Annotated in this window: 109 protein-coding genes and 7 pseudogenes (2 of these 116 running past the window's edge); 24 read left to right on the top strand and 92 right to left on the bottom strand. The window is 36.2% G+C overall.

The genetic code is table 11. The features are described from left to right. The 39 genes and pseudogenes from AC0L8O_RS01525 to AC0L8O_RS01335 all read right to left on the bottom strand — a co-directional run. A protein-coding gene (locus AC0L8O_RS01525) for a tripartite tricarboxylate transporter substrate binding protein (protein ID WP_473446311.1) crosses the window boundary here: on the bottom strand, positions 1–28 show its 5' portion. The gene continues 932 nt to the left of window position 1, outside the view; only the first 28 of its 960 coding nucleotides appear in the window; it begins with the start codon at positions 26–28; its stop codon lies off the left edge, out of view. A 17-nt stretch (positions 29–45) separates the two neighbouring features. After that, a pseudogene (locus AC0L8O_RS01520) lies at positions 46–725 on the bottom strand (response regulator). Then, a pseudogene (locus tag AC0L8O_RS01515) lies at positions 718–2,335 on the bottom strand (ATP-binding protein). The pseudogenes AC0L8O_RS01520 and AC0L8O_RS01515 overlap by 8 nt, the downstream one beginning before the upstream one ends. A 299-nt stretch (positions 2,336–2,634) precedes the next feature. Beyond that, a pseudogene (locus tag AC0L8O_RS01510) lies at positions 2,635–3,944 on the bottom strand (CitMHS family transporter). 508 nt (positions 3,945–4,452) lie between these two features. Continuing rightward, positions 4,453–5,226 (bottom strand): hypothetical protein, encoded by a 774-nt coding sequence (locus AC0L8O_RS01505; RefSeq protein ID WP_473446310.1) that lies wholly within the window; start codon positions 5,224–5,226, stop codon positions 4,453–4,455. Positions 5,227–5,249: 23 nt separating this feature from the next. Then, positions 5,250–6,011 carry a class I SAM-dependent methyltransferase gene (locus AC0L8O_RS01500; RefSeq protein WP_473448573.1) on the bottom strand — a complete coding sequence of 254 codons (762 nt, stop codon included), beginning with the start codon at positions 6,009–6,011 and terminating at the stop codon, positions 5,250–5,252. Positions 6,012–6,054: 43 nt separating this feature from the next. Next, entirely contained in the window at positions 6,055–7,542 is a 1,488-nt protein-coding gene (locus AC0L8O_RS01495; protein WP_473446309.1) for a YcdB/YcdC domain-containing protein, read from the bottom strand. Positions 7,543–7,764: 222 nt separating this feature from the next. Beyond that, positions 7,765–8,943, bottom strand: a complete 1,179-nt coding sequence (locus AC0L8O_RS01490; RefSeq protein ID WP_473446308.1) for an MFS transporter — start codon at positions 8,941–8,943, stop codon at positions 7,765–7,767. Beyond that, positions 8,933–9,349, bottom strand: coding sequence for a MarR family winged helix-turn-helix transcriptional regulator (locus tag AC0L8O_RS01485; protein WP_473446307.1), 417 nt, complete (start codon positions 9,347–9,349; stop codon positions 8,933–8,935). Before AC0L8O_RS01485 ends, AC0L8O_RS01490 begins: the two co-directional genes overlap by 11 nt. A 185-nt stretch (positions 9,350–9,534) precedes the next feature. Then, positions 9,535–10,938, bottom strand: a complete 1,404-nt coding sequence (allB, locus tag AC0L8O_RS01480; protein WP_473446306.1) for an allantoinase AllB — start codon at positions 10,936–10,938, stop codon at positions 9,535–9,537. Positions 10,939–10,956: 18 nt separating this feature from the next. Continuing rightward, on the bottom strand, positions 10,957–11,865 hold the full coding sequence (locus AC0L8O_RS01475; RefSeq protein WP_264144088.1) for a dihydroorotate dehydrogenase: 909 nt from the start codon (positions 11,863–11,865) through the stop codon (positions 10,957–10,959). Continuing rightward, complete coding sequence (locus AC0L8O_RS01470) at positions 11,862–12,290, bottom strand: iron-sulfur cluster-binding protein (protein WP_473446304.1); 429 nt, start codon at positions 12,288–12,290, stop codon at positions 11,862–11,864. Before AC0L8O_RS01470 ends, AC0L8O_RS01475 begins: the two co-directional genes overlap by 4 nt. A gap of 5 nt (positions 12,291–12,295) precedes the next feature. After that, positions 12,296–12,646, bottom strand: a complete 351-nt coding sequence (locus AC0L8O_RS01465; protein ID WP_473446303.1) for a ferredoxin reductase domain-containing protein — start codon at positions 12,644–12,646, stop codon at positions 12,296–12,298. Beyond that, positions 12,643–13,896, bottom strand: a complete 1,254-nt coding sequence (locus AC0L8O_RS01460; protein ID WP_264144090.1) for a M20 family metallo-hydrolase — start codon at positions 13,894–13,896, stop codon at positions 12,643–12,645. The genes AC0L8O_RS01465 and AC0L8O_RS01460 overlap by 4 nt, the downstream gene beginning before the upstream one ends. A gap of 141 nt (positions 13,897–14,037) precedes the next feature. Then, the gene (locus tag AC0L8O_RS01455; RefSeq protein ID WP_473446302.1) at positions 14,038–15,312 is read right to left on the bottom strand and encodes a TRAP transporter large permease; all 1,275 of its coding nucleotides are present in this window, start codon (positions 15,310–15,312) and stop codon (positions 14,038–14,040) included. Next, on the bottom strand, positions 15,309–15,809 hold the full coding sequence (locus tag AC0L8O_RS01450; RefSeq protein ID WP_264144092.1) for a TRAP transporter small permease: 501 nt from the start codon (positions 15,807–15,809) through the stop codon (positions 15,309–15,311). Before AC0L8O_RS01450 ends, AC0L8O_RS01455 begins: the two co-directional genes overlap by 4 nt. A 113-nt stretch (positions 15,810–15,922) precedes the next feature. After that, entirely contained in the window at positions 15,923–16,981 is a 1,059-nt protein-coding gene (locus AC0L8O_RS01445; protein WP_473446301.1) for a TRAP transporter substrate-binding protein, read from the bottom strand. A gap of 209 nt (positions 16,982–17,190) precedes the next feature. Then, positions 17,191–17,937 carry a nucleoside phosphorylase gene (locus AC0L8O_RS01440; RefSeq protein WP_264144094.1) on the bottom strand — a complete coding sequence of 249 codons (747 nt, stop codon included), beginning with the start codon at positions 17,935–17,937 and terminating at the stop codon, positions 17,191–17,193. Positions 17,938–17,967: 30 nt separating this feature from the next. Further along, positions 17,968–18,741, bottom strand: coding sequence for an ABC transporter permease (locus AC0L8O_RS01435; RefSeq protein ID WP_473446300.1), 774 nt, complete (start codon positions 18,739–18,741; stop codon positions 17,968–17,970). Positions 18,742–18,755: 14 nt separating this feature from the next. Then, positions 18,756–19,781: an ABC transporter substrate-binding protein gene (locus AC0L8O_RS01430; protein ID WP_264144096.1), complete on the bottom strand. Its 1,026-nt coding sequence runs from the start codon at positions 19,779–19,781 to the stop codon at positions 18,756–18,758. Between the two features lie 36 nt (positions 19,782–19,817). Next, positions 19,818–20,594 carry an ABC transporter permease gene (locus AC0L8O_RS01425; RefSeq protein ID WP_251681470.1) on the bottom strand — a complete coding sequence of 259 codons (777 nt, stop codon included), beginning with the start codon at positions 20,592–20,594 and terminating at the stop codon, positions 19,818–19,820. Then, the gene (locus AC0L8O_RS01420) at positions 20,584–21,381 is read right to left on the bottom strand and encodes an ABC transporter ATP-binding protein (RefSeq protein WP_264144097.1); all 798 of its coding nucleotides are present in this window, start codon (positions 21,379–21,381) and stop codon (positions 20,584–20,586) included. The genes AC0L8O_RS01425 and AC0L8O_RS01420 overlap by 11 nt, the downstream gene beginning before the upstream one ends. Before the next feature lie 146 nt (positions 21,382–21,527). Further along, complete coding sequence (locus AC0L8O_RS01415) at positions 21,528–21,716, bottom strand: hypothetical protein (RefSeq protein ID WP_264144098.1); 189 nt, start codon at positions 21,714–21,716, stop codon at positions 21,528–21,530. A 38-nt stretch (positions 21,717–21,754) separates the two neighbouring features. Next, positions 21,755–21,988 carry a PucR family transcriptional regulator gene (locus AC0L8O_RS01410; protein ID WP_473446298.1) on the bottom strand — a complete coding sequence of 78 codons (234 nt, stop codon included), beginning with the start codon at positions 21,986–21,988 and terminating at the stop codon, positions 21,755–21,757. Then, positions 21,985–22,998, bottom strand: a complete 1,014-nt coding sequence (locus AC0L8O_RS01405) for a PucR family transcriptional regulator (protein WP_473446297.1) — start codon at positions 22,996–22,998, stop codon at positions 21,985–21,987. The genes AC0L8O_RS01410 and AC0L8O_RS01405 overlap by 4 nt, the downstream gene beginning before the upstream one ends. Continuing rightward, positions 22,974–23,342 (bottom strand): PucR family transcriptional regulator ligand-binding domain-containing protein, encoded by a 369-nt coding sequence (locus tag AC0L8O_RS01400; RefSeq protein ID WP_473446296.1) that lies wholly within the window; start codon positions 23,340–23,342, stop codon positions 22,974–22,976. The genes AC0L8O_RS01405 and AC0L8O_RS01400 overlap by 25 nt, the downstream gene beginning before the upstream one ends. Before the next feature lie 370 nt (positions 23,343–23,712). Beyond that, a complete protein-coding gene (locus AC0L8O_RS01395; RefSeq protein WP_264144100.1) occupies positions 23,713–24,336 on the bottom strand; it encodes a hypothetical protein in 624 nt (207 codons plus the stop codon). Beyond that, a complete protein-coding gene (gene tmk, locus AC0L8O_RS01390; protein WP_264144101.1) occupies positions 24,323–24,958 on the bottom strand; it encodes a dTMP kinase in 636 nt (211 codons plus the stop codon). Before tmk ends, AC0L8O_RS01395 begins: the two co-directional genes overlap by 14 nt. Beyond that, the gene (locus tag AC0L8O_RS01385; protein WP_264144102.1) at positions 24,955–25,665 is read right to left on the bottom strand and encodes an SDR family NAD(P)-dependent oxidoreductase; all 711 of its coding nucleotides are present in this window, start codon (positions 25,663–25,665) and stop codon (positions 24,955–24,957) included. Before AC0L8O_RS01385 ends, tmk begins: the two co-directional genes overlap by 4 nt. Then, positions 25,649–26,305, bottom strand: coding sequence for a GTP cyclohydrolase II (locus tag AC0L8O_RS01380; protein ID WP_264144103.1), 657 nt, complete (start codon positions 26,303–26,305; stop codon positions 25,649–25,651). Before AC0L8O_RS01380 ends, AC0L8O_RS01385 begins: the two co-directional genes overlap by 17 nt. 21 nt (positions 26,306–26,326) lie before the next feature. Beyond that, a complete protein-coding gene (locus tag AC0L8O_RS01375) occupies positions 26,327–27,106 on the bottom strand; it encodes a nucleotidyltransferase domain-containing protein (protein ID WP_473446294.1) in 780 nt (259 codons plus the stop codon). Then, complete coding sequence (locus tag AC0L8O_RS01370; RefSeq protein WP_473448570.1) at positions 27,084–27,488, bottom strand: CPBP family intramembrane glutamic endopeptidase; 405 nt, start codon at positions 27,486–27,488, stop codon at positions 27,084–27,086. The genes AC0L8O_RS01375 and AC0L8O_RS01370 overlap by 23 nt, the downstream gene beginning before the upstream one ends. 772 nt (positions 27,489–28,260) lie before the next feature. Then, a complete protein-coding gene (locus tag AC0L8O_RS01365; RefSeq protein WP_251681459.1) occupies positions 28,261–28,521 on the bottom strand; it encodes a PqqD family peptide modification chaperone in 261 nt (86 codons plus the stop codon). Then, entirely contained in the window at positions 28,518–29,513 is a 996-nt protein-coding gene (locus tag AC0L8O_RS01360) for an MFS transporter (RefSeq protein WP_473446293.1), read from the bottom strand. The genes AC0L8O_RS01365 and AC0L8O_RS01360 overlap by 4 nt, the downstream gene beginning before the upstream one ends. Continuing rightward, entirely contained in the window at positions 29,444–29,734 is a 291-nt protein-coding gene (locus AC0L8O_RS01355) for an MFS transporter (RefSeq protein ID WP_473446292.1), read from the bottom strand. The genes AC0L8O_RS01360 and AC0L8O_RS01355 overlap by 70 nt, the downstream gene beginning before the upstream one ends. Positions 29,735–29,749: 15 nt before the next feature. Continuing rightward, positions 29,750–30,637, bottom strand: coding sequence for an orotidine-5'-phosphate decarboxylase (pyrF, locus tag AC0L8O_RS01350; protein WP_264144106.1), 888 nt, complete (start codon positions 30,635–30,637; stop codon positions 29,750–29,752). 497 nt (positions 30,638–31,134) lie between these two features. After that, positions 31,135–32,028 carry a carbohydrate ABC transporter permease gene (locus tag AC0L8O_RS01345; RefSeq protein ID WP_026559194.1) on the bottom strand — a complete coding sequence of 298 codons (894 nt, stop codon included), beginning with the start codon at positions 32,026–32,028 and terminating at the stop codon, positions 31,135–31,137. Between the two features lie 14 nt (positions 32,029–32,042). Further along, positions 32,043–32,897 (bottom strand): ABC transporter permease, encoded by an 855-nt coding sequence (locus AC0L8O_RS01340; protein WP_078433437.1) that lies wholly within the window; start codon positions 32,895–32,897, stop codon positions 32,043–32,045. A gap of 335 nt (positions 32,898–33,232) precedes the next feature. Then, positions 33,233–34,915: an extracellular solute-binding protein gene (locus AC0L8O_RS01335; RefSeq protein WP_473446291.1), complete on the bottom strand. Its 1,683-nt coding sequence runs from the start codon at positions 34,913–34,915 to the stop codon at positions 33,233–33,235. A 193-nt stretch (positions 34,916–35,108) separates the two neighbouring features. On the opposite strand from AC0L8O_RS01335, the gene AC0L8O_RS01330 reads away from it, so the two are divergent. Both AC0L8O_RS01330 and AC0L8O_RS01325 read left to right on the top strand, forming a co-directional pair. After that, positions 35,109–36,668, top strand: a complete 1,560-nt coding sequence (locus AC0L8O_RS01330; protein WP_473446290.1) for a response regulator transcription factor — start codon at positions 35,109–35,111, stop codon at positions 36,666–36,668. Continuing rightward, on the top strand, positions 36,665–38,377 hold the full coding sequence (locus tag AC0L8O_RS01325; protein WP_473446289.1) for a sensor histidine kinase: 1,713 nt from the start codon (positions 36,665–36,667) through the stop codon (positions 38,375–38,377). Before AC0L8O_RS01330 ends, AC0L8O_RS01325 begins: the two co-directional genes overlap by 4 nt. A gap of 68 nt (positions 38,378–38,445) precedes the next feature. On the opposite strand, the pseudogene AC0L8O_RS01320 reads toward AC0L8O_RS01325, so the two are convergent. Beyond that, positions 38,446–39,881: pseudogene (locus AC0L8O_RS01320) on the bottom strand (glycoside hydrolase family 1 protein). A gap of 277 nt (positions 39,882–40,158) precedes the next feature. On the opposite strand from AC0L8O_RS01320, the gene AC0L8O_RS01315 reads away from it, so the two are divergent. Further along, the gene (locus AC0L8O_RS01315) at positions 40,159–41,298 is read left to right on the top strand and encodes a YibE/F family protein (RefSeq protein ID WP_473446288.1); all 1,140 of its coding nucleotides are present in this window, start codon (positions 40,159–40,161) and stop codon (positions 41,296–41,298) included. Continuing rightward, positions 41,295–42,061: pseudogene (locus AC0L8O_RS01310) on the top strand (YibE/F family protein). The gene AC0L8O_RS01315 and the pseudogene AC0L8O_RS01310 overlap by 4 nt, the downstream one beginning before the upstream one ends. A gap of 93 nt (positions 42,062–42,154) precedes the next feature. Here AC0L8O_RS01310 and AC0L8O_RS01305 read toward each other — a convergent pair. After that, positions 42,155–43,588, bottom strand: a complete 1,434-nt coding sequence (locus AC0L8O_RS01305) for a vWA domain-containing protein (protein ID WP_473446287.1) — start codon at positions 43,586–43,588, stop codon at positions 42,155–42,157. Positions 43,589–43,824: 236 nt separating this feature from the next. On the opposite strand from AC0L8O_RS01305, the gene AC0L8O_RS01300 reads away from it, so the two are divergent. Continuing rightward, positions 43,825–44,469, top strand: a complete 645-nt coding sequence (locus AC0L8O_RS01300) for a hypothetical protein (RefSeq protein WP_473446286.1) — start codon at positions 43,825–43,827, stop codon at positions 44,467–44,469. A gap of 68 nt (positions 44,470–44,537) precedes the next feature. Here AC0L8O_RS01300 and AC0L8O_RS01295 read toward each other — a convergent pair whose 3' ends face one another. Both AC0L8O_RS01295 and AC0L8O_RS01290 read right to left on the bottom strand, forming a co-directional pair. Next, the gene (locus AC0L8O_RS01295) at positions 44,538–45,452 is read right to left on the bottom strand and encodes an NAD(P)/FAD-dependent oxidoreductase (protein WP_473446285.1); all 915 of its coding nucleotides are present in this window, start codon (positions 45,450–45,452) and stop codon (positions 44,538–44,540) included. 78 nt (positions 45,453–45,530) lie between these two features. Further along, the gene (locus AC0L8O_RS01290; protein ID WP_473446284.1) at positions 45,531–45,971 is read right to left on the bottom strand and encodes an Rrf2 family transcriptional regulator; all 441 of its coding nucleotides are present in this window, start codon (positions 45,969–45,971) and stop codon (positions 45,531–45,533) included. A gap of 772 nt (positions 45,972–46,743) precedes the next feature. On the opposite strand from AC0L8O_RS01290, the gene AC0L8O_RS01285 reads away from it, so the two are divergent. Then, entirely contained in the window at positions 46,744–47,400 is a 657-nt protein-coding gene (locus AC0L8O_RS01285) for a GntR family transcriptional regulator (protein WP_473446283.1), read from the top strand. A gap of 87 nt (positions 47,401–47,487) precedes the next feature. Continuing rightward, positions 47,488–48,258, top strand: a complete 771-nt coding sequence (locus AC0L8O_RS01280) for an SDR family NAD(P)-dependent oxidoreductase (RefSeq protein ID WP_473446282.1) — start codon at positions 47,488–47,490, stop codon at positions 48,256–48,258. A 189-nt stretch (positions 48,259–48,447) separates the two neighbouring features. On the opposite strand, the gene AC0L8O_RS01275 is transcribed toward AC0L8O_RS01280, so the two are convergent. Continuing rightward, positions 48,448–48,810 carry a hypothetical protein gene (locus tag AC0L8O_RS01275; RefSeq protein ID WP_473446281.1) on the bottom strand — a complete coding sequence of 121 codons (363 nt, stop codon included), beginning with the start codon at positions 48,808–48,810 and terminating at the stop codon, positions 48,448–48,450. Between the two features lie 264 nt (positions 48,811–49,074). On the opposite strand from AC0L8O_RS01275, the gene AC0L8O_RS01270 reads away from it, so the two are divergent. Continuing rightward, a complete protein-coding gene (locus tag AC0L8O_RS01270) occupies positions 49,075–50,031 on the top strand; it encodes a glycerophosphodiester phosphodiesterase family protein (RefSeq protein ID WP_473448567.1) in 957 nt (318 codons plus the stop codon). Between the two features lie 367 nt (positions 50,032–50,398). Here the strand turns inward: AC0L8O_RS01270 and hxlA are convergent, their stop codons facing one another. The 9 genes and pseudogenes from hxlA to AC0L8O_RS01225 all read right to left on the bottom strand — a co-directional run bounded on the left by hxlA (position 50,399) and on the right by AC0L8O_RS01225 (position 57,875). Beyond that, positions 50,399–51,010: a 3-hexulose-6-phosphate synthase gene (gene hxlA, locus AC0L8O_RS01265; RefSeq protein WP_473446279.1), complete on the bottom strand. Its 612-nt coding sequence runs from the start codon at positions 51,008–51,010 to the stop codon at positions 50,399–50,401. A 71-nt stretch (positions 51,011–51,081) separates the two neighbouring features. After that, positions 51,082–52,032 (bottom strand): sugar kinase, encoded by a 951-nt coding sequence (locus tag AC0L8O_RS01260; RefSeq protein ID WP_473446278.1) that lies wholly within the window; start codon positions 52,030–52,032, stop codon positions 51,082–51,084. Positions 52,033–52,119: 87 nt separating this feature from the next. Further along, positions 52,120–52,790 (bottom strand): annotated as a pseudogene (rpiA, locus tag AC0L8O_RS01255) (ribose-5-phosphate isomerase RpiA). Positions 52,791–52,807: 17 nt separating this feature from the next. Next, entirely contained in the window at positions 52,808–54,094 is a 1,287-nt protein-coding gene (locus AC0L8O_RS01250; RefSeq protein ID WP_473446277.1) for a TRAP transporter large permease, read from the bottom strand. Then, on the bottom strand, positions 54,094–54,579 hold the full coding sequence (locus AC0L8O_RS01245) for a TRAP transporter small permease (RefSeq protein WP_473446276.1): 486 nt from the start codon (positions 54,577–54,579) through the stop codon (positions 54,094–54,096). Before AC0L8O_RS01245 ends, AC0L8O_RS01250 begins: the two co-directional genes overlap by 1 nt. Positions 54,580–54,596: 17 nt before the next feature. Continuing rightward, on the bottom strand, positions 54,597–55,619 hold the full coding sequence (locus tag AC0L8O_RS01240) for a TRAP transporter substrate-binding protein (RefSeq protein WP_473446275.1): 1,023 nt from the start codon (positions 55,617–55,619) through the stop codon (positions 54,597–54,599). A gap of 20 nt (positions 55,620–55,639) precedes the next feature. Continuing rightward, positions 55,640–56,272, bottom strand: a complete 633-nt coding sequence (locus AC0L8O_RS01235; RefSeq protein ID WP_473446274.1) for a bifunctional 4-hydroxy-2-oxoglutarate aldolase/2-dehydro-3-deoxy-phosphogluconate aldolase — start codon at positions 56,270–56,272, stop codon at positions 55,640–55,642. 16 nt (positions 56,273–56,288) lie between these two features. After that, a complete protein-coding gene (hxlB, locus tag AC0L8O_RS01230; protein WP_473446273.1) occupies positions 56,289–56,846 on the bottom strand; it encodes a 6-phospho-3-hexuloisomerase in 558 nt (185 codons plus the stop codon). 24 nt (positions 56,847–56,870) lie between these two features. After that, positions 56,871–57,875 carry a LacI family DNA-binding transcriptional regulator gene (locus AC0L8O_RS01225; RefSeq protein ID WP_473446272.1) on the bottom strand — a complete coding sequence of 335 codons (1,005 nt, stop codon included), beginning with the start codon at positions 57,873–57,875 and terminating at the stop codon, positions 56,871–56,873. Between the two features lie 246 nt (positions 57,876–58,121). On the opposite strand from AC0L8O_RS01225, the gene AC0L8O_RS01220 reads away from it, so the two are divergent. After that, entirely contained in the window at positions 58,122–58,841 is a 720-nt protein-coding gene (locus tag AC0L8O_RS01220; protein ID WP_473446271.1) for a sugar phosphate isomerase/epimerase family protein, read from the top strand. A 97-nt stretch (positions 58,842–58,938) separates the two neighbouring features. Here AC0L8O_RS01220 and AC0L8O_RS01215 read toward each other — a convergent pair whose 3' ends face one another. Further along, entirely contained in the window at positions 58,939–59,142 is a 204-nt protein-coding gene (locus tag AC0L8O_RS01215) for a hypothetical protein (protein ID WP_473446270.1), read from the bottom strand. Beyond that, positions 59,135–59,821 carry an aldose epimerase family protein gene (locus AC0L8O_RS01210; RefSeq protein WP_473446269.1) on the bottom strand — a complete coding sequence of 229 codons (687 nt, stop codon included), beginning with the start codon at positions 59,819–59,821 and terminating at the stop codon, positions 59,135–59,137. The genes AC0L8O_RS01215 and AC0L8O_RS01210 overlap by 8 nt, the downstream gene beginning before the upstream one ends. 145 nt (positions 59,822–59,966) lie before the next feature. Between AC0L8O_RS01210 and AC0L8O_RS01205 the strand changes: the two genes are divergently transcribed. From AC0L8O_RS01205 to AC0L8O_RS01190, 4 genes are all read left to right on the top strand, one after another. Continuing rightward, positions 59,967–60,347 carry a group-specific protein gene (locus AC0L8O_RS01205; RefSeq protein ID WP_473446268.1) on the top strand — a complete coding sequence of 127 codons (381 nt, stop codon included), beginning with the start codon at positions 59,967–59,969 and terminating at the stop codon, positions 60,345–60,347. A 16-nt stretch (positions 60,348–60,363) separates the two neighbouring features. Next, positions 60,364–60,879 carry an RNA polymerase sigma factor gene (locus AC0L8O_RS01200; protein ID WP_473448564.1) on the top strand — a complete coding sequence of 172 codons (516 nt, stop codon included), beginning with the start codon at positions 60,364–60,366 and terminating at the stop codon, positions 60,877–60,879. Next, the gene (locus AC0L8O_RS01195; RefSeq protein ID WP_473446267.1) at positions 60,860–61,102 is read left to right on the top strand and encodes a hypothetical protein; all 243 of its coding nucleotides are present in this window, start codon (positions 60,860–60,862) and stop codon (positions 61,100–61,102) included. Before AC0L8O_RS01200 ends, AC0L8O_RS01195 begins: the two co-directional genes overlap by 20 nt. Positions 61,103–61,353: 251 nt before the next feature. Beyond that, positions 61,354–61,638 (top strand): hypothetical protein, encoded by a 285-nt coding sequence (locus AC0L8O_RS01190; protein WP_473446266.1) that lies wholly within the window; start codon positions 61,354–61,356, stop codon positions 61,636–61,638. A 64-nt stretch (positions 61,639–61,702) separates the two neighbouring features. On the opposite strand, the gene AC0L8O_RS01185 is transcribed toward AC0L8O_RS01190, so the two are convergent. Beyond that, entirely contained in the window at positions 61,703–62,074 is a 372-nt protein-coding gene (locus AC0L8O_RS01185; RefSeq protein WP_473446265.1) for an iron chaperone, read from the bottom strand. Positions 62,075–62,403: 329 nt separating this feature from the next. On the opposite strand from AC0L8O_RS01185, the gene AC0L8O_RS01180 reads away from it, so the two are divergent. Continuing rightward, positions 62,404–64,239 (top strand): dihydroorotate dehydrogenase, encoded by a 1,836-nt coding sequence (locus tag AC0L8O_RS01180; protein WP_473446264.1) that lies wholly within the window; start codon positions 62,404–62,406, stop codon positions 64,237–64,239. 77 nt (positions 64,240–64,316) lie between these two features. Here the strand turns inward: AC0L8O_RS01180 and AC0L8O_RS01175 are convergent, their stop codons facing one another. From AC0L8O_RS01175 to AC0L8O_RS01165, 3 genes are all read right to left on the bottom strand, one after another. Continuing rightward, complete coding sequence (locus AC0L8O_RS01175) at positions 64,317–64,574, bottom strand: hypothetical protein (RefSeq protein WP_473446263.1); 258 nt, start codon at positions 64,572–64,574, stop codon at positions 64,317–64,319. A gap of 29 nt (positions 64,575–64,603) precedes the next feature. Next, positions 64,604–65,104 (bottom strand): MerR family transcriptional regulator, encoded by a 501-nt coding sequence (locus AC0L8O_RS01170; RefSeq protein ID WP_473446262.1) that lies wholly within the window; start codon positions 65,102–65,104, stop codon positions 64,604–64,606. Positions 65,105–65,306: 202 nt separating this feature from the next. Next, positions 65,307–68,393: an efflux RND transporter permease subunit gene (locus AC0L8O_RS01165; protein ID WP_473446261.1), complete on the bottom strand. Its 3,087-nt coding sequence runs from the start codon at positions 68,391–68,393 to the stop codon at positions 65,307–65,309. Between the two features lie 228 nt (positions 68,394–68,621). On the opposite strand from AC0L8O_RS01165, the gene AC0L8O_RS01160 reads away from it, so the two are divergent. Then, positions 68,622–69,473: a TetR/AcrR family transcriptional regulator gene (locus AC0L8O_RS01160; RefSeq protein ID WP_473446260.1), complete on the top strand. Its 852-nt coding sequence runs from the start codon at positions 68,622–68,624 to the stop codon at positions 69,471–69,473. Positions 69,474–69,838: 365 nt separating this feature from the next. Beyond that, the gene (locus AC0L8O_RS01155; protein ID WP_473446259.1) at positions 69,839–70,405 is read left to right on the top strand and encodes a VanZ family protein; all 567 of its coding nucleotides are present in this window, start codon (positions 69,839–69,841) and stop codon (positions 70,403–70,405) included. 62 nt (positions 70,406–70,467) lie between these two features. Here the strand turns inward: AC0L8O_RS01155 and uidA are convergent, their stop codons facing one another. Then, positions 70,468–72,276 carry a beta-glucuronidase gene (uidA, locus tag AC0L8O_RS01150; RefSeq protein WP_473446258.1) on the bottom strand — a complete coding sequence of 603 codons (1,809 nt, stop codon included), beginning with the start codon at positions 72,274–72,276 and terminating at the stop codon, positions 70,468–70,470. 114 nt (positions 72,277–72,390) lie between these two features. On the opposite strand from uidA, the gene AC0L8O_RS01145 reads away from it, so the two are divergent. Next, positions 72,391–73,554, top strand: coding sequence for a helix-turn-helix domain-containing protein (locus tag AC0L8O_RS01145; RefSeq protein WP_473446257.1), 1,164 nt, complete (start codon positions 72,391–72,393; stop codon positions 73,552–73,554). A 19-nt stretch (positions 73,555–73,573) separates the two neighbouring features. On the opposite strand, the gene AC0L8O_RS01140 is transcribed toward AC0L8O_RS01145, so the two are convergent. From AC0L8O_RS01140 to AC0L8O_RS01130, 3 genes are all read right to left on the bottom strand, one after another. After that, the gene (locus AC0L8O_RS01140) at positions 73,574–74,986 is read right to left on the bottom strand and encodes an MFS transporter (RefSeq protein WP_473446255.1); all 1,413 of its coding nucleotides are present in this window, start codon (positions 74,984–74,986) and stop codon (positions 73,574–73,576) included. Positions 74,987–75,249: 263 nt separating this feature from the next. Then, positions 75,250–75,678, bottom strand: a complete 429-nt coding sequence (locus AC0L8O_RS01135) for an organic hydroperoxide resistance protein (protein ID WP_473446254.1) — start codon at positions 75,676–75,678, stop codon at positions 75,250–75,252. 201 nt (positions 75,679–75,879) lie between these two features. Then, the gene (locus tag AC0L8O_RS01130; protein WP_473446253.1) at positions 75,880–76,044 is read right to left on the bottom strand and encodes a hypothetical protein; all 165 of its coding nucleotides are present in this window, start codon (positions 76,042–76,044) and stop codon (positions 75,880–75,882) included. Positions 76,045–76,319: 275 nt separating this feature from the next. Between AC0L8O_RS01130 and AC0L8O_RS01125 the strand changes: the two genes are divergently transcribed. Then, complete coding sequence (locus tag AC0L8O_RS01125; protein ID WP_473448561.1) at positions 76,320–77,462, top strand: NADH-dependent flavin oxidoreductase; 1,143 nt, start codon at positions 76,320–76,322, stop codon at positions 77,460–77,462. A 52-nt stretch (positions 77,463–77,514) separates the two neighbouring features. On the opposite strand, the gene AC0L8O_RS01120 is transcribed toward AC0L8O_RS01125, so the two are convergent. Together AC0L8O_RS01120 and AC0L8O_RS01115 are read right to left on the bottom strand one after the other, a co-directional pair. Beyond that, a complete protein-coding gene (locus AC0L8O_RS01120) occupies positions 77,515–77,979 on the bottom strand; it encodes a 2-thiouracil desulfurase family protein (protein ID WP_473446252.1) in 465 nt (154 codons plus the stop codon). 240 nt (positions 77,980–78,219) lie between these two features. Next, positions 78,220–78,831: a GNAT family N-acetyltransferase gene (locus AC0L8O_RS01115; protein ID WP_473446251.1), complete on the bottom strand. Its 612-nt coding sequence runs from the start codon at positions 78,829–78,831 to the stop codon at positions 78,220–78,222. 220 nt (positions 78,832–79,051) lie between these two features. On the opposite strand from AC0L8O_RS01115, the gene AC0L8O_RS01110 reads away from it, so the two are divergent. The 4 genes and pseudogenes from AC0L8O_RS01110 (at position 79,052) to AC0L8O_RS01095 (ending at position 83,794) form a co-directional block, all read left to right on the top strand. Continuing rightward, the gene (locus AC0L8O_RS01110) at positions 79,052–80,824 is read left to right on the top strand and encodes a LytS/YhcK type 5TM receptor domain-containing protein (RefSeq protein WP_473446250.1); all 1,773 of its coding nucleotides are present in this window, start codon (positions 79,052–79,054) and stop codon (positions 80,822–80,824) included. Beyond that, positions 80,793–81,524: a LytR/AlgR family response regulator transcription factor gene (locus tag AC0L8O_RS01105; RefSeq protein WP_473446249.1), complete on the top strand. Its 732-nt coding sequence runs from the start codon at positions 80,793–80,795 to the stop codon at positions 81,522–81,524. Before AC0L8O_RS01110 ends, AC0L8O_RS01105 begins: the two co-directional genes overlap by 32 nt. 136 nt (positions 81,525–81,660) lie before the next feature. Then, positions 81,661–83,110 (top strand): annotated as a pseudogene (locus AC0L8O_RS01100) (carbon starvation CstA family protein). A 168-nt stretch (positions 83,111–83,278) separates the two neighbouring features. Continuing rightward, the gene (locus AC0L8O_RS01095) at positions 83,279–83,794 is read left to right on the top strand and encodes a P-loop nucleotide/nucleoside kinase family protein (protein ID WP_473446248.1); all 516 of its coding nucleotides are present in this window, start codon (positions 83,279–83,281) and stop codon (positions 83,792–83,794) included. Between the two features lie 145 nt (positions 83,795–83,939). Here AC0L8O_RS01095 and AC0L8O_RS01090 read toward each other — a convergent pair whose 3' ends face one another. From AC0L8O_RS01090 to AC0L8O_RS01060, 7 genes are all read right to left on the bottom strand, one after another. Further along, a complete protein-coding gene (locus AC0L8O_RS01090; RefSeq protein WP_473446247.1) occupies positions 83,940–84,284 on the bottom strand; it encodes a hypothetical protein in 345 nt (114 codons plus the stop codon). A 97-nt stretch (positions 84,285–84,381) separates the two neighbouring features. Further along, positions 84,382–87,693, bottom strand: a complete 3,312-nt coding sequence (gene pelA / locus AC0L8O_RS01085; RefSeq protein ID WP_473446246.1) for a pectate lyase — start codon at positions 87,691–87,693, stop codon at positions 84,382–84,384. Positions 87,694–87,990: 297 nt separating this feature from the next. After that, a complete protein-coding gene (locus tag AC0L8O_RS01080) occupies positions 87,991–88,884 on the bottom strand; it encodes a GNAT family N-acetyltransferase (RefSeq protein WP_473446245.1) in 894 nt (297 codons plus the stop codon). 59 nt (positions 88,885–88,943) lie between these two features. Continuing rightward, the gene (gene solA, locus AC0L8O_RS01075) at positions 88,944–90,074 is read right to left on the bottom strand and encodes an N-methyl-L-tryptophan oxidase (RefSeq protein WP_473446244.1); all 1,131 of its coding nucleotides are present in this window, start codon (positions 90,072–90,074) and stop codon (positions 88,944–88,946) included. Between the two features lie 237 nt (positions 90,075–90,311). Further along, positions 90,312–91,352: an NAD(P)-dependent alcohol dehydrogenase gene (locus AC0L8O_RS01070; protein WP_473446243.1), complete on the bottom strand. Its 1,041-nt coding sequence runs from the start codon at positions 91,350–91,352 to the stop codon at positions 90,312–90,314. 231 nt (positions 91,353–91,583) lie between these two features. After that, positions 91,584–91,925 (bottom strand): hypothetical protein, encoded by a 342-nt coding sequence (locus AC0L8O_RS01065; protein ID WP_473446242.1) that lies wholly within the window; start codon positions 91,923–91,925, stop codon positions 91,584–91,586. A 95-nt stretch (positions 91,926–92,020) separates the two neighbouring features. After that, entirely contained in the window at positions 92,021–92,866 is an 846-nt protein-coding gene (locus AC0L8O_RS01060; RefSeq protein WP_473446241.1) for an MBL fold metallo-hydrolase, read from the bottom strand. 268 nt (positions 92,867–93,134) lie between these two features. On the opposite strand from AC0L8O_RS01060, the gene AC0L8O_RS01055 reads away from it, so the two are divergent. Continuing rightward, a complete protein-coding gene (locus AC0L8O_RS01055; protein ID WP_368657813.1) occupies positions 93,135–93,260 on the top strand; it encodes a hypothetical protein in 126 nt (41 codons plus the stop codon). A gap of 185 nt (positions 93,261–93,445) precedes the next feature. Here the strand turns inward: AC0L8O_RS01055 and AC0L8O_RS01050 are convergent, their stop codons facing one another. From AC0L8O_RS01050 to AC0L8O_RS00975, 16 genes are all read right to left on the bottom strand, one after another. Continuing rightward, positions 93,446–93,916, bottom strand: a complete 471-nt coding sequence (locus AC0L8O_RS01050; protein WP_473446240.1) for a hypothetical protein — start codon at positions 93,914–93,916, stop codon at positions 93,446–93,448. Positions 93,917–94,477: 561 nt separating this feature from the next. Then, positions 94,478–95,470, bottom strand: coding sequence for a lipoate--protein ligase (locus tag AC0L8O_RS01045; protein ID WP_473446239.1), 993 nt, complete (start codon positions 95,468–95,470; stop codon positions 94,478–94,480). Positions 95,471–95,763: 293 nt separating this feature from the next. Beyond that, on the bottom strand, positions 95,764–97,473 hold the full coding sequence (locus tag AC0L8O_RS01040) for a methyl-accepting chemotaxis protein (protein WP_473446238.1): 1,710 nt from the start codon (positions 97,471–97,473) through the stop codon (positions 95,764–95,766). A 71-nt stretch (positions 97,474–97,544) separates the two neighbouring features. Beyond that, positions 97,545–98,720 carry a sugar ABC transporter permease gene (locus AC0L8O_RS01035; RefSeq protein WP_473446237.1) on the bottom strand — a complete coding sequence of 392 codons (1,176 nt, stop codon included), beginning with the start codon at positions 98,718–98,720 and terminating at the stop codon, positions 97,545–97,547. A 12-nt stretch (positions 98,721–98,732) separates the two neighbouring features. Then, entirely contained in the window at positions 98,733–100,253 is a 1,521-nt protein-coding gene (locus AC0L8O_RS01030; RefSeq protein ID WP_473446236.1) for an ATP-binding cassette domain-containing protein, read from the bottom strand. A gap of 84 nt (positions 100,254–100,337) precedes the next feature. Continuing rightward, positions 100,338–101,456 carry a sugar ABC transporter substrate-binding protein gene (locus tag AC0L8O_RS01025; RefSeq protein WP_026560901.1) on the bottom strand — a complete coding sequence of 373 codons (1,119 nt, stop codon included), beginning with the start codon at positions 101,454–101,456 and terminating at the stop codon, positions 100,338–100,340. A 397-nt stretch (positions 101,457–101,853) separates the two neighbouring features. Continuing rightward, positions 101,854–102,927 carry a sugar ABC transporter substrate-binding protein gene (locus AC0L8O_RS01020; RefSeq protein ID WP_473446235.1) on the bottom strand — a complete coding sequence of 358 codons (1,074 nt, stop codon included), beginning with the start codon at positions 102,925–102,927 and terminating at the stop codon, positions 101,854–101,856. Between the two features lie 63 nt (positions 102,928–102,990). After that, positions 102,991–104,532 carry a response regulator gene (locus AC0L8O_RS01015; protein ID WP_473446233.1) on the bottom strand — a complete coding sequence of 514 codons (1,542 nt, stop codon included), beginning with the start codon at positions 104,530–104,532 and terminating at the stop codon, positions 102,991–102,993. Then, positions 104,525–105,973: a sensor histidine kinase gene (locus tag AC0L8O_RS01010; protein WP_368657821.1), complete on the bottom strand. Its 1,449-nt coding sequence runs from the start codon at positions 105,971–105,973 to the stop codon at positions 104,525–104,527. Before AC0L8O_RS01010 ends, AC0L8O_RS01015 begins: the two co-directional genes overlap by 8 nt. Beyond that, complete coding sequence (locus AC0L8O_RS01005) at positions 105,970–106,947, bottom strand: sugar ABC transporter substrate-binding protein (protein WP_473446231.1); 978 nt, start codon at positions 106,945–106,947, stop codon at positions 105,970–105,972. The genes AC0L8O_RS01010 and AC0L8O_RS01005 overlap by 4 nt, the downstream gene beginning before the upstream one ends. A 335-nt stretch (positions 106,948–107,282) precedes the next feature. Next, positions 107,283–107,576 carry a putative quinol monooxygenase gene (locus AC0L8O_RS01000; RefSeq protein WP_368657823.1) on the bottom strand — a complete coding sequence of 98 codons (294 nt, stop codon included), beginning with the start codon at positions 107,574–107,576 and terminating at the stop codon, positions 107,283–107,285. Positions 107,577–107,589: 13 nt separating this feature from the next. Continuing rightward, positions 107,590–108,234: a nitroreductase family protein gene (locus AC0L8O_RS00995; protein ID WP_026560895.1), complete on the bottom strand. Its 645-nt coding sequence runs from the start codon at positions 108,232–108,234 to the stop codon at positions 107,590–107,592. After that, positions 108,231–108,686, bottom strand: coding sequence for a MarR family winged helix-turn-helix transcriptional regulator (locus AC0L8O_RS00990; RefSeq protein WP_026560894.1), 456 nt, complete (start codon positions 108,684–108,686; stop codon positions 108,231–108,233). The genes AC0L8O_RS00995 and AC0L8O_RS00990 overlap by 4 nt, the downstream gene beginning before the upstream one ends. Before the next feature lie 424 nt (positions 108,687–109,110). Then, the gene (locus AC0L8O_RS00985) at positions 109,111–109,488 is read right to left on the bottom strand and encodes a hypothetical protein (RefSeq protein ID WP_026560893.1); all 378 of its coding nucleotides are present in this window, start codon (positions 109,486–109,488) and stop codon (positions 109,111–109,113) included. 383 nt (positions 109,489–109,871) lie between these two features. Next, the gene (locus AC0L8O_RS00980) at positions 109,872–110,570 is read right to left on the bottom strand and encodes a polysaccharide deacetylase family protein (protein ID WP_026560892.1); all 699 of its coding nucleotides are present in this window, start codon (positions 110,568–110,570) and stop codon (positions 109,872–109,874) included. Between the two features lie 409 nt (positions 110,571–110,979). After that, positions 110,980–111,783: an AraC family transcriptional regulator gene (locus AC0L8O_RS00975; RefSeq protein ID WP_051475595.1), complete on the bottom strand. Its 804-nt coding sequence runs from the start codon at positions 111,781–111,783 to the stop codon at positions 110,980–110,982. Between the two features lie 540 nt (positions 111,784–112,323). On the opposite strand from AC0L8O_RS00975, the gene AC0L8O_RS00970 reads away from it, so the two are divergent. Further along, positions 112,324–113,547 carry an MGH1-like glycoside hydrolase domain-containing protein gene (locus AC0L8O_RS00970; protein WP_473446230.1) on the top strand — a complete coding sequence of 408 codons (1,224 nt, stop codon included), beginning with the start codon at positions 112,324–112,326 and terminating at the stop codon, positions 113,545–113,547. Between the two features lie 217 nt (positions 113,548–113,764). Here AC0L8O_RS00970 and AC0L8O_RS00965 read toward each other — a convergent pair whose 3' ends face one another. The 4 genes from AC0L8O_RS00965 to AC0L8O_RS00950 form a co-directional block, all read right to left on the bottom strand. Beyond that, positions 113,765–113,911 (bottom strand): hypothetical protein, encoded by a 147-nt coding sequence (locus AC0L8O_RS00965; protein WP_198025737.1) that lies wholly within the window; start codon positions 113,909–113,911, stop codon positions 113,765–113,767. 245 nt (positions 113,912–114,156) lie between these two features. Beyond that, positions 114,157–114,696 carry a GNAT family N-acetyltransferase gene (locus AC0L8O_RS00960; protein ID WP_473446229.1) on the bottom strand — a complete coding sequence of 180 codons (540 nt, stop codon included), beginning with the start codon at positions 114,694–114,696 and terminating at the stop codon, positions 114,157–114,159. An 88-nt stretch (positions 114,697–114,784) separates the two neighbouring features. Then, positions 114,785–114,868: a hypothetical protein gene (locus AC0L8O_RS00955; RefSeq protein ID WP_232230156.1), complete on the bottom strand. Its 84-nt coding sequence runs from the start codon at positions 114,866–114,868 to the stop codon at positions 114,785–114,787. A 328-nt stretch (positions 114,869–115,196) separates the two neighbouring features. Then, positions 115,197–115,343, bottom strand: the 3' end of a protein-coding gene (locus AC0L8O_RS00950) for an AraC family transcriptional regulator (protein WP_473446228.1). 738 nt of this gene lie beyond the right edge of the window; 147 of the gene's 885 nt are visible here — the last part of the coding sequence; the start codon falls outside the window, past its right edge; the stop codon is at positions 115,197–115,199.

The raw sequence follows: 115,343 nt of genomic DNA, 5'->3' as shown, positions 1-115,343 counted from the left end.
TGGATACAAGCAACGGTTTTACCTTCATGTTAGTACCTCAATCATCTATATTTTTAAATAGTATTTTCTCTCAGGTCTACCTACAATGCCATATTCATGCTTTGCCATACATATATTAATAGAGACAAGATATTCCAGATATCTCCTTGCGGTTGTTCTAGAAGCACCCATTTTTTCTCCCATCTCCTCAATTGAGATTCCAGAATCAAGAGTATGTAACACTTCTTTTACTTTTTGAAGTGTTAAACGGTCAACTCCGGATGGAAGGTCTTTTTGATTGAATGACAACTGATTTACTGAAGTACCAAAATACTGATCTATAATAGATTGATCTACTTCATCACGATTATAAAGCAGTTTTTTTCTTTTTTATAGCTTTCAATTGTTTCGATAAATTTTTCCATTGTAACCGGCTTTAACAAATAATGAAATACTCCTTGGCGAATCGATGTTTCAAGCATTGCCTTTTCGGTTGCTGCCGTTATCATAATAATATCAATTTCCGGGTAATTCTCCCGTATATGAGGTAATAAATCAGTACCAAGACGATCCGGCAAATAAATATCTAGTAATATAAGATCAACTGTTTGTTTTTTTAACGAATTGATCGTATCCTCTGCATTCAACGCTTTGCCGACTACTTGAACGTCTGGTATTTTTTGTAGAAACCCTTCTTGTACTTGAGCAATACGAAAATCGTCCTCTACAATTAACACCTTAATCATGTAAATTGTCTCCTTCTCTATTTTGTATCTTTTTTGGCAGAAACACAGTAAAAATCGCTCCACCATGTTTACGATTCGTTACTTCAATTGTTCCATTTAATGCTTTCACAATTCGCATGACATTAAATAGCCCAAATCCTCTATGACTGCCTTTTGTGGAGGACCCTATCGTGAACAACCCTTCAAACTGTTCAGAAGATATGCCTGGTCCATTATCAGTCACCTCAATAATGATTTCATTACCAATGCCCATTATAGAGAATGTAACCATTTTCTCTTTTTGTGACATAACAGCTTCAAACGCATTGTCAATTAGATTTCCTATAATCGTTATACTATCTGTTATTTCAATATGATCTGGAAGTGGGTCCACATAACTATCAACATCTATATTCAGCTCTATTTTCTTCTCTGATGCTTTTCCGAGCTTGCCTAATAAAATAGCCTGTACATTAGGGTCTTGTATCTGATTGAATAAGATTTTGGTCTGGTATTGATGGATAAATGACTCTTTCTGAATAAAATCAAGGGCATCTTGATATCTTTCCAATTGCATAAGACCGGATAATAAATATTGAGTACTCATGAGTTTGAGCTCGTAATCCATCGGAATATTCTCGTACTTCTGAAAGAGTTTCAACCAATTTTTTCAGTTCTGTTTTATCTGTGAAGCTTGCTACAACACCAATGACCTGTCCATTTTCTAAAATAGGAATAAAATTAAAAATAAACACCTTATCATTAATCGCAACCTCAGCATGATGAACGATTTCACCGGTTTCAAGACCTTGGTCAATTTGTAGTGAAGGCAGGACTTCACTAATATGTTTGTGAATATACTTTGAATCGTCTAAATTCAGCATACTTTTTGCTGAATGATTAATCATTGTAATAATTCCCTGTCTGTTTATAGCAACAATTCCTTCTTTTATCGAAAGTAAAATCGCATTTCTTTCTCTGTACAGGGAGGCAATTTCATGTGGTTCTAGCCCTAATGTATCTTTTCGAATATTTTTTGTTAAATACACTCCACCAATGATTCCCAAACATAGCACAACCAGAGAGGCAAACAGTATGGTCTTCAGTTTTTGATATAAATTTTTATAAATATTTTCTTCCGGAAATTCAACAGCTACTGTTCCGATCACTGAATCATACTGTTCAAAACTTGCGATAATTGGTACTTTTCCGACAAGTACATCACCATTTTCACGAACGACCTCAAAGTTATAAGATCCCCCAAAAGTAAGCACCTGTTCATTTGCATCTTGATGAATTCCAGTACCGACCTCACTTGGATCAGTATGAGAATAGATAATCGTTTCACGATTTTCTACTACGATATTTGATGCATGGATTTGATCTTTTACCTGTTCGGCAATGGGTCGAAAAGTCTCCTCTAATTCATTTTCTTCAATGGCTTCATGAAGTTCAGGCATAAGTGCGATTGTTTTAGCTGTTTGAAGCACAAGCTGTTCCACCTGATTTCTGGAATCAACGAACAATACATAAGAAGAGATTCCGACTAATAAAAGGATGATCATAACGATTAACCCTGTAATTAATGTCAGTATTTTAAATTGTAGGGGGATTTTTTTATACATTCTCATCTTTCGCAACCTTTTTTCGATGTTGTCTAAAAGAGCAAAAGCGCAAGCGCCTTGACCAGCCTAGGGCAAATAAGACAATATAGAATAGAAGGCGTTATTTGCCTTAAATTCTAAATTGGCTAGGCGCTGGCAGTCTAATAACGCGACGTCAATCTCCACGACTGCATTTGCACGTCCTGTGCTTCGGAGCTGGATGTCGTGCGCTTATCCAAAGTTCAAGAATTTTATAAGTTCCTAAACGAGAGCAAAGGGTCAGACTCCACAATCTGAGCCAAACCCCTAATTAGATCATTTATATATTATATGGAAATGACTCCAATTACTATAGATACAACTAACATGACAAGGGATGTACCGACTGTCCACTTTATTGTGAATTTTTGAAAGTCACCAAATTCGACCTTTGACATCCCAACAAGTAAATAGGTTGAAGCAACTAACGGGCTTAATAAATGGACAGGCTGGCCTAATAAGGATGCTCTGGCAATCTCAACCGGGTTGATTCCATAGGCTGTTGCTGCTTCAGCAATAATTGGAAGCATACCAAAGTAATAGGCATCATTGGACATAAAAAAAGTAAATGGCATACTGGTTAAAGCTGTGATAATTGGAAGGTAAGAACCTAAAGCATCCGGTATTAATGCAACTAGACTATTTGCCATCGCATCAACCATTTCCGTACCTGACAGGATACCTGTAAATGCACCAGCTGCAAAAACTAGAGACACTACAGCTAAAACATTGCCGGCATGTGCTTTAATTCGTTCTTTTTGTTCATCTAAATTAGGATAGTTGATTACGATAGCAATCGCAAATCCAATCATGAATAAGGCAGGCAGTGGCATCACACCTAAAATAAGTCCGATTAGAAGAAGAACTGTCAAAGCAAAGTTTACCCAAATAAGCTTTGGCCGTTTTTCACTCGGTACCTCCAATGTTGCAGCATGTTGAGTAAATGGTGAGCTTTGGTGACCCGGCAGCTTATCCAGTTCCAGGGTACCTACTCTTTTTCTTTCTTTCATACCAAATAAATAGGCAACAAAAATAACCCACAGTGCCCCGCCAACCATCGCCGGGATCAAAGGTACAAACACATCAGACATTTCCAGACTTAATGCGCTTACAGCTCTAGCCGTTGGCCCCCCCATGGTGTTAGATTTGTTACTCCAACACCCATGATCGCAACACACGGAAGAATTAAAGGATTCATTTTTAACCTCTGATAAAGAGGAAGCATGGCCGAAATGGTAATCATATAAGTAGTCGTCCCATCTCCATCAAGTGACACAACTAATGCAAGGACAGCCGTTCCAACGACGATTTTCATCGGGTCTCCTTTTACTGCCTTTAAGATGGTTCCTACAACAGGATCAAATAAACCAGCATCTATCATTATACCAAAATATAAAATAGCAAACATTAGCATCACGCCGGTAGGAGCTAACTGATTAATTCCATCAATCAACATAGGACCCAAATCAGCCCCAAATCCACCTATAATCGCAAACAATACAGGAATAATGATCAATGCAATTAATGCAGATAACCTTCCTGTCATAATCAGAAACATAAATACAAACACCATGAGAAAACCTAATATCGCTAACATAATAGCCCCCTTTATTGAACACGCTTACAAAAGCAATTGTTTGAATAATTAAAATGTTATTTCAACTATAAAGGAAGGGCTAATGACCGTAAATATTACGTATTATTTAGACTTAAAAAACTATATGAATGTATTATTCTTTTTGTCTCTTATATTCTTTTTGAACATTTTGTTCATGAAGAGTCTACTGATCTATGACTAATATGATTAAAAACGTATACTAAAAAAAGCCTATAGGGTATTCTATAAGCTTTAATAGAAAGGCTGTTTTCGCAAAATTTGTTACTATATAACTAGTATTGAGCTGGTTGATTTCCGCTCCAGGCTGCTCGCTTTCCGTGGGGCGGGCGGTGAGCTTCCTCGGCGCAAGCGCCTGTGGGATCTCACCAATCCCGTAGCTCCCACAGGAGTATCACACCTTCTGCTCCAATCAGACCAAAGTTTTTGTTGAAGTCAATCTACTTAATACAAACATAGAAAGAATTAATTTTAAGTTAAAGATGACTATTTAATCTTTAGCCCTTACTTGAATATCCATATAAAGAGTCAATGCCTCGAACAAAAAACCCTTATGATATCCAGTCTTTTGATGAATTTTTTCTACCCACTCTTCAATCCCTATTAATTTAGGCTCTTCTACTATGCCTTCACTTGTACTTAAAAAGCTTTCCCAGTTGTAAAATTCCCAATGTGCTGTTTCAGATTTAAAAGGTATTCTACATTCCAGCAATGGATTAGGGTGGATGAGGTTTTGACAATATTCAGCTGCTCTTAAAAAGTCATGTAAATCTATTGGCTCTGTTTGAAACATTTGTGATGATACTTTGCCATTTGGTCGATGGTAATGGATCTGCAATTGATGGTGTTTCTCTTGAACTTGTACCTTCGCAGCGGGAAAAAAACCTTCCACTTTTTCATCCGTATAATCCGGACTATTCTTATCAATGAGAATAGGACACAGCCATTGGTCACCTAGATCACAGAGATATCGGTTACCATGCTCATTGACTGCGATAACAGCCACATGTGCATGTTCGGAATGGAGGTCATGAGCAATTGGGTAAGCTTCAATCCCATCTCTTTTAAATTCATCCAGTAGCCAAAGTGCCAAATCAAAGCAATTACCAGTTATGCCATATGCTTGGCGATGTTCCCTCATAAGAGATACATCCCGCTGCTTCTTCTCATATCCTTTGGCGTTATACCAAACTTTCGTTAATGTTTCCATCGGAAAATCATGAAACTTCTCCCAGGTTGAAAGTACGCTTTGTGTTGGATGCATATAAAACACCTTCTTTACAAAACTTATATAGCTTTAGCTTTTAATACAAAACGATGCTGTTTTACATCAAAGAAACCGTTTGTTTGAATAGACTTGTGAATATCTAATAATTTCTTTTCATATTTTAATACGTCAAAATCCGGTATTTGCCAGGATATCGCCTTTAAGTAATAAACAAGTGCTCCAACATCATAAAAACGCTGGATCGGGTACTCCTCTTTACTAATTAACACTTCAAATCCACTGTTCTCAAGCTCTTCCTTTGCAGTCGTTACATTCCAGTTTTCAAACTCATAGTTGTAAGGTGCCTCTAATGCTTTGTTAATTCCCCAACAATCAGTTCCACCAACTTGCTGTGTTAAAAACACCCCATTTACCTTCATCATTCTTCTGACCTCTTTAGGAGAATATAATTCATGTTTATTTAAAATCAAATCGAATTGATGGTCATTAAAGGGCAGATTGTGATCACCTTCAATAGCTTCCACCTTAACCCCTAAAGGCTCTAAACGTTTTTTTGCAATTTCTACATTAGGCTTGTAACCTTCTGTTGCGAAAATAGCTTTAGGAAATGGTCTTAGCTTAGATAAAAATTCGCCTCCACCAGTCCCCATATCCAGCATTGAGCTGGCAGAGCCAATTAGTTGCTTTGCCATACTTCCATAAGACCATGAAAGTAAATCACTTTTCACACGGTCTGTATCTGTAATATATGAAAAATCCCAACCTGAAAAAGGCTTGCTTCCATCATTTATTAAATGTGAAAATTGAAGATCTTTTTTCATCATTGTCCCCTTTATATTAGGCTATAATAATAGTAATTTGCCCCTACAAAAATGTCGCATCACCAACATCCACAAACATAGCTTCTCCTGTCATTGCATCAATGGCTCTTACGTGGCCAACCGTTGCCGGGAATGACGGTGAATAGCTTAGCTTATAAATCGCTTTTTCATTTTCATCATACTCACGAGTAAAGACCAGCTCCATTTCAAGTTGATTTTTATAAATTTCCTTTGCTTCATCATATGATATCTTTGGGCTTGTTAGAAGATGTGTGTATAACTCTGGAGCTGGAATATCCAAGTCAAAGTTTGTGATTTTTCCGGTGAATTTACCTACGTCCAAGGTGGATACATGCTGATCTACCCTAATGCCCTGATGATAAAGATGGAAATAGAATGTGAAGGTTTGTTCATGTTCGATATATTCCTCCTCATCTACATCATCGTCTTCGTCTTCTATGTCAAATTCATCGTCTAGATCATATTCGCCTTCAAATTCATCATCCATTTCGTTATTTTCAAACTCCTCTTCATCATCGAATTCCTCAAGAACTTCTAAATAAAACCTCTCATTCGCATCAGGAAATAGTTTAAACATGAAATCTATTGCGTTTTTCTTGGCATCCTCTAAGCTGATTTCTTCTCCATCATTTTCAGATTCTTCCCCACTGATCACACCAAGTAGACGTTCTGTTTGTTCGTCAAATTTAAGCTTTACAACATGATTTTCAGGCTCATCCATCTCGAAAGATTCAGAATCAAGTAACTTATTTTTTGTCCATACCTCTGTTTTCTTTCCTTCTTCTATTAAACGATCTAAAAGTCTATATTCAGATGTGATTCCCACTAACTCATATACACTCTTATTCGGAGGATCCTGTAAAGGGATTTTACACTCACCTTTATTCTCCTCACGAATACTAAATGGTTCAGTCCCATCAACTGGTACATCTGTGATATGCTCAATTAAACTGTATGATAGATGGTATTGGGAATCACCATTTTTATACACTTCATGATCATACTGTTCAATGGTTAGGGCAAAGTCCAGCTGATTTATATATTGCTTTAATGCTTCTTCTTTTGTTATGACATGATCATCGTTTTGAATCTCGTACTCTTCCTCTGTAAAGTGAAATTGGGTTACTTGTCCAGCTGTTGATACGGAAACAACGAATCCCATACTATGCAAAAACAATCCATAGGTTTCATCTCTTTTTTCATAGACAACCATGTATGGATTATCTAAATCCAAAATTGCTGAAAGCTCGTACTCTTTCTTTGTTGGATGAAAGGTTTTAAGAAACTTGTCAGCAATAGCTGCAATTTCATCCTTTACGACATCGCCTTGTGTTGTTTCATCAAAAAGAGAAAAGCTCACAAGCTCCCCCTCTTCATTAACTGTATAAGATCCAATCTCTTCGTCAGTTTTTTCATCCATGATGTCAAAAGTCATTTCTTCATATTCTGATACTCTAGAAATAGCTTTAGAAGGTAAAAAAGGGATTAGTTGTTCAATTATGTTATTCATGGGCTTCTCCATTCACATAAAATTTTCCACTTCCTGTCATACGAATTTTACCTGTTAAAAGTTTCATTTAAATTAGAAAAACACGACTTACCGCCAAGAATGGCGGAAGTCGATGTCTTTTCTTATACTTATCATTCATAAAATTTATATATTTTTTGATCATATAAAAAAGATGACTGTTCATAATGAACAATCATCCGTTGAATTCCTATTTTTATTACATTAAATATACAATTTCGCTTTTCGCCCATGTAATACATAATAAAGGGGAATACATACCAAAATAACCGGCAGCATCCATAGAAAAATGGCGCGATACCCGACAAAAGGAATGAATAACCCTAATAAATATGGTCCTAGCCCCAGACCAATATCATAAAAAATAAAGTATGTTGATGTCGCAAATCCGAAACGATGGGGCTCTGTTACTTTTACCGCAATCGTTTGTGCAATAGAATTAAAGTTACCGAAACCAAGACCGATTAAAGCAGCAGCAACTAACAGCATCCAACTGCTGCTGGCATCACTAAACATATACATACCAACGGCAAATAGCACGATACAAGGATAGACAATGATATTAGGCCCTTTTCGATCCATTAAACGTCCGGTAAAAGGACGTGTTAAAATCGTCGCTACGGCATATACGATGAAGAAAAAGCTTGCTGCATCAACTAAATGGATTTCTTCTGCAAAGAAAGATAAAAATGACATAACTCCTGAATAAGCAAAGCCTATTAATAAGGCAATAAATGAAATTGGTATCGACTTAGGTTCCATGAATTTTGCAATAAATGATTCGTTTGTTTCATTCTGTTCACCAGTACGAAACATGGATGAATCTAATTTCATAAAAGCTAATGCAAGAATCATAATAACTGATAATAATACATTAAATCCAAAAATATACGTATTCCCATTCTGGAATTTCATTAAAAATATTCCGATAAACGGTCCAATTGCTGTTGCGAGAATAACACTTAAACTGTAATATCCAATTCCTTCCCCTTTTCTGGAGGCAGGGAGGATCGAGGCTATAATTGTTCCTGCGGCCGTTCCTATTATTCCAACAAAAATCCCCTGTATAAAACGGTTAAATAATAAAAATCCAATATTGATTTCAATAAAGTACAAACATGCACTAATGAAAAATAATACAACACCCATCGTCAATATTTTTGACGGACCTAATTTGCCGATGAATCGCCCTGTAAAGAGCCTTCCCACCAATGCTCCAATTACATAAATACTTGAAACCAGACCGGCAATACTAGTTGATACGTGATAGGTTTCGATAGCATAGCTGGCAATTGTTACGATTAATAAGTAAAACATTAAAATTGATAAAAAATTAATTAATGAGATCACAATAAAATTTCTTGACCATATCTTATCCTTCATATTTCTTTAATCGCTCCTCCAACACCATTACCTGTTTTGTCCATTCTTTGATCATTTCATCCGGGAACGGCTCTGTGACGAATGATTGAAGCTGCATCACTTTTTCTGATACTTTTTGGCATAGAGTATGTCCTTCGTCAGATAGTGATAAGTACTTTTGTCGTTTATCTTCACCACTTGTGAATTCTAGTAAACCCTGTTCGTTTAATTTACGGACTAATGAAGACACAGTTGGTTTTTCAACTGACCATTCTTTGACGATATCCATACTAGTACATCCTTCATTTTTATAGACATGCTGCAACACAAGCCATTGTACGGCTGTAATGCCATTTGCTGAACAAATCTCTTGAAGACGAAGTACATACAACTTATTAAAACGGTAGATGATTGAGAATAAGTTCATGCTGGCCTCCTTAATAGTTAGTATCCCTAACTAACTATATGATAATATATCTTTTTTGTAAAGTTTTTAGCTTGATATGCAAATTCTTTGTATATCAGACAGATAAAAATCTTGGCGAAAACAGCCTTGTTTTAACAAGTGCGATTAAACGCTTTCAAATCCCGTTAATTAAACCGCCTACTTTTTTAAGTTGACGGTTGGTTTGGAGTAACTAATGTTCCAGCCGGTTGCCCGAGGATCTCACCTTTCTCCATCACGATACTACCTCTTATTATTGTATATACAGGTGCTCCTTTTACCTTGTAACCATTAAAAGCAGTGATTTTACTCTTACTATGTAGATCTTTCTTTTTTATAGTAAATTCCTTTTCCATGTCAACAATTGTTAGATCTGCATCAGTCCCAACTTTTATGGCACCTTTAGTCGGATAGATATTAAATAACTTTGCTGGACCTTCAGCTAGTAATCTCACAACATCATGAATAGATATCATTCCTTTGTTAGCAGCATTCAACATAAGAGGTACTAATGTTTCTACTCCACACATCCCTGCTGGAATAGACCATAAATCACCATCTTTCTCTTCCTCAGTATGTGGTGCATGGTCGGAGCATACGAGTGAGATCGTTCCATCCTTTATTCCTTGCCACAATGCATCTTGGTCCTCTTTATATTTAATTGGAGGATATACCTTCATTTGTGGACCTACTTTTTCGTAGTCTTCATCTGAGAGAAACAAATAATGAGGACAAGTCTCACCTGTTATTGGATATCCTTGTTTTTGCGCTTCGCGAATTAGCTTAACCCCTTCTTTCGTACTAATATGTAAAATATGAAGTCTTGCACCTGTTTTTTTTGCCATTGCAATTCCTGATTGAATTGTTAATTCCTCAGCTAAATTCGGACGCCCTTCAAGCAAATCTTGATACGAACGACCTTCTCTTTTCTCAATCTTTTTTGTTAACGTATGAATTAAGTCATTATTTTCTGCATGTATGGCAAATATCTGTCCAGTTTTAGCGACTTCTTCAAACATTTCAAATACTTTTCCATCCGTAAAAGGAGGGATAACATCTCTATCATCTGGATTATAGTTATATATTAATTGAAATGTCTCAGAATGAACGGCATATCCCCAAAAAAACTTAAAACCTATTACTCCAGATTCATGAAGTTTCTTATATTCCGATAGATTAAGATGTCCTAGACAGATTGCCCAAATTCCGTAATCAACAAAAGCTTTACTTTTTAGATTTTCAGTCTGTTTATTGAAATTTTCCACATTATTTATAGGTGGGTTCGTATTCGGCATTTCAAAAATTGTCGTCACTCCACCAACAGCAGCCGCTTGAGTTGAAAAGCGAAAATCTTCTTTATAAGTAGCTCCTGGATCTCTGGAGTGTACATGTGTATCAATAAAACCCGGGAAAACCAGTTTTCCCTCCGCATCAATGGTTTCCTTTATTTCTCCTAAAAGCTCTTCACTTGTTATCGCTGCAATTTTCTCATTTTTTATATATACATTTCCCTCTACTAATTCATCGGATTTAACTATGATTCCATTTTTAATAAGTAAGTCGAAAGACATGGTTTACTCTCCTAACTTTTAGTCGATGATAACAGATCCTATTAACTCATTAATATCACTTATGTTATGGTGTTCCATATAGGTCTGAATTCCCTTAACAATGTCTACCATTGCATGTGGGTGAATAAAACTTGCAGTTCCAACTTGTACTGCTGTTGCCCCAGCTAGAATCATTTCAATAGCATCATCACTAGTCATAACGCCACCACATCCTATAATCGGGATAGTTACAACTTTTTTAACCTGATAAATAAGTCTTATTGCCACAGGCTTTGTAGCAGGGCCAGATAATCCACCCATAATATTGCCGATCCGAGGCTTTCTAGTTTCAACATCAATTGACATTGCTAACAAAGTATTTGCAACAGTTAAGGCATTACTTCCACCCTCTTGAGCTGCAATTGCAATTTCTTGAATACTCGTTACATTAGGTGAGAGCTTTGTTATAACCGGTTTATCCGTTACGTCTCGAACTTTCCTTACTAATTGATAGGTTAAATCTGCATCCATTCCAAAGGCCAACCCATTTCCTTTTAAGTTGGGGCAAGATATATTTAACTCAAGAGCTGATACATTAGGATTTTTCGCAACAATATCTGCAATTTGACCAAATTCTTCTACAGATTCTGCTGATAAACTTGAAATAAGAGGGGATTGATATTGAGCAAAGAAAGGAACAACATTTTCCATATAATAGTTAATTCCTTTACTTTGAATTCCGATAGAATTGATCATGCCTGCTGGAGTTTCACAAACACGGGGTGTTGCATTACCCGCTCTTGGTGATAATGTAATGCTTTTCGGTATAACTGCACCTAATCTATTAAAATCAATGACCGAATTCATTTCAGGACCAAATGCTCCAGAGGCAGGCATAATTGGATTTTGGAGAATAAGACCACCTATATCTACAGCTAATTTTTTCATGATATGACCACCTGTTCGAGAGGAAATACCGGTCCATCCACGCACACTCTTACACTTTTTGTGGTTGAGCCATCATTAAGATCACACACACAAGCAAAACATACTCCCATTGCACATCCCATATGTTCTTCTAAAGCAATTTCACCAGGGAGTTGTTCTCGCCTAGCTACTTCTTGCATCAATCTAGATAATCTTTTCGAACCACATGTATACAATGCTTTTATGTGATATTCTTGAAGAATCTCTTCTATTAAATATCTAACACTGTTTATGTCACTTGTGCCTTCTTCATCTGTTACCTTGTGAATCTCTACTCCCATATCAGATAAATAATCTGCTGATAATAAATCATTCTGACTACGAGCACTTAAGATTCCTATTACTTTCCTATTATCCTCACTTGCTTTTTGTGCTAACGCTGCCAATGTTGCTATGCCAACCCCCTTGCTAAAAGGAGGATCGTATCATATTCATCCTGAAGGTGAAAACCTTGTCCAAGTGGACCAAACATATCTAATATTTGACCTTCTTTTAATTGTGCCAACTTCTTAGTACCTAGTCCTTTAACTAAATAAAGAAATTCAAGTGTTTGATTATATCGATTAATTTTGTAAACACTAATTGGCCGGCGTAAAAAAGGATACAACTGATCACTACATCGAAGATTAAAAAACTGCCCTGGTTCTATTTTTTCTTCTATTGAACTAATATCCACTTTTAAAAGATAGTAGCGGTCACTTACTTGCTTATTTATGAGGATTTTCACCTGATGTGCTTTCATAATTTCTTCTCCTTTTTTGAGCATTGCATTGCGTATGATAACACTACTTCCTTTAATAATTTAATACCTGTTGAAATATCCTCTAACTTTGTGAATTCTTCTGGGTGGTGACTCAACCCATCTAATGAAGGAATAAAGATTAATCCAGTTGGCCAACGCTTTGACATATTCATAGAATCATGTCCAGCACCACTTGGCATTGTCATATATTCTATATTCATGTTTTCACATAATTCTGAGAGAGAATGTACGATTGTTTTATCCATCATGACAGGTACTTCTTCACTTTTCCATTCAATTACAACCTTTACATTACGGTGTTTTTCTAATTGTTCAACCTTATCAGATACTTTCTTCCAGACTCGATTTCTTGAATTGACATCTGTACTCCTAATATCGATCTTAAGATTGACTAGCCCAGGTACAATATTTATCGCACCTGGAAGTACATCCATAACCCCAACTGTCGCAACTGTGCTTTGTTTTCTTTCAACAACTGCCGCTTTTTCTACTTCTAAAGCTAATTCTGCTGCAGCTAACAATGCATCCTGTCGCTTTTCCATACTAGTTGTACCAGAATGAGCACTTTTTCCTTCAATTGTTAAAGACACTCTTAATGGAGCTGCAATTCCATCTACAATACCAACCGTTTTGTTATTCTCTATTAATCTATTTCCTTGTTCAATATGAAGCTCAAAAAATGCTTTTATCTCTTTTTCCTCTCTTTTTGCTAAATGGATATTTTCTAATTCAAGGTTTTGCCTTTTAAGTGCTTCTTGTAGTGAAATATTATCTCGATCCTTCAATTGTGTAATGTCTGATTGTTTGAGGTCACCCGTCATCGCTTTACTTCCAAGTGTTGAGAAATTAAACCGTGAAGATTCTTCACAAGTAAAAGCAATCACTTCAATTGGATGGAATGTCTGGATCCCTTCCTCTTCCAACATTTCTATAATTTCTAACCCAGCAATCACTCCTATTAACCCATCATATTTTCCACCATTATAAACAGTATCTATATGTGAGCCTACCGCTATAGCAGGAAGGGAATGATCTATCCCTTCCCGACGGGCAATGACATTTCCAACTGAATCAAATCTAACATCCATGCCTAATTCTTCAGATTTTTTCTTGAAGAATTCTTTTGCCAGTTTCTCTTCCTTTGTATAAGTGATTCTATGCATTCCATTTTCTGTATATCCAAAGGTATTAAATTCATCTAATAATTTTCCAATTCGTTCATTATTCAAAAAATCACCTCATTTTATTCCCACACTTCTTATATTCCTAAGATATAATAAAAATAAAGGTGATATCTTCGTCTATTAAGCTAACAAAATTAAGAATTAACTGTCTCATCAGACAAAGAATCAATAAAACAGGTTGATATCCTACCCAATTATTTTTAATAAAAACAATGAAGCATCAGGTATGTATGTAATAATAATTAATGCTATAACATTACAAACAAAAAATCTTAAAATGCCTGGCATCATTTCCCCCATTTTCATATTTGTGATTCCTTGTGTAACAAATATGTTAATACCAAACGGAGGTGTATACATTCCAATAGCAAGATTGGATATCATGATTACTCCTAAGTGAACAGGATCAATCCCCATCGCCAAAGCAGTTGGATAAATTAATGGTGCAACAATAATAATGGCAGCTACCCCTTCCATAAACATCCCTAAAATGAGTAAGACAATATTTAATATGATTAAAAACACAAAAGCTGTATCTACATTTGTTGTAATCCAAGTTGCAATTGCTTGTGGAACCTGTCCTCTTGTAAGCATCCAACCAAGTACTTGAGCAGCAGAAACTAAAACTAGCACTTGTGCTGTTAATACAGCAGAATCTACACACACTTTATAAAATTTTTTAAGATTCATTTCTTTATATACAAAAAAGCTAATAATTAATGCATATACTGCTGAAACTCCTCCGGCCTCAGTGGGTGTAAAAATTCCAGAATATATTCCACCAAGGATAATAACTGGAATTAATAAGGCCCATGCTGCCTTTTTAGTTGCACCCCATAATTCCCCCTTACTTGCCTTAGGATCTTTTGGTAAATGATGCTTCCTAGCATATAAGTAAATATAAATCATCGAAGATATCCCATAAATAATACCAGCCCCAATTCCTGCAATGAACAATGACCCGACAGATACTCCTGTTACTGATCCATAAATAATTAATGTAATACTAGGAGGAATAATTAGTGATACGGAACCTGCAGAAGCTAACAACCCAGCTGAGAACCATTTATCATATTTTCCTCGAATCATCTCAGGGTACATAATCTTCCCTATCGCAACCACTGTTGCAGGACTCGAACCCGATAAAGCACCGAAGAACATACTTGATACTTGAGTTGTCATAGCTACTCCTCCAGTAATATGTCCGACCAGTGCACGAGACCAGCGCAAAATTCTACTCGATAGACCTCCAACTTCCATAATATTTGCCGCTAAAATAAAGAAGGGCAAAGCCATTAATGCAAATTGATCGATACCTCCAAACAATCGTTGAATTAAAATCATAGGATTGATATCAGTTAAGAATATAACTGTTAAAAAAGAAGCAATCCCCATTGCAACAAATATAGGTGTACTGGTAAATAAAAAGAAGAAAATTAAAACCATTAAAAGTATGATCATTTTTGATTCTCCTCTGTTTGCATAGATTGACTTTGATACATAAAATCTTTTATCCGCGAGAAAGTATTTACTAGTAAATGAATGATTGATAAAGTAGCTCCAACAGGTATTCCAAGATAGATCCAATACATTTTTATTTGTAACGAAGGTGTTATCTGACCAGAATTCACACTAAATTTAACAAGTTCTATACCATAGAACAGGAGAAAGATCATAAAAATAATTGAAACAATATTTACAAATATTCCAAATAACAGCTTCCATCTTGATGAGAGATATTCAAGAAAAAAATCAATCCCCACATGTAACCCGCGACTAAAACATACACTTGCCCCAATAAAGGTGATCCATATCATGACATAACGAATAAATTCCTCAGCCCACGTTGTATTAGCTTGAAAAAAGTAACGAAGAACAATATTAACAAATAAAACAAATGTGGCTACGATAATTCCCATCCCTATTAATCCTTCTTCAAAGCGTTTCATGATTCTCATAATTCCCTATAGCCTCCTCGTTTTTGAAATTATCTAAGGACCTCGCTTTAAAAGTAAAACAAGGAATAAACAACAACATTGTTGTCAAATTCCTTGTTTTTAAGGTACTTCACTTAATTACTTCCTGCTTCACCAATCGCCTTATATAGCTTATCAAGCATCTCTAATTGATCAGGTTTGTTATAAACTTCTTTATGCATTTCACGTGAAACACTACGGAAGGCTTCAATTTCTTCGTCAGTAAGCTTATAGTAGTTAATGCCTGAATCAATTATTTTCTGACGATACTCATCTTCAACCTCTGCTAAAGCTTGTCGAGCTGCGGTATGACCTTCTACTTCAGCCTCTAAAAGAACATTCTGCAAATCTTCAGATAAACCATTAAACCAATCTTGATTTGCCATTAAAACATATGTCATCGTACCATGATAGCTATCTATCACATTTTTTTGTACTTCATGATAGTTATTGAGGAAAATGGTTTGTAAAGGATTCTCTTGACCATCAACAACACCTTGTTGAAGAGAATTATAAACTTCGGCATATGGTACTGGAATAGCTGTCGCACTCCATGTTTTATATTGCTCTATTAATAAAGGAGATTCCATAACACGCATTGTCATACCTTTGAAATCTTCAGGTTTATGAACCTCCTTATCTCCTGTTGTAAATAATTTGAACCCTCCTGGCCAATAACCAAGTCCTTTAAAACCACCTTTCTCTAAAGTTCCTAACAATTCTTGTCCAACTTCACCATCCAGAACTTTATAGGTTTGTTCATTACTAGGTGGCCATAAATAAGGTAGATCAATTACTTTAATGTCATCAACAAATGGTGTGACAACCGCTGTAGGTTGCATCGTTATGTTGATTTCTCCCAATTGTGTACCTTCAACCTGTTCTCTCAAACTTCCAAGTTGTGAAGCCGGGAACACATTAACCTTCACTTTTCCACCCGTTTTCTCTTCCACAATCTCTTTAAACTTCTCTGCCCCTACATGTTCGGGACTTTCAATTGGTTGATTATGACTAAATGTAATTTCTACCTCTTCAAATTCCGCTGATCCATCATCTTGACCATTACTTTCTGAGTCCACCTTCTCACTATTTCCACAAGCAGCCACCATCAATAAAAGAAACACAGTGAACAATACAATCAAATACTTTTTCATCTAACTCCCCCTACTTATCAATGTTTTTTATCTTCTTTTAATGTACCTTTTAAAAGGTTGTTCTATTAGACAAAAAGAATTGGTGTTTTTTGTCTGTTGCAACGATGATAATCCGTTACTTAAAAATAAAAGAAGCAGACATATATAGTAAGGTCTGCTTTTCTTCATATATATTTTTTAGCGTCTTTAGATATGAAGCGACAATCTTTTTATCGTTTTATCGTGTGAAAACATGCATCTAAAACAAGCTTTGATACGTTTAGATGGATATCATGATACTCGTCATTTCCTATCCATTGATCACTTATTCTATTTCCATGAACCACAAGACAGTTTGCAGCAAATGCACCATATATTGATGCTAGTATATAAATAGCTGCTGTTTCCATTTCACAATTTAAAATTGACCTTTTTTTCCAATAAGACATATCACCACTCGTATCTAGAATGTGATCGATCTTTGGTTTTCGATCCTGTCCCAGGTAATAGGATTGCGTTGTTAACCCAATTCCAAAGTGAGTCTTTATATGATGACTAGATAGGGTCTTTAGAATATTATGAACTAAGATAGGGTTTGCGACAGCCGGAAATGTATCCCTTCCATATGCGGATAAAGTTCCCGAATCGCGTGCCATTGCGTAATTCACAATAACTTCACCCGGTAAGATATCCTTTTTCCAAGCACCACATCCTCCGACTCGAACCAAATATTTCGCCCCGTTTTCAAGTAATTCAATGACTGCAATTTCAGTAGAGCTAACTCCTATTCCTGTTGAACAACAAGATACTTTTTTACCTTTCCAATATCCGCTCACCATCTTAAATTCTCGACTGTTTGTAACTAACCTAACATCTTTCCAATCTTTAGAAAGTAACTCTACTCTAGCTGGATCACCAACTAATAAACACACTTCCCCTATATCAGCTTCCGTTACTCCTGTTAAATGAATGGCCAAATTCTTTTACCCTCCAGTAATAGTTAATTCTTAAAATACCATTTCAGAGTGATTGCTCCAATGCAAGAATCTTTTCTCAACTAAATCAATGATTTTATAAAGAACTAAGCCAATTATGCTTAATAATAGAACTGATGTAAGAATTAAACTAATATCATAGGTTTCACTTCCAAGAATGATGAGAAATCCTAACCCTGATTTGGCCCCGATCATTTCACCGATCACAGCACCAGTTATGGCATAAGTAGATGCCACTTTTATACCTGAGAGTAACGATGGCATTGAATAGTAAAGCTCAACAAAGAAAAATTTTTGGAAACGATTGGCATGTAAAATTTGAAGCAAGTCTTGCATGTTTTTATCAACCGATCTTATTCCCACAACAAAGTTTACCATTATAGGAAAGAAAACAACTAAAACCACCAACGCAATTTTCGACTCCACCCCTAATCCAAACCAAAGCAAAAACAACGGTGCAATTGATATTTTCGGTATCGTTTGTATCAGTATGACGTAAGGGGTAAAAATCCGTTCCAGGAAATGATTTTTAGCAAGAAAATATCCTGTCAACAGCCCAAAAAATATGCCAATTACCGATCCTACAGCAATTTCAATAAGCGTGGTAGCTATATGTTCTTGTAAATTCCCCTGCTTCAAATTGGTAATAAGATCAGAAAAGAATTGTAATGGAGAGGGTAATATGTGACTTGGGATGTTGAAGAGGGTAACATAAGTTACCCAACATCCTATAAAAAGAATAAACACGGATAATATAAGACTCGTTTTTTTTATGATTTTTTTCATCTCAACCTCCTGGATTATTTCAAGTTAACAACGAAATCTTCCGCTTTTAATTCCTTATTAATTACCTCATATTTCTTTAACGAGTCGATAGCACCTTGCCATTTTTCAATATCAGACGTTCCAAGGCCTTCACTTTTAGTTAATTCGCTTTGCCATAAATAAGGGATAAATACATTATTTATAGAATCAATAACAACCTCCTCTTTATCTTTAAATGTAGGAGAATATTCATTAATAGCCATCTTAACTGTTTCTTCAACATCTCCTTCGATCATATCAGTAAGCCCTTGATTTAAAGCTTTTATAAAAGCTTTTACAGTATCTTCATTGTTTTTCAGATAATCTTCACTTGTTATTAAGACATTTCCATGAGATGGCAAGAATTCATCAGAACGAAATTCATCTACATTTATGCCTTGGTTTTTCATCTCAATCGTTCTTAATAATGAAAAAGTGATTGCATCAACTTCATCTACTACTAGAGAATTGACAATTGACCCTGTTCCTACAATTTTTACATTTACATCATCTAAACTTAATCCATTTTGTTCTAAAAGGACTTGCAATTGAATGTAATTTGGACTTCCATAACTCGTTACAGCAATGGTTTTACCTTTTAAATCACTAGGCTTATTTATGCCGCTATCAACCTTAAAAATAGTAGCCCCTAATCCATTCTGATAAGTTGAATGAACCACATTAACAGGTATATTTTCAGCTCTAGCAGATATGACAGAGTCTCCATTAGGGAACCCGAATTCAACATTTCCTGCTGCCACATTCTTTACAATATCAGCCGCTGCAGCATAAATAAATTCAACTTCTAGACCTTCTTCTTTAAAATAACCTTTTTCTTTCGCTAGATATAATGGGGCATAATATGGAACAGCTGCTCCATCGATTTGAATCGTAACCTTTTTAACTGCATTTCCGCTATCACTCTCTATATTCGTAGATGATGTGGTTGTTTCGGTTTCTCCACAGCCTGCTAAGAAAACGAATAGAAAAATTAAGGAAAAGCTAAATAGTTTTTTAATCATGTCATATCCCTCCAGTTTGTTTTGGTTATAAAGAGTTTATTTTGTTTTTACTATCTTTGAGTCATGCCAAAATAAAAGTTTATTTTCAAAAACATTTACAATTTGGTAGTAAATAATCCCCAAAATAATTGTATAAACGATTGTCGCAAAGAGTCCCTCCGAGTTATAAGTTGTGCTATTAAAGACTAAGAGGAAACCTAAACCATTTTGGCCTGAAATCCATTCAGCCACTATTGCCGCAATTACAGCTTGTATCATCCCAATTCTAAGACCAGAAAATATATGTGGAAGTGAATGAGGTAACTTAACATGTATGAAAGATTGCCAGAAATTAAGACCTGTAATCTTAACTAAACATTTCAAGTTATAACTAATGCTTCTTAATCCTAATAAAGTCCCTAACATAACAGGGAAAAACACCATAGATATGATGAGCACAACCTTTGATAGTAATCCTAATCCAAACCAGATCACAAACAATGGAGCTAAAGCTATTTTTGGGGCTGTCTGAGCGACTAAAATGTATGGCATAATAGCTTCTTCAATAATTTTGAAATGTCCAACAATCAGTCCCATACAAATTCCCAAAAGAGTGCCTAGAGCAAACCCTATTAAAACCTCTAAAAATGTAACAGAGAAGTGAAAAATAATATCATTTGAAACGAACATCTTCAAAAATTCATTCATGACTTCTATTGGAGATGGCAGTATGTAATTTGGAACACTAAACAAATGGACATATGAATACCAAACGATTACAAGTAGAAACATCGCAATCGAAAAGTCTCTAATCCTTTTCAATCTAATCGTCATTCCCTAACACTTCCCTAATTTCTTTTACATACTTTACAAAATCAATTGTTTCACGAACATCAACTGTTCTTGGACGTATTAAATCAATTGTAAAAACTCTATCAATTCGACCTGGCCTTGGTGACATAACCACTACTCGATCTGATAGAAACACTGCTTCATTTATGCTGTGAGTAATGAATAAGACAGTTTTTTTTGTCTCATTCCAGATACGTTGTAATTCTATGTTCATTTTATCTCTTGTCATTGCATCCAAAGCTCCAAAAGGTTCGTCCATTAACAGGACTTTAGGGTCAAAAGAAAGTGATCTTACAATTGATACCCTTTGTTTCATCCCACCAGATAGTTCATTCGGATATGCTTTTTTAAACGAATCCAGTCCTGCTATTTTTAATAAATACTCGACTCTTTCTAAATTCTCTCTTGTATCCATTTTCTTCACCTTTAGTGGAAATAAAGAATTTTCCAGCACATTCTTCCATGGTAGTAATGTAGAGTCCTGAAAAACAAAACCAATTTGATCTTTACTACTTTTCTCCCCCCAATTTATTTCTCCTGAAGATGGTTTTTCTAAGTTAGCCAGTATCTTTAATAATGTAGATTTTCCACATCCAGAAGGACCTATTATCGATACGAATTCACCTTCTTTGATCGTAAGATTAATATTTTCAAGAGCATGGGTGGTACCGGATTGAGTTTCGTAAAATTTGTTTACACCTTTAATAAAAAGAATATCTTTTGCAATTTGATCATCTACAGTTGAATGAGTTCTTGCAGGTATAGTCATAAACACTCTCCCTCCTAGATCATGAGAAAATCATTTTTTCTGAATCTTCTTGTTTCTAATACTACTTATTTCAAAGTTGGATTTATATATCCGAATAGACAAAAAAAGAATCATCTTTTTAGTGAAATAGATGATTCTAATCATGATTATAAATATTTTTTTAAACCAAATTCTTTCTCAAGCTCTTTGTGATTAATATTTAAAACTTCACAATATTTCTCAATTTCACTAAAAAAATCAAAATCCTGATTCACTGGCATATCTCTATTTTCAGAATAATAGATTATGAGTTCATATAGATGTATAAATGCCTCTAAATTTTTGTTTTTTTCCATGATTTTAGCCCCTTAATTCATTTTTTAAACTGCTATCTTTATTGACTACTATAATGATAATTAAAGACTTTTAACCCCATATGTAGCATTAGTTTTTCCTCAGATTTTTGTAAACTTAAGCCTGTTAAGGATTTTATTTTTTGCAATCTGTATTTAAGTGTATTCACATGAATATACAATTTATCTGCTGTTTCCTTTAGGGATTCATTGCATTTGAAATATTGTTCTATCGTATAAACTAAATCTAAATCACTTTCCTGGTCATATTTCAAAAGATCTCCAATTGCCTCTTCATAAAAATGATTAAGTTCTTTTTTTCTTTAATTAATGAAATTAATCGGTAAACACCTAACTGTTCAAAATATATAATGGTCTGATCTTTTTTTATAGCTGGACCAATTGTTACTGCCTTTTCTGCCTCCCGATAACTCTTTCTTAATCCAGATAAACCTTGATACGTAGATCCCACTCCTAATTTAACTTCCTGATGGATAACCTTCTTACTATTCAAGTAAATTCTATCTAAAATTTTGGCATTTATTTTTTGATTTTTATAGGGCACCATGATGATAAGAGATTTTCTTAAGCAACCTATGATAATATCAGCATCTATTTCTTTTAGTAGCGCTTCTACTTTTGTTAATCTTTCACTAAATATGTTATTTTTATTTAATGTATTCTTGTCCCTAATAATGATTAAAAAATAGGGTAAAGTCTCTTTTAAACCATAAAGCCTTCCTCTTTCTTCAAGATCTCTTGTATCTATGTCTTCATTTAATAACAAATCTCTTAAATATTCACTTTTATATTGTTGCTCTATCTCATATTTCACTTTTTGTCTAAGAAATTCGAGCGAGAGCAGCCTTGAGGCTTTTTCTTGAATCGCTAAGTCTACTTCCATGAATTCAATATTGTAATCCCAACTTGTAATTGTTCCGAATAAATATCCATCAATGATAATCGGTGTGACAATACAGGATTCTGCTTGATTTTTATTCAAATATCGGATCATTCTGAGTGGTCTTTGAATTGCTAAAAGTTCACTTAATTGTTCCTCACTAAGAGGCATCATTTCAGTTGTATCATCTACTTTGATATAAGGAACTAAGCTCTCCAAATATATTTTACTTTTTGTTAAAAAAGCCAGTGTTTCGATAAATTCATTAAACCCGCTTCTAGTTAGAGATATTTCATTTAATAACATCGTTGCTTGTTCTAAATCCTCCTGCAAAACGATTTTTTTATTAAAAATGGCATTCATAACAGGAGATAAAATATCCAAATAGCTGATTTTTTCTGGAATCTCAATAATTGTAATGCCATATTTATCAGCCTTTTTTTCATCTCTTCAGGTATTTTTTCAATAAATCTACTAGGTTTTATGGCTAAAGCTGCTGTGCCGGCTTCCTTTAATTTTTCGATAAGTTGGATTTGAGCTTCAACATTATCTTTTATTGGATATAAGCTAGTTAATAGTAACTCGTTCCCCTTTAACCACTTAACGATATCCGGCACTTCCATTACAGTTACATATGTAACAATATTATTTAGAGCTTTATGTCCAGCTATAACCTTACATTCTCTCAGGCCACCTATATTTAGTATGTTTTTTAACGGAATCCCCATTTTTATCCCTCCACATATAAGTTTTAAGATATCTTCTATATATTAAATCCATACTAAAACGTGGAAGCATCCGGTTAAGGCCTTACATTCATCTAAATACCAGGAATCAAAAGATCACTCCCTAACGAAATAATTATCATACGATTTAATTAAGAGAAGGAGAATGTGCATACTTTTCTGTATGTACAGGATCCTCCTCATAACTTTTTACAAATTTTACATTTTAACTATACATAATATGTTCACTAACTTAAATTGCTATGTTATCTTTTGTTACGTAAAACTTATGAGATCCTACATTTTGATTGTTACTAATAACAAAAAGACCATCAAAAAGAAATTTGAAGGTCCTTTCATTCTATGAAGACTATCATATAACTGATTCTAGTTCTTTAATTTTTTCTTTAAACTTCTTGACGGCTCCATATGCACGCTTCATTTTGAGAGTTTCTGGATTCACTACTCGGGAGTATGGTAACAAAGGGGAACTCCTGATTATTAATGATATTGTTTCCTCATCACTTGGAATAATTCTATGAAAGGTACCTGCTTGGAAGTAATAGCATTGACCTGTATCAACTATTTGCTTCCTTGTGAGGGTTATTTCAACCTCATCTGAGTCCTTCCTTTGATTTATATCATATTCTTCATGTATGTAATGGCCTTTTATCACGATTGCATAAAAATTAAAACGATGATCGTGGATACTTTCAAATGGCCATTTATTTTGTGGCCAATAATGTAGCCTCGCCCTTTGGCCAGCTGAACTATCCCATAGAACATACTTTTCAAAACCTAGTGGATGTATCTCCATTAAGGAAGCTAAATTCGATAACTTATCAGCTGGGTGTTTATGTACAATATCGGATAACCACTGCCGAATAGTATTCAAATCAACATGATTACTAATGAAATCACATAATTCTCTAGAATTTCTTCCTGTCTCCAGAGCACCCGATTCTTCAATATGCTTCATGAATTTATTTAATTCCAACAGAAACACCTCCATTAAGTTCCGAATGCTTATTAGACACTTCTGAAACGATCCTTTCATGAATTGTTTGTTTATCTAGCGTAGCATCGATTAAAAGAGTAGCAGCAGGCAGGACTTCTTTGAAATAATTTCTAATTTCCTTAAACATTCTAGGATCCTTTTCTTCATATTTAGTATGCTGACCATCTCGATCGCGAACTCGTAACAAAGTAATCTCAGGGTCTATATCTAAAAAAATTGTTATATCCGGTTCTCGAATATCTCCATTTAAGTATTTAACATACTCGTGATCTAATCCCCTAAATTTGAAATAGGCTAATGAGCTATATAAGTACCTATCTGTTATGATCGAAGTACCTCTTTTTATGCAGGGCTCAATATATGTTGATAAGTGATATCTTCGATCAGCAGCAGCCAATAGGGCCAACACCTTCATATCTTCGCACTCACCATGATCAAGATAGCGACGTACTCTTCTATCGTTTCTATAATAATCAGTTGGTTGTTTTGTTATTTCACATGGTAATTTATTCGATTGAAACCAGTTATTTAATAAATTTATTTGAGTAGTCTTTCCAGCCCCATCCAAGCCACAGACTGCAATTAGTAAGCCTCTCTTCATACTGTCATTCCCCCGTTTATTTCTATTTGAGCACCCCAAACATAAGAGGATTTTGGACTAAGTAAAAAACTGATCATGTTAGCAACATCTTCCGGATGACCAATTCTTTTTGATAATGTGTTTGAAATATGATAATTTCTTCTTTGTTCACTTTGTACTTTCGACATTTTCGTATCGATGATTCCTGGTAACACAGTATTTACCCTTATATTGCGATCAGCTAAAGATAGACTTAAACTTTTACTAAGGCCAGTTAATGCTGCTTTTGAAGCTGTATAAGCAGGATCTTTACTTCCAATTACTGAGGCTGTAGAAGAAACTAATATGATAGACTTTAGGTTTTCAGCCTTCTCTAAGAGACCCTGAATCAGATAAAATATAGAGCTTACATTAATTGAAAATACTTTTTCCCACAAATCACTGCCATACTCCTCTATTTTTTTATTAGGATAAATTCCACCTAAATGAATAACACCTTCAACCTTATTTAGACAGTTAACCTCTTCTAATACCTTAATTATAGATTCTTTATTACTTAAATCTATTCTATGAAAATCAATTGTTTCCCCGTCATAATCGTTTATATCTAATCCAATGATGTTATACCCGTCTTGTTTCAAATTAAAGATTAAAGGCTGTGCGATTCCACCACTTATCCCCGTCACAATTACACTTTTCTTAGCTTTATGATTATGAAAGTTTTTCATAAATTCTAAACTTCTCCCTTAATAAATCTTGATCTGGTTCTGATGATTTTTTGAATAAATACTCTTTAATTTCCTTATTATTACCTTCATATATGAGAGAAAATCTATCTACTATTTTTATCCCTGCATTCTCTAATACGTTGCTTTTCCTTTTATTATTTCCTAGCATTTTAACTTGTTTAATATTAAAGTAATTTAAGATCCTGACGGCTGCACGGAAATCCCTTTTATCATCAGTTCCCAATCCTAAATTTAAATAAGATGTTGAAGAATCGATGCCTGTTTCCATTAAATTATAAGATAATAATTTCATACCTAATCCAAACCCTCTTCCTTCATGCGAAGGATGGTAAGTGATAATGCCTTTTCCATTTTTTGAAATAACATCCATCGCCTTATCTAACTGCCACTTACAATCACATCTTTGACAATTAAAAGCTTCGCTCGTAATACAAGCTGAATTTAATCTACATATAATAGGTTCCTTATCCAACCCTTCCCCTTTTACAAGAGCTAGATGTTCAGATATTTCTCCATCTTCCAGATCATTAGAGATTAAAAATCGATAAAGATAAAAGTCACCATAGATTGTTTTCAATTTTCCTTTAACTACATTTTTAATTTCAACAGTGGATATCATATTATTTCCCTCCAATCATCATCACTTAATTAGTTGATATCCTTTCATACGAATTAAATTTGCGAGGCGTAACATTTCCTTCGTTTTTTCTTCTAAAGTTACTAGTTTATTCTCTCCTGTATAAAGGTCAATGAATTCTTTCACCCAATCACAATCGATACGATAAATAGACAATAGCCTTTTAAATAGCCACTTATCACTTGGATTCGTTTCACCATGAGCACATAGTAAACCATCAACTGATTTCTCTAAACTAACTTTTGAACTAATAAAAGCAGTTAAAAGATCATTTGAATTGAGAGCTCCAATAGCATCATCATGTCTATTTTCACTGTATACTAATCTATTTTTAGAAAGCCCCATCATAAATCCTTCAAAATCTAACTTGTTTTTTATATGTACGAATTCTTGATTATTTTGTAAAGAGATTCCTCGATACAAACGGTGATATAACTCTATTAACTTATTATTAAGTTCTACAAGTTGATTACTTTTGATTTTCTCCTCTATGTTATAAATGATGTTATATAACATATCTTCATTGATAACAAAGGCACTTATTAAACATTCATATCCAAGAAATGTGTATTCAACACCATAAGAAAATTCCTTAGCATGTGTATTGGCATTACCTTCATAACCTTCCTTTGTAATTATGTAAATATCCACGTCTGATCCTTCATTACTAAACCCTTCGGCAATTGAACCACTAATAAAGACGATATCCTCTTTATGTGGTTGAATGATTTCTAACACCTTTTCATAAGATAGACCGTATTTATCCAGTGTAGGTATTTTCATTATTTTCCCCCCGTATGAAAACTCTTCTTATTGATTGAGAGCTTAGAATTAATGTAACGAACTGGATTGAGTTGTAAAGGAGATGACAAATTACACAGAGCAGAAACGAGTTAGTGTACATAAATAAAACACCAACGTTTATAGCAAACAACCCATGATAAATATAATCTTTGAGCTTGTAAAATCGATATGAAAACCGATTGAAATAATGATAGTAGATAAAAATTAAACAGTTTATTAAAATATATAAGGCTGCATGACTTGTATTAGTAGCATATTGAAAAAAAATATACCTAAATAACAATTCCTCAGCCACTAGTAACCAAACGAATTGTATTACGTTTTTGAGCAATACATGATTAGAACATGACTCAATAATCATTGAAATTTTGATAGACTGATAGCATTCCTTTATCCTTGAAATAAGAAGCATGATTGGTGAAAATACTGTTAACATTATACTGAGCAAGCTGTGATCAATACTAAAGTTAATTAATGTATGGAAATCTGCAAAAAATATGGGAAAAGACATCGATGTACAAAGAGGTATAAACCAATACTGTTGAGGGAGATTTATCTTTTTATAGAGAGACGGTCCGATCCCCATCACAACTAAAGGTATCCCTAAAGCTAAAACGAGTAATACGCTTGGATGTTTTAGAAAATAAGTAATAGCTAGAATACAAATCCAACAACTTATTCCGATCTTCTGTTTAAGCGGCAAGTGTTTATCATCCTTTTTCTACGCCATTTCAGCAGGAGAACCTGTATTCCCTCTACTGAAATGACGCAGTTTAATTAATGTTTAAGTACAGCTGCTGTTGGTGCTTGAACTTTTACCGCTTGTGGCTTGACATACTTTTTCATTTTCAATACCTCCTCTGATGTGAAAAATCAGATTAATTTAAAACACGTTAAGTATTAATTACTCCGTCGCGATTAGAATATTGGATGCTTAAGTACGGCTGCTGTTGGTGCTTGAACTTTCACTGCTTGTGGCTTGATATATTTCTTCATCAGAAATCCCCCTTCCTTGTATTTTTTTCTCAAAAATTAGTGCTTAATTACCGCTGCTGAAGGAATCATTACTTTTTTAACCTGAGGCTTAGCATATTTTTTCATTTTTTCACCTCCTTTCATAAGAAACTTAGAAGCTAGAATTTTATGATGTTTTCACGTTCAAAATATAGTAATAAATCTTTAATATCATCTTGAACGACATTCTCTTTTTCATTGAATTTCGTGCTAATTAATTTACTCATCTCCCCCACTGTATTTTTCCCAGTAGCTAACATACAAACCTCTTCTGCTACATCATTTAAAACCCATGACTCTCGTCCACGTATTAAGTAAGTATCTTTGCCAGCTTTTTTTATATTAATTAAATAATCTAGCACTGGTTTTTTATTAATCATACTTGTATCTCTCCTTTTCTCTTAGAATCATTCATCATGTTCATCTTCAAATAAAAACCTAAGCTAGAAAGAATTACAATGAGACTAGAAATGACAAACATCCCACTAACCCCAATTCTTGTTTCTGATCCCCATCCCCCAACTACTAGTGCTAAAGGAACGGATACTCTACTAATCATCTGTGTTGTTGCAAACACTCTTCCAAGATATTCAGAGGGAACTTGTTTCTGTAACATACTATTAATATAGATCGCTCCTAAAGTTCCACCACCCGTTATTAATCCTAAAGTAATTCCCTTTAATATAATATTTTGAGTAAATGGAATAAAAAGCAACCCTAAACCTGAGATCATACATGCTAATGAAATTGCTGACATACTTCCCATTTTCCTTGCAATCTTAGGAGCAAGAAGGGTAAATACTAAAGAAAAAATGCCTGAAATTGAATATACATACCCAACTTGATGTGCTGATAGATTTCCATCTGCTCTTAAATGAAAAACCATTAAAGATAGTGCAATTGACATGCCAATATTCACGATTAAGACAAGCCAAATTAAATATCTTAGAATTTGGGAACCCAATGTGTATGTGATACCATTTCTTAAATCATCAAAAAAGAAATTCTTCTTTTTTCTTACCTTTTCATTTGGTAATTTTGTATTAAAAATACAAATGATAAGTAGAAAATATGTAAAAGCATCCACCATAAAACTTTCAACAATTCCAAAATTAGCGATAAGTAAACCTGCTAATAGCGGTCCTATCATTTTAATAATCGTTAAGGATAGTTGAATTAGAGAGTTTACCTCTACTAAGCTATCTTCATCAGTTAAATCTGGAATACAACTTCTGTAGCAAGTAATAAAAATCAATGTTGCGGTAGAGTAAAGAAAACCCGTAATATAAATGTGATAAATCTCTAACATATCGGTAAAAAGAGGAGAGGAATAATTAGTACAATAACTAATTGAATAAAACTTGCTATCCATAAAATCCGTTTCCGATTATACCTATCAATGATCGTGCCAATAATCAGAGCAAATAAGAGATCGGGGAGAGCCATTATTGCCGAAATCGTCCCCATATCAAAACTAGAATGTGTTAATTCATAAACTAACCAGGGCAGAGCGATCAGATAGATCTGGTTACCTAGATTTGAAATGGTTTGGCCAGAGAATAGAATTAAAAAATTTTTTGAATATCTTTTCAAGTCACCCTCCTCTTTTTAACGTATTCGATTAATATCTTCTTTAAATTGGATACATGCTGCTTCAATTATTTCCTTTAATTGGCTCATTTTAAGATCCCCCCAAGATTCTGGTTCTTCTTTTATATATGAATATAATATTGATCTTGAAGAACTAATTAATGAGCCATATCCATTTTTATTAAAAAAGGGCTCTAATTCAGTTAATTTCCCACCTTGTTCTCCGTAGCCGGGAACTAAGAATAAAGTATTTGGCAGGTATTCTCTTAGTATTTTTGACTGTTCAGGATATGTTGCTCCTACAACAGCACCTAAATTAGAAAATCCATAGGTTCCTAAACTTGTGCTCATTCCCTTCAATAAAGACGCTAAATACATATAAAACTTGTTACCGTTATAAAGGGTTAGATCTTGAAGTTCACTGGAAGAAGGGTTGGACGTTTTTAATAGAACAAATAAACCTTTTGAAGAATCAATTGATTTATTTAAAAAAGGAACAATCCCATCACTTCCTAAAAACGGATTAACTGTTACAGCATGACCAGATAGTGAGGACTCACCTAAAAATGCTTCAGAATAAGCCTCTGCAGTTGAACCAATATCACCTCTCTTTGCGTCATTAATAATGATTAATCCTTTTGATCTTGCATATTTGATTGTTTTCTCCAGTGCTAGAATTCCTTTACTTCCATAAACTTCGTAGTATGCTAGCTGCGGTTTAATAGCGACAACAAACGGATGGATAACATCAATTACTAATTTGTTAAAATTATAAATAGTTTTACAAATATTATCATTTCCTTGAAGATTCTTAGGGAAATTTGAAATGATAGGATCTAAACCAACGACAATAGAACTCTCTTTCTCCATACTTGTTTTCATGACTAAATCTGAAAATTCTTCCATATCATCCCACTCCTAATATATTGATAGGGAGTAAATTCTAAATATATAACCTGCAACTTCGATGTCATATTAATTAACATCATACACATTATCCTTATTTAAACTTTTCTGATTAAAATTTGTATCTCCCATATCTCTTATAATTTCATAATAAACCATTTATTATTGGGAGATAAATTGTTTATGGGGACAATAATGGATGCATTATATTTATCCATACAGACAATAGAATGTATTTTGATATTAAACTATGTAATATTTTATTACATCAAATTCCTATCCTTTACTTTCATTATTGTTTAAATTCAATATTATTAGGTAATGGAATGAGATAAGGAAATGTTATCAAAAAAAGAAAAAATACTTGTTACAAAAAAAGGGACAAGGTGTTTACCCCCGTCCCTAGACTTACCTTTATTTTGACTTTACAGTATTTAAATAGGATTTAATCCATTGACCCACTCCACCAAGGAACTGATGTAGTGCTAAACTAATCACTATTCCTTTACGGAACCAACTACAATACCTGTAATAAAGTATTTCTGTAAAATTGGATAAATGAGTAATAATGGAATAGTGGAAATAACAATTTTTGCAGCATTTAAATTTCTATTTGAAACTTCCATTACATTCTCCAATTGACTTGAGTTTGCACCTGCTTTTAACATATCTTGAATATCAATTGATAATGCTTGAATATATGTCATTAACGGGTAATTGCTCACCTTTGTCATATAAATCAATCCTGAGAAAAAGTCATTCCAGTTTCCAACAATACTAAATAATGCAACGGTTGCTAGTGCTGGTAGAGAGACAGGAATATACACCTTTATCAACACTTGCCACGGGTTTGCGCCATCCATAATGGCTGCTTCTTCTAACGATTTTGGTACACCTATAAAGAAGTTCATGACCAAAATAATGCTAAAGATCTGGACTGCACCAGGTAATACCAAGGACCATATAGTATTTAGGAGATCTAAGTTTTTCACTATTAAATAAGTAGGAATCATCCCCCCATTAAACAACATGGCAAAAATAATAAGATTCATATAGATATTTCTGCCTCTAAAATGTCTTTTAGACTTAGAAAGCGGGTATGCCATTAAGACAATTAAGATCATATTAATAATGAGCGAAAGAATCACTCGTTGTATCGAGATAGAAAATGAGCGCCAAAATTGGCTATCCTCCATGATCATCGTATAGGCTTTTGTTGTAAAATTGATAGGTGTTAAACCTACAGCATTTGCGGCAACAGCCTCACTACTACTAAAAGAAATAGCAACAATATTCCATAATGGTAGGAGACAGATTAGTCCTAAAAAAAGGACGATTGTATAGATGATCACTTTTCCTAAACGCCCTGAAAAAGTCTTATTCTGTACCACAATCCTCTACCCCCTTAAAATAACTTTCGATCTGTGTATTTTTTAGCAGCATTGTTTGCTGATAAGATTAAAATTAATCCTATTAATGACTTAAATAAGCCTACTGCTGTACCAAAGCTATATTCACGGCCGAGTAGTCCAATTCTGTATACATAAGTGTCCAGAATGTCTCCTGTTTCATAAACCATAGGTGAATAAAGATTGTAAATTTGGTCAAAACCGGCATTCAATATATTAGGAAGACTGAGAATAGCTAATAACAGAATGATAGGCAGCATACCTGGAAGTGTTATGTGCCAAACCCGCTTCCACCAACTGGCTCCATCCATACTTGCTGCTTCATGAAGCCCGGGGTCTATTGCTGTTATTGCAGCTAAATAGACAATGGAATTAAATCCAAATTCCTTCCAAACATCTGTCCCAATGATTAACGGTTGAAATAGCTTATTACTTCCAAGAAAGTTGAGCTTTTCAAAACCCAAAAAAGTTAAAATTTGATTTACAGTTCCGTCAAGGTTAAACATATTTACCACAACAGATGCCAATACAACCCATGATAGAAAATGAGGTAAATAGACAACGGTTTGAATTGATTTTTTTAACAGCTTAACCCTGACTTCATTTAATAAAATGGAAAATACAATTGCCATTACAGTTCCTATTATGATTTTCCCAAGTGCGATGACAAGTGTGTTTGAGAATATTTGACCGATATCAGGTAATGAAAACATATACGTAAAATGATCAAATCCAACAAATTCAGACCCTAGCATTCCTTTTGCAGGAATATAATCTTGAAAGGCCATGATGATCCCAAACATTGGGATATAACTAAATATGAATAAAAAGATCATCCCGGGCAACAGCATAAGATGATACGAAGCTTCTATTTTAGTCAATCTTCTTCCTTTTTTCTTTTGATAGATGGACTCTAAATTTGTATTTGCATGCTCTATCTGTTTCATGACATATTCTCCCTCCTTAAAGAATAAGGACTGCCAAGCAGCCCTTACAGGTTGTAGACCAAGTATAATTACTAGCCCCCAGACTGATTGAAAACGCTTGTCTTTCGAGGCACGAAGCCTTGTGAGGAGCGGAGTTACCGGAGTTGGTAATGAGCACCGCAGCAAGGTGAGAAACGAAGAAAGCGAGCGTTTGCCAACAGTCTGTAAGGACTGCCAGGCAGCCCTTATTTTAGGATTCCTTACTCCTCTTCAGCAAGGACTTCTTCTATTTCAGCAATGATCTCATCTCCACCTTGACTTTTCCAATTGGATACAAAGGTATCAAAATAATCAAGAGGCTCTGCACCTGTGACAATTTTAATGAAGTCTTCTTCTTCTAGTTTCAGAAGGTTCGCTCCTTTTTTCTCTAATGTCTCCGTATTTCCGTAGTACACCGGAGTTACCCAATTGAATTTATCCTCTTTTGTCAGTTTATCGATCATGCCCATCCCTTTTACTCGAGAATGATATTTTGACCAATCCGCTGTATCAGCTTCTGCAGGATTTTCTGTATATTTCATAATACTTGTCGCTGCATCCCTTGCCTCAGATGATGCGATTTCTTCCATCTCAATTTCACCATTAACTGCACCCATTATATTTGAATAGTCGAATAATAAATTATCAGATTTTAACACTTCAATATTAAACGGTCTTGTTGAACCATCAACACCCAGTTCTTTGTATTCTGCAACCTCTGGATAATCAGTTGCTAAATCTTTCGAATTTGCAAGCTCATCATAGAAAAGATTCAATATCTCTATGGCTAATTCAGGATGTTCATAGTCTTTTCTGACAACGATAAATGCGCCAGTTGGGTTCGTATGAGCAACATTTACTTTTCCATTTTCATCTTCTAGTGTATAAGCTTCGAAATTTGCATTCTTATCCATTTCTCTTACAGTTGATAATCCCCAATCCGGAATATGCCATGGTCCAGTTACAATACCTGTTTGTCCGTTTGTTACAAGAGCCATAATGTCATCCCATGTTCTTGTTCCAAACTGTGGATCAAGGATTCCTTCTTTATACCAATCAGACAAGACACCTAGTGCCTGCTTTGTCCCCTCTGTTATGGAGCCATTCGTGATATTCCCATTTTCATCTTCCAGCCAAAATCTAGGATACGCATTAAATATTCCGGCAATAGATGTCATATTAAGCGCAGAGCCTCCGTAGCTTCCGGAATTTAACCAGTAAGCCATTGGAATTCCGATAGGATTGCCCGTTCCTCCAGGATCTTTTTCAATAAATGCCTTTGCCGTTTTTTCTAGTTCATCTAATGTAATGAGACGGTCACCATCAGCATCAATTTCCAGTCCCAGCTTTTCTGTCCAGTCTTTACGAATCCAAATCATATTAGGAGCTTCATCCCCAATTGTCGCCGGAAGCGCCATTAGCCGCCCGTCAAATGATGCATCTTCTAAACTTCTTCCATCATATGAATTATATATATCTTTAATGTAATCGCTTGCATTTTCATCATATACATCCGATAAATCTGCAATTAAGTCATTCTCAACTAATTCTTTCAATTCTTCTCTTGAATCAACCCGCATCATATCAGGTAGTTCTCCAGAAGAAATAGCAAGTGCAACCTGTCTTGTATAATCTTCTCCTTCACCTTCAAATGCATTTACTATTTTTGCACCTAATTTCTCTTCTACTAGGCGAGTATAGGCATTATCCTCATACGTATCACCTTCAGGTAATTTTGGATTTGCTGACGTTACACGTCCCATTTTAATGACTTTTTCGCCATTCTCTGACGCAGTATCTGCTGCATTTGATGGTTCTTTCTCTACACATGCCACTAAAGAAACTGTCATAACAGATACTATGGATAGCATGGTAATCCGTTTAAATACTGAGTTACGCTTCATTGTTCTCCCCCTCGTATTTCCCTTTTTGTAAGCCATGTCTTTGCCACACTTATAGTGTAATGGTTTTAGCTTTCTTCAAAAATATTAAATAAACCGTTTTCATGTACATTTTTCCGGAACATTTTTCACTAATTAACTTCCAAAAAAAACTCAATGATATAATGAACTAATATTATATCTCGGAGGGAAAAATATGTATCGAATCTTAATTGTAGATGACGAAAAAGACGAACGAAACGTTATTCGTTTTCTTCTCAATAAATACCGTTTTCAACTTGATATAATGGAAGCAAGTAATGGAAAAGAGGCTCTTACTCTATTAAGGAAACAGCCTGTTCATATTTTATTTACAGATATTAAAATGCCTTTTATTGATGGGATTGAGTTAGCTACAAAAGCGCGAGAACTTTATCCTGCTATTCAAACCATCTTTTTTAGTGGTCATGATGATTTTGACTATATAAAAAAAGCTCTATCATTACGAGCTGTTGACTATATTTTGAAACCGGTAAAACCTGATGAATTTCTACAAACACTTCGTTCAGTCATACAAAATATTAAAACTCAGGAAAAAGAACTTGCAGAATTAGAAGCAAATACAGAACTCTTAAAAACCCATATTCTTAATCGTCTTATAAATAAGACACCTTTGCTAAAACTTAAAAATGAATACCCTTCCATCAATTTCGACTTTTTAAATGATTATTCACACATGGTTTTAATGCAGTTTGATGAACCTTTTTTCGATCGACTTCCTAAGGAAAAAGATACTCTATTTTTCTATCAAACAATCGAAAAAACTATTCGAAATTTCTCATGCAGCTTCATTGATCTTAATCCTTTTCAAATTCTATTGTTAGTTAAGAAGAATGGAGAGAACTCCATAAACACTGAGCAGACTGCAACAAGAATTCAAAAACAAATTCATGAAGAATACGGTATAAACTGTTTTACCTCAATCAGCACAAAACTGTCATCACCTAGTGAGATGCCAAGGCTCTACGAGGAGTTGGAGAAGGATATCGAAGATCGTTTTTTCTATTCTGATACCTATGTATGTCCAAAAGAAGCCCCACAAATCGAAGATAAAGGAAATCCTGAAGGAGATGATGACCTCCTGCAGGCCATAAAAAATGCTGTTACATTTGCTGATATTGGTAGTTTTAAACAAAATATGAACCTTTTGTTCGAAAAGTACCGTGTAAATTTGGAAATATCTCATATCTATGTGCGATTTTTATTTTCAAAACTATTACAACTGCTAGTGTGTGATCTGCCCTTATATGATAAAAAAACCATTAATAAAAAAATGGAGGAAATATATTCCTGTCATCATTTTTCTGATATTGAAGAGATTTTAACATCCGTACAAAATGAGATTATAAAAAAATTGGAGGATGAGAAAAAATCTCCAAAACACGTGATCCAAATTGTAAAAAAATATATACAAGAACATTACCAAGAAGATTTATCTTTGAATTTATTGTCTGAACAAGTCTACTTATCACCAGGATATCTAAGTGAAATATTCATCCAGGAAACAGGTTGCGGGATCAATAAATATATTAAAAATCTAAGAATGGAAGTTGCTAAAGATCTACTCAATCACACAAACATGAAAGTGAATGATATATGTCATAATGTTGGCTATCAAAATCTCTCATACTTTGTTCGGAGTTTTCGGGAGCATTTCGGAGCAAGTCCGGAAAAATACCGCCAAAGGGATAAAAAAATGAAAGAGAACTCATCATGATGCACAATATAAACAATTGGTTTAAAAACCTAAAATTCAGAAATAAAATCCTATTTATCTGTTTACTATCAGGTCTGCTCCCAGTCATTACATTAGGAAGTTTCTGGTATAATCAGGTACAACATTTATTCATTACACGCGAAAATGAAGTGCTAGATGAATCTCTTAATCAGGCAATCTCAAGCCTTGATTATAAAGTAAACACTTATTTTGATGCAATGAATCATATCGTTTGGAATGAAGATGTAAAAAGAGGTGTGACCTCTACTTATGACAATAACTATGAAATGTTTTTATTTTATCACTATACACTTGATCCACTATTAAACACTTCGAAGTTTTTACAAACAGATATTAATAGAATTACGATTTATAGTAATAATGAGATGCATTCACACGGTGAGAGCCTCAGACCTTTATCAGATATTGAACAATACAGTTGGTTTGAAAGCATTTCAAAAGCATCCACACCAACATTAATCGTATCAGCTAAAGAGAAATCATTCGAAGTTGCCAGCCAATTATTTGATCGTCACCATAATACAACCAATATCGTTTACATGGATATCGATTATGAAAATGTGTTTGAATCAATGTCCACCTTATATGAAGATAATTACGGACTCATGATTCTTGATGAACATAATAAACCAGTGTTTCAAATAAACCAATTTTCAGAGACAAATATGTCCTATGCGCTAACAGAAAACGAATTGTTAAAACAAGTAAGTGAGGATACATTAAACGAACACTATATCTATAAGAAAGCTGAACTTACCCCTTATAACTGGACGGCCTATCTTTATCGTCCGTATAGTACAGTCTCTGCTTCTTCTTTCGGACTTGAGCTTACCTTTTTTATCGTCGTTCTTTCCTCTATCCTAATTTTGTTTTTATCAATTTATTTTCTTTCAAAAGTGGTCGTACGACCGTTAATCATGTTATCTAAAAATATGGAACAAGTTGAAAAAGGGGAATTGATTGTAACAGTGACCAACACTGCATCTGATGAAATTGGTCACTTAATTCAAAAGTTTGGGAATATGGTTCATAAATTAAACACAATGATTAATGAAGTATACAAAAGTAAAATAGCTCGTCAAGAATATGAGATGAAAGCCTTACAAGCCCAAATTAATCCTCACTTTTTCTATAACAGTCTGTCTCTGATTAACAGCAAGGCAATTATGGCTGATCAAGAGGATATTAGCCAAATGGCTCAATATCTTTCAACATTTTACCGTACGACGTTGAATCAAGGAAAAAATACTATTTCTGTTAAAGATGAACTTAAAAATACAACTTCTTATATTCAAATTCAACGAATGATGCATTCCGATTCATTTGAGGTACATTGTGAAGTAGAGAAGGATATTCTTGATTACACAATGATTAATCTCCTTTTACAGCCGTTAGTGGAAAATGCGATCAATCATGGGATTGACCACAAAGTAACGTCCGGTAAAGGAATCTTAACCATATCAGGTAAAAAAACTGAGGATCGCTTAATTTTCACAGTTTCTGATAATGGTTGTGGAATAAAACCTGAAAAGCTGGAAACCATTTTAACCAACAAAACAAAGGGTTATGGAGTAAGAAATGTCCACCACCGTGTACAACTTTCTTACGGTGAGGAATTTGGTTTATCTTATCAAAGCGAAGTCAATAAAGGAACAACCGTAACCCTTACGATTCCTAAAAGGCGGTAAGGGTTAGTAATTAGGTCTAGCTGTATGATTAAAAACGCCTCTCACCCTTATTAGTGAGAGGCGTTTTGTTATATTTTTTCTCCATTACTTTCGATCACGTCTTTATACCAATAAAAAGACTTCTTCTTTTTCCGCTCCAATGTTCCGCTCCCATCATCATGTTTGTCCACATACACATAGCCGTATCGTTTTGAAAATTCACCCGTTGACATGCTGACCATATCAATACAGCCCCAGCTTGTATAGCCCATTAACTCCACACCATCTTGGATTGCTTCATCCATTGCTTTAATATGTTCACGTAGATAATCAATTCTGTAGTCATCATTGATCGAGCCGTCTTCTTCCACCTTATCATATGCTCCTAATCCGTTTTCCACGATAAATAGAGGCTTCTGATAGCGATCATATAATTTGTTTAAACTGATGCGTAACCCTTCAGGATCAATTTCCCAGCCCCAGTCACTTGCCTCTAAGAATGGATTTCGAATACCACCGATTATATTTCCCTCAGATGATTCTTCATCAGATTTCACTTTCTTCTCCGTGCGGGACATATAATAACTAAAGCCTACATAATCGACTGTCCCTTCCTTCAATAATTCCAAATCACCATCTTGAATATCTAATTTTATATTATGTTCTTTAAAGTATCTCTTAATGAAAGCAGGATACTCACCACGGACTTGAACATCTCCACAGAAATAGTTAAACAGCTGTTCCTCCTGTAATGCATGCATCACATTTTGCGGATTGCTATCAAATGCATAAACTGGTGCAAATAGAATCATGCAGCCAATTTGAGAATTAGGAATGATCTTATGACAAGCTTTAACTGCAATTGCACTTCCAAGAAATTGATGATGATAGGCTTGGAATGTTGGCTGGTATTTATCCTCTTCAGTTTGAATCGAAAACCCGAGTCCATTGATCGGCATAACTAAGCCACTATTGATTTCATTAAAGGTCATCCAATTTTTAACCTTGTCTTTATAACGTGTAAAAATAGTATTCACATATCGTTCAAAGAACGTCACAACTTCACGGTTTCTCCAACCACCATACTCTTTTACTAAATACAAAGGCATTTCATAGTGTGAAATGGTCACTACCGGTTCTATTCCATACTTATGCAATTCATCAAATACATGGTCATAGAATTCCAGTCCTTCTTGATTCGGTTTTGTTTCATCACCATTTGGAAAAATTCGTGTCCAAGCAATTGACATGCGAAACGCTTTGAAACCCATTTCGGCAAATAAAGCAATATCTTCTTTATAACGATGATAAAAATCTATTGCTTCGTGATTTGGATAAAAATATTGATCCGGATGAATTTCAAAGTCAAAACCTGGCTTTACTAAAAATTCATATCGGGCTTTACCTCCCGGAAGAACATCTGCAATATTTAACCCCTTATTTCCTTCATTATATCCACCTTCAATTTGGTTGGCTGCTGTAGCGCCCCCCATAAAAACCCTTTAGGAAAAGGATAACGTGTCATGTTGTATACCTCCAGATTAGATTCCATCTTACTATTTACTTTTCTTACCATTTTATTAGTTCTCAAAACTTCTACTAAAAACAATACTTCCTTTTAGTAGGGTCGTAAACGAGTTGACTGGAATTCCTTTTTTGTCACACCATTTGGAATTTGTTCCACATATGTAACACTGTGTTTCTAAACTTCTACCTCCACTTTATGGAACATCCTTTACTTCAAGTAAAAAAATATACTAATATGGAGTATATTATATTTCGGCACATCTGGAGGATTTAGCTTGAATGTTAACGAAACAATAGACAAAAAAATAAAAAATAGACAAGTTATTATCTATCTGCTATTACTACTAGCTTTTGTGGCATCGCTTATTTTTGTTACTAACAATTACTCATTTTACGATCGTCCAATTGCTGAAGTTTCACAAACAGAAATAACAGACTCAACTGAAGTGATTGATCTATATGATAATAAAGATCGACTTTTCACTCAGCAGATTATCGCTGAATTAAAAAACGGTGATCATAAAGGACAGCTTATTCATCTATCAAACGAATTTTCAAGGTCAAAAGCTTATGATCAGGAATATCAAGTAGGACAAAAGCTATTCGTTTCGATTGATGAAAGTAAAGGGAATCAAACCCTTTTAACTGGCACAATTAAAGAACTGAAACGTGATACTTATGTGTTAATTACCGCTTGGATTTTTGCTATTATCGTGTTATTTGTCGGCCGGAAACAAGGTTTCTTTTCTCTCATCAGCCTAATCGTAAATGCTGTGATTTTGTCATATGCATTAGACCTTTATCTTGATCAACCTGATCGAAACTTAATCGTTATTTGCAGCATAGCTGTCATTTTATTTACAGTGATCTCTTTGTTACTCGCAAACGGATTTAACGAAAAAACCTATGCAGCGATCATCGCGACATTACTAGGAACGTTTCTGTCTCTGTTTATCTCCTATCTTGTTATTTGGCTAACCAGTGAGGAAGGACTCCGTTATGAGGAGCTTCAATTTATAACCCGCCCTTACCAGATGGTATTTATGGCAGGATTATTTCTAGGTTCGTTAGGAGCAGTAATGGATGTCGCGATTACTATGTCTTCTTCCATTTTTGGATTGTACGAACAAAATAACAATATTGCTATAAAAGCACTGAAAAAATCAGGAATGGAAATAGGGAAAGATATTATGGGGACAATGACAAATATTTTGTTTTTTGCTTATATTAGCGGTTCAATTCCTATGCTGATTTTATATTTAAAAAATCACTCGCCATTGGGGTACACCCTTTCCATGAATCTTTCACTAGAATTAGCCAGAGCACTAGCCGGCGGAATAGGAATTGTCATCACCATTCCCATTGGTTTATTTACCACGATATACTTCATTAATAGAAAGAGGGCAAAGTTATGAATGCATTAGTTGTACTTGCAGCTATTCTTTTTCTATTAATGGCGCTAATTGGAGGAAAAAAGGAATACGTTCCTATTTAGCATTGTTTTTCAACTTTGCTGTCATTTTTATCCTTCTTTTCTTTTTGAATGACCCAAATATCGATCCGATCATTTTAACGATTATGGCAAGTATTGTAATTAGCTGTATTAATCTTTTTTATATTAATAAAGTAAACAATACAACGATACCTGCGTTTATTTCGACGATTATATCGATTGTCGTTCTTCTTTTATTGATTATCTTTCTTACTAAGAATGCAATGATTCAAGGCTTTGGTGAGGAAGAAGTAGAAGAGCTAAGTATTTTTTCTCTTTATATCGGAATTGATTTTACAAAAATTGCTGCTTCTGTCATGATCATGAGTACAATCGGCGCTATTACGGATACAGCAATTGCCGTATCATCACCTATGCGTGAAATCCATTTTCACAATCCAACGATTACCCGAAAGGTTTTATTCACATCAGGATTAAGCATTGGAAAAGATATTTTAGGCACAAGTACGAACACACTGTTTTTTGCATTTTTCGGAGGATATTTAGCCCTGCTTATTTGGTTTAAGGATTTATCTTATTCTTTAGGTGAAATTGTAAATTCAAAAATATTCAGTGCTGAGATGCTTACTTTGCTTTGTGCCGGAATTGGTGTAACGATGGTTATTCCGATAACATCCTGGATTACAGCGTTGTATTTACATAAAAATCAAAAAAAGATAGATTAGATATGGTGCATCTCATGTTATGAGGTGTACCGATTTTTTATATCATTAAGCTTTGAGGACAAAAAAACACGAACATCAAAGTTCGCGCATCCATCACTGCCGATTATTATACTTTTCTTCAATCTCTTCTCTTGTTAAATTAAAGGAATCCTCAATTTGCTTGAATTTTTCATTGTAAATATCATCTTTTTGTTGATACATGCTGCTATAAAATGATTCCAATGCTCCGAATACATCTTGATAAATCGCAGGTTCTAGCTTCCCAGACTCATTGGCATTCATTAATGTCTTTACACTCATCTGTTGAAATAACATGAGGTTCTCGACGGTTTCTTCATTTAAGTCCATCAACCTTTTTTTGTCTTCAGATAATTGATCGATCGCTTTATTGTTATTCTGATGGAACCAATCTACCCATTCGCTAATTGTATTGTTAGATTGCTGGAATTCCTGATCTAGCTCCTGTTGATTTTTTACGTCAATATATCTGCCTTCAGCACTTTCTGCTATTTCCTTAAGTTGGGCAGCGTCCTCCGATGTTACTGATAACCCGATTACATTGATAATTGGATTGATATTGGATTTTGCCAATGCCTTCGCTTCCTCTGCAGGTTTCCCATCACATGTCTCTTCTCCATCCGAAACTAGATAGATGACATTTGTAGCATCATCATTGTTCTTAAGTTCATTACCCGTCTGCTTCAAAGATTCAGCAATAGATGTCCACCCACTTGGGGATATAGAATGAATAGCTTTTTGAAAATTTTCAGCATCATATTTTGATAGTGAATATATTTCCTCTATCCCTTTACACGAGAGCTCTTTATCCTGATCTGAGCTAGTTCCTTTATGACCATACACAGTTAAGGAGACATTTGCATTTTCTGGGAGATTCATAGTGAATTCCTGAATAGATTCCTTCGCTATGTCCATTAACGTTTTTCCGCCTATTACCTTGTTCATTGAGCCGGAAGCATCTAAAATAATCGCAACATTAATGTGATCCTTCATTTCTTTCCCATTAAGTTGAATATTTGATGTTGCATCAAGCTCCTCTAAACTTATTTTTCCCCTCGGCAAAAACGTAGAAAACCCGGGTAGGTCTGGAAAATAAGTTTCCACTAAAAACTGTTTTATTTGATTACCTTTTTGTTCATCACTTAGAGTAGAGTCAATAATCGTTAATAACTTCTTCTTTACAGCCTGGTTATCAGCATCTGTTATTTGCTGATGTTTGAGCTTTGACCACCATTTCCCCTTTTCCCATTCTTCTGCTTCACTTAATGTGGTTGGAAATTGGAAAGCTGCATCCTTATCTGTATCAAACGATTCAGGCCACACTGAAGAAGGATCAATTTCGGGTACAGCTTCAGCTTCTTCTTTCTTTGTTTGTGTTTCCGTTACCTCTTGAGCCTTTTCTTCCTCATTTGTCAAATTAGTCACATTGTCATCACTAGCCTTATCAATACAGCCAACAAGAAGCAAAAAACTGCACATGATAATCATGAAACCATTTTTATTTAGCATTCTATCACACCTTATATAAGAAGTTTGCATCTCTTATATATAGCGGAATATAGTTGAAATTTCTATCTATTTAATCTTCTTTAGGGAAAAATAGTCTTTGTTCCCTATCATTATTAGGATAATATTCCCATGTATCATATTAACGTTATTTTCATTTGGACAAAAAATCACCTTCATCTTCTTATATATATAGTAAGAATTATTTCGAAAAAGATAAGATAAAGAGGGTGAAGATATTGAAGATGAACGAAGCCGTAGAGATGCTCACAAAAGCAGGAGTCTCTGAAAATATAAGAACACTTACCATCAGAAAATGGATAAAAGAAGGGAAAATCACATCGGATGATACAAATGGGGCCAGCATCGATCACCAAAGCACTGAACCGCTGCACCATCGTTTACGAGATGAGAAAAAAGAAATGATTAGACAGTTTCAATCACAATTAAAAGTACAAGAAGGATATATTGAGGGTATCAAAGCTCTTCATGAAAACTCTATAAAGCAAAGAGAACAGTTACATCAGGAAATTTCACTTCTCAAAAAAGAAAAGAATGATCTACAAGAGGAAGTAAATTCTTTGCAAAAAGAAAATATCCGACTAAGAAATGAAATCATTCAGCTCAAAGAACATTCCATACATACTAATTCTAGTAAAACTCAAGAGCCAAAAAAGGAAACAGCCCCTCTACAAATACGTTTTCCATTACAGGATTATCGTGATAAATTAGGTCTATCAAAAGTGTCTGGAAAAAAAGAAGTAATGAGTGCCTATAAAGAATTATTGAAGCTATCCCATCCCGATCATGGCGGACAGCTTAAATCCTTTCAATACATTAAAGCAGATTTTGATCAGTTTAAGAAGGATTTTAAAACTAGATAAGGGATCAAAAAAGAATGGGAAGCAGAGTAATATACCGCTTCCCAAGTCCTTTAACATTATGACATCCTTTAGAATTCCCCTGAAGTAAATTCCTTCATTATCAAATCATGATTGATGCCAGCTGCTGCTCGAACACCTTGGCCTGCTGCGATGATTAGTTGTGAAGGGCCGAAAAATGTGGTTTCACCTGCAGCATACACTCCCTCAATATTTGTTCTGCCAAGATCATCAACAATAATTCCATTCGTATGATTCAGCTCACACCCAAGAGAGATAGCTAGGTTATTTGGCTGCTGAAGATCAGTTGTAACAAAACCGCCAACTCGGTTCATCGTTGTACCGTCCTCAAAAATTACTTTCTCTAATTTGCCATTTGATCCTGATAATGTTTCAATTCTCTCTTTCTTTATGATCAACCCTTTCCTTTTAAGAAGGAGTTCATCTTCTTCTTCTAGAACTGACTTACCGTTTGTACACACAACTAAGTCATGACTCCATTGATAAATCATTTTTGCCAAGTGAGTGGTATTGCTATTTTCACCGATTAATACTAGTGGTTGATCTCTCAATTCCCAGCCGTCACAATATGGACAACTAAAGAGGCTCTTTCCATAGTACTCGTTAATTCCTTTTATACTCGGTAAACTCTCTTTAAGACCTGTTGTTAACATTACCTTTTTGCTTGTAAACATTTTTCCTTCTTCAGTCGTTACTGTAAATAGATTACTGCTTTCCTTCTTGATTTCAACTATCTTTACTCTCTCTACTTTTACTGATGGATACTTACGAATATCTTGATGTGCCAACTCCCTGAATTCACTAGGTGAAACACCATCTCTTGTAATAAAGCCATGTGATTTTTGAGTAACTTTATTTCTTGCTTGATTATTGTCAAACAATACAACTTTTCTCTTTGCTCTCCCTAAGACAAGAGCAGCATTTAAGCCAGAAGGTCCTCCACCGATAATGGCACAATCTAACATTTATTTTCCTCCTCATACTAAATATTCTTTTATTGTAGATATTATAGATATTTATAATCTTTAATTAGATTAAAAAATTTAGTTTGCGATAGAATTTATATTTTCGGCCATTTTTCCATCGACCTTTTTGACCAGATCTTCAATCGTTTGTGACCCTAGATAATCCTCCATCTTTCGTTCGGCTTCATTCATTACTTTTTCAATTAAGCAATTTTCCCGATTATGTTGGGTATGTTCTAAGCTGCAATTGAATAATGATGATGTTCCTTCGATGGCGTGGATGATATCCAGGAAAGAGATCTCTTTCACATCTTTTATTAATTTATATCCACCGTTCACACCCGTAACAGATTCAATAAAACCGGACTTAACTAAAGTTGTTAATACTTTTGACAAATAAGTTGGCGAAACCTTTTGTACCTCTGCTAAAGGCTTTACCCCAATTGTTTTTCCAGATGGTAGTAGTGCCAAATAAACAATTGTATGGAGGGCATAATTTGTTGCTTTGGAATATTTCATGTTTTTCACCTCTAATTAAAGACTTAACGAATCTATAATATCTTCAATAGTTGTATAAATCAAGTAGCTGTGTTGAATATATACCATCAATGAATAAAATCTATTCTCCCGTAAACCCTAAAAAAAAACCTAAGGATGATTAAGTTGATAGCTACTGTTTTTAGAATAGTAAACGCAATCTTACTGTGGGCGCTTGTCATCAAGTTTCTACCGAAACAATCTTTTTCAAGATATTTGCCTGTCACATTATTCTGTTCTTGTCTTCTATTAATCCAAACACTCCTTAACCCCATTTTCAATTGGTGGAAGGTAAAAGGCGGAACAAAGTATATGGTATTTGATGCGTTAGCATTTATTTTTGGACCGTTTTTCACTATTAATTTGTGGGTATTTCATTTTACATATGGCAAGTTTTCTTTGTATGCACTTTGTAATTTTATGATGGATGTGATTTTTGCTTATGTCTTTAGTCCAATTTTCCAAAAGATTGGTCATTACAAATTAAACAAATTTAATTCTACAACCCTTTTCTGTATTTCTTTCTCGCTCGCTCTTTTGAATTATGGTTTTCAAAAATTGATGGAAAAAACAGATTCCAGCGACTCTATTTAATTTAATAAATAATTAGTCTATCTTCTCTCATTTATCAAACCGTCTTGAAATAATATAGGCGGTTTTTATATTCCAATCATCTCTTACTCCAAAATACTTTATTCTAGTAAATATGCTAAAATTAACCTTACAGATCCTAAATTGTTATGGAGTGAAGAAGTTGTCAAGAAACACCTCCCCTTTTTATAGTGCTAATAATCAATTTGGTGAATCATTACCAGAACAGATTGCTAAATACATATTAGAAAAAATAATGAAGGGTGAAATTGGTCCGGGACATAAAATTGTCGAAGAGTATGTTGCCCAAGAACTGAAAACAAGTCGTGCACCTGTAAGGGAAGCATTATATTTATTGCAGATAAGTAATATTGTCGAAAGAATTCCAAGAAAAGGAACTCTCGTTAAATCTTTTTCGACCATTGAAATAAGGGAATATACAGAAGTTATGATAGGGCTTATTCAAATGGCTTTAGAGTTTTCTAAAGGAAAATGGACTAAGGATTCTCTTCAATCACTAGATGAAACACTTAATCTTATGTCTAATAAGTTTCGCGCAGGTGAATTACTAGCTTATCAAGAGTCTTCAAGCATATTAACGAAGTATCTTTTCGAAGTTGCCGGTAATAAGGCTCTTAGTAAATTTTATGATGAATCTGTATATATTCTTAATGTATTTGCTAAGGTTAAATGGACCAATGAAACGATGAATCATTTCCATCCAAAGATGTTAGAAGTAGTCTCCTGCATAAAAGAAAATAATATTGATCAAGCAAAGGAAATCATTCCGGCATTATTACTTGATACCTTAACAGAATAGAAGGTTTACCCTTCTTAAACAAAATTGTCGACAATCGACACCCTTAGCGTTATCATATTTATAACAAACCTAAAGGGGGAAATAGACATGAGTTTTAAAGAAAAAGTTGTATTAATTACAGGAGCAGCTAATGGAATTGGACTTGCGGCAGCAAAAGCTTTTGCCGCTGAAGGAGCAAAGTTAGCTCTGGTTGATTTAAAATTAGATGCGTTGGAAAAGGCTGCTAGCTCAATTAAAGCAGATGATGTTTTATTATTAGCGGCTGATGTATCCAAAGAAGAAGAAGTTCAACAATATGTTGCGGAAACAAAAAATAAATATGGACAAATCGATGTCTTTATTAATAACGCCGGTATTAACGGAAAATTCGGCTTGTTAGATGAACAAACTGTGGACAATTATCAAGCAGTCTTTGGTGTTAATGTTCTTGGTGCATTCCTTGGATTGAAGTATGTCTTACCTATTATGAAGAAACAAAAAAGTGGTGCAATTGTAAATACAGCATCAAACGGTGGTTTACTAGGAGCACCTGGTATGGGGCTTTATGTCGCTTCTAAACACGCGGTATTAGGCTTAAACAAAACAGCTGCACTAGAAGCTGCCGATTATGGCGTTCGGGTAAATGCTGTAGCTCCATCAGGAGTAGATACACAAATGATGAAATCGATTGAAACAAATGCTATGCCAGGGAAAGAAGATGAAGCGCGCACTGCATTTGAAAACAGTGTTCCTTTGAAACGCTACTCAACTCCTGAAGAAATTGCAGATCTCATGGTTTTCCTTTCTTCTGATAAAGCTTCCTTCATTTCCGGATCTTATTATCGAATTGATGGTGGACAAGGAGCTACATCAGCTTAATCATATATTTTGCTAAGAAGCACACCTCTTTACGAGATGTGCTTTTTCTCTCCCTTTCACCTTACATGGATCCCTGAGGTTTACTAAGTGAGCGGAAGCTTTTTATTTTCTCTACCAAATACTGAAAACCATATAATAGATATGCCTTATAGTGGATATAGAAAAAAAACTGTATACGATTCAACCTGTTTAGGCGTATAATCTTGAACTTTTTAAAATATCCATAACGATAAAAGCAAAAATTCCATCTGCAATCGCATTAAGCATAATATACTTTTTAAAGTTTCCATATGAAACCTTTAATAACCACATGGAAAGAGGCATATAGGGACCGATACTAAAAGGGAGTTCATCTTTTACGAATAATTTCTTCTTATCATAAAACTTCCACCAACCTCTCTTATTCCCATACAAATGATTGATGATTTCAAACAGAACCACAAAAATACCAGCCCATGTAAACCGCTTAAACGTTTTCTTTCCTATGAATAACAGTGTTAACCATGGAAAGATAATGATTGATAGATTAAATAGCAAATGCCTCTTAGTCATAAAATAACACCACCTTATCCTTTTCACTCTCATACAGAATATCCAAAATCCACTAAAAACAACGCTTGATAAAGGATTTATTATAAAAAGGTAAAAATCAGAGTCAAGATTAAGCAATATCTTTAATTATTCATAAACTTATTATTCTTCAGTCATTGAGAAGTAAATAAAAATCGATATCATTATATAAGCGGTCCGACCTTATCTTACCCATATGAAGGAGCAGAAAAAGTGAAATTCAAAAGAGCATTAAAACGATTCACTATGTTTTTCATTCTATTGGTTTTATTTATTTTTCTTAATAACAGTTCTATGTTTACAAAAGGTCGTGAAGATGTTGATCCTTTCCTGCTTGCCCACAGAGGACTTGGACAAACATTTAGTATGGAAGGAATTGAAGGAGATACATGTACAGCAGAGCGAATCTATGAACCCGAGCATCCTTACCTTGAGAACACCATTCCTTCAATGGAAGCAGCATTTGATGCCGGAGCCGATATGGTTGAGTTTGATATAAAGCCCACAAAAGATGGACAGTTTGCCGTTTTCCATGATTGGACACTAGAATGCCGAACAAATGTTGAAGGAACAACAAAAGACTATACAATGGCAGAATTAAAGAAAATTGATATTGGCTATGGATACACAGCTGATAATGGAAACAGCTATCCATTTCGAGGAAAGGGTGTAGGACTCATGCCTTCTTTACAGGAGGTCTTGTCCCACTTTCCAAATGAGTCATTTTTAATCCACATTAAAAGTAATGACCCGAAAGAGGGAATACAACTGGCTGAATATCTATCTAAGCTACCGAAAGAACGCTTAACCCAATTGACCATTTACGGAGGGGATGAACCGAATGCATCTGTAAAAGAACAAATTCCTGAGTTACGTGTCATGTCAATGGCTACGATGAAAAGCTGTATGATTCCTTATATTGCTTTTGGCTGGACAGGTTATATTCCTTCCTCTTGTGAACATACACAATTACATTTACCTGAACGTATTGCTCCTTGGATTTGGGGATGGTCAGATAAATTCTTAAACCGAATGGAAAGCGTTGATACACAGGTTATGATTGTTGCAGGTGGTGGAGGCTGGTCAGAAGGATTTGATCATCCACAAGATTTAGAAAGACTACCTTCCAACTATACAGGTGGCATATGGACAAATCGCATTGATAAGATTGCCCCAGTTTTTGAAGATGAATCCAAAGATTAATCGCTGAAGAACAAGCCTAACTATTACACCAAAACTCTTACTTATATATCTAGTAGGAGTCTTGGTGTTTTTAGTTCCATTGCTCTTACTGTCCTTAATCCCTTAGGGAATTATATAGCAATAAAGAAATGCGCAAGCGCATTGATCAGCCCCGACAAGCATAAGACGTAAATGAATAGAAGACGTTCTTTGACTTCAATTCATTTACGTCTTATGACCTCGAGGGGCTAGGCGCTGGAGCTGGACACTAACACTAAGTACATAACTTTGTACTTTCTTACCTGTTAAAAAAGTTCTGTAGAACAGAACTTGCTCTACAGAACCTATTTAAGAATCCATTTCACTGTATGGTTTCTGGCACCAGCATCTATATTCCCTTCATTTTTGCGGCTGCGAGTGCTGGTTTTTCTGCTCCTGTGATGAAGCTGCCGGCAATGATAATATCCGGTTGATGTGAAGAAATCACATGGATGTTTTCTAAATTAATTCCCCCTGCAACGGCAACTTCAAAATCGAAGCCCTGAACAAGGGAAAACAATGTTGTATTAAACGCTTCTTCCGTTTGCTTATCCTTTCCAACATGCAGACTGACAAGCTTTACACCGAGTTCTTTAAGCTCTGCAATTCGCTCTCTAGAATGAACCTCTAATAAATCAATCATGATTTGCTTTCCCATTTCTTTTGCGACCTGTAATGTATCTTTAATCGTCAAATCAGATGAGAAGGCCATAACGGTCGTCATATCGGCTCCTGCTTCAAATGCTTGGCGTGCTTCGTGTTTTCCCGCGTCACATGTCTTCATATCAGCAAGGATTAACTTATCAGGGAAAAGTGAACGCATTTCCCTAATAATTGACATCCCGTACTCTTTAATAACCCCTGTTCCTACCTCAATGATATCAATGCTGTTTTCTGTTTCCTTCGCGATGCGAATGCAATCCTCTTTGGTTAGGCGATCTAATGCTAACTGTAAGTTCATTTTAACACCTCATTTTATCTGTTGTCCCAGGTCCGTCGTCCAATTTTCAAATGAAGCTGCCACCTAGATCTTTATCTTTCAATCCGTTCTACTTCTCCAAGCTTTGCCTGAACATCTACCATATATGGCAATCCCTCATTATCACCTTTGACACTGACAACCATCGAACCAATCGTGTTGGCGAAGTGAAGTGTTTTCTCAAGGGACCAATCATGTAAAATCCCATAAATGATGCCAGCATTAAAGCCATCCCCTGCACCAACCGTGTCGACCACCTTAGATGCCTTCACAGGAGCTGACGTTACTATTTCACCATTAAAATAACCGACAGACCCTTTATCACCTTGCTTAATGGCAATAAAAGAAATACCTAAGTCTTTCACTTTTTTTATAATGGCCGACGGGTCCTTTTCACCGATCATAATCTCCATCTCTTCGTCACCGGCAAGTAAAATATCAACATGTGGCAAAATCTCTGATAACACGTTTCGTGCTTTTTCCTTACTCCACATACGAAGTCGGATATTAGGGTCGAAGGAGATTTTTAAACCATTCCTTTTTGCAAGCTCAATAGCCTTGTGAATAACTTCAATATTCCTCTCCCCAATGGCAGGATAGATGCCTGTAATGTGTAAAATTTTTGCTTGTTTGAAATACGCCTCATCTAAATCATCGGGTGTCATCGTGAGAGTCGGAGATTTGTCCCTGTAATAAAAGGTCCGGACATTCCCATCTTCCATAATCTCTTTAAAATTTAAGGAGGTCGGATACCCATCAACAAACTCTACTTTGGAGACATCGATTCCTTCTCCACGGGTAAAATTGAGAATGTAGCTACCAAACTCATCGTTTCCTAACCTGCTAATATACCCTGCTTTTAATCCTAGGCGCGCACAGCCAATCGCTAAATTTAGCTCCGCCCCGCCAATTTTCTTTTCAAAACCATTAACAAACTTCATCGGTCCCGTTGCAGTTGGGTTAAGAACAACCATTGCCTCCCCAACCGTAATGACATCCTTCATTCTGATTCCTCCAAACACTTTTTCCGTTTATCTAAGAAGATGAAAGCTTCTCCCTTTGGCACCATTGAATCAAAAGGAAACCGCCTATTAAGTTCTTGAATACAGTTCTATTTCTCCATTTCGGGCAACAATCACCTTATCTGCCATTTCAGCAAATATCCCTGTATCTATTACACCAACCATCTGAATCAACTTTTCATGTAAGGTTACCGCATCATCGATTGGCCCAAAGGAGCAATCGATGATGTAATTTCCGTTATCCGATACAAAGATTTGATCGTCTTTCCTTCTTAAAGTTGAAGTCCCTCCAAGCTTTTTTATATTCTCTACAGTCACTTCAAATCCAAATGGAAGAACTTCTATTGGAAGTGGAAAAGTTCCTAGCTGTGAGACCATTTTCGATGCATCGGCAATGATGATCAATTCATCAGCACAAGCATCGACTACTTTTTCTCTAACTAGTGAACCTCCGCCCCCTTTATTAGGTTCAAAGAGCGATCAATTTCATCAGCTCCATCAATGGCCAAATCAATATGTGTAGTTGCCGAAAAATCAATTAGCGGAATTCCAAGTTCTTTCGCCAATTTTTCTGTTTTTTTAGAGGAAGGAATTCCTTGAATTTGAAGTCCTTCTTTAACCCGTACGCTCAGCTTCTGAAGAAACCAATTGACCGTAGATCCTGACCCCAAACCAAGCGTCATTCCATTTTTCACGTACTTTACGGCTTCTTCTGCCGCAACGACTTTATCAACCTTCATAAAAAAATACACCTCTTTTAAAATAATCCTGGATTAATAGCTTTTGGAATGAAAAATGCAATATCCGGGAAAAATGCAATAAATAACAAGACGATAACGATAATGACAATATACGGAATGACCGCTACAAAGGACTTTTCAATTGACATGTCACCAATTTTTGCTGCAAGTAAAAGACAGAGACCATATGGCGGTGTAATCAAACCAACAGCTAGAGTAATAACAACAATTAACCCTAAGTGGACCGGGTCAATTCCAAATTCCAAGGCTGTTGGCAAAATCACAGGGACGAATAATATCATAGCTGGTATTGCATCCATAAATGTTCCAATAAACAGGAAGAACGCAATAACAATAACGATAAACAACCATTCTGCACCAACATTATTCGTAAAAAATTCCTGAGCTATTGTTCCTAATTGGTAATAACTCATTAATTCCCCAAGTGCACTTGCACAGGCCAATGCGAATAGTGACAGAGAACTTAATGACAACGTATCCATTAAAATTTTCGGCAAATCTTTCACTTTTAACGTTTTATAATAAAACATACAAACAATTAAGGTGTACAGTGATGCAACAGCTGCAGCTTCTGTAGCAGTAAAGAATCCTGTAATGATTCCTCCAATAATAATAATTGGAGTGAGTAACGCAGGTATTGCTTCAATGAACAACTTTGCAAATTCTTTCACTTCTACACGTTCAGAACGCGGGAATTTTTTCTTCACTGCAAGGATATAAACAAAAACCATCATGCCAACCCCAATTAAGATTCCCGGTATAATTCCGCCAAGGAATAATGCACCAATGGAGGCATTTGTTAAACCAGCAAAGATAATCATTGGAATACTAGGAGGGATGACAACACCTACCGTTGAAGATGCAGCAGTAACCCCAACAGCCATTTCTTTGTCATAGCCTTTTTTGAGCATGCTCGGAATAAGAATCTTACCAACACCGGCTGTATCTGCTTGCGAGGCGCCGGATACACCTGCAAACATCATCGATACAAGAATATTCGCATGGGCCAATCCCCCACGAATTGGTCCAACAAGTGCAAGTGCCAGGTTAATTAGCTTTTCAGATATTTTCCCGGAGTTCATTAAGTTTGCCGCAAGAATAAATAATGGTACCGCTAACAAGACGAATGAATCGAGACCATTGACCATTTTCATTGGTACAGTGGCTTCAGGAGTGTAAGGGATTCCAAATATACCAAGTAATGCGACGATTCCGATAACAAAGGCAATTGGTACACCGATTAACATTAAGAAAATAAATAATCCAAGAAGTAAAAATCCCATTATCCTCTTACCTCCTTCGCTTTTTGTGATTGAATATGATGAATCAAATGAGAGACAGAGTAAATGATCATGGTCCCAGCCATAATCGGAATGGCAATCCAAATGTATCCCATTTTCATGTCAGGAAGTGTTGCCCATGTGTAATTCCAAAACTCTTTTACGACGATCAATCCAAGAAAGAAAATACAAACATTAAATGCAATTAAAACAAGGTCATTAAAAACATTGAGGGATACTTTCTTTTTTCCTGTTAACTTTCTGATGATAAAGTCAAAGTTAAAATGTTCACGACGATTTACCATCACGGCTGCTCCCATGAAAATTGCCCAAATAAAGGAATAGTTTGCAACCTCTTCAGTCCAGAGTATGGATATTCCTAAATGTCTTGTAATGATTTGCAGTAAAATCACTAAAAAGAACACTGTTAAGAATAAAATACCGATCGTAATTTGTAGTTTTTCAAGTGCCTGCACAAAACGCTTCATCCCTATACCCCCTTAGATTATTCCAAATCAATAATCTTCTGTAGTAAATCTTCTACTTCGATTTCTTTAGCCAAATCTTCTAAAATTGGTCTGGCGATATCAATAAATGGCTGTGTATTAATTTCATTTACAACCGCTCCTTCGGCAACGGCCTTTTCCTTGTATTCTATATCTTGCGAATTAGTAGCCTCACGCTCTGCTTTCACTGAAGCTTCCGCTGCATTTAGTAAAATTTCTTGATGTTCTTCAGAATAATGATCAAATTTTTCCCCATTGATTAATAAAAATCGAGTAGTGTAGTCATGTCCGGTTTCGGTAATGTACTTCCCGTTTGGTGTTGTGTGATGAGATTGTTGGACAAAGAAAGGGTAAGCGTTTTCAGAAGAATCAACAACGTCCTGCTGTAACCCTTGATATAGCTCTCCCCAAGAGATTCCTGATGGAATTGCTCCAGTTGCTTCCCAGAAGTCGGAGACAACACCTGATGTTTGTGTTCTTAATGAAACACCTTTTAGGTCCTCAACGCTGTTCAGCGGTTTCTTTCCATAATAATGTCGAACACCTGCAGACCAATAACCTAATAGTTTAAAAGAATTATTAGATTTCTCGTTAATGATTTCTGCCATCTCTTTTCCCACTTCTCCATCCACAGCGCTTAGCCAATGGTCATAGCTTGTAAACAGGTAGGGTGCAGAAAATAAATCTACTTCTCTAATTCCTGTTTGGGTCATAAATCCAGGGGAAACGAGTACCACATCTGCAGCACCTAATTGAAGTTTTTCAACAAGCTGTGATTCCTCTGTTCCAATTGTTCCTGCATGTACTTCGACTTCAATACTTCCATTTGATTCGCGCTCCGCCACCTCTTTAAACTTCAACATTCCTGTTTGATAAGGATTGTCTGGAGACGTTTGATTATGTGCAGCGATTATTTTAATTTTGCCATCTCCATTTGTTTCAACTGCTGTATTATTACACCCAGTTAATAGACCAATGGTTACAATAACGAGTAATAGAAAAGTATAATTAGATTTCAGCATGTTCCCATCCCCCTTATGCTTTAGCTTTTTGCCACCTTAGCAACATATTGCTTGGCGCGCTTCGTTAATTGCTTGTAGTCATCTTCAGAATTTAACGATGATGCATTTACCAAATTACTCCCGATTCCTACTGCCTTGCAGCCCTTTGATAAATACTCATTCATATTGTCTAAGGTTATTCCGCCTGTCACCATTGCTTGAACATGTGGAAGCGGTCCTAAAATATTTTTTACATAATTTGGTCCAAACGCATCTGCCGGGAACACTTTTACCATTTGTGCACCGTGCTCATAAGCAGTTTGGATTTCCGTTGGCGTCAAAACGCCCGGAATGTTTAAAACTCCATACCGATTGGTTAATTTCAATGTTTCGAGATTCAGTGTAGGTGATACAATGAAGGTAGCCCCTGCCATAATCACCTGACGAGCTGTTTCAGGGTCAAGCACTGTGCCTGCACCAATATTTACTTGACCCCTTACATGTTTAACGGCAGTTTCTATGACTCTAGTGACATTTGGTGTTTCCGCTGTAATTTCAACTGAAATGACTCCACCCTTTGCCAACGCTTCTAAAATCGGAACAATGTTTTCTTCGTTTGCTTTACGAATGACTGCAACAATTTTATTCTCTTTAATCACATCTATTAAACTCATTTTTTAAACCCCTTTGCTATTCTAAGTTTGCATGTTTTTGATTTAAGCTAGAATGACTTTTACCTTCCGGCTTTTGCAGTAAAAGATAAACAATAATAGCATCTAAAAGTAAATGAGCGGATTGGTCAAACTGACTTCCAAGCGGCTGAATCGTATCAGGCTCTGAAGCTAGCCGCTTTTTTGTGGCAGCAGGAATTGTAATCGTGCAATCGCTAAGCTCCCCAATAACAGAATCTTTATTCGTTGTAACCAAGGCTACTTTTGCATCAATTTCTTTTGCCATTTTAGCATATTGAACGAGAGAACCTGTGCTGCCTGAACCAGATATCGTCAGTAATAAATCCCCGGTTTCAATACTTGGAGTAATCGTTTCACCGACAACATAAACAGGATATTCACTATGCATCATTCGCATCGCAAATACTTTTCCAATTAATCCGGAACGACCTGTGCCTGCAATGAAAATACGCTTTGCGTTTTGCAGTTCATTTGCCAATTTTGCAGCTTCATTTTCGTCAACTTGCGCTAATACTCCAGAAATTTCTCCAGCAATAGTTTCAATGATTTTTTTCATCTTTGATCACCTTTCTAATAGAAATTAACAAGATTCTCGTGCAATTAAGGTTGGTTCGAAACGGTAGACTTTCGCTTGATTGATGATTTCTTTCGTTTGAATTCTTTCGAATAAGAGATTTGCTGCCTTTGCCCCCATTTCAAATGACGGTTGGGCAATGGTCGTTAATGATGGACTGTAAATATCTGCAAAAGAGACTTCATCAATCCCAATCACCCCGATTTCATCAGGAATACGCATTTGCTTTTTTTTCACATAAGTTAATAGCTCCATTAAAACGTGATCATTTGTTGCCAGAATGGCTTTAGGCGGATCTTTTAAATGGATTAATTTTTCAATCAAACTCTGCATTTCTGAAGTCTTGCCACTAACGATATATTCTTCATTAAGCGGGATTTGATACTCCTGTAAAGCGTTCTTGTACCCATTAAGTCGTTCCATACGTGGGGTAATCGCATGTTCGAAAGGTGGAGATAACAAGGCTATTTTTGAATATCCATTCTTCACCAATGTCTCAACCGCTATATATGCAGCTTTTTCATTATCTAGTAATACTGTGTTTGTTTCGATCCCTTCAATCAAGCGGTCGATAAAAACGATAGGATAGTTCTCTCTTACTAAATCCTGATATAATGCTACATTTCCACCTGTTGGAAAAGCGATAATGCCATCTACTTGCTTTGCTCTTAACATATCAATATATTTCTTCTCTTTTTCCGGTTGATTATCGGCATTACAGATAATCACATGGAAATCCTTTTCATTGCAAACATCTTCGATTGCTCGGATTACCTGTGTAGAGAAGACATGCAAAATGTTTGCAACGATGACCCCTATCGTTGTGGTTGACTTTTGTTTTAAACTTCTTGCTAAAATGTTCGGTCTATAGCCAAGAACGTTAATGGTTTCTTCGATGCGCGCTTTCGTTTGCTCTCCCATATAATCGTAGCGCTGGTTTAAATATTGGGAAACAGTACTTTTTGAAACACCAGCATGTTGGGCAACATCTGCAATCGTAACCTTTTTCATCTATTGGACTCCTAAGTAATGTAATAATTTCTATATCAATGTAAGTAAATCGGTTTAGTAAATCGATTTAGTGAAATTATAAAACAAATGTAAGCGTTTTACAACCCCTTTTTTAAAAAATAAAATAGAGAAGCAAGGAACTAAATAATGAATTTTTTTACATATTGTGGGACGCTTTCCTTCATGTTATAGTTTTGGAAACACAACTACTAAACCGGTTTAGTGATGATTCATCTAGGAGGTTGAATGATGGCGAAGGTAATTTTACCTACACTCATTTTTACTAAACCTATTTCTATTGAGAAACAGGTTACAAAAATTAAAGAATACGGCGCTGATGGAATAGAAGTACGACGGGAGTGTCTAACAGATGTCTCAACAGAATTGGAGATATTAAAACGATCGATTTCAGCTTCTAACTTGGACCCAGTTATCTATTCGGTACCGATAGAGTTATGGCAAGACTCTTATTCCCTGAATCCGATTGCAGAGACATCCATTAAGGAGGCTGCGTTTCTAAATGCTACCCATATAAAGTTTTCCCTTGGAAAGTTTGATGCGAACAAGGCTGACACAGACAGTTTTGACAAATGGCTGAATACCAATCTGCCAAAAAATTTGAAATTATTAATTGAAAACGACCAATCCACATATGGAGGAACGTTACTTCCAATCTTATCCTTTTTCCAATGGAAGAAAGAAATATCTGTCGGCATGACGTTTGATGTTGGAAATTGGACAGTCAATCAAGAGGATTGGCTTCATGCTTATCATTCATTAAACACATGGATTGAATACCTCCACTTAAAATCAGTTACAAAGTTGAAAGAAGGATGGGTAAGCATACCTCCCTCTAATGAACACTTAAAGATCCCTTTTCCAGCCTATACAGCCATTGAATTTCCATTAGCCAATCCTAATAGTGAAGCTCAACAATGGATGAACAAACTCAGAAAGAAACGCTAAAAACGCAGAGGTATTATACCTCTGCGCTTACCTTTCGGGTTTTACCCTGTTACGGTAAATCCAAACGTCATTTAACTTACAACAAAAAATTGAAATACTATAGAAACTTCATTTTATACTCGGCTTTAAAAACGCCACCCATTTCAAGCTTATTTATTCCAAGTTTATCCTCCAGTTTTCCTGATGTATGATATGTATCTGCAATGCCATACCATGGCTCAATACATACAAACGGAGCGATCGTACCATCACCATCCATATATTTTGACCATATTCCTACAAACGGAAATGCTTCAAACATGACTTCTACACCGTGGCACTGATTTAGTTGAAATCAATTTAATATGATCAATATTACTGTAAACAAGAGCATCGTCTTTAAATAGAGAATCAGAAATCTTGACCATTGAAATATCATTAGCCGTTCCTTTCTCATGAATGAGGGAATCTTTTAACTCATATTCCATCACATTCTTATTTGTAGATGGCGTAAAGTGTAAATGATAGTCCTCAATTGCTTCATTTTCTAAAAGTGGCACCTTAAATGCAGGATGTGCACCAATAGAAAAATACATATCCTCTTTGTTTTCGTTTTGAATTTCCCATTGAACAACGAGTGAATTTTCTTTAAGTTCGTAATGAATAAAGGCTTTAAATTCAAAAGGAAAAATTGATATATACTGTCCAGCAGACTCAAAAACAAAAGAAACATTTGTTTCCGATTTAGCATGCAGTTCAAATGTGACATCACGCAAAAAACCATGCTGGGACATTGAGTAGGTTTGACCATTAAATTCATATTGGTCTTCTTTTAAGCGTCCAACTATCGGAAATAAGACCGGAGCAACACGTCCCCAGTATTTGTCATCACCTGACCACATATAATCGAGTCCATTTTTCTTATGCGTTACTTTACGTACTTCTGCTCCATTGCTTAAAAACTCTACTTTCAACCAATCATTTTCAATTCCTATTACCATCTTTAAACCCTCATCTCTATCTCGTATTCGTACCCTAATTATACCCTTAACGATATATATCGCTAATAAAGAGATAAAAACTTTTTATTTTTAATGAACTTTTTTCCCTCTTCATTTGTATAGTTAGTAAAGATATTGATGGGAGATGTTAAAAATGGATACTGGTTGGATTGTTTCTCTTATTGTTGCAGGTTTTTTAATGATTTTTATTTTAGTGATTGCGATTCCAATGGATCGTAAGTATGTTGTCCGTGAAAATGGTAAAATCAACTATAAGAAAACGAAAATATATTTAAGATGGAATGTTTTTGATACACTAACCCTAGGACTATCAATATATTCCATTATTTGTGTTCAAGCTTTAAATTTTTTGGTTTCTAGTGGTGAAACCATTGAAAATGATTTTGTACAATTTTTTACAAACCAAGGACAGGTATGGACACTTGTGGCAATATTGTACTTAATAAGTAGGGTATCTATGACATTGAAAGCTATTAAGGAACGCTGGGGCGATGAGATTGAGTGAACGCGAAAACGAATTGATGATCGCTTATCAAAATGGTGATGAAGAAGCGTTAGAAAAGATTTATACCCGATTAAGACAGCCTATTTATTCGTTTATTTTTCGTTATTCTAGAGATGAGCAATTAGCCATTGATATCGTTCAAGACACATTTGTTAAATTACAGCGCTATAAGCATGACTATAATCCAAGGAAAGGCAAACTCAAGTCCTATCTATTTCAAATTGCCTATCGATTAATGATCACAAAATTAAACCGCCGTAAAAAATGGAGATCTTTACTACCCTTTCTTACTCCAATACAGAAAGAGGAATTTCTTTATATTGAAAGGATAACAATTCGGGAGGCCGTTGCGAAGCTACCTGAAGGACAACGTGAAGTTGTATTACTTTTCTACTATCACGATATGCTGCAAGAGGAAATTTCCGAAATCCTAGGAATACCAAAAGGGACAGTGAAATCAAGATTACACATGGCAATCAAACGATTAAGAGAAGAATTGGAGGAAGAGGAATATGAGACAGGATCTAAATAAAGATCATCATCTCCGTAAGAGATTAGATGAATATCACGTGGATATACCCGATTTCCCTATGAAACCTAATCGGTGGGAACGATTCATTCACTTTCTTGCTTCACCTGCAAAAGATCCACTTGATCCATTAATTTCAACATCTAATGGACTTTTAGTTCTAAAACTTGTTCCAATAATCGGAACAACTGCCATTGCATTCATACAAGTTTTACTTATTTTATAAAAGATACTAAAAAAAATCATCTTAAAGGAGTTACATCATTAGCATAAAATGGTGTACTCCTTTAAATGGACTACATGTAAAGGTTCCCCTCTTACTATACACAATGATTTTCCTCCAACCTTGCAAAAAAAAACATTACTTCTGCCATTCATATCCCTTTATATCAAAATGATAAACATTTTGACATATTTTCATGAATAACGGGAAAAGTAATCGAGATGTTTATTATACTTTTTGAAAGGGGATTACCCATGAATAATAAGTGGATTCTTATGTTAGTAGGACTAGTTTTTTCAGCGATGATTGCTGCCGGTTGTAATGCTGAACCAGATCCGGTACCTCCTGAAGATGATCAAAATCAGGTAGATCAAGAAAATGGGACAACTGATAATGATGTTAATACCGATGACAATTTACCTGGCGTTGATGAAGATGATACGATGATGAAAGATGATGAAAAAGATACAGATCCTGATCAAGAAGATCTTATTGAAGATGTAGAGGATATGGGCGATAAAAATAATAAAGACGAATAGACAATAATGATTTTTAAAAACGCATGACATTTTTATTCTGTCATGCGTTTTTTAATCAATCGTACTATTCCCGCCAAAATTTCGTATATTCCGCTTTATCCTGGATATTAAATGTAATCATTTCCTCTAGCAAATCATAGTTTACCGGTTTTTTCCAAGGAATTCGAAATAACCCTTTGGTAGCACTGTACCCAGCTTGTGCAATGTCATCGGAAAATCGTGCAATGCCTACTTCTTCGGGTGACACGCTCATATGTTGCTTCGCTGTGGAAAAGCCGATAATATATGTGCCATGATCTGTAAACATTGGGGTATTCCACTTTATTTGCCCTTCTAGATTAGGAAACCTTTCCGCAACCCATGCTAAAACTTCCTCTGTTCGCTCACGGTGATCAGGATGATCAATACCTGCTAAATATTCCGCAAAAACGTCCATATAGTTCCTCCTCCGTTATTACAATAATAATTGCTACATTTTTAAAAGTTGAGCCAGCATTTCATTTTTCCGTTTTACTTCACTGCTTTATGAACCAAATTATATCATGTTTCCCCATATATTAAATATTGTGCTAATCATTTCTGAAAATTAGTGACATATCTCCATTCCACTATAAAATTAACAAAAATATCCATAAGCAAGAATGTTTGCAAAAACACTCCAATTAAAAGAAACCAACAGTTTATTCTTAGTAGATTTGCATGCTAGAATTGAAGATGTCAATGTGTATAAATGAAAAAATTAACTAGATTTAGAAGGTGCTGTTTATGCCGGACTGGTCTTATCATCCATTAAAAAAACTCTTACTCAATAAGCTGCATGCAAAAACAAGCCGGGAGTTTCTCCATAAATCAATGAGTACAATAGCATCCACTCCTGGAGGTAGGTCGGTTATTGGATTCTTGGGACATATGAACCCTCCACGGGAACTTCAAAAGAATATTTATCGCACAAAATTTTCTTCTCCTGTAGGGTTAAGTGGTCATATTGATCCAAATATGTCAGGTTTAAATACCTTTCAAGAATTAGGTTTCGGATTTTTAGAAATAGGACCCATTGTGTTATACGGACCTTCGGATAAAAATGAACCGAAGTGGAAAAAAGAAAAACTTCTGTTTTCAAATCAGCAGGAAAAGGTTCCTCTCAAACGGGTAATTAAAAAATTAACAAGACTGAATATCAGCATTCCAATAATTGCTAAAATAGATGCACAAGTTACTAGAAATGAGTGGGAGATCATTGTGCACCATTTAACGCCATATGTAGATGCATTTATTGGAACAACCGAGCAAATACACTCATCTATCACAAATAATAGGTCAAAGTGTTTGGATCGTTCTTTTTATGTGTCTTTTTCCCCTGATGAACTAAATCATATCAACATACAATTGAAAGATTTAACACAACATTCATGTATTGGTGGCGTAGTGATAAATGCACCACATCAAAATGACGGCAGCTATTGGTATGAAGCCACACATGCAAATGAGCTTTTAACAAAAACACTAAAACGGGTCAAAACTCTATTTCCTGATCTAATTGTCATAACCTCAGGTGGAGTGGAGACACCAGAAGATGCTTTTTCTTTAGTTCGTGCCGGTGCAGATTTGTTCATGTTAACAGATGGCTATGTAAAAGCTGGACCAGGGCTGCCGAAGCGAATCCATGAACGATTATTATATGAAGACATTCAACCAGAGAATAATCAAAACTGGTATTGGTCATTTCTATTTGGACTCTCCATCTTAATTGGAGGTATCATCGCCTTATATTTTGCCTTTACAAGTATTATCCTTCCTTATGATGAAGCCTTTATTGGACTGACTAAAGCAGAAATCTTACAAGTAAATCCACTTATCCTGGCGTTTATGTCCCACGATAGAATGGCGTTAGCCGGCACGATGATATCCGGCGGAATCATCTACATACAGCTTGCACGACATGGAATAAAATATAGTATGCATTGGGCTAAAATTACGTTTCATCGTGCAGCAATCATAGGTTTCCTTGGAATTTTCCTCTTTATCGGCTTTGGGTACTTTGATTGGCTACATGGTTTGTTTTGGCTTGTCTTATTACCTATCTATTATTTTAGCTACAAAGAAGGAAAAAAGATGACCGATTTCCCAGCTTCCAGTCATGGTAAGAATGATAGAACATGGAAACTCGGGCTTTATGGACAACTCATGTTTATTATTCTAGGCTTTTCGATCATTTTTGGAGGTATCGTTATTTCCATAATAGGTGTTACAAATGTGTTTATAACAACAGACGTAAGCTTCCTGTGTATGTCACCACAAATGATCGATACGTTAAGTAACAAATTAATTCCTGTTATCGCACATGACCGAGCTGGATTTGGAAGTGCATTAGTAAGTGTTGGTTTGCTTGTTTTAATGATCTCCTTATGGGGGTTCAGAAAAGGAGAGTCCTGGATTTGGAATACCCTTGCGATTGGAGCATTACCTGCATTTATAGCTGGTATTGGGACACATTTCTATATTGGTTATACAACCTTTATCCATTTACTTCCTGTTTACTTTTTAATCATCTTATATGTTACAGGTCTAGTATTATCTTACCCTTTCTTAAAGAAAAATTAAAAACTCCCCTTAAGATAAGCAGATGTTTAACCTATCCTAAGGGGTGCTTAACACTTTACGTATACCTTATTAACAATTCAAACGTCATTTTCATTATATAAAGCTTCCATCACTCTTCCTATTTCCAATAAGTAGGCTTCTTCTTTAGGTGTTAATAAAGTAGGAAACTGAAAATTCATGACATCTGATTCCATTGCTTCCTGTGCTTGTACAAGTTGATCTGCAAGTTCTTCTTTATTTTCGACATGTTTTGTTGCCAATTCAGTTAGTTTAACAAGTACATCAAATGCTTCTTTCGATTGTGGTGAAACTTCATCTTTCATCAATTTTTTCACCGTTGCCAACCAATCTAACATTTCAACATCTAATTGTTGACGATGTTTTTTGGGAAGAGAAAAAATTGATTCGCAATGTCTTCTGAAAAATACTCTTTTACCCATTCCATTTGGTCTTGTTCATGTTCCATCTGAAAAAGTAAAGAACTTAAAACCGTCCACGTGATCGACTTTCCATTTTCGATTAAAAATTTAACTCGCTCTACTGCTTCGATTGCACGATTTAACTCGTTTCTCTTTTCTGTCAAAAGATTATGCTGCAAGGGTAAAGATTTATTCAGTTGAGTAACAGCATCCGTATCATTTTCAATTAATGTTTTTATTTCCTGTAATGAATATCCTAAAAATTTTAGAGACTGAATTTGTTGCAGTTTCGCTAATTCAGTCAATCCGTATAACCTGTGACCAGAGCTGTTTTGTTGTGCTGGTTCCAATACTCCGATTTCTTCATAAAAACGTAAAGTTCGTACCGTGATCCTTGCTCGTTTTCCAAACTCACTAATCGTAAAAAACGGTTCTTGATTAACCATTATTCGTCATCCCTCCATAAATTTAGGTTAGCATATGACGTAACGGAGGGCGCAAGACAAAAACAAATTGGGCGTATAAAATTCCACTCATAAGTTGAAAGCCCCTCACAACCTATCCGCATTAGATTCATGAATAATGTAACATTTTGTCTATATATTAAAACCCTCAATCCAAAGATTGAGGGTTCTTGTCATTCAAAGATTAATTTTCTTCTACTTCTTTACGATTTTTCTTCAACATTTTTGAAAGTACCTCATATACAATCGGTACAATGACTAATGTTAAAATGGTTGACGATGTTAGACCACCAATTACTGTGATGGCTAATCCTTTAGATATTAGGGCAGATCCTGCACCTTCAAATACCATTGGAACCATCGCGCCAATCGTAGCAATAGCTGTCATTAAGATTGGACGAAGTCTTGTCGCTCCTGCTTCAATAATCGCATCACGTAATGACATTCCATCGCGTTCCATATGAATAATTCGGTCCACAAGGACAATCGCGTTTGTCACAACGATACCAATTAACATAAGTAACCCCATCATAACCGATACAGAAATTGTTTCACCGGCAATCCATAGACCTACAAATGAACCAATTACGGCAAATGGTAATGAGAATAGAATCGCAAATGGTGCTAATCCTTCTCCAAATGTGACAACCAGGATAAAGTAAACAATGAGAATTGCTGCAATCATTGCGATACCTAGTTGTGTAAATGTTTCTTGCATGTCAGCCGCAACACCAGCGACTCCAGTTTCTACACCTTTAGGTAAATTCAAATCATTAATCTTCTCATCTGCTTCAGTTGTTGCCGTAGAAACATCTTCAGTCGTTACTGTACCAGAAACAGTTGCATAGAATTCCCCTTTACTACGGGATAGTGTGTTATAAGTCGTACCCTCTTCTGTTTTAACTAGCTCAGATAAAGGCATTGTGGAGCCTGTAGCAGTAGGGATTTCTGTTTCAAGTAATTCATCAATTGATGTTGCATCCATTTTTTCTTCGCGTTGGACGATAACATCTATTTCTTCTCCGTCATTTTCCACTGTTGTTAACACTTCTTCAGAGCCTGTAGCTGATAATGCCCCAACGATTTGCCCAGTTGTTAAACCATATTGCATAATATCCTCGTGATCTATTTTCAGCACATGCTCAACATATGGATTTTCCATATCAGATTCTACATCTTCAAGGTTTTCTACCTCTTTCAATGCGCCCTCTACTTGGTTAACCGCCTTATTTAAATCATCTAAGTCTTCACTATACAGTGTATAGCTTACTTCGTTTGATGCCATTCCTCCGCCCATCATGTCCTGGGATTTCCATTCACCTGATTGGTCAATGTTAAAGACATACTCTTCAACTTCTTCTTTCACATCGGAGAAATTTTCCGTATCTTCATTAAAGAACAGATACATTAATGCCCCGTTTCCTCCACCCATCATCATCATGGATGCGTCTGCACTATCACTATTGTTAAATGATAATTGAACAGTCTCCAGATCCTCACGGTTCATTAATTCTTTTTCGACTTCTTCAAGATTTTTTAACGTTTCATCTTCAAGTTCACCTGTAGCTGGTGTATAAGTCAAATACATTACTTTTTCTTCTTCAGACCCCATAAAACTGAAACCGATTAGAGGAGTCAGCGCAAGTGAGCCAACTAATAATACGATCGCAATAATGGATGTAATGATTTTATGATTGAGTACTTTTTCTAAAACACCTTTATACCAAGTTGCAATTCTTCCAACCTCTTTATGCTTCGATGCTTGTTTCTCTCCATATAATTTCTTACGGAATAAGAAGTGTGAGAGCGCCGGCACAATGGTAATCGCAACAAGTAATGATGCACCAAGAGCAAATGTCATTGTTAAAGCAAATGGTCTAAATAACTCACCAACCATCCCGCCCACTAACATAAGTGGTGCGAATACCGCAACAGTTACAAGTGTGGAAGAAAGAATTGGTTTAAACATCTCAATTGTTGCTTCACGAATCAACGCACGTCCTCGAAGCTTCTCTTCTTCAAGGTGCATCCTTCTATATATATTTTCCACTACAACAATCGAGTCATCGATAACCCGTCCAATCGCAACCGTAATTGCACCCAATGTCATAATGTTTAATGTTATATCAAGCCAATTTAACAATAAAAATGCCATAAAGATGGAAACTGGAATTGATATGATGGAAATAATCGTTGATTTGATATCACGAAGGAATAAAAGAATAATGATGATCGCGAACAAACCACCGAATAATGCTTTTTCTACCATCGTGAAAACGGAATCTTCAATTGGTTCCGCTTGGTCTAATGTAACATCGATAACTAAACCATCTATGTCCTCTTCTTGTTCTGCTATTAAATCTTTCACAGCATTCACAACGTCTACTGTGTTTGCCTGTTGTCCTTTTGTTATTTGGACAGAAATGGCTTCTTCCCCATTTGTACGCGAAATAGATTGTACCTTACCAACTGTTTCTATCTTTGCAATATCCCCTAATTTTACAAACGGATTTGGATTTTTCTCTGATGGTGTAACAGGAATTAATAGTTCTTTTAATTGCTCAACCGTTTTAATATCACCATCAATAGAAAGAGCTTGTTCACCTTCTTTATATTCCTGCAGGCCTAGAGATAGAGCCATATCACTTGCTTGGACCATTTGCTTAACAGTATCCTCAGTTAAGCCTAACTCTTCCATTTTTGCATGGTCGTAAGTGAATTGAACTTCCTCAAGATGTTGGCCGGTAATCGTTGTAGATCCAACCCCATCTATTTTTTCAATTTCCGGTAAGATTGTTTCTTCAACGTTTGTAGATAAGTCAACAATATCACCTTCTGTGCTGCTGATAGATAATGCAACAACTGGCATCATATTCATACTAAGAGCCATTATTGTTGGTTCTTCAGCATCTTCCGGTAATGAAATATTATCAATGGCTGCTTCAAGTTCACGTTTTTTCTCACCCATATCTACGCCATATTCATACTCAATCTGGACTTGAGCCACGTTTGCTGAGGAATTTGAATAAACAGCCGCAACATCTTCAAGTCCCTCTATATTCTGTTCCATAGGCATCGATATTTCATCCATTACTTGCTCAGCCGTTGCCCCTGGATAAACCCCCATCACAATTAAATACGGAATGGATACATCCGGTATACTTTCCATTTTCATTTTTGTCCCGGAATATAAACCTGCAACAGTTATAATGATCGTTAATAACCATACAGCAAGTTTATTTTTCAGAACGAAGTTGACTAAACTTTTCAAAAATGACACCTTCCTCTTCCTTTTGATTAAGGTTGATTACTCTGATATAATGTAAATGCTAATGACCGGTTAGTCACAATAAACTTAATATAACTGACCAGCCAGTCATCCGTCAATTTTTTTGTTAGGCCATTTGTCATTATTTACGGCTATGATTAACAAAAGTTTCACATTTATTCCTTATTCGTTATAATATAAGTTCGAAATTGGGATCCGGGGGTTATTTTTATGAAAGCGAAAGATATGCAAATTATAGAAGTTGGGATGAGACTTTTTGCAAGTAAGGGATTTTCTGCAACCTCCGTTCAAGAGATTGCTTCAGAAAGCGGCATTTCCAAAGGTGCTTTTTACTTACACTTTAAATCAAAAGATGATCTATTGTTAGCCATACTACAACATCATTTTGATATGATTCATAAAGCATTTTCCGAAGTAACAAAAGACATTCAAAATCCTCGCGATAAGTTAATCCGGGAACAAATGGCTCTGTATTCACATTTTATTACCCATCGGGAACTTCTCGTCATGCTGGCTAAAGAGCAGGCTATCCCAAGAAATGACACGATTAAACAACTTCTATTTGAAAAGCAGATGGAATCACATCAGCATTATCGTAAAAGAATCATTGAGATTTACGGACCGGAAGTTGAGCCGTTCTCATGGGATATTACCATTATCCTTGAAGGAATAGTTAAATCGTATATGGGTGTTCTATTGTTTTCAACACATGATTTTGATTTGAAAAGCCTGACTGAATTTTTGCATAATAGGCTGGACAGTATCGTAAAAGACATTCATAAAGACAAACCCTTCTTAACAAAGGATAAAGCAGAATCCATTTTGGCTAATTTTTTATTCTCTGATCATCCCTCCATGTCAAATGTACTGAAGAATCTTGAAGAAGAAATAGAAAAACTAGGGTCAGATGAATTAGTCATTACTTTTCAAGTATTAAAAGAGGAAATTGGCAAGGAAAAACCGAGATTACCAGTTATTCATGGTATGTTATCAAATTTCGATGGTTATCCAACTCTTGATTCATATCGATCGTTTATTTTAGAATATTACTCAACCAAATAAACTTACTCGTCCTCGTTTGACTGTACTGGTCATAGTGATCTCGTTCACTATGCACATAGTTACGGTCTATTTTTATTGGTATTGACTCTATGAAATACAGATTTATCCCCTAGCACCTCTCGTTAAACCCTTCAAATGAGGCCTTCCTGATAAGAGTTCCTTTGTTATTAAAAAACTTAGCACATTAAAATTCTCTTCTTAGCTGAATGGATACTTTTTAAGGAATTTATACTAGAAGATTCATAATTCCTTGCACATTTCTTAATAAAAACTTAAAAATCATTGACTATACTGTAAACATTCCAGAACGTAATACATTCTGCTCACATATAGATTTTAAAAAATTTACATTTGGAGGAAAAATAGTGGAAGATTCAATTATGTTTACAATTCAGTCGTGGTATATCCTTGTCCCAACTTTTATTGGTATCTTACTATTTATGATGTTTGAAACGTTTCTTAGAAATAAAAACAGCTTGGGGCAATTTCTTCTTTTAACATCCTTTTATCTTTATTTTTTATGTGTGGTACATTTCGTTTTCTTCCCTATAGATGTAAATATAGGAAAATACGCAAATCTAACTCCCTGGTATATGTCTATTAATTTTATTCCACTAGTAACAATTGATCTCAAAACATTTCTACTAAATATCATCATGATGGTCCCGTTTGGCATGTACCTGCCCTTACTTAATAAAAAATATCATTCACTGAAAAAGATTGCCTATCATGGATTATTGATTAGCTTGTCTTTTGAAATGATTCAAGCAGTCGTTAAAGCAACGCTAGGAAATGGTAGAAGTTCCGATATTAATGACCTTATTGCAAATACACTGGGTGCTGTGGTAGGTTACTTCTTATTTAAAAAAGTAACGAAGGTAGCTGCGCTAAAGGGTTTAGTTAATAAGGTAAGTCTAGTTAAGGAAGCTTAAAAGAGGAGCATATAAAAACCACACATCTTTCAAAGATGTGTGGCCACTTCAAATTTATTAAATTAGATCTGCTGTTCTTTAATTTTTTTATATCCAAATTCGGGTATACTTTTCCAGCGTTTACGTAAATCATGTGCGACAGCCTTCGGTTTACGGTCACGGGTGAAGATGCCTTTCTTGTTCCCCTGTACACGCATAATTCCTTGGCTTGTTGCAAAGTCAGCAAAGTTCCACACTTGTTCACCAATGAATTCATCATATTCATCAAAGATTTCATGGTTGACACGATAGTATTCCACCTGGAACTCTTCTGTGAACATGACAGGATCTACGTCATGCATGCCGGCTACTGTGTCAGCCCCATATTCAGTGAACATGATCGGTTTGCCTGGACAGCGTTTTTTCCAGCCGTCAAATTCCTTACGGATATTCTGACGAACCATATCCCATTCCCCGCTATCAACATACCAGCCATAATAACGGTTCAGTGCGAGTACATCAACAAGTTCAGCGATTTTGTCTGTTTCAGGATTCGACCATTGATGTGTAACAATTGTTACCGGACGCTTTTGCGGATCCAGCTCTTTTGTAAGCTTCACTAATGGTTCAAAGTATTCGCGTGCGCCTTCTTCTTCTGAAGCCGGTTCGTTCGCTATAGACCACATAACAACACTTGGGTGATTTTTATCCCTTTCTACAAGCTCTCGAATCACTTGTTCATGTGCTTCTCTCGTACCAATATGTTCCCATGTATTACGCTTTTCTCTTTCACCGAACAATGTAGCTGCGAAGTTTAAATGAACGCCGACCGCAGGGGTTTCATCAATGACGACAATTCCTTCTCTGTCTGCAAGGCGCATTATTTCTTCTGAATACGGATAATGGGCAGTGCGGAACGAATTGGCGCCAATCCATTTTATTAAGTTAAAATCGAGCACATTTGCTGCTTCATTAAAGCCTCGTCCATGAATAGGTGTGTCTTCATGCTTGCCAAATCCTTTAAAGTAAAACGGCTTTTCATTTATTAAAAATTGACCGCCCCTTACCGCAACGGTACGAACTCCAAATGACTGATCATATATATCTACGGCTTTACCATCTTGTAAAAGCTCCACACGCAATGTATATAAGTAAGCATGTAACGGCTCCCAGTATCTAACATCCGGAATTGTAACAGAGCCTTCCAAATCAGCTGCTTCAGCCACAATCTGAGCGTCTTCATCCAGGACCTTTACACTAACTTCAGCTTCGCCCTCTACTTCGACTTTGTACTGAATAATACCGTCAAGTTCGGTTACAACCGTAATATCTTTTACATATATGTTTGGTGTTGTATAGATTTTTACCGGGCGGTGAATGCCGGCGTAGTTGAAGAAGTCAAAGTTTGGATTGTTTTTCGCCCTTTTTCCAATGCCGTCAACTTCTACTTCTGAGTAAAAACCAACTGGAAGGGTTGATTCATCGACAATATTATTCACTGCAACTGTCAGACGGTTTTGTCCTTTTTGCAAAAAACGGTTAATTTCTGCCTCAAACGGTGTAAAACCACCAGTATGCTCTACAGCAAGTTCTCCATTTACATAAACTTTCGCTTTATGTGTTGCAGAACCAAAGCGGAGTACAATGCGCTCAGAAGTTAAAATAGCCGGTACAGTTACCTCTCTCTCATACCAGACCCAGCCGATATGGTTCCTTATATCTGCTGTAAGTCCTGTATCGTTGAAAGATGATGGAACAGACATGCTCATTGTATTTGTCAAAGGTTTAGAATACCAATTTTCGTCAAAGCCATTCCCTTTATCAAGCTTAAAATTCCAGATTCCATTTAAGTCAATCACTGTACGTGTATCTGTTAAAATCGGATATAACATTTAAGTGCACCTCTCTTTTGTAAGTGTTTACAGATACTATTATAAGGCGTATAATGATGTGGAAAAATAACTTTTTTTGCACTTATTGAACTTTTTTAACCAGGAGTTGATAAAATGGGTGACTCTTTTCAATTATCTTCGTCCATTATGTCCTTTTTCCAATTAACAAATATGAATATATACGCTTTTGAAGCTGCAGGTTCAATGATTACCCTTCATGCTCCACATTCCATTCCTGATCATCTGAACAAAGCAGCATTCAATGCTCTTATTAGAGTTGTCCATCAGCAGCCTACTATTTGTCATTTCTGGCATCACGATCAGATCGTATATATGGGAGGTGCATATGAATCGGACACAGCAGTTATTGCCGGACCTTTCTTAACACAGCTTCCACATGAACAAACAGGCTCACTGAATGAACATACATTACGGAACCTCCCAATTTTAAACCAAGCTGCCCAACACAGTGCAGCAAGTCTGCTCATGCATCTAAAACAAATGGAAGCCGTTTCGATTTCGTCAATTGAAGCAACAGAGTCCTCTTCTTCCCATTCAAAAACTCGTGAAGAAGAAGCTGACCATTCGATTATTCATCTGCGATATAAGATTAATAATGATATGATCCATGCAATTGAAACAGGAGATGCTGAGTCACTTGAAATGCTGAATAAAAAAACCGGAAATTTATTTGACTTTTCGTCCCGTTTTCCCAATAAACCGCTCAGGGCCATTAAAAACAGCTTAATTATTTTAAATACGACCTTCAGGCTGGCAGCGGAACGCGGTGGAGTTCCACCTATACTGCTGCATTATCTATCTGAAAAATTTGCAATCTCTATTGAGAGAATAAACAGCGTTCATTCTCTGAACAAGCTACAGGAAACAATGGGAAATGAATATTGTCACCTTGTCCGTCAAAATCAATTAAACGGCTACACCATGCTGATTAAAGAAGCTGTTCGCTATTTTCATAGCCATTTTACGGAACCATTTGATGCCGTGAGACTTGCAGACGAATTAGGAGTTCATCCTTCACATCTTGCACGCCAATTCAAAAAAGAAACCGGGTCTACAATGAGTCACTTTGTCCATCAGCTCCGTATTCAAAAAGCAAAGCGGCTTTTGAAGAAAGATAATGCTTCTATTGAACACATTACAGGTAAATGCGGATTTGAAGACGCTGCCTATTTTATCCGTGTGTTTAAAAAATTCACCGGCATGCCACCAGGCAAATGGAGGTCGTATGGAAGTGACAAAACAGAGGTGTCTCAATGAGAGAGACACCTCTGTTTGATTAATCTTGATTTATTCGTTTTTCAGCCAAATCAACTGCCAGCTGATTTGTTTTTTGTTTATTCAGAGGATACAAGAAAACAAGAATAAGGAAAATCAACCCGTAAATGATAGATGGCACGAGCGTGGCGAGTGAGTGAATCCCATTTAACGCTTCCTGTGTCTGGTCAGCACGCGCTGCATCGTACCCGACTGCTGCAACAGCAAAGCCTCCTACACCGCCTGCGATTGCCTGGCCAATTTTCCGTGCCATAGAATAGACAGAGTAAACGGTTGCATCTTCTCGTAAACCGGTTACATATTCATGATAATCAATGACGTCTGTCACAAACGCCCAAATAACAAGGTTGAAAAAGGCAAAACCAAACATTCCGACTGCCGAGAAAGCCACAAATTCAATCGCAGATAAATCTTTCAAGTAGTACAAGACAAAATATACAAATGCAGCAAGTCCCATTCCGATCGCTGCTGTTTCTTTTTTACCTAGTTTCTTAACCATCGGTTTTACAAGTGGAATCGCAATGAAAACTGCTCCAGTCTGAACCAGTCCAATCATACTCAACGCTGTGGCATTACCGAAATAATCCTTAAATAAATACACATTTACTGCATTAATCAGCATTGTGTTGACCATAAAAATCAAGGAAGCAAGTAAAATCCAGATTAACGGCTTATTCTTAAGCATCCCTTTCATTGTTACTTTCATACTGCCCTTTTGCTGATTCGGATCCTTTGCAACAAGGCGCTCTGTTGACAGCTTGTAACATCCAAAGTAGCAAGTAATAGCAAGTATGCCAAACAGCACTGCAAGCATTAACATACGGTCTGCGTTGATCTCGTTATCCACGAATACAACGAGTGGACCAAGTACATTAATAACCAAGGCAGCCAACATCGCTCCCATTGTTCTCCACGTTGAGAGAGTAGTCCGTTCAACCGGATTGTCTGTAATAACAGATGCCATCGATCCATACGGAATGTTCACTGTACTGTAAAGCGTCCCCCATACAATATAGGTGACAAATGCCCATGCGAGATAAAATCCGTCAGACATACCGGGAATTTGAACAAACATAAGCACACCTGTTAATACAAGTGGAAATGACATTCGCAAAATCCATGGTCTGAACTTCCCCTGTGCGGTTGGTTTTCTTGTATCAATAAAACGACCCCAGGCAAAATCAGCGACCGCGTCCCATAAGCGAGCTACAAGGAATAACATTCCTACAAGTGCTGCACTAATATGAAAAATGTCTGTATAAAAAACCATTAAAAAAGCACTAACAAGCATAAAGAAGAAATCATTTCCAAGATCCCCAAGCAAATAGCCAATCTTATCCTTCACACCAAAAGGAGCATTTTCATTTTTTTCTCCGCTTGGAAGCGGGGTGTATTCCTGCTTTGCTTCTTCCATATCTTTGACCTCCATCTTCTTGTAGTAACTCTTTCATCACGCGTATATGAAAGTGTTTTCATTCTTTAATTATAGATTTTTAGCAAGAGATAAAAAGGACGATTCTTGCATTTTTTGTATAAAACTAGCACCTGATAGAAAATTTGAGCACAAAAAAAGGTTTCCTAAAAGGAAAACCTCATTTTACACAAACTCTAGCTTATTTTAATTGAACGTTTTAATGATGTTGATTTAGTATATTTTTATCTCCTACAAATCCAAAGTTAAATTGCTTCACATTCTAAACGAACTTCGATATTTCCTTTTGTGGCTTTTGAATATGGACAAAAGCCGTGAGCTTTATGAACAAGTTCTTCAAGGGTGTCTTGTTCAATCCCGGTTCCCTTTACATGAAGTGTCACACCTAGTTTAAACCCTTGGTCAATTTCATCTTTAAGTAGACTGACATGAGCAGTTACTTCCGACTCGAATGTAATATGTTGTTTACGTGAAATCATTTGTAAAGCACTGTCAAAACAAGCAGCATAGCCTGCAGCAAATAATTGTTCAGGATTGGTTGCTTCCGGATTTGACTTCGCACGTGGCGTCCCCGGCATAGCCACTTCTAAGTTTAAGTTTCCACCTTTAGATTGAACACGTCCTTCTCTTCCGCCTACTGCAGAAACACTTGAAGTAAATAAAACATTTGACATATATAACACTCCTCTATAAAAGTATATTTTTTAAAATTTAATTTTACACAACTAAATAACTTGTAAATTCATTCTAAAATACACCAAATAAATTGTCAACAATTATATTGTGCGCAATATAATATACAAGAAAAGCATATGATGCCCTTCTCCCTAAGAAACCGCTAAATACAGGCATTTTCAGCATGTGTATATCCATCTCTATTTTTTGTTCTTTTCCCTGACAGATAAAATTTGTGCTTCTGCTCCATATTCAATCCGAATCGTTTTCCTTGCATCAACTGATGTTTTTGCAGTGACTGCTTCCCTTCGCACCTCTCCTCTTACTTCCATTTCGACTACAAAGCATTTTGAACCGCATCTCATGTGGAACCTCCTCATTACTATCGTTTTCAACGTTTGCTATACATTCAAAAAGATGTGGGTTTGCTGAATATAAGATATCGGCGTTTTCATTTAATCTCCCACATTTGCTTCATGAATTCTAGCTCCCTTTTACTCCTTTTAAAAAGAAATATATTCAACTTATGCCTCTCCATTGATTTTCATAAAATACAAAAGTTAGGTGAAGCATATTGATGTACAAATCAAATCTGATATTTTATCATAGCCGTATTCTCATGAAGGAGGGAACAAGTTTGATGAACGAGCAAAATGAATCTTTATTATCTTCCTATACATTACCTAATGGAATTCAATTAAAAAACCGAATTGTCATGGCACCGATGACAAATTTCTCTTCTAATTCAGATGGTACAGTTACAGATGCAGAAGTGAATTACTATGCTAGACGTTCTAAAGGAGTCAGCATGGTGATTACAGCTTGTACATATGTCACTCCAAATGGTAAAGGATTTCACGGTGAATTCGGGGCTGACACTGATGAAATGATCCCCAGTTTAAAAAAGTTAGCAACAAGCATTAAAGATCAAGGTGCAAAAGCAGTACTGCAAATTTTCCACGGTGGAAGAATGTGCCCGCCGGAATTAGTCCCAAATGGTGAAATTGTCAGTGCAAGTGATATTCCTGCTGAAAAAGGCGGTGTTTCCACAGATGAGCCTGATGTAAAACCAAGACCATTAACAGAGACTGAGGTTGAGGAAATCATCCATGCTTTTGGAGAAACGACCCGTCGTGCGATTGAAGCAGGATTTGATGGAGTTGAAATTCATGGAGCAAACGGATATTTAATTCAACAATTCTTCTCCCCTCATTCGAATAGACGTGATGATCGATTTGGTGGAAGTCTTGAAAAACGAATGACGTTTCCATTGGCCGTAGTTGACTCAGTGAAAAAAGCAGTTCAGGAGCATGCAAAAACTCCCTTTATTGTTGGATATCGTTTTTCTCCGGAGGAACCTGAAACACCTGGGATTACAATGGATGAGACTCTTATCTTAGTCGATGCTTTAACTGAAAAAGGTCTTGATTATTTGCATGTATCGTTAATGGATTTCTTTTCAACACCAAGAAGAGGTGTTGAGGATTTAACGAAAACTAGAATTGATTATCTTAAGGAAACAATAAATAACAGAGTTCCACTTATAGGGGTAGGTTCTATTTATACAGCTGAAGATGCCCGTAACGCATTTGCAAGTGGAATTCCTCTTCTGGCACTAGGTAGAGAGTTAATTATTGATCCTGATTGGGTACAAAAAATTGCAGAAGGAAAAGAAGCTGCAATTGTTACAAAAATTGATAAAGATAAGCAGGAGGAATTGGTCATTCCTGATCCTCTGTGGAATGCTATTATCAACACACCTGGTTGGTTTCCAGGGGTTTAATTCTGTGATCTAAACTTCCGATCTTGAATGTTTATGATCGGAAGTTTTTTCTTTATAAAGAAATCGAGTGATCAGCAAGCTGTTTTTCTGAGATTACGTTTATACCGTTTCGTTTTAATAAGGCTGTTGTGACTCCATTTCCGTCCATTTTCTTCCCTATAAATTCACCATTATATATCATGGAACTTCCACACGAGGGACTATACTCTTTAAGGACAACGACTGTTGCCTTTACATCTCTAGCTTGTTGTAAGGTCGTGTATGCACCTTTTATGTATAATTCTGTTACGTCTCTACCTGATTTCTCGATTACTTTAGCTTTCCCATCCAATACATCTTCTCCATTACCGCCTATGATTTCAGCAGGTTCTCTGGGGGTTGAAAAACCGCCAAGTAGTTCAGGACATACGGGGATTGCCTTTTTTTCTTCTATTAGTTTATTGATCTTGTTATTTAAACAATGTGTACCATTATATCTTACCTCTAAACCAGCTAAACAAGAACTGACTAATATCATGGGGGATCACCTCGATTGTAATCATAATCTCTCAATTAAATAGATTAAACGCTTAGGTATTTCATTCATTTTTTATCATCATTAGGTTCTTCTGCATACTTTGTTGCTTTTTAATGCATTTGAAGATGAAATTTAGCCGTTCCATTGCGCTCCAGACACTCCGCGCCGGGGAGGAATCTGAGCCTTTCCTCTACTTCCCGCAGGAGTCTTAGTGCCTTCCGCTCCATTCCACTACCGACTTTAAAAATAGTATCCAAATGAACTTGTGGAAAAAGAAAACACATATCTATTATTTAATTTTACTGCATCCCATTCACTTTCTATTACACTGTAGTATACAGAGTTCCGATATGTTCCATCTTTTCTGATCATGTGATTTCTTAAGATTCCTTCCTTCATTCCGCCGATTCCCTCAATCGCTTTTTGAGATCTAGTATTTCGTTCATCGGTTTTGAATTGGACACGAATAGCTCCAAGGGATTCAAAGCAATAGCTTAATAGAAGATATTTGCATTCTTTATTTATTTCTGTCCCCCATACAGATGGATGTAACCAGGTCCAGCCTATCTCTAGTGATTTGTTTAAAGGGGAAATATCTAGAAAACGTGTACTTCCAATTATTTTGTTGGTTTCTTTTTGTATAATGACAAAGGGAAATTCTATGCCCTTTTCCCTATTATAGAGAGCAGATTCTACAAAATCCTTCATATCATCAAACGTTGCCATCTCTTTAGGTAAGTGAGTCCATATCATAGGATCACATCCTGCTTCATATAGCCCTTGTATGTGATGCTTTTGCATAGGCAAAAGTTTAACATGTTCACCTTCTAATATTTCGAGTTTAATATCCATGAGGAACCCTCCTTTTCAAATACCTTACAAATACTTAAGATAACAGCTCGTTTTCTTAACTATATACGATATGTGGATTCCCTGACAGAGTTTTGGTAAATTTAAAGGTGATATCAACTATTATTTTTTCGAACGATTGTTTTACAACCTTACTAGACAAAATCATCAACTGGGAAAGGTAACTGTAGGAACGTTTCCATTCTCAAAAGGGGTTTTTTACATGTTTGATTTATTACTCACAATGGTCGAACGCCTTGGTATCATTGTCATGATTGCTTTTATTTTGACGCGATTCAAATTCTTTCGTGAGATGATTTATTCTGATCAGCTTAATCGTAAACAGAATGTGACGGCAATCATCTTCTTTGGTTTTTTCGGCATTATAGGTACATATTCAGGCTTGAGCCTTAGTACAGAAACCCTCCAATTTAACCGTCTTCCTTCTGATCTTTCCACAGATGAAGCAATCGCCAATTCGCGCGTAATTGGTGTTGTTTTAGGCGGGCTTCTCGGCGGATACAAAGTCGGGATCGGTGCAGGTTTAATTGCAGGGCTTCATCGGATCACATTAGGCGGATTTACGGGGATTTCCTGTGGTCTTGCTACCATTCTAGCAGGATTGATCGCCGGATTCTTTCATAAAACGAATAAACATGTAAAGTTACGTTCCGCTTTTTTGATTGGAGCATTTGCCGAGACATTGCAAATGGTTGTCATATTGCTCATTTCACGTCCATTTGAACAGGCTGTGGCATTAGTCGAAATGATCGGTATTCCTATGATTTTTGCGAACGGAGTCGGTTCTGCGCTTTTTCTATTGATAATTAAAAGCGTATTTAATGAAGAAGAAAAGGCCGGTGCTATGCAGGCCCAAAAAACATTGCGGATTGCCGACCAGACGTTAGCTTATCTGCGCAATGGCCTCACCACTAATTCTGCTGGTGCTGTTTGTCACATTATCCATAATGAAATCAAGTCAAGTGCCGTGGCAATTACGAATACGACAGAAATTCTCGCACATGTTGGTCTTGGCTATGATCATCACCGTGCGGAAAGCCCAATACAGACGAAGATTACGACTGACGCGATCAAACAGGACAAGATTGTTGTCGCGAATCAACGCTCCATTCATTGTCGTGATGAAAGTTGCCCACTCGGTGCAGCCGTAATTGCTCCTTTAAAATTGCGAAATAAACCAATCGGTACGCTAAAATTTTATTTTCGTTCTGAAAAAGAAATAACGAATGTTGTGATGGAGTTGATTACCGGACTTAGTTCGATGATCAGTAATCAGCTTGAAGTCTCTGAAGCTGATAAGGCTTACCAGCTTGCAAAAGAAACAGAAATCAGAGCACTGCAAGCACAGATCAGCCCCCACTTTTTATTTAATACACTTAATACAATCGTTTCCCTTGTCCGTATTGATCCGGCAAAAGCACGTAAATTGCTCGTTTCTTTGTCACATTTTTTACGTCAAAATCTGACTGTGACAACACATACTAAGATTATGTTGGAGCAGGAATTACGACATGTAAAAGCGTATCTTGCGATTGAGGAAGCACGTTTTGTTGATCGCTTGACCATTATCTATGATATAGATAATGGAGCCATTCATCAAAGCATTCCTCCGCTTACACTGCAGCCACTTGTTGAAAATGCAATGAAACATGGTTTCAAGGATAAAGAGGAAAACTGTTTGTTGAATATGACAATAAGAAAGAAAAAGAACATCACTTATATAAGTGTAAAAGACAATGGTAAAGGAATGAGTAAAGAACTTGCCAATCAACTCTCGCAAACTCCGATACACTCCGAGAAGGGAAGCGGTCTTGCCATTTATAATGTAAATCGAAGGCTGACAATGATGTTCGGAGAAGCTGCAGCACTAAAAATTGCAAGCGAACCTGACAAAGGCACAGACATTTCCTTTTCAATTCCCTATGAAGTGGAGGAAAAAACAAATGAAATCAACCATAAAGACATTAATTGTTGATGATGAATTATATAGCCGTGATGAGCTAAAACATTTATTACAAGAGTTCCCATCGATCAACATTGTTGGTGAAGCAGAATCTGGCGAAGCCGCCGTTATGAAATCTCTTCAGCTTCAGCCTGATGTTGTTTTTTTAGATGTAGAAATGCCAAAAATGAATGGAATGGCAGCGGCAAAAGCACTAATGGAATTGAAAAAGGTCCCGCTTATTGTCTTCGCGACAGCGTATCCGCAATTTGCTGCAGAGGCGTTCCGCTACGATGCAATTGATTATTTATTAAAACCTTATGATGAAGATCAGTTACGGGAAACCATCCAGCGGATTGAAAAAAGATTGGCAAATAACGATGAAGGTGAGATTGGTAAACGTTCCGGAAAACTTCCAATTGAAGCTGAGGGAGAGATTTTTTATCTTGACCCTGCAGACATCCTTTATATATACAGGGACGAAAAAGTAACGAAGCTAATTACAAAAAATGGAGAATTCGAAACAAAAACACCTCTTAAGGAACTGGAAAGCAGACTTGTTGCTTTCGATTTTTTTCGCATACATAAGAGCTATCTTGTAAACTTATCCTATGTTTCAAAACTAACCCCTTGGTTCAATGGTGCGTATCAGCTGCAACTCGAAGGTAGAGACGAAATGTTGGCCGTTAGCAGAAATTATGTGAAGTCATTAAGAATACACTTGGAAATTTAACACCCTTCCTTGCATCTTAATTCTGATTTTCAACATGATAACCTCTGTTTTTGGCCTTTCGGCCACAAACTTCCCCTTTCAAACTAGTATTCTATTATACTTTATGTAAACGCATTCATAAAAAGGGGGAGTCATAATGTTTACGTTTTTAGGAGGTATTGCTCTTTTAATTATAGGTTATTTTACGTACGGTAAATTTATTGAAAAAATGTTTGGGGTGAAAGAAAGTCGTGCAACTCCTGCATATGTGAACAGCGATGGCGTTGACTATGTTCCAATGAGCACATCGAAGAATTCACTCATTCAATTGTTAAATATCGCAGGAACAGGACCTATTTTTGGTCCGATTATGGGAGCGCTTTACGGACCGGCTGCCTTTATCTGGATCGTTGTCGGTTGTATTTTTGCCGGGGCTGTCCATGACTATTTAACAGGGATGATCTCAATCCGTAACCGCGGTGCCCATTTACCTGAGCTTGCTAGTAAATTTCTTGGTAAAGTTATGAGACATGTTGTAAACGCATTCGCAGTCCTGCTTCTTCTTTTAGTAGGAACCGTGTTTGTTTCAACACCTGCAAGTCTTTTACATGTATTGATGGATGGCAAGATTGCATTAGGCTTAATTATTGGATTTATTTTCCTTTACTATATTTTAGCAACGCTTTTACCAGTTGATAAAATTATCGGTCGCTTATATCCGTACTTTGGTGCATTGCTCGTCATTAGTGCACTTGGTGTGGGCATTGGGTTAATCGTAACAGGAGCACCAATTCCTGAGCTTTCATTCCAAAATTTCCATCCTGATCATGCGCCAATTTTTCCATTGATCTTTTTCACAATCACTTGTGGTGCTCTTTCAGGCTTCCATGCTACACAAACACCTATCATTTCGCGTACAACGCAAAATGAAAAACAAGGACGTAAAATTTTCTACGGCATGATGATTGCTGAAGGGATCATTGCCATGATTTGGGCAGCAGCATCTATGAGCTTGTTTGACGGCTATAACGGTTTAAATGAAGTGCTTGCAGCAGGCGGTCCTGGTGCGGTTGTAAGTGAAGTTTCAACAACGATGCTCGGCGCAATCGGCGGTACACTTGCCGTGCTTGGTGTTGTCGTTTTACCTATTACATCCGGTGATACTGCTTTCCGTAGTGCACGTATGATTATTGCTGAATACCTGAACATCGCACAAAAAAATATCGAGCCGTTTATGGATTGCGATTCCGTTATTCGTTATCTCAATTGTGTTAACTCAGATTGACTTTAACATCTTATGGAGATACTTCAGTTGGGCCAACCAAGCAACAGCGGTCATTGCATTATTTGTTGGAGCCATGTATTTATATATTGCAAAGAAAAATTACTGGGTATCACTTGTCCCAGGATCGTTTATGCTCGTTATGGTGATTACCTATATCCTTAATGCCCAAATCGGCTTCCGCTTATCAATGGATGTTTCGTGGTATGGTGGTGTGATCGGAACAGCAATCCTGCTTGTCCTATTCTTCCGTGCTGCTAAAAAGGCTCGGGCAAATAATCTTCAGCTTGATGAAGATATTTCAGACTGGGATAAGGTGGCATAATTCATTCAATAAGAAGTATGTATAGGGATAGTCCTTAGCACTTATATATAGTGCAGGACTGTCCCTTGTTTTGTCTTAAAAATGTTCAGCCGTTTAGTATAGAGGCATCAGATCTTATGCTAATATGAGAGTAAAATATATACTGTATAGCCTAGGAGGGATGTTACAATGTCAGACCAAACCATCATCTATCTCGTATCAGGTCCAATCGGGATTGGAAAATCAACAACTTCTAAAGAACTTGCTCAAAATGTTTCGAACTGTGTTCTTATTCATGGTGACTATATTCTACAAATGTTTGATAATGGTTCAGACACTGCATGGGAACAAAGGTTAAGACTAACGTGGGAGAATATCCTGGCCCTAACAAAGAACTTTACTCACCATGGTTATAACATCGTCATTGACTTTGTGGTGGAAGATGAGTTCGAGTGGTTTTGTCAGCAGATAAACAACCTGCCAGTAACATTGAAATATATCGTCTTAAGGGCTGATAAAGAAAAACTCATCGAACGTATCCATTCGCGTGGGGATCGCGAGTCAATTGATCGCTCTTTATTTTTATTGAAGAAGCTGGAATCACTTCCCTCTAACGAACCATTTCTATATGATACAACTCTAAAACATACAACTGAAATCGTCGATACCATCATAAACGACAATCGTTTTTTTGTTAAACTATAACGATTAGAAAAACCTGGCTTATCGCCAAGTCATAATGGCGAAATCCTTAGTTTTTTTATACTATCTATCATCAATAAAATCTTTTACTTTCTGATAGTATAAAAAATGGGCTTCCTTCTGTATGAAAAAAGCCCATTTTTCATGATCAAATCAGTTTTACAGGTGAATCCAAATGATCATTCCGATAGGATCGATACGAAACGAATTCTTTTCCGTTTGAATAACCATCCATTTGTAAGATACGTTCATTGTTGGTTTCTAAATAGAAATGTTTGTCATTAATTTTGAGCTTGAAAAATGTATAAGTATTGCCAAGCAAATTTTTTGTGCTTATCTCTGTGTCAGGGTGCATCTGAATAAACTCAGCCAGCTGCTGTACGGAAGAATAAGGAATCTCAGCCATATCATAAAAGGTTCCCTTCATATTATCTTTCAACCTACTAAATGCTGTTATGGCCTTTTCTTTTATTTTGTTCCCATCAAACTCCATAAAATCTCTCCTTGTAAGTAAGACTATTAAGAATAATCCCCAATAACGAATAAAATAAACGGAGATTTTATACAACCAACTTGTTTTTTCCTGCCTATTACTTCGGATTCCACCCATTTAACACATTCTCAACAGTATAAAGTTCAGCCTCTTCATCCGTTAATTGAGGACGTGAAAGATTTACACCAGTTCCCTCGTTTTGATACTCAAAAAATCTCGCATCTTTTGCACTGAAGCCTGACATATCTGTCCACCCATTCTGGTGAATATGCGGTCCAAGCTCACTGTTTTTGAAGACCACACTTGCAATCGCATTCGGGTCACCTCCAGGGTGCCAAGGTCTTCCTAAATAAACCGTTCCATCTGCAGCTTCGCTTACTAATTTGCTATTGATAAACAGAAAACCAAATGGTTTGTTGATATCTGTACTTGCGGCTGTGATATAGCCATTATTTGTTTTAGAGCCTCTATCTACTGAGACAATCTCACACTCATCAAAAACAGCTCTTGCCCCACCAAAAATAAAATCAACATCACCTTCTATATAACATTGACTGAAGTATTGAGTTCCATCATTCACATAAAGTGTATCCTGGTTCCCTATGAAGCGTACATTGTGAAACTTCATTCGCTCACCCCGTGTATAAACAGCAACCGCTTGTGAACCATCCTCTACCAAACGTTCATCAAAGGAATTTTCCATCGTCATGTTTTTGGCTGTAAAATCATTTGCATACAGGTACACACTCGCACTGCCACTTGTGCCATATGTTCCACCTTCAGGCCTTTCCTTTTTTGCATAGTTATCATACGTTAGTATAGTCTTCTCTGCACTTTCTCCTACTAATGTAATAAATGGTTTATTTGCGAGTACTTTTATGACCTCTTTGTAAACACCGTTTTTCACAAAAATTTCAACCGGGTCTGTATTATTGGCAGGTACAGCATCAATAGCCGCTTGAACTGTTTGATATTCTCCACTCTCATCCTTTGAAACTGTCAATTTGACATCTCGTTTCTTTAATTCCTCTGTTGCATCTTCCACTCTATGAACCTCCCCTTTAACAAGTTTTCTACCATAGGTATCCTCTAAATTATTAGGTAGAACCTCCACATAAACACGGTTTTCAAAGTATCCTGTTGTTTTTGCTATTTCTACTAGCTGCTTTGCATAGCTTCCGCCCCAAGAATACCCATCACGACGTTCTTTTTCAATTTCTTGAATGGATCGTTTAATGACACCATCTCTTCCGGAGAAAATTGGTTCATTCGTTCCAATTTCGTAGAAGCGGTACCATGTCACAGCTTCCGGGTCTTCAACAAAATAAACTCCATTTGGGTCCCCGCTTACGTAGCGAATTCCTTCAAGTTTTACTTCATCAAACCATTGAAGTGCACTTAAAATCGCATGTTGAATCTCTGGAGTTTGATTTGGACGTGACATTAAGAATTTCACAATCCCCACCGATTCACTTCCGGATATCGATGGATGTTCATAAACTCTGGCATGCTGTGCTTCATACGTAATTGGATCATGCTGCGCACACCAGGTTGTCAGCTTTCCGTCTACTTTAATTTGAGATTTTAAAATATAGTCAATCCCTTTATTCATAGATCCTTCAAGCTTACTTCTTAAAGAATCATCTACTATGTTTTGATCAAAAGGATATTTTTCATTTACTAAATCATCCATCAGTTGTAAAACATTAATCATCGCATTATCGTTAAATGTAACATAATTAGAATAATACACAGAGCTCTCCGGAGAATCGCCTCGCTGTGGATAAACTTGCGGCCAGCCGCCTGTTTCATATTGCATCGTAAGTAAGAAATCAATGCCTTTTAACATACTTTCTTTCAACTTTTCATTACCTGTTTCCCTGTAAACCTCAGCAATATATCGAATTTCCTTGATCGTTGCATTATTGTCAATGGAACCTAATTCTTCACCATTAGGTCCAAATTGTGTTGAGCGCTTTTCCTGTCCATCCCACGGCCTGCTATATTCTTCATCCATGCTTTTGGTCCATCCACCATGATCCATCTGCCATGACACAAGGTTTTCCGCACGTTTCTTTGCTTCTTCAAGATCACCAGTAAACTCATTATTTTCTTCTTTCGCAATCTTTCCATCTTTTAATGGCTGCTGAAGTTCATATAAAACAACAGTATCACCAAATGTATTTTCCCCAACTGCCGCACGTGTCGGGTATACATTTTCCAAGGAAGGATTTAATCCGTTAAAAGATCCGGTTGCGGCTTTTATTGCAAATGCTTTCACATCAAAATTCTCTACTTGTCCATTCAACATCACAACAACTAATTGAGGTGTAACAGACAACGAATTCACAACATGAATCTCATTTGACTGTGGATTCGTTACTTTTTCTATTTTTTCTAAGATTCTCGCTGCCTCACCTATTGTGACATAATCTTTTTTACCGAATCCCGGCTTTCCTGACATAATTCCTTTAGAAACGACCGCCCCTACTGCATTGTTATTGTTTCCTTTTCCAGGTTTTAGGTCCAAAATTTCACTTATAATACGTGCCGCTTCTCGTCTTGTTATCTTCTCTTCTGCCTTTATGTTTTCAACTTGGTCTTGTGCGACATACCCCTCCTGTGTTGCTGCTTCTAATACGTAGCTCCACCAAGTGTTTGTTGAGAAATCTCTCTCAATGTTTTTATAAGTTTCTTCCTTATAGAAGCCCATAACACGATTGATGGCTGCGAAAAATGCAAGCTTTGACATCTGATCGCCTTCCGTATGTGTAGAGGTATCAACCATACCTGCTGCATCTAGTTTCTTCAGGGTTACACCATTCACTAATTCCTGTAATTCTACCTGTTCTACTTCAATAGGTTTAGGGCTATCATCATCTGGATCTTCAGTAGAATTGTGTATATGCAGATGATCGATATTTGCCCCGCCGCTTGGACCTACCCCTTTTGCTACAATGGTATTATCACCAGCATTTAGGTCCACTTTAATTGAAACAGTTTGCCAATTTGTCCATTCTCCAGTTGAATAAAAATCCAGTTGCTTACGAACAATTTGGTCATTAACCGTGATTTCAACAGGTCTATTTTCTGCTGATCCATTTGCATAGCGGAATACGAAAGAATATTCTCCATCTGCCGGAATATCTGGAATGGTCCATGTGATCGTCCCTCCTGGAGCATTCGGTTTATAATCAACAAAACCTGTTCCAGTATAACCAGGATGCTGGTTGTCTATGATTGCTTCTTTGATCGTAGCTTCTTCTGCTTCATAGATCGAATCAAATACACTTCCCTCATCCGCGAAAGCCCTTTCATTTTGTGGGATGACTACTAAAGATGAGACAACCAAGACACATGTGAATAAAGTAAAAAATACCCGTCGATAACTCCCTCTCCCCTTCTTCAAAAGCTTCCTTCCTTTCTAAAGTAGATTTTGTTGCCCCCTGATTATAGTCCAAGTATTTTATCGATCGATATAATCAGTTTCTTAGAGCAGGGTATTTAGACCCTAAAAATATGAAGAAGTAGAGAAAGTGAGCATAAAAACAAAAATGATTATAACTTTTCAGCTATTCTTCTTGTCCTATTCGAAGGTTCTAAAAGAGGTTATAAAATGAAAAAAAGCGATCCTTCTGAATGAAGAATCGCCCTCATATTAAACATTACTATTGAGATTCCTCCAACACATTGTCTTTATTCTTTTTCATGCATGTGATGTTAACGGAAATAACAAATGCCTTGGCATATCTTTTATGAATGGTCGGACGAACAGGGTATCATCACTCCCTGTTATAATCTCCGTATAGATGTTTTCACTGTTAGAATCTGGTGTAAAATAGAACTCCATGAGCTGCGTATTAGCAGAAACAATATGATTTAAAATCCTCACTAAATCCACGCTTTCTTTACTAAGAATATCAAAAATATGAAGTTTATTTTCTTCCTGTTTCACAATTACAATCGTATCTTCTTCTTCGATATAATATGTCGCACCATTGAAAACAAAGATAAAATAAAAAAGTAATAGTTGATCATTGTTTTTCACCCCAAAAGTGGAGGATACAGGTATTCTTTCAGCTGCAAATCCCTTCATCAATTCGAAATCAGCCTGATTATCGCTATCCAGCTTACGTATAGTAGATTTAGATAAAACTTGCTTTTTCAAATCGGAAGTTTTCAAGCTGAATCTGCTTTCTTTCAATTTTTCAAAACCAAACTTAGGGTAAAAATCCAGCACTGTATCATTTGCGAATAAGTAAATAAAGTCATATTCCTTTTCATATTTTTCAATGATTATATTCATTAGCCTGGCTGCCAATCCCTTATGGCGGTAATCAGGGTGTGTCATAACCGTCCCCACTTGAATTGCCTTATATTCTTTCCCATTACAAATGACGACCATTTTATTGACGGAAGCGTTTGCGATGACTTTATCTCCATCTATATATGAGTAACAAATATAATTGTCATTCCAACAGCCTTTGTCATACCATTCCTTAAAATCCAGGTTAAATACCAGCTTTGCAAGTTCATTAAAGCTTTCCTTATATTTTTTTATGTGCTTGTAGTCACTGATCAATTGATATTTACTCATCATAAATCCTCCATATTTTGTTGGTTCCTATCGGGCAATTTAAAAAGACCACAAGCAGCTCCTCAATTATGAAACCGATCTATTGAAAACTGAGAAATATCTATTTCATTCTTACCTGAAACAATCAAGTTGCTTAAAGCTTGTCCAACTGCACTGCTAAATTTGAATCCATGTCCTGAGAATCCCACTGCAATGGCAACGTTGGAATACTTAGGATGGACATCAATTGCAAATTTTTCATCTGGAGTAAGTGTATACATACAGGTTTTCCCCTCCTTCAACCGACCAATTTCAGGGAGATATTGATTCAAAAATTGAATCAAATCCTCTTCATCTTCTACTATTTCACCAAACTGCTTCATCACTTCATCTGGATTGATACGTTCTCCTCCATCATGACGGCCAACCTTCAAACCTGCGCCATCAACACTTGGAAAACCATAATAAAGTCCTCGCGAAGTCTCAAATGCAAAGGCCGGGAAATCGTTAGCGTTGTAGATTTTTTCATTAGCATCAAACCAGGCAAATGTCTTTCTTACCGGTGTAAGAGGAAGATCCAAATCCAGCATAGAAAGGAGATGACCGGACCATGCTCCTGCAGCAACAACCAATGAATCCGAGTAAAAGGTCTTATCGCTAGTCTTAATCGTTACCTTTTCTTCTTGAATATGAATCTCTTTCACTCTGCTATTTGAAAGAATCGTAGCACCATTCATTTCAGCAAGCATTTGATACGCTTTTATACTTTCTTCACATTTAAGAACACCTGAAGTTGGTTCAAAGCAGCCAATAGAATCGTTAGGCATTGTGATACCGGACCAACGATTTTGCACTTCTGCTGGATCCATCACTTCTAGTGGCAACGAATATGTAGTAGAGCTTGAGATCGTATTTTGAATAAAATTAGACTCTCTATTCCCAACACTGAGCACACCTGTCGGGATAAATAATGACTTTCCTGTATCTCTTTCTAATTCATTCCATAATTCCTGGGCTTTAAGGATAAAAGGTACATATTCTTCACCCTCTGCATACGCATATCGAATGATCCGCGTTTCTCCGTGGTGACTACCTTTGTTATGAGGTGGATGAAAAGAGTCTAGCAATAATGTTTTCTTTCCACTTTTTGATAGGCAATAACCTGCTGCCATCCCCATCGAACCTGCCCCAATTATTATTACATCATAGTTCATTTACTTAACCTCCATGCTTAACGATGTCATAGTTTATTAAAGTATAATGGATATTCATACCTTGTGAAATGAAATTGTTGATAACAATAATGAATCTTTAGGAGAATACTGTACTACCTATGAATCATTTATATTAAGACTATTTGTGGGCTAAATATCGAAGAAAAATTTATACAAAAGGATGTCCCAAAAACAAATGCTGGGACATCCTAAATAACAGTCATATCTTATCGTTTCTTATATTGTACTAGTGTCGATCACAAATCGATATTTAACATCTGAAGCTAATACGCGATTGTAGGCTTCGTCAATTTCATCAGCTGAAATCACTTCAATCTGAGGTACAATATTGTGGTTTCCACAGAAATCCAACATTTCCTGAGTTTCACGAATACCACCAATCATTGAACCTGCAAATGAGCGGCGATGACCGATAAGAGAGAATACATTTACTGCTAACGGCTCTGCAGGAGCACCCACATTTACTAACGTGCCATCTAATGTTAAAAGGGAGAGGTATGCACTAATATCAATACTTGCACTTACTGTATTAATGATTAAGTCAAAAGAACCCGCAAGTTTCGTAAATGTCTCAGGATCACTTGTTGCATAGTAGTCACTGGCACCGAATTGCAGGCCATCTTCTTTTTTCTTCAATGATTGAGACAGAACAGTAACCTCAGCACCCATGGCATGTGCAATTTTGACAGCCATATGACCAAGACCGCCCAAACCGACAACCGCTACTTTCTTGCCTGGCCCTGCTCCCCAATGGTTTAATGGCGAATATGTTGTAATACCCGCACAAAGTAATGGTGCTGCTGCATCAAGTTCAATGTTGTCAGGAATTTTCACAACGAAACCTTCTGTTACAACAATGTGAGTTGAGTAGCCGCCTTGAGTTGGTTCACCGTATTTGTCAACACCGGCGTATGTAGGGATATTCCCTTTTAAACAGTATTGTTCTTCACCTTTCCGGCAGTTGTCACAGTCCCCGCAAGAGTCAACCATACATCCGACTCCTACTCTGTCACCCACTTTGTACTTTGTAACCTCTGGGCCTACATCGGTTACAATACCCGCAATCTCATGTCCGGGAACAAGCGGATAATTCACAGGACCCCATTCCCCGTGAGCCGTATGAATATCAGAATGGCATATGCCTGCAAATTTAATTTCAATTAACACATCATGTGAATCAAGGTCGCGCCGTTCAATTTCAGCTGTTCTGAATGGTTTATCAGGACCATCAACAGCTCGTGCTTTAGCAGTAATCATAAAAAAAGCCTCCTATAAATTGAATTTCCAAGAGAATCAGCGTTTATTTTTTCTCTTGCAAAACAATGGTAACCCTTATAGTTAACTCTAGGTCAAGTGATATATGTTATTCTTTTTGAAAACTTCAATTAACTTACTCAAAATAAAACGCCTTTCCTCAAGCCAGGAAGGCGTTTGGTTATTGAAGTCCTTATTACAAACTAACTGTTATATGAAGATGAAAAAAACAATTTATTTTCCAATGAATCCTTTCCCAACAACTGTTTTTTTATCTAAATCAACTAACACGACAAGATTCCCAGAAGAACCCGTTTGGGAATCATTAAACGAAACAGAATAAACAGTATCCTTTTGATAGTTATCGTCAACTAAAGATTCTATATCTCCAGTTACAGATACTTTTTTTACAATTGAATCTTTAGGGCTAACCGGAATTAAATCTTGTTCTTCATCTGTAAGGCTATTGAAGGCAACCATTTCAATTGGTAATTGATCTTTAGACTTAACTGAATTACAGCCAATCAACAAGATTGATAATGAAATGAGCATTGGAATAAAAACTGCCTTGTACACGATATACCTCCCTTTATTAATTTGACGTTAATACCTTTGATTTAAGTTTCGTTCCTTCAAGATACGAAGATAAAATAGGATAAAGATACTTTTTATTATTTATGATAAATAAACCTTTCACCTGGAACCAACATATGGAATTTTTTATTAGGATAATGATGAAATAGGTAATCGACAAAATAGGCAGGATTTTCTCGGTTATTCGGGAACATATCATAATGAATCGGTACAATGAGGTCGATTCCAACTGTTACAGAAAAGTCTACTGCTTCTCTGGAACTCATGTTTCCAATAATTCCCCTTGATGTGCGGAAATAGTCTGATCCATTTATTGGTAAGAATGCGACATGAGGTCTGAAATTCTTTACTTTTTCGATCAGTTCTGATGTAACCATTGTATCCCCACTGTGATAGATGCGAATTCCATTTACTTCTATTAAGTAACCTAAAAAAACATGATTTTCCAAAGAATCGGTTTCATAATCTGGATGCGCCGCAGCAATAGGTGTGATTTTAAATCCTTTGATCGTAAACGATTTTCCATCTTTGGTTTGATGTATAGATAAACTCCCTACTTGCTCTTGTACCAAAGAGACTAGAGGTGCCGGGATTCCAAAACTAGATTCAGAGACTCTTGCAATCTCCTTAACACTAGGTATATCCAAGTGATCGTCGTGTCCGTGTGTAACTAATACACCGTCTAAGTCTTGGAGCATTGCCGGGTCAATAACCGGTGGAAAAGCTCTCTTAAATTCAGTCTCATGGTCTTTTTCTTCAATACTAAAGGTTAAATAAGGATCAATGCAGAGCAATCCATCCTGTTCTTTTCCTTTTATGAGAATTCCCGCCTGTCCTAAATTCCAAAAGGCAATAGATTCTCCAATAATGTTTGTCCGCTTTATCTCATAAGCTAATTCTTCACCACTTTTATAAACCGTCACTATCAGTCCCACCTTTTTCACTATTGTTTTCAAGGTTAATTGTAGCATCACTACTTCTGCCCATCTTTTATCAAAATAGTTATATAAGCTCTATAGTTCTAAATCAAAATTATTCGACATATCGTCCCGAATATCCTGTTGGAATTTTTTTAAGAAGTAGAATCCAAATTACTAGATATTCACCTGCTTTTATTTTGTTCAGATAAAACTCATACAAAAAATCCAAGAAGGGTATCTTATTAAAAAATAGATTACTGGAGGAATGTATATGCCGAAAAAAATGGATAAAGAGAAAGTTACCCTTATTTCGAATGATGCGGTTCGAGGGAAGCCATGGCTGGACATTGACCGTGTTTTCAATGTTAAAGAAACAAAACAATCTGAAGAAAAATAGGCAGAATTTTGATCTGCACAATCTTTAGAAGAAAAAAGAAGTAGAAGAATGTTTTAGGATTGAGCTCAGTTGTAAATGAATAATGATTCAAAACTAAAAAATAGAACTTTCCACTTCATGAAAGTTCTATTTAATGTATTATTGGCTGATTTCACGAACGCGCTGCTTTCTATTAGGTTAATATTTCAATCCCCAACGTGTGCTTCTCTATTCCATGACAAAGGAAAAAACATCAATTGCACCTTCCCTTGATAAGTGAAATAGATAGCACTCACACCATTTTCAATTCGTAAAGAAGATTTAACGCTAGTCCACTCTTCGGAAGGATCGATTGGAATTTGAGCAACTATTTCATCACCATTTCTTCTCCTTATTTGAAGCTTCCCTTTTCCAGATCCCCTTACTTTCACAGAAATGCTAGATACATCATCAAAGTCAAAATACTTAAATCCAGTAATGGCTCCATCTGTAATATTCACTATATACCGATTAGGATTATCTTCCCTATCTTCTCCTTCTTGCGTGAAAAATGGGTGTGACCCATCAATTTCTTCCACAAACTCATAACGTATGGCACCGGTTTTACTCATAAGGTTACAAGCAATATATGCAGGAAATTCTCCCTTACCTGTTAATGGGCCTCCCGTAGTCCGCAACTTGTCATTTCCACTTACGAAATGCTGCATCACATTCGATATAAATTTCTTTTACACAGGCTTGCCTAGAAAACTGATGCTTATTCGTCTAAGGGATGGAAGGTTTATAGCAATTCTGTTAGAGCCGATTGTCTCATAAGGGCAAGATCGCTTTGATTTCTTATCAGACACGTGGTAAATATTCGTTGAACTCATCCACAAGGGTTTGTTCGTGAGAAAATACGTCCGGTAGTCTTACTGGATGGAGTCTGATAATCTTACTTGAAGCGCACGCTTCATCACAATTCGGTGCAAGTACTGCACGATCCCGATAAGATCATGGTTATTGCAATCAACAAATGCACAAAATTCAGTGCGAAGAGGCATACCGGTATAAATCGTAGGATTGTCTTCCACATCTTAAATGTATTCACGCACTACAAGATCCACAGTATGGCCAACTCCGATGGTCATCGCGAAATTATCTATTACTTGAAAGTATTCACCCGTCTCATTTATATAAAAAGAAAACGTCTCATTCCTATGTGAACAAGGAATAAAGACGTCAACTTCACGGTCTATTTAATAAAATAAATGAATCAAATCTTCTTTTTCAATATTTCCGAAATATTTTTTAACATCAATGTTCTCAAATACATTTTTTATGGCTTCTTTTTCATAACGTACATCCGTTAATGCATTTTCTACTTCTTCAACATCAACAGCACCGAAAAAGTCACCATATATTTTACAATTTTCTATGATGCCCTTTTGTACTTCAAGTCGAATATCAATTTGACCAACTGGAAACCGGTGTGAGTGCTGATAGTTAAATTTCGGTGATTTTCCATAATTCCAATCCCAGTTTTGATAACGTTCTTCCGAGATTTGATTAATATTTTTCCAATCATCCTCTGTAAGGTCATAGGTTGGAATCGAATCAGTTCCGTTGAAGATATAGCGAAGCAAAAGCTCTCTAAATTGTTCAATCGTAATACGTTCGTTTAAATATTCACTAATATTGGCTACTCGACTCCGAATAGATTTAATTCCTTTTGACTCAATTTTATCTTTTCTAACTTTTAACGCAGCAACGACACTATCAATTTCTGAGTCAAATAATAATGTACCATGCGAAAACATTCTTCCTTTAGTTGAAAATTGAGCATTCCCGGAAATCTTACGACCATCTCCAGCTATGATATCGTTTCTTCCACTCAACTCTGCTTTTACACCGAGTTTTCCAAGCGCTTGTACGACAGGTTCAGTAAACTTTTTAAAGTTATGAAAACTGTCTCCATCATCTTTCGTAATAAAACTAAAATTCAAATTTCCTTCATCATGGTAAACAGCACCGCCACCTGACAACCTTCTTACAACATGAGTATGATTTTCTTCCACATAAGAAGTATTAATTTCTTCAATGGTGTTTTGGTTTTTCCCAATAATGATTGAAGGTTCATTTATGTAAAATAATAAATAGGTTTGATTTGGATCTAAATGTTTTACTGCATACTCCTCAATAGCTAAATTTATTCTTGGGTCTGTGATTCCTTTATTATCTATAAAAAGCATCCTATGTCCTCCATCAAGTTTATTCCAATAGTATCGGTGCCTTTAAACACAATCTTCCCTTGCTTTCTTAAATAGGTTGGCAGTATTCTATCCGTTCTACTTGTTGCCTCATTTTTGCTCTCCAACAATTGCACATATAGAACGTCTTACGCACATCTGTTTCCTTAAGGATTCACCTTAAAGATACTGCATAATTGTACTTGGAGCAAATTTTAGAAACAGACTATTAAGAAAAGATCTTAGTGAATAAAGGAATACCGGACGAGGAAAAGCCATTTTGCAAGACGGTAACCTTATATTTTAAATCGTCCAACTTGTTTGAATAACGTTTCAGCTGATTTGGCTAATCGATCAGAACTTGTAGCTACTTGTTCCATTGAGCTACTTGTTTGTTGCACCGATGCAGCCGTTTGCTCAATCCCTGCTGCTGCTCCTTCCGAAACCATTGCAATTTCTTCAATCGATTTATTGATTTCATCACTATTATTTTCAATCGTACTAAGATTTCCTGAAATGAATTGTACACCTTTAGTCATTTCCAACAAGGCATGATTAATTTTCTCAAATGTCTCACCTGTAGATTTAATTTGATTTGTTCCCTTTTCCACTTCCTTATAACCGGACTGTAAAGAGTCTGTCATAATAGTAGATTCAGATTGAATATTCCTTACAATGAGAGTAATATCCTCCACAGACAAGGAAACTTGTTCTGCAAGTCTTCTCACTTCATTAGCAACTACTGAGAATCCCTTACCATGTTCTCCTGCTCTTGCCGCTTCAATTGCAGCATTTAGGGCAAGTAGGTTCGTTTGGTCAGCGATGTCCTTAATAACTCCAACAAGTTTGGTAATTTCTTCCGACTGCTTTTCTAGTGTTTTCACTTTTTCTACCGCATCTTTTACAATAGAATGGATCGTGCCCATTTGCTCAATAGAAGCGAACATTAATTTACTTCCCGTTTCTGTCAATTCAATTACATGTTGAGAAGATTGAAACACTTCTTTCCCACTTTGGCTTGCTTCGTTTATCTTACCGGAAAAACCCTTCATTGCAGACGCTAACTCGCTTGTGGTATTAGCTTGTCCTTCCGATTCTGAAGACAGTACCTGCATCGTTAAGGCAATTTGACTGCTTCCCTCTTTTACTTCAAATGCAGATTGTGTAAGTTCTTCACTTTGTGCTGATACGGATTCTGAAACGAGTTGAATCTCTTGTAACAATTCCTTAATGTTCTCACTCATTTGGTTAGTTGCAGCAAATAAACGTCCAATTTCATCGCGGGATTTCGTCTCAATTGGCTTTTGACTTAGATCTCCTTTAGCAAGTAACCCTACTCGATTTGTAACGGTTTGAATAGGCTTTGAAATAATAGATGACATAAAAATAGCGATAATAATACCTATAAAAGCAACAACAACAGAAACCGTCAACCCCATCTTAATGTTTGATTCATTATTGGTTAGTAAGTTGTTCCCAGCCCCTTGGATCATTTTTTCTCGATTATTAATTTGATATCGATAACCATTCATGATTTCATCAGCAGCTACCCGAACCACTCCCTCTAAATTTCCCTCCGCTAACTCTTCATTTCCACTTTTATAAACAGCAAACACTTCTTCATTAACAAGTTGTTCCCACTCTAAGCTTTTTGCTACTAACTGTTCAAAATCCTCTGAATCATTGATTTTTAGTGCTGTTTCCTCCACCGCTCGACTTTTTTCTGTATAAATATCAAATTGATCAATATACTCTTGTTTTCCTGTTAAAATATACCCTCTTGCTAGCCCAATTCGTTCTGACATGTTTTGGCCTAATGTTTCATCAGCAATTAACAAAGGGATTTGGTGGTTAATGATATTCTTGGCATCAGAATTAATTGATTTAGATGCCATAAAATTATAGGCTCCAAAAGCAATCGTTAATAAAATGACAATTGAGAATCCAATTAGTATCTTTGCTCTTATTGACTTCAACTTAAATCTGTAAAAAGGCTTCTTCTTCATACTAACACCTCTTTCCCTATATACAGAAAACCCCTTGTCCCTCATGGACAAGGGGTTTTCCCCAGCATTTATTAAGCTCTTTGCTTACGTGTCATTACGTCGAAGATTACTGCAAGCGCAAGTACTCCACCACGAATCATATATTGAGGCGCGATTCCAACACCTAATAAATTCATACCATTTGTTAAAGTCGCCATAACGATTGCACCAATAACTGCTCCTGTTACCTTACCAACACCACCCGCAGCGGAAACCCCGCCTACGAATGCTGCGGCAATCGCATCAAGTTCAAATAATGTACCAGCTGTTGTAGTAGCTGATTGTAAACGTGCTGTGAATAAAATACCAGATAATGCCGAAAGCATACCCATTGAACCAAATACTAAAAACGTAATTTTACTTACATTAATACCAGTAAGATGTGCCGCTTCCGGGTTACTACCTACCGAATAAATATGACGGCCAATTACTGTTTTTGTTGTAATAAAATGATAGACAAGAACAACCACGAGAATAATAATAACCGTCCATGAGAAACCATTATATCCAGCTAGTAGCCAAGTAATATAAGCCATTATTCCTGAAACAAAAAGTAATTGCAAAATAAAAATAGGTTTTGATACAACATCGAATTCGTATTTGATTTTATTTTTACGATTTGTTATCGCACTATAGATGTAAAATAAAATTCCAACTAAACCTAGAAGTAGTGATAGTAAATGAAAGCCTCCCACTTCAGCAATTGAAGGGATATATCCATTACCAATTGCATTAAACGCATCATTATCAACGATAATTGTACCTGATTTTTCAGTTGCTAATAAAATCGCACCACGATAAATTAACCAACCAGCTAAAGTAGCAACGAACGCTGGAATTCCAACTTTAGCTACTAAGAAACCTGTAACCGAACCAGCACAAATACCTAGAATTAGAATGATTGGGATGACGATAATGACTGGCATTCCAAACTGCATTAACAAAATAGCGGCTAATGCTCCAAGAAAGCCGGCTAAAAATCCAATCGATAAGTCAATATGTCGAATAACGATAACGAGCATAACACCGACAGCTAGAACAGCAATATATCCTGCTGAATCTAGTAAATTACTAATATTTCGAGAGGACATGAAAAGTCCATTTGTAAGTATTTGAAACGTGATCATAATGACAATTAATGCAATATACATCCCATAATCACGAATATTATGCTTTACTAATCCCTTTAGCTCATTAATATATTTCATATCTTTTGCCTCCTATTGCGTCGCAAGTTCCATGATCTTTTCTTGGCTGGCTTCCTCTGAAGATAATTCACCTTTAATTTCACCTTCAGCCATTACATAAACGCGATCGCTCATACCAAGGACTTCACCAAGCTCTGATGAAATCATAATGATACTCATGCCCTTATTAATCAGTTCATTCATAACTGTATAAATTTCAAATTTAGCACCAACATCAATTCCTCGTGTTGGCTCATCTAAGATTAATAATTTTGGACCTACAAATAACCATTTTCCTAATGACACCTTCTGTTGGTTACCACCACTTAAGTTACCAACTAGCTGTAGTAAAGAAGGTGTTTTAATCCCGAGGGATTCTCTATATTCTTGTGCAATCACATTTTCTTCGTTTTCATTAACGACTCCATTTGAGGAGATCTCTTTCAAGTTTCCGATTGAAATGTTGCTTTTGATATCCTGTTGTAAAAACAGTCCGTCACCTTTTCGATCTTCAGTAACATAAGCAATTCCTGCTTTTATAGCTTCACTTGGGTGTTTAAATTTTCCAGGTTGCCCTTCTATAAATAAATCACCTTGAATTTTATATTTTGCTGCATTTCCAAAAATACTTAATGCAAGTTCTGTTCTTCCTGAGCCCATTAGTCCAGCAATACCAACAATTTCTCCTTGCTTTACATGCATATTCACATTGTTGGCAACGTTTCGTCCAAGCTTTGAATCATAAGCCGTCCAGTTCGATAATTCAAGAACCTTTTCACCTAGAGCTTTCTTTGGCCGTTTTGGATAAATATCTTCAATTTCACGCCCAACCATGTTTTTGATAATGGCTTCTTCGGTAATTTCTCCTTTTGATCTTTCTAACGTACAGATGGTTTGCCCATCACGTAAGACAGTTGCCTTATCCGCAATCGCGGTAACTTCTTTCAATTTGTGAGAAATCATGATGGATGTGATTCCTTGTTTTTTTAATTCTAGTAATAATTGCAGAAGGTTTTCACTATCATCTTCATTTAGTGCTGCTGTTGGTTCATCTAGAATCAATAATTTAACTTCCTTACTTAACGCTTTCGCAATTTCCACTAATTGCTGTTTCCCTACACCTAAATCTTTAATTAAGGTTTCCGGATTTACTTTCAAGCCTACTTTATCTAACATTTTCTTTGCTTCAACGATGGCTTTATTCCAATTTAAAACGCCACCTTTTTGAATCTCATTACCAGCAAATATATTTTCGTAAACAGAAAGATCAGGGAATAGCGCCAATTCTTGATAAATAATAACAATTCCCACATCTACGCTATCACTTATTTTGTTAAACTTTTGGACTTCATTATTAAAAACGATATCTCCAGAGTAGGTTCCATATGGATAAACACCACTAAGCACCTTCATAAGAGTAGACTTACCAGCTCCATTTTCTCCTACTAAAAAGTGGATTTCTCCTCTTTCCACTTTAAAATTGACATTAGAGAGCGCCTTCACACCTGTAAATTCTTTTGATATCTGGTTCATCTCTAAAATATAATCGCTCATCTTTCTGCCTCCTTAACCAGACAACTTTACAAATGAGTGCTAGACATAAGTCTAACACTCATTTCTTAAACATCTATTTTTCTATTATTCTAGTCCAGTGAATTCACTAGCATCATAGTAACTTGAATCAATTAATTCCGCTTTCACGTTTTCTTTGTTAACGACGATAACGTCTGTTTGTTTTGCATTTACATCAACACTACCGTTGTTGTAAGTACCAGTCGTTTCTGGAGTTTTTCCATCAAGAATGTCTACAGCCATACCCATAGCATCTTCAACAAGTGTACGAACATCTTTAAATACTGTCATAGATTGCTTTTCATCAATGATGTATTGGATTGAAGCTTTTTCAGCATCCTGACCAGTTATGACATAGCTAGATACAGCACTGTCTGATGCAAATACGTCAGCGATTGAACGAGAAGTACCATCGTTTGGAGCTAGAACTGCTACGTCACCTTTTAAGTCAGCACCTGCAGCTGTTAAGTTTGTTTGCGCTTTATTTTTAGCTTCGTTTGGATCCCAGTTTGTTGTAACCTGACCTAAAATTTTCCCTAATTCATCACGACTAAGAGTTGCTTTATCTTTTAACGCTTCTGCTTCACTAGAGTTAGCGATTACAAAAGTACCATCAGCAATTTTTGGTTGAAGAACTTTCCAAGCACCTTCGAAGAATAGGAATGCATTGTTATCAGACGCTGCACCAGCAAATAAGTAAAGTGGAACACCAGTACCTTCTACATTGTCAACTAAATATTGACCCTGTGCTTCACCTACAGCAATACTGTCAAATGTTACATAATAGTCAACTGCATCTGTATCAGTAATTAAACGATCGTAAGAAATAACTTTAATTCCTTCTTTTTTCGCTGCTTCTACTGCTGAACCAGCTGCTGGTCCATCATGAGGTGCGATGATTAGAACATCGATTCCTTTACTAATTAACGTTTCTACGTTTTCTTTCTCTTTTGCAGAAGAACCTTGGCTAAACAAGATTTCAGTTGTATATTCAGAGTCTGCTAGAGCTGCTTTAAATCTTTCTTCATCTTGAACCCATCTTGGCTCATCCTTTGTTGGTAATACGATCCCAACACTTACTTCACTACTTCCGCCGCCTCCAGTGCTATCACTGCTACAAGCTGCTACGAAAGTAAATAAAATACCTACTAATAAGGCCGAAACTAACTTAAAACCTTTTTTCATACTTTTTCCCCCTCATATCTTCTTTGATAGTGCTTACATACAAAAGATACCATTCGTAATTAATCATGAAAACACTTACTTATAGTACTATTTTAGTATCCGTCTGTACTTTTTTAACATGATAAATAGGTAGATTATCACCTCAAACCAAAGAGGCAAGCACTTTAGTCATCCTTGATCACCATCTAACTCTTAAAAAGAGCTGGTAATCACTTTATCTTCGATTTTAGATAGTTCATCTTCGACTAGTAAAATTTTTCTGCGATTATTGCCTTTCTATCACCATTTCTACAAAATTACTACATAATTCTCCACCAATGTCTATATACTGAACGGACAAAAATAGAGCTTGGAAAACACTCCAAGCCCCTACTCTTTCAAACTATTTTTTTATCATCTAATCTTCCTTACCCTTATTTAAATAAACATCTTCTTTCATATGAAAACCATCCGCAATGATTGTTTCATCAACATTTGAATGATTAACAACAGTGGGGGATAAAAGAATCGAAGGTACCTCCATTTTACCGTTGTTTACTTTTACGATCTCTCCAAGCTCCCCAATCTCCTCATCCTTTGCTAGCTTTATTGCAAGTTCTGCAGCTAGCTCGGTTAACTCATTAATCGGTTTATAAATGGTCATCGCCTGTTTTCCCTCAATGATACGTTGAATGGCTGCTAGATCTGCATCTTGGCCAGCAACTGGAACTTTCCCTGCAAGTCCTTGCTCCTCCAGCGCTTCTATTACTGCACCAGCCGTTGCATCATTCGCCGCAATTACGGCATCAATATCATGGTGATTAGCATTTAAGGCAATTTCCATATTTTCTTTTGCATTTGATGGCACCCAGTCTTTTGTCCACTGATCAAAAACAACTGTTATATCTCCCTTATCAATAAGAGGCTGGAGCACTTCAAATACCCCTTTTTTAAACATATGTGCATTATTATCCGTTTCTGCTCCACCAATATAGACATACTTTCCTTTTGGAACAAGCTTTGTAATTGCCTGTGCTTGAAGTACTCCAACCCGCTCATTATCATAGGAAACATACATTTCAACTTCTGCATTTTTCACAAGGCGATCATACGATAATACTTTAATACCAGCAGAGTGGGCTTTTTCAACAATAGCTGCAGTCGATTCAGCGTTATGTGGAACAATGACAAGCAAATCAATTCCATTGCTAATCATCGTTTCCGCTTGCCAAATTTGCAAGGCATCATCTCCATGTGAAGCCATCACCTCCACCTCTGCCCCTAATGCTTCAACCGATTCTTTGAAATGATCTCTATCTTTCACCCACCGTTCCTCCGTTAATGTATCCATAGCAAATCCAATTTTGATTGGATCATCTACAACCTGTTTATCATTTGAGTTATAGCTGCCCGTCTTTGATTGTGCTTTTGTATCACTATTTCGATTCTGCGGATCTTCACAACCAAGAAGAAATAAGAATAATACGAGCATCAACAATCCTAAGTTAGTGAAAGTAAATAACTGTCTGATTTTAATCGCTCCAATACAATTGTATTATTCTACTTTTGATAACAACTTTTTACGGTACTCTTTTGGAGAAGAATGACAGATTTTTTTGAATACCTTGCTAAAATAATTCGGATCATGGTAACCAACTTCGAATGTGATTTCTTTTAAGCTTTTTAATGGATCTCTCATTAGTCTCTTCGCTTTCTCAATGCGACACTCTGTTAGAAAATTTATATAATTAATTCCTAGCTGCTCTTTAAATATTTTACTAATATATATAGGGCTCAAGCCTACTTCTCGACCAACCGCTTCCAATGAGATATCCTCATGTGCATGGTCAATGATGTATTGTTTCATTTGTTGAATGGTATCCACTTCCATGCTAGCAAGATGCTTCTCATATGACTCTCGCATTCTATCTAACAGGTGCCGTGCTTCGGCTCGCAGTTGTCTATAATCGGTCGATTTGAAGGAGTACAACGGTACATCTGATTCTACTCCCATCTCGCTTAATATACGGGTGGCAATCCAAAACAGCTCCATTACTCTTTGTTGCGTTTGCTTCACCATTGTTCCTTCTTGTTCTAGACGATCGATAATATGTGCAATTCGTTGAAAAATCTCATCCCATTCTCCATTACGGATATGGTCAAAATATTGCTGTTCACTTTGTTTTGTTGTTTCCTCATCAATTCCTGAAACAAGTGCGGGCAACTCTTCATAAAATTGGAATTTTCGTGGAATTGATGTATCTCTCGTCGCAATAAGTGATTCTTGATATGACTGTCTAATTTGACTCAAAGAGTTGTATACGGTTCCAATTCCAACAAACCAGCCAGTAGCTTCACCGGCTGTGTTTAAGGACAAAATCTCTTTAGCCAACATGATTGCTTGAGAACGGAACGATTGATCTTGCTTTCGGAAGACGATAATAGGAAGTTGTCTGCCATATAACGCACCTACCAAACCACTACCTGTTTGATTCAATTTTTCTCTAACCTTGGAATAAGAGGCTTCAAAACCATCAGGCACAATGAGGCTAATCACAAATTTTTCTTCCGTGGCCTGTATGTCTAACATTTCTAGTAGCTTTTCCAAATGAACTTCATGAACATGGTCAAATAATAGTTGTGTTACAACATCGGTCTCAAATAAGGACATGGCTATTTGCAAAGTATTTTCCTGCTGCTTCATTGCCTCAACTCTTTGTTGTTCTCCCTTTATCTGGTTAAGCACTTTCTCAACTGTTTCCACGATCTCCTTAATTCGACTTGGTTTTACCAAATAATCGACAACACCCAGCCTCATGGCTTCCTTCGCGTAATCAAAAGTTGCGTAAGCAGTTACTAATATAAATTTCATACGAGGATAATAGGACTTCATTTTTTCAATTACTTCAATACCAGTCATACCTGGCATTTGAATATCCATGAACACTAAGTCTGGTTGAAAATCTGAGGCTATCTCAATTGCCAGCCTCCCATTTTTCGCTTGTTGAATGACAATATCCGTAAAGTTCTTCTTAAGAATCATTTCTAACCCATCACGTTCGACCTCTTCATCATCTACAATAAGGATGTTAGTCATTTGTCTCGAGTCTCCTTTCTTTCAAAAGCTTTATCATCACTTTCGTACCACTTTCTTGGCTACTTTCAATCTTCATCACATCTTCCATCCCATTGAAAAGTCGAAGACGCTTCATCACATTACTTAAACCAATACCTGAGGAGTGTCCATTTGCCGTGTTTACCTTCTCTTCATATATTTCTTGAATTTTTTCTTCTGTCATACCAGGACCATTGTCTTCCACTTCTATCATGACTAGGTCTCCCTCATCTTTGATTCGAAACCAAATAATACCACCTTCTTCATGTGGCTCAACCGCATATATGACGGCATTTTCCACGAGTGGCTGCAGGGTTAGGCCAGGGATCGGGATATGAAGACACGATTCATCTATCTCCATTAGAAAGGTAAGTCTGTCAGTGTATCTTGTTTTTTGAATATCAATATATTGTTTCATTACATTGACTTCATCATTAAGTGTCATAGGCTTATCTAAATGTTTTAGGTTATAGCGTAATAAGCCTGCGATACTAACTAGCAAATCACTCGTTTCTTCTGATCCTTCCATATAGGCTTTTTTAGAAAGTGTGTTTAGCGTGTTAAATAAAAAATGTGGATTTATTTGACTCTGTAGATTACGCAATTGACTCTCCTTTAATAGAAGCCTATTTTGCTGTAATTCATTTTCCAGCTGTGCTTGATGATGTATTTCTGATATTAATTTATTTATATTCACACGCATTCGATCAAACATCTTTGCCAAAAATGCAATTTCATCACTCGAATTCACTTCAACTTTTAAATCAAACCGCCCTTTGGAAAGCTCATTTGCTGCATGTGTCAACTTTTCAACTGGTTTCGTAATTCGTTGAGAAAACCAATAAGTAAAGAGTAAGAGACCTACTGTAATTAATAGGAGCAGCCAAATTCCAAGCTGCTTTAGCTCTTCTGACTGACTAATCATATCTCGATAAAACATATCATATGTTTGAAGCTCTAAATCTATTAATGTCAAAGCCATTTCCGAGATATAGTTAGAAATATGAGTCGCTTCATTAAATGCTGTCATTGAATACTCTGTTTCATCCTCAGACTGAAAAGAAAGTGATAAATCAACTGACTCTACAAAACTATCAACTAAGTTCACATAATTTGTTAATGCTAATTCATTCTCCACATTTTTAAATGTAGCTACTTCATTTTTCATCTTTTGAATGTCTTTCTTATTCTGAGTAATCGCTTTAAAGTTATCTTCAGATGGAAGGAGTAAATAGTTATTTAATGCTGTTACTGTATTTTCACTTTTTATCGTTATTTCATTCAATATTAAGTATCGTTCAAGGATGTTGTTATACTGATCTAACATTTTTTGATTATAGTAAGTAAGCGAAAACCAAGTTGCTGCCATTATCAAGAGAGCCACTAACACAAGGCCCCAAATTTTCTTCTGTATACTGTTCATTCGCCGTCCACCTGTTTCACCATTTGAATGTCAGTAAGATAGCCATCTAAATTAAGTGGTAATACCTCTCTGTTCAGCCAGTTCATCATTAATTCCACACTAAGCTCCCCCATCATTGATGGAGACTGCTCGATCATTCCATCTATTTTTCCTTTCTCCAATAAAGATAATGAACTAGGGTCATCGTCAAAAGAATAGATATAAAACGCTTCAACATTCGAGCGTCTATCAATTTCCTCTACCAAATCATCTGCAAATTTAGCATTTAGTGTAATAAAAGCATCAACGTCAGGTATCCGATTTAATAAATCCTTTGTGGTGGCAATAACCTGCTCTCGTGTATCTTCTGTCTCTGCTTCAATCAGCTTAATTTCTGGATAATTGGAGAGGTATTCTTGAATTCCTTTTAATCTCTGTGTTTGATAGAATTCCTGTGTACGGTCAATCACTAAAACAACCTCGCCAGATTCCCCCATATCCTCTACCAATTGTTCCGCAATCATTTTACCAGCCAAAATCTGATCGGACCCTACATACGTCCTACGAAGGCTTTCTGCCATCGGAACATCATTGGCCACCGTGATAACTGGCACTCCATATGAAGAAGCTTTTACTTTTGTCAGCTCCTTAAATTCCTCTGTATCCACTCCCTGAACGATAATACCATCTACTTTTGAATAAATCGCTATTTCTATTTGTTTTAAGAAATCCTCTTGATTGTTGCCATAACTCCCCAATATCTCAAGCCTTGCACCAGCCTGTTCTGCCTGTTGCTTCGCTCCTGCACTAACTGAATCCCAAAATGGAGTCTCCAACTCATGAGTAATCAAAACGATTCTCTTGTCAGTAAGCTCCTCCTTTAACTCCTCTGGCAACTCCCAATTTGCATTAAATACTTTCACAGCAGAATCTAATGTAAAATAAAAAAGAATAATACATGTGATAACGCTTACAAACTTAACAATCTTTCCCATGAAGCTAACTCCTTTAAAGTAGTAAACTAGTCTTATTATAGCAGACTATTAATTAATGATAAGATCTTTATTACACATATTACTCCTTAGCTGTTGGTTACTACTTTCTTTAAAGAAACCAGTATATGAACGGGTTTCTTTAAAGAAAGTACCATTTACAACCCCTTTTTTTCAAAAATGTAGAGAGGTCATTTTTAAAAATGTAACCTTATCGTTTTTGGTTGCAGTTTTGTTATATATTTACTTATATCGGAATATAATAGGTTTTCGGGTATGGCATATGGCAGCATTTGTGTAAAAAGAAAAAGGATGACCGCCACGGTCATCCTTTTTCTTTAATTTAATTTCTCCGCTTGATAAACATCCGCTTCTAATGGAGCACTTAGCATTTTCTTAGCAGCTGCACTGAATTTTTGGAAGTGACTGCTTGCATTATGGGCCTGAACAGCCTCCATGTCCTTCCAACTTTCTACCATAACAAAGCTGTTAGAATCTGTTGGATTCTGGAATAGGTCGTAGCTATTATTACCTGCTTCTGCACGGCTTCCTTCCATTACTGCTTCAATTTCTTGAAGGAATTCTTCCTTTTTCTCTGGTTTAACTGACATTCTAGCGTGGATGATAATCATAGTTTCTCTCTCCTTATTTCCATTCTGTAATTTGTTCTACCGGCATACGATAGGACTTGTAGCCTGTATCTACTGCTTTACCGATAGAAATTAGCATGACTGGAACATAACGGTCCTTATCCAAATCAAATGCTTCTGCGATTTGATCTTTCTCATATCCGCCGATCGGACATGTATCGTAACCATATGCCTTTGCAGTCAGCATTAGCTGCATCGATACTAAACCACTATCGATTAAGATTGTTTCCCTATTTGCCTGCTCCGTAATAGATGAAAGCAGGTTACGGATAGAGGGTACTTGCTGATCTTTTACTTCTTGGGGCATTAGACCATGCTCTACCGCTTTACTATAAATTTCTTCCAAGTAGTCAAGGTTATTCATATCAGCAAAAACAGCTATTACTGCTGAAGAGGTTTTCACTTGCTGTTGATTGAATTTGGCAAGCGGTGCAAGCTTTGCTTTTGCTTCAGGGCTTTCAATAACAACAAAACGCCAAGGCTGTAAATTGACTGATGATGGCGCCTTAGTTGCTGCTGTAAGTATTTCAGACATTTCTTCCTGACTGATTTTCACATTTTCATCATACGTACGGATGGCACGGCGATCCTGTACGATTTGTAGAAAAGCTTCTTTATTATATATAGGTGTTTGGTTCATTTAGTTTCTCCTCCTAGTTGATTCTTTGTGACACTGGACACATTTACCCTGACTTTATTCAGCATCTTCAAAAATTGTTCTAGCTCTGCTTCTGTAAAGCCAGCAAGAGTCTCATTCACAAACTGACTTTTTTCCTGATATGATTGCTCGATGTGACGCTTCGCTTCTTCCTCCAGCTTCACCCATGTAGCTCGCTGATCATCTGACTTCTTATAGCGCACAATCGTACCGGCAGCTTCAAGTTGCTTTAAATGTCTGGTAACAGCTGCGGCATCGATATTGACCTCCCCTTGCAATGCTGATTGGGTAACTTCCTCATGTTGCAATAAATAATGAAGAATCTCCACACGAGAAGGGCTGGCTCCTAAGCATGACTCGAACTTTGAGCAGAGCTCCTTATTTACAGCCTGCAGCTCCAAGAAAATCTGCAAACGGACGGAACAATTAGCCATCGGCATAACCTCTTTCTATATAGTTGATACCTCAATAATTGATATATCAATGTTTGATAGATCAATCATACATTGGAGCAATAAGAATGTCAATTCTATTGCTTCATAAATACGTTATTTATCATTTAAGGAACAGAATGTATGACCAATAGGTTAACAATCTATGGAAAATAGCAATACAAATAGACTTTTATTCTCGTTCTGCTTAATTCACTATTTACTTCATTTCTATACGTTCTAAACCTAAATAAGCACTTTTCATTGTTTCAGAAAAGCGCCCTAGGGTTGAAGACCGTTCATTAAGTTAAAAGCTACCCGTTAACAAGAAAAAGTAACTTCTATAATTATCCCATTTTAAACATAAACATCTGTTTGCCTCATTATTTATAACATAAAATACTGAATTTATTTAAACTTTACTTTTTTAGTTAGACACTGAATTTGCTTTCTTCCCCGGATCTAGAATAGTCACAACGATACTGCTAATACCAACAATTGCACCTAGAGCACCAATAGCAATTAACCAACTACTAGGAATGACAAAACCTACTATTATAAGCCCTAAAAAGGTCAATACTATAAAGGCTTGATAAATAGCAAAAATAATATTTAGTACAAGATGATTAAAAAAAGATAAAATTACTGGTGGTAATAACAACACGATTAATGTTCCGAGAGACATCAATAGATTTAGTGGTTCATCAAATGAAACCGTATTAGGACCTGTTGGATTTTTAGCAGCAAATAATAAAGCACCAATGGCTAATATAGTAATGATTAACATAGAAAATCTCTTTACCATGACCCATTCTCCTTTTTCATATTCTCACTTCGTATCTTTCTTCATTTACATTACAATTAAATTACCCTCATCACTTCATTCCTTATATTTCCATCTTATAACGCGAATAAATTTCTGTTAATAGACCTGGGATATATTTTGAGCTAGGGCTTGAGGTGTATAAAACTCAACGGTTTCCTTCACTGTACAATCCCCCTTCCTTCACAATTTGTAATTTTTATTAAACTGCTCCAATAGTAAAAAGCGTTCCTGCTTGTTCCAGAAACGCCCTGTTCACTTGAATAAGAAAAAAGAGATACATACCTATATAACCATCACCCTTGCTTTACCAACTATATCTCTGCAAACGTAAAGGCTAAAGATAGATCAATTTATTTCTTACCTCATAATTCTTGAAGCTCGTCCACAGTCACAAATTTATACCCTTCGTTCGTAAGCTCTCTTAAAATATCTTCAATCGCTTGCATTTCCACACCTGTTTGATCATACATTGGATGCAGCAAGATTATCGATCCTGGTTTAGTGTTCTCCACCACATATTTTACTTTTTCATCAGCACTTGTGTAATATGTATCCGGTTCTAAAGACCACATAATCGTTTCTCTGTTGTGCTTATTTAAATAATAAGGTAATCCCACAAATTTTTTCCCATAGGGAGGTCGAAAGTCAATTTCACTCTTATATCCGGACTTTCTAATCAACTCATCAGTTTTTTCAATTTCTTCTTTAATAAAAGCGGGAGATTTTAAAACCATTCTTTTGTGTGAATAGGTGTGATTTCCAATTTGATGCCCTGCCTCTACCAATTTTTTTGCTTCTGCAGGATATTTTTCAATATCATTTCCTATAAGAAAAAAAGTAGCCTTTGCCTCGTATTTATCTAATAAAGGTAAAATCTGATCCACATTCTTTGTCGGACCGTCGTCAAATGTTAAAGCAACAACCTTGTTTTCCGTTTCAACTTGGTATGTTAACCCTCCAAAAAGTTGAAAGGTTCTTAATTTTGTAATTTTAAAAGTTCCTGCGAATAAAAGTGCTATTAACAAAAATCCAATTCCTATAAATAGTAATTTCTTTTTCATCTGTGTTTCCTTTCTTTCAAAGACTTTATATAAGCTTGGTGTTTTTTAGTATAATACAAATGCTTTATTGAAGTAGCATGCCAGTTAGTTGAACATTATCCTAAAGTTAAAATGTTGCAGATTATCGCCCATCTGCCCAAAGAGTTTTTTCAACAATCTAGTCCATATGCAATAGTCGCATTTTTACCTTTTCAAGAATTAATGCTCGCTTCAACTCAACACGAGGGCTTTCATATCGTGTTTTGGATAAAGTCATTACTAATCAGCCCTTCTCCTACTTCCTGCTTTGCGACTTGTAAGGAAATGTGTCCCCCTGTTCATTTTTCACAAACATACACCTGCTCTCTAGGTGTTGGACATTCTTAATTAGTGCTAGAAGCAAGATATTGACTTTACATTGAAATCTTTCTTATTTTACATACTGTTTACGGAACTGTAATGGTGAGACTCCCTCTTGCTTCTTAAAGCAACTTGAAAAATACGGCGAGTATTCAAATCCGACATAACCTGCAATTCTAGTGATCGTCCAGTCTGTCTTGATCAAAAGAAGTTTGGCTTGGTCCAGTCGGTATTGGTGTAGGTAAGCCATTGGGGTACAATGAAAAACCTCCTGCATACACCGGGTAATATAATTTGAGTGAAAATGCAAAGCCTTTGATAAATCTTTGTTACTTATTCGTGAACGATAGTGTCTTTTGATATATGCTTCAGTCATCTCTGCAAGCTGTAAGGAAGGCGAAAGAACCTCTGCTTTTTGCTTATTCTCAATAATTTTCAGCAAATCGACGAACAATTGTTGTTCCTGCCAGAACGCTTGACTTCGATGTTCGGTAGAAAGACCAATTAACCGTTGTATTAAAGCGTATACCTGCGTTGATTCAGTCAAATCCTCATATTTAGGTAGCATGATGTGATATGACTCTGTCCTGCTCAACTTGGCCTTCTCTCTGAAATTCGATATAGAAGAACGAGCGCTTTGCTCCTCCGGTCGGTCTGCCTCTTTAAAATGTAGCCAATAAAAGCAAGTCTCTACATCACACGGTTTTACTGAGTAATGATACTTATCCGGGCACAATATGATCATTTGGCCCGGCGAAACCTCCCAGTGCTGAGCTTCTTCTCCTATATAAATTCTACCGCTGACGACTACCAGCAAATCAAAGACACCAATACGATTTCGATCCGGATGCTGTTCTCCCGGTAAGTAGGACACTTTTCCGCATTCCAAATAATAAGGCAATGGTGGTGAGAAGATTGAAAGGTGTTTAGTTGTGCTAATCTAGATCATCCCTCTCTGTTCCGATTATATTTGTGTGGAATTTTATAATATTTAGGTTGGATTCACTTATATTTTCTACTTATTATAAACGTTATAATACTATTTTATAAGGTTACTATTTTGATGCTTTTCAGTTAAAAGAACACGCAGAAAGGTAGAGGTTGTATGTTGTTAACGCCAGAAAATTTTAAAAAACATTTCGAAACGTTTAACAAGCACGACGAAGAAACTGTTATCCAGCATGTTGATAATGCCACCGCCTGGGACTGGCTTCGTGATCAGATTCCTCTTTTCCATTGTCCTGATTCATACCTGGAAGAGACTTATTATTTTCGCTGGTGGGTGTATCGAAAACATATTAAGCTAACTCCTGACGGATTCGTGATTACTGAATTTCATCCCTCCGTGTCTTGGGCGGGCAAGCATAACACAATCAACTGTGCTGTAGGACATCATTTAAATGAAGGACGCTGGTTGCGAAACCGTCAAGACATTTTAAAGGATTATATCTTGTTTTGGTTTAAAGGACACGGAAGTCTACGCTCTTATAGCTGTTGGATAGCAGATGCTGTGTGGAATTATTGCAAAGTAGATGGTGACTTCCAGCTAGCAATTGATTTACTGCCGGATATGATCAACAACTACACAAAATGGGAGAAAAGCAATCGGAACGAAAGTGGCTTATTCTGGTCAATTGATGACCGTGATGCGATGGAGATATCCATTAGCGGTTCTGGTCTAAGGCCAACTCTGAATGCCTATATGTACGCCGATGCATTGGCGATTTCCAACATTGCACGCCTTGCAGAGGACGTTGAGTCAAACAAAAGGTTTAAGGAAAAGGCGAATCAGTTAAAACAGCTTGTCCAACAGTATCTATGGGACGAGCAAGCGCAGTTCTTCAAGGTCATCCCACTGAAAAGCTCAAATGACATAGTCAAACATTGGGATTTCCAAAAGATGGACCCCGCTTATAACGTACGTGAGCAACTTGGATATATCCCTTGGGCTTTCCACCTTCCAGACTCCGGTTACGAACGTGCCTGGACACAGTTATTGGATACTGAAGGTTTCTATGCTCCATACGGGCCCACAACTGCAGAACAACGTCATTCCAGGTTCATGTTTTCCTATGAACACGAATGTCTGTGGAATGGACCGTCTTGGCCATTCGCCACATCTCAGACGTTAACGGCAATGGCTAACGTATTAAACGATTACGAACAGCAAGTGATTAATAAAGAAGATTACTGGAACATATTAAGCACTTACGCGCAATCTCATTACCGTATAAATGCTGACGGCAAGTCGGTATCCTGGTTGGACGAAAACATTGACCCTTTTACAGGTGAATGGCTTTCCCGACGGATATTAGAGGAATGGGGTTGGCCAGAAAACAAGGGTGGCCGCGAGCGTGGGAAGGATTACAACCATTCTACATTTAACGATCTAATCATTACCGGACTCATCGGGTTCCGTGTAAAAGAAGATGGTAGCTTTGTGGTGAACCCACTCGTTCCTGAAGAATGGGAATATTTCTGTTTAGACCGTTTGTATTCTCATGGTAAAGAAATCACAATCATTTATGATAAGCTCGGCCTTCAGTACAACATGGGAAAAGGTTTAGCCGTTTATATTGACTGTGTAAAGGTTGCACACTCAGAGGAATTAGGTCGTCTTGTCGTTCATAGGAGTTAGGATATTAACATCTAATAAGCCTCAATATCTAATCCGCCTTTCGATGTGAAGAAGGCGGTTCTTTTATTTACTGCAAAGTATTTAGTCTACTACGTAATAAAGAGTTACTCTACAATCTGGCTGGCCCAAAACTAAAATAAGCACTTTTCCTTGTTCCAGAAAAGACTTCGTTACAGAACTCAATTAATTACTATTAACTGGTTTTGCTGAAGTATCATTAGTCTTTCTTATTAAATCTTGGCTTACTAAAAAAGGCTGCAAGAAACATGAATAATAGAGAAATGAAAATTCCAGTAGCACCTTTCCCGAAATAAGCGAAAGTAGGAATACTGATAGCTGCGAGAATAAACATCAATTTCATCATATTTATTACCTCCCTTTTAGTCCTCTTGTTACTAAATACACTTTTTTATTTCTTGATTGTACTTACAGAACATTCGCACTTATATTGCTAAAGATAGTTATTCGATAACAACTACCCCTTGCAGAAAAAACTCACTCGATACAACCCAGAAAATAGATCTTTAACATCGCACCCGTTTGTTTACGTTTCATTGCGTGGCTATTCCGTCAAATTGTTGGTGAGACCCTTATATCTAAGTTTTTCTTCTATCTTAATTCTTTTTGGAAAACGACAAACTTGCTGGGGATAGCCAGCATTTCCGCCAACTTCGGAAATGAAGCATCGATGGTTTCCGTATGAACTGGCTGATAGCCGATACGAGTATACCAGTTTTCCAGGATTTCTTTGGCCGGGTGAGAACCTTTCTGAGGTACTAACAATTCCAGTTGCATCTTACGAAGTTGTTCTTTTTGACACTTCTGCTCAGCAAAGCGGATTAACTCTCGTCCAATGCCAGTCCCTTGGTATTCGTCATCAACAGCTAACATCCCGAATTCCCCTATTTCTTGGTCAATCCGTCGAACACGGACACATCCAACAATTTCTCCCATTGATCGAGCTACAGCAATCTCATTACAGCTAGTGAACTCTGCCATTTCCGCCACTGTCGTACGTACTGCCCCGTGCATCCAAAAACCTTCCTCAGATGACGCATACACACGGTTAACTATGTTCGTAATATGCTCCATGTCCACTTTATTGGTACTAGCGTAACAAGGTAACATTTGTATATCAATTGACTGCATTATAAGCAATACCTCCCTTTTGTTAGTTCCATTTACATAAAATAATGGATTAATGGATGCTCTTCATTAAGTTCTCATGGAGTTACATCTAGAATGATACTTTCATCATTTTTGCTTTATGTATGTCTTTTCTAGTTAAGTGCTCAATTCCACTTATGTTTATATCTTTTATTGAATTGTTCGTTCTAAAAAGACTATTTGCCAGCAGTAATCTTTTACAAGCACTGTCAAAGTCTATTTCTACTATTCCTTTTTCTTAGAAATCTGTTACGATTCCATTCAATTCTTCCACAAAGTACAACGAATTCAACCCGAGTAGGAGGAGAATTTCGAAAGATTGAATATGGTATATCATTTTTCACAGATCTCTAAATAGGTATCCAAGCCTTTTTTCTTTTTACAATTAAAATAGTTTTCTATTAAGCTCATTGGATTCGTTAATCCTATGCCATTCCACTTACATAGAATAACCCATTCTAGTCTCGATAACCTATCTTCTTTTATGACAACATTTCCCGCAGACGCCGGATGTCTTTCATTGGGGACAGGCCGAATTTACGGCTATATTCCCGGTTGAAATGAGAAGGACTTTCATAACCTACCTGAAACGCTGCCTCAGCCGCTTCCAGGTTTTCCGTTAAAAGCAA

It is taken from the genome of Metabacillus sp. KJ11-3 (assembly GCF_055808295.1).
The sequence above is the reverse complement of the archived record's forward strand: the minus strand, read 5'-3'. Positions and strand labels throughout refer to the sequence as shown.

Bases quoted from the DNA above. Each gene is read 5' to 3' on its own strand.
- AC0L8O_RS01120 (WP_473446252.1), bottom strand. From the start codon at position 77,979: ATGATATTAGTCAGTTCTTGTTTAGCTGGTTTAGAGGTAAGATATAAT.
- AC0L8O_RS00980 (WP_026560892.1), bottom strand. From the start codon at position 110,570: ATGAAAAAGAAATTACTATTTATAGGAATTGGATTTTTGTTAATAGCA.
- AC0L8O_RS01400 (WP_473446296.1), bottom strand. From the start codon at position 23,342: ATGGGGATTCCGTTAAAAAACATACTAAATATAGGTGGCCTGAGAGAA.
- AC0L8O_RS01180 (WP_473446264.1), top strand. From the start codon at position 62,404: ATGCCGGACTGGTCTTATCATCCATTAAAAAAACTCTTACTCAATAAG.
- AC0L8O_RS01415 (WP_264144098.1), bottom strand. From the start codon at position 21,716: ATGGAAAAAAACAAAAATTTAGAGGCATTTATACATCTATATGAACTC.
- AC0L8O_RS01250 (WP_473446277.1), bottom strand. From the start codon at position 54,094: ATGGGATTTTTACTTCTTGGATTATTTATTTTCTTAATGTTAATCGGT.
- AC0L8O_RS01485 (WP_473446307.1), bottom strand. From the start codon at position 9,349: ATGAACTTATTCTCAATCATCTACCGTTTTAATAAGTTGTATGTACTT.
- AC0L8O_RS01325 (WP_473446289.1), top strand. From the start codon at position 36,665: ATGATGCACAATATAAACAATTGGTTTAAAAACCTAAAATTCAGAAAT.
- AC0L8O_RS01135 (WP_473446254.1), bottom strand. From the start codon at position 75,678: ATGTCAAATGTTTTATTTACTTCAAGTGTTTCTGCAGTAGGCGGAAGA.
- AC0L8O_RS01380 (WP_264144103.1), bottom strand. From the start codon at position 26,305: ATGATATCCACTGTTGAAATTAAAAATGTAGTTAAAGGAAAATTGAAA.
- AC0L8O_RS01160 (WP_473446260.1), top strand. From the start codon at position 68,622: ATGAAAGCGAAAGATATGCAAATTATAGAAGTTGGGATGAGACTTTTT.
- AC0L8O_RS00960 (WP_473446229.1), bottom strand. From the start codon at position 114,696: ATGCAGTCAATTGATATACAAATGTTACCTTGTTACGCTAGTACCAAT.
- AC0L8O_RS01375 (WP_473446294.1), bottom strand. From the start codon at position 27,106: ATGAAAATACCTACACTGGATAAATACGGTCTATCTTATGAAAAGGTG.
- AC0L8O_RS01295 (WP_473446285.1), bottom strand. From the start codon at position 45,452: ATGTTAGATTGTGCCATTATCGGTGGAGGACCTTCTGGCTTAAATGCT.
- AC0L8O_RS01465 (WP_473446303.1), bottom strand. From the start codon at position 12,646: ATGAAAGCACATCAGGTGAAAATCCTCATAAATAAGCAAGTAAGTGAC.
- hxlB (WP_473446273.1), bottom strand. From the start codon at position 56,846: ATGAAAAAAATCATTGAAACTATTGCTGGAGAAATTTCTGGAGTATTA.
- AC0L8O_RS01225 (WP_473446272.1), bottom strand. From the start codon at position 57,875: ATGAAAAAGGTTACGATTGCAGATGTTGCCCAACATGCTGGTGTTTCA.
- AC0L8O_RS01010 (WP_368657821.1), bottom strand. From the start codon at position 105,973: ATGAACAGTATACAGAAGAAAATTTGGGGCCTTGTGTTAGTGGCTCTC.
- AC0L8O_RS01215 (WP_473446270.1), bottom strand. From the start codon at position 59,142: ATGTTTGAAGCATTTCCGTTTGTAGGAATATGGTCAAAATATATGGAT.
- AC0L8O_RS00985 (WP_026560893.1), bottom strand. From the start codon at position 109,488: ATGGTAAAGAGATTTTCTATGTTAATCATTACTATATTAGCCATTGGT.
- AC0L8O_RS01070 (WP_473446243.1), bottom strand. From the start codon at position 91,352: ATGATTACTGCTAAAGCACGAGCTGTTGATGGTCCTGATAAACCATTC.
- AC0L8O_RS01245 (WP_473446276.1), bottom strand. From the start codon at position 54,579: ATGAAGCGTTTTGTGCAGGCACTTGAAAAACTACAAATTACGATCGGT.
- AC0L8O_RS01125 (WP_473448561.1), top strand. From the start codon at position 76,320: ATGAACGAGCAAAATGAATCTTTATTATCTTCCTATACATTACCTAAT.
- solA (WP_473446244.1), bottom strand. From the start codon at position 90,074: ATGAACTATGATGTAATAATAATTGGGGCAGGTTCGATGGGGATGGCA.
- AC0L8O_RS01505 (WP_473446310.1), bottom strand. From the start codon at position 5,226: ATGCATCCAACACAAAGCGTACTTTCAACCTGGGAGAAGTTTCATGAT.
- AC0L8O_RS01455 (WP_473446302.1), bottom strand. From the start codon at position 15,312: ATGATCATACTTTTAATGGTTTTAATTTTCTTCTTTTTATTTACCAGT.
- AC0L8O_RS01490 (WP_473446308.1), bottom strand. From the start codon at position 8,943: ATGAAGGATAAGATATGGTCAAGAAATTTTATTGTGATCTCATTAATT.
- AC0L8O_RS01220 (WP_473446271.1), top strand. From the start codon at position 58,122: ATGATGGCGAAGGTAATTTTACCTACACTCATTTTTACTAAACCTATT.
- AC0L8O_RS01430 (WP_264144096.1), bottom strand. From the start codon at position 19,781: ATGATTAAAAAACTATTTAGCTTTTCCTTAATTTTTCTATTCGTTTTC.
- hxlA (WP_473446279.1), bottom strand. From the start codon at position 51,010: ATGAACTTACAGTTAGCATTAGATCGCCTAACCAAAGAGGATTGCATT.
- AC0L8O_RS01035 (WP_473446237.1), bottom strand. From the start codon at position 98,720: ATGAAATATATTAATGAGCTAAAGGGATTAGTAAAGCATAATATTCGT.
- AC0L8O_RS01235 (WP_473446274.1), bottom strand. From the start codon at position 56,272: ATGAGTTTAATAGATGTGATTAAAGAGAATAAAATTGTTGCAGTCATT.
- uidA (WP_473446258.1), bottom strand. From the start codon at position 72,276: ATGTTATATCCGATTTTAACAGATACACGTACAGTGATTGACTTAAAT.
- AC0L8O_RS01240 (WP_473446275.1), bottom strand. From the start codon at position 55,619: ATGCTGAAATCTAATTATACTTTTCTATTACTCGTTATTGTAACCATT.
- AC0L8O_RS01200 (WP_473448564.1), top strand. From the start codon at position 60,364: ATGATCGCTTATCAAAATGGTGATGAAGAAGCGTTAGAAAAGATTTAT.
- AC0L8O_RS01190 (WP_473446266.1), top strand. From the start codon at position 61,354: ATGAATAATAAGTGGATTCTTATGTTAGTAGGACTAGTTTTTTCAGCG.
- AC0L8O_RS01040 (WP_473446238.1), bottom strand. From the start codon at position 97,473: ATGAAGAAGAAGCCTTTTTACAGATTTAAGTTGAAGTCAATAAGAGCA.
- AC0L8O_RS01095 (WP_473446248.1), top strand. From the start codon at position 83,279: ATGTCAGACCAAACCATCATCTATCTCGTATCAGGTCCAATCGGGATT.
- AC0L8O_RS01290 (WP_473446284.1), bottom strand. From the start codon at position 45,971: ATGAAATATTCCAAAGCAACAAATTATGCCCTCCATACAATTGTTTAT.
- AC0L8O_RS01055 (WP_368657813.1), top strand. From the start codon at position 93,135: ATGCCGAAAAAAATGGATAAAGAGAAAGTTACCCTTATTTCGAATGAT.
- AC0L8O_RS01145 (WP_473446257.1), top strand. From the start codon at position 72,391: ATGGGTGACTCTTTTCAATTATCTTCGTCCATTATGTCCTTTTTCCAA.
- AC0L8O_RS01195 (WP_473446267.1), top strand. From the start codon at position 60,860: ATGAGACAGGATCTAAATAAAGATCATCATCTCCGTAAGAGATTAGAT.
- AC0L8O_RS01015 (WP_473446233.1), bottom strand. From the start codon at position 104,532: ATGACTAACATCCTTATTGTAGATGATGAAGAGGTCGAACGTGATGGG.
- AC0L8O_RS01365 (WP_251681459.1), bottom strand. From the start codon at position 28,521: ATGATTAATAAAAAACCAGTGCTAGATTATTTAATTAATATAAAAAAA.
- AC0L8O_RS01385 (WP_264144102.1), bottom strand. From the start codon at position 25,665: ATGAAAAACTTTCATAATCATAAAGCTAAGAAAAGTGTAATTGTGACG.
- AC0L8O_RS01170 (WP_473446262.1), bottom strand. From the start codon at position 65,104: ATGGTTAATCAAGAACCGTTTTTTACGATTAGTGAGTTTGGAAAACGA.
- AC0L8O_RS01110 (WP_473446250.1), top strand. From the start codon at position 79,052: ATGTTTGATTTATTACTCACAATGGTCGAACGCCTTGGTATCATTGTC.
- AC0L8O_RS01475 (WP_264144088.1), bottom strand. From the start codon at position 11,865: ATGAAAAAATTAGCTGTAGATATAGGTGGTCTTATTCTCCAAAATCCA.
- AC0L8O_RS01105 (WP_473446249.1), top strand. From the start codon at position 80,793: ATGAAATCAACCATAAAGACATTAATTGTTGATGATGAATTATATAGC.
- AC0L8O_RS00965 (WP_198025737.1), bottom strand. From the start codon at position 113,911: ATGATGAAATTGATGTTTATTCTCGCAGCTATCAGTATTCCTACTTTC.
- AC0L8O_RS01130 (WP_473446253.1), bottom strand. From the start codon at position 76,044: ATGAGATGCGGTTCAAAATGCTTTGTAGTCGAAATGGAAGTAAGAGGA.
- AC0L8O_RS01030 (WP_473446236.1), bottom strand. From the start codon at position 100,253: ATGAGCGATTATATTTTAGAGATGAACCAGATATCAAAAGAATTTACA.
- AC0L8O_RS01080 (WP_473446245.1), bottom strand. From the start codon at position 88,884: ATGATGAGTAAATATCAATTGATCAGTGACTACAAGCACATAAAAAAA.
- AC0L8O_RS01210 (WP_473446269.1), bottom strand. From the start codon at position 59,821: ATGGTAATAGGAATTGAAAATGATTGGTTGAAAGTAGAGTTTTTAAGC.
- AC0L8O_RS01330 (WP_473446290.1), top strand. From the start codon at position 35,109: ATGTATCGAATCTTAATTGTAGATGACGAAAAAGACGAACGAAACGTT.
- AC0L8O_RS01305 (WP_473446287.1), bottom strand. From the start codon at position 43,588: ATGCTAAATAAAAATGGTTTCATGATTATCATGTGCAGTTTTTTGCTT.
- AC0L8O_RS01270 (WP_473448567.1), top strand. From the start codon at position 49,075: ATGTTTTTCATTCTATTGGTTTTATTTATTTTTCTTAATAACAGTTCT.
- AC0L8O_RS01115 (WP_473446251.1), bottom strand. From the start codon at position 78,831: ATGGATATTAAACTCGAAATATTAGAAGGTGAACATGTTAAACTTTTG.
- AC0L8O_RS00990 (WP_026560894.1), bottom strand. From the start codon at position 108,686: ATGGCTAATTGTTCCGTCCGTTTGCAGATTTTCTTGGAGCTGCAGGCT.
- AC0L8O_RS01260 (WP_473446278.1), bottom strand. From the start codon at position 52,032: ATGAAGGATGTCATTACGGTTGGGGAGGCAATGGTTGTTCTTAACCCA.
- AC0L8O_RS01495 (WP_473446309.1), bottom strand. From the start codon at position 7,542: ATGAATAACATAATTGAACAACTAATCCCTTTTTTACCTTCTAAAGCT.
- AC0L8O_RS01185 (WP_473446265.1), bottom strand. From the start codon at position 62,074: ATGGACGTTTTTGCGGAATATTTAGCAGGTATTGATCATCCTGATCAC.
- AC0L8O_RS01205 (WP_473446268.1), top strand. From the start codon at position 59,967: ATGTTAAAAATGGATACTGGTTGGATTGTTTCTCTTATTGTTGCAGGT.
- AC0L8O_RS01450 (WP_264144092.1), bottom strand. From the start codon at position 15,809: ATGAGAATCATGAAACGCTTTGAAGAAGGATTAATAGGGATGGGAATT.
- AC0L8O_RS01045 (WP_473446239.1), bottom strand. From the start codon at position 95,470: ATGCTTTTTATAGATAATAAAGGAATCACAGACCCAAGAATAAATTTA.
- AC0L8O_RS01025 (WP_026560901.1), bottom strand. From the start codon at position 101,456: ATGAAAAAAGGTTTTAAGTTAGTTTCGGCCTTATTAGTAGGTATTTTA.
- AC0L8O_RS01420 (WP_264144097.1), bottom strand. From the start codon at position 21,381: ATGACTATACCTGCAAGAACTCATTCAACTGTAGATGATCAAATTGCA.
- AC0L8O_RS01280 (WP_473446282.1), top strand. From the start codon at position 47,488: ATGAGTTTTAAAGAAAAAGTTGTATTAATTACAGGAGCAGCTAATGGA.
- AC0L8O_RS01020 (WP_473446235.1), bottom strand. From the start codon at position 102,927: ATGCTCGTATTATTCTTATTTCTTCTTGGTTGTGAAGATCCGCAGAAT.
- AC0L8O_RS01000 (WP_368657823.1), bottom strand. From the start codon at position 107,576: ATGATTATCATCCACGCTAGAATGTCAGTTAAACCAGAGAAAAAGGAA.
- AC0L8O_RS01370 (WP_473448570.1), bottom strand. From the start codon at position 27,488: ATGATTATTGAGTCATGTTCTAATCATGTATTGCTCAAAAACGTAATA.
- AC0L8O_RS01335 (WP_473446291.1), bottom strand. From the start codon at position 34,915: ATGAAGCGTAACTCAGTATTTAAACGGATTACCATGCTATCCATAGTA.
- AC0L8O_RS01140 (WP_473446255.1), bottom strand. From the start codon at position 74,986: ATGGAAGAAGCAAAGCAGGAATACACCCCGCTTCCAAGCGGAGAAAAA.
- AC0L8O_RS01005 (WP_473446231.1), bottom strand. From the start codon at position 106,947: ATGGGAAAGATTGTTAAGTTTGTAAGCGTTATCACATGTATTATTCTT.
- AC0L8O_RS01445 (WP_473446301.1), bottom strand. From the start codon at position 16,981: ATGAAAAAGTATTTGATTGTATTGTTCACTGTGTTTCTTTTATTGATG.
- AC0L8O_RS01500 (WP_473448573.1), bottom strand. From the start codon at position 6,011: ATGAAAAAAGATCTTCAATTTTCACATTTAATAAATGATGGAAGCAAG.
- allB (WP_473446306.1), bottom strand. From the start codon at position 10,938: ATGTCTTTCGACTTACTTATTAAAAATGGAATCATAGTTAAATCCGAT.
- AC0L8O_RS01275 (WP_473446281.1), bottom strand. From the start codon at position 48,810: ATGACTAAGAGGCATTTGCTATTTAATCTATCAATCATTATCTTTCCA.
- AC0L8O_RS01340 (WP_078433437.1), bottom strand. From the start codon at position 32,897: ATGCTGTTGCCCGGGATGATCTTTTTATTCATATTTAGTTATATCCCA.
- pyrF (WP_264144106.1), bottom strand. From the start codon at position 30,637: ATGGAAGAATTTTCAGATTTAGTCATGAAAACAAGTATGGAGAAAGAG.
- AC0L8O_RS00995 (WP_026560895.1), bottom strand. From the start codon at position 108,234: ATGAACCAAACACCTATATATAATAAAGAAGCTTTTCTACAAATCGTA.
- tmk (WP_264144101.1), bottom strand. From the start codon at position 24,958: ATGAAGAGAGGCTTACTAATTGCAGTCTGTGGCTTGGATGGGGCTGGA.
- AC0L8O_RS01090 (WP_473446247.1), bottom strand. From the start codon at position 84,284: ATGGAGTTTGATGGGAACAAAATAAAAGAAAAGGCCATAACAGCATTT.
- AC0L8O_RS01360 (WP_473446293.1), bottom strand. From the start codon at position 29,513: ATGGATAGCAAGTTTTATTCAATTAGTTATTGTACTAATTATTCCTCT.
- AC0L8O_RS01425 (WP_251681470.1), bottom strand. From the start codon at position 20,594: ATGACGATTAGATTGAAAAGGATTAGAGACTTTTCGATTGCGATGTTT.
- AC0L8O_RS01435 (WP_473446300.1), bottom strand. From the start codon at position 18,741: ATGAAAAAAATCATAAAAAAAACGAGTCTTATATTATCCGTGTTTATT.